The sequence below is a fragment of the Bacillus sp. LLTC93 genome (assembly GCF_002993125.1).
Lineage (GTDB): Bacteria > Bacillota > Bacilli > Bacillales > Bacillaceae > Bacillus > Bacillus zhangzhouensis.
On record NZ_PVME01000001.1, the window covers coordinates 517,577 to 630,917 of the forward strand.

Annotated in this window: 133 protein-coding genes, 1 tRNA gene, 2 riboswitches and 1 other annotated feature (2 of these 137 cut by a window edge); of the genes, 27 read left to right on the plus strand and 107 right to left on the minus strand. The window is 41.0% G+C overall.

Annotated features, from left to right (window positions below):
* From C6W18_RS02765 to C6W18_RS02775, 3 genes are all read right to left on the minus strand, one after another.
* Positions 1-489: the 5' portion of a patatin-like phospholipase family protein gene (locus C6W18_RS02765; RefSeq protein WP_105925808.1), read on the minus strand. It extends 387 nt beyond the left edge of the window; the window shows 489 of its 876 coding nt (coding positions 1-489); it begins with the start codon at positions 487-489; its stop codon lies off the left edge, out of view.
* Positions 490-593: 104 nt separating this feature from the next.
* Positions 594-1,028, minus strand: a complete 435-nt coding sequence (mntR, locus tag C6W18_RS02770) for a transcriptional regulator MntR (protein ID WP_003215946.1) — start codon at positions 1,026-1,028, stop codon at positions 594-596.
* A gap of 85 nt (positions 1,029-1,113) precedes the next feature.
* Entirely contained in the window at positions 1,114-1,950 is an 837-nt protein-coding gene (locus C6W18_RS02775) for a lipoate--protein ligase family protein (RefSeq protein WP_099726666.1), read from the minus strand.
* 220 nt (positions 1,951-2,170) lie between these two features.
* Between C6W18_RS02775 and C6W18_RS02780 the strand changes: the two genes are divergently transcribed.
* The gene (locus tag C6W18_RS02780; protein WP_099726786.1) at positions 2,171-2,551 is read left to right on the plus strand and encodes a rhodanese-like domain-containing protein; all 381 of its coding nucleotides are present in this window, start codon (positions 2,171-2,173) and stop codon (positions 2,549-2,551) included.
* Positions 2,552-2,593: 42 nt separating this feature from the next.
* On the opposite strand, the gene gcvPB is transcribed toward C6W18_RS02780, so the two are convergent.
* From gcvPB to gcvT, 3 genes are read right to left on the minus strand one after another with little or no spacing between them, the layout of a single operon-like run.
* Positions 2,594-4,054 carry an aminomethyl-transferring glycine dehydrogenase subunit GcvPB gene (gene gcvPB / locus C6W18_RS02785; RefSeq protein ID WP_105925810.1) on the minus strand — a complete coding sequence of 487 codons (1,461 nt, stop codon included), beginning with the start codon at positions 4,052-4,054 and terminating at the stop codon, positions 2,594-2,596.
* A complete protein-coding gene (gene gcvPA / locus C6W18_RS02790; RefSeq protein WP_105925813.1) occupies positions 4,047-5,393 on the minus strand; it encodes an aminomethyl-transferring glycine dehydrogenase subunit GcvPA in 1,347 nt (448 codons plus the stop codon). The genes gcvPB and gcvPA overlap by 8 nt, the downstream gene beginning before the upstream one ends.
* A gap of 16 nt (positions 5,394-5,409) precedes the next feature.
* Positions 5,410-6,507, minus strand: coding sequence for a glycine cleavage system aminomethyltransferase GcvT (gene gcvT / locus C6W18_RS02795; protein ID WP_105925815.1), 1,098 nt, complete (start codon positions 6,505-6,507; stop codon positions 5,410-5,412).
* Between the two features lie 104 nt (positions 6,508-6,611).
* Positions 6,612-6,707, minus strand: a riboswitch (glycine riboswitch).
* A gap of 3 nt (positions 6,708-6,710) precedes the next feature.
* Positions 6,711-6,818, minus strand: a riboswitch (glycine riboswitch).
* Positions 6,819-7,068: 250 nt separating this feature from the next.
* On the opposite strand from gcvT, the gene C6W18_RS02800 reads away from it, so the two are divergent.
* The 4 genes from C6W18_RS02800 (at position 7,069) to sinR (ending at position 10,268) form a co-directional block, all read left to right on the plus strand.
* Positions 7,069-8,739, plus strand: a complete 1,671-nt coding sequence (locus tag C6W18_RS02800; protein ID WP_034319978.1) for a DEAD/DEAH box helicase — start codon at positions 7,069-7,071, stop codon at positions 8,737-8,739.
* Between the two features lie 14 nt (positions 8,740-8,753).
* Positions 8,754-9,551, plus strand: coding sequence for a YqhG family protein (locus C6W18_RS02805; protein WP_105925817.1), 798 nt, complete (start codon positions 8,754-8,756; stop codon positions 9,549-9,551).
* Positions 9,552-9,734: 183 nt separating this feature from the next.
* Positions 9,735-9,899 (plus strand): anti-repressor SinI family protein, encoded by a 165-nt coding sequence (locus tag C6W18_RS02810; protein WP_105925819.1) that lies wholly within the window; start codon positions 9,735-9,737, stop codon positions 9,897-9,899.
* 33 nt (positions 9,900-9,932) lie between these two features.
* Positions 9,933-10,268 (plus strand): transcriptional regulator SinR, encoded by a 336-nt coding sequence (gene sinR, locus C6W18_RS02815; protein ID WP_105925821.1) that lies wholly within the window; start codon positions 9,933-9,935, stop codon positions 10,266-10,268.
* A 67-nt stretch (positions 10,269-10,335) separates the two neighbouring features.
* On the opposite strand, the gene tasA is transcribed toward sinR, so the two are convergent.
* Genes tasA through tapA form a run of 3 tightly spaced genes read right to left on the minus strand, consistent with a single transcriptional unit; the run spans position 10,336 to position 12,344 of the window.
* Positions 10,336-11,136 carry a biofilm matrix protein TasA gene (gene tasA, locus C6W18_RS02820; protein ID WP_105925823.1) on the minus strand — a complete coding sequence of 267 codons (801 nt, stop codon included), beginning with the start codon at positions 11,134-11,136 and terminating at the stop codon, positions 10,336-10,338.
* 57 nt (positions 11,137-11,193) lie between these two features.
* Positions 11,194-11,766, minus strand: a complete 573-nt coding sequence (sipW, locus tag C6W18_RS02825) for a signal peptidase I SipW (RefSeq protein WP_105925825.1) — start codon at positions 11,764-11,766, stop codon at positions 11,194-11,196.
* Positions 11,767-11,816: 50 nt separating this feature from the next.
* Complete coding sequence (gene tapA, locus C6W18_RS02830; RefSeq protein WP_105925827.1) at positions 11,817-12,344, minus strand: amyloid fiber anchoring/assembly protein TapA; 528 nt, start codon at positions 12,342-12,344, stop codon at positions 11,817-11,819.
* 266 nt (positions 12,345-12,610) lie between these two features.
* On the opposite strand from tapA, the gene C6W18_RS02835 reads away from it, so the two are divergent.
* The gene (locus tag C6W18_RS02835) at positions 12,611-12,919 is read left to right on the plus strand and encodes a DUF3889 domain-containing protein (RefSeq protein ID WP_189318034.1); all 309 of its coding nucleotides are present in this window, start codon (positions 12,611-12,613) and stop codon (positions 12,917-12,919) included.
* Positions 12,920-12,952: 33 nt separating this feature from the next.
* On the opposite strand, the gene C6W18_RS02840 is transcribed toward C6W18_RS02835, so the two are convergent.
* From C6W18_RS02840 to C6W18_RS02880, 9 genes are all read right to left on the minus strand, one after another.
* Positions 12,953-13,147 (minus strand): YqzE family protein, encoded by a 195-nt coding sequence (locus C6W18_RS02840; RefSeq protein WP_034319624.1) that lies wholly within the window; start codon positions 13,145-13,147, stop codon positions 12,953-12,955.
* Between the two features lie 60 nt (positions 13,148-13,207).
* Entirely contained in the window at positions 13,208-13,591 is a 384-nt protein-coding gene (locus C6W18_RS02845) for a competence type IV pilus minor pilin ComGG (RefSeq protein WP_105925831.1), read from the minus strand.
* On the minus strand, positions 13,588-14,040 hold the full coding sequence (gene comGF, locus C6W18_RS02850; protein WP_189318018.1) for a competence type IV pilus minor pilin ComGF: 453 nt from the start codon (positions 14,038-14,040) through the stop codon (positions 13,588-13,590). Before comGF ends, C6W18_RS02845 begins: the two co-directional genes overlap by 4 nt.
* The gene (gene comGE, locus C6W18_RS02855) at positions 14,027-14,341 is read right to left on the minus strand and encodes a competence type IV pilus minor pilin ComGE (protein ID WP_105925835.1); all 315 of its coding nucleotides are present in this window, start codon (positions 14,339-14,341) and stop codon (positions 14,027-14,029) included. The genes comGF and comGE overlap by 14 nt, the downstream gene beginning before the upstream one ends.
* Positions 14,325-14,771, minus strand: a complete 447-nt coding sequence (gene comGD, locus C6W18_RS02860) for a competence type IV pilus minor pilin ComGD (RefSeq protein ID WP_105925837.1) — start codon at positions 14,769-14,771, stop codon at positions 14,325-14,327. Before comGD ends, comGE begins: the two co-directional genes overlap by 17 nt.
* Positions 14,764-15,057 (minus strand): competence type IV pilus major pilin ComGC, encoded by a 294-nt coding sequence (gene comGC / locus C6W18_RS02865; RefSeq protein ID WP_008360227.1) that lies wholly within the window; start codon positions 15,055-15,057, stop codon positions 14,764-14,766. The genes comGD and comGC overlap by 8 nt, the downstream gene beginning before the upstream one ends.
* Positions 15,058-15,072: 15 nt before the next feature.
* A complete protein-coding gene (comGB, locus tag C6W18_RS02870; RefSeq protein ID WP_105925839.1) occupies positions 15,073-16,113 on the minus strand; it encodes a competence type IV pilus assembly protein ComGB in 1,041 nt (346 codons plus the stop codon).
* Positions 16,094-17,164: a competence type IV pilus ATPase ComGA gene (comGA, locus tag C6W18_RS02875; protein WP_105925841.1), complete on the minus strand. Its 1,071-nt coding sequence runs from the start codon at positions 17,162-17,164 to the stop codon at positions 16,094-16,096. Before comGA ends, comGB begins: the two co-directional genes overlap by 20 nt.
* Before the next feature lie 177 nt (positions 17,165-17,341).
* Positions 17,342-18,214, minus strand: a complete 873-nt coding sequence (locus C6W18_RS02880) for an STAS domain-containing protein (protein WP_105925843.1) — start codon at positions 18,212-18,214, stop codon at positions 17,342-17,344.
* 99 nt (positions 18,215-18,313) lie between these two features.
* Between C6W18_RS02880 and C6W18_RS02885 the strand changes: the two genes are divergently transcribed.
* Positions 18,314-18,384: transfer RNA gene (locus tag C6W18_RS02885), tRNA-Gln, on the plus strand.
* A gap of 55 nt (positions 18,385-18,439) precedes the next feature.
* Here the strand turns inward: C6W18_RS02885 and C6W18_RS02890 are convergent.
* Positions 18,440-18,820 carry a Spx/MgsR family RNA polymerase-binding regulatory protein gene (locus tag C6W18_RS02890; protein WP_034319603.1) on the minus strand — a complete coding sequence of 127 codons (381 nt, stop codon included), beginning with the start codon at positions 18,818-18,820 and terminating at the stop codon, positions 18,440-18,442.
* A gap of 211 nt (positions 18,821-19,031) precedes the next feature.
* Between C6W18_RS02890 and C6W18_RS02895 the strand changes: the two genes are divergently transcribed.
* Positions 19,032-19,274, plus strand: a complete 243-nt coding sequence (locus C6W18_RS02895; RefSeq protein ID WP_003217440.1) for a DUF2626 domain-containing protein — start codon at positions 19,032-19,034, stop codon at positions 19,272-19,274.
* 247 nt (positions 19,275-19,521) lie between these two features.
* On the opposite strand, the gene C6W18_RS02905 is transcribed toward C6W18_RS02895, so the two are convergent.
* Entirely contained in the window at positions 19,522-20,160 is a 639-nt protein-coding gene (locus tag C6W18_RS02905; RefSeq protein ID WP_105925847.1) for an MBL fold metallo-hydrolase, read from the minus strand.
* A gap of 158 nt (positions 20,161-20,318) precedes the next feature.
* Between C6W18_RS02905 and C6W18_RS02910 the strand changes: the two genes are divergently transcribed.
* A complete protein-coding gene (locus tag C6W18_RS02910) occupies positions 20,319-20,492 on the plus strand; it encodes a DUF2759 domain-containing protein (RefSeq protein ID WP_003217333.1) in 174 nt (57 codons plus the stop codon).
* Positions 20,493-20,714: 222 nt separating this feature from the next.
* On the opposite strand, the gene C6W18_RS02915 is transcribed toward C6W18_RS02910, so the two are convergent.
* The 11 genes from C6W18_RS02915 to rpmG form a co-directional block, all read right to left on the minus strand.
* On the minus strand, positions 20,715-21,029 hold the full coding sequence (locus C6W18_RS02915; RefSeq protein ID WP_034319597.1) for an MTH1187 family thiamine-binding protein: 315 nt from the start codon (positions 21,027-21,029) through the stop codon (positions 20,715-20,717).
* Between the two features lie 77 nt (positions 21,030-21,106).
* On the minus strand, positions 21,107-22,360 hold the full coding sequence (locus C6W18_RS02920; RefSeq protein ID WP_034319594.1) for an MFS transporter: 1,254 nt from the start codon (positions 22,358-22,360) through the stop codon (positions 21,107-21,109).
* Between the two features lie 156 nt (positions 22,361-22,516).
* Positions 22,517-23,641, minus strand: coding sequence for a M14 family metallopeptidase (locus tag C6W18_RS02925; protein ID WP_105925849.1), 1,125 nt, complete (start codon positions 23,639-23,641; stop codon positions 22,517-22,519).
* An 85-nt stretch (positions 23,642-23,726) separates the two neighbouring features.
* Complete coding sequence (locus C6W18_RS02930) at positions 23,727-25,646, minus strand: LTA synthase family protein (RefSeq protein ID WP_105925851.1); 1,920 nt, start codon at positions 25,644-25,646, stop codon at positions 23,727-23,729.
* Positions 25,647-25,858: 212 nt separating this feature from the next.
* Positions 25,859-26,812, minus strand: coding sequence for an ROK family glucokinase (locus C6W18_RS02935; protein WP_105925853.1), 954 nt, complete (start codon positions 26,810-26,812; stop codon positions 25,859-25,861).
* 13 nt (positions 26,813-26,825) lie between these two features.
* Positions 26,826-27,029, minus strand: a complete 204-nt coding sequence (locus C6W18_RS02940) for a YqgQ family protein (protein WP_008342322.1) — start codon at positions 27,027-27,029, stop codon at positions 26,826-26,828.
* Positions 27,030-27,099: 70 nt separating this feature from the next.
* Positions 27,100-28,638 (minus strand): rhomboid family protein, encoded by a 1,539-nt coding sequence (locus C6W18_RS02945; protein ID WP_105925855.1) that lies wholly within the window; start codon positions 28,636-28,638, stop codon positions 27,100-27,102.
* A gap of 86 nt (positions 28,639-28,724) precedes the next feature.
* The gene (locus C6W18_RS19915) at positions 28,725-28,898 is read right to left on the minus strand and encodes a hypothetical protein (RefSeq protein WP_017367602.1); all 174 of its coding nucleotides are present in this window, start codon (positions 28,896-28,898) and stop codon (positions 28,725-28,727) included.
* Between the two features lie 100 nt (positions 28,899-28,998).
* A complete protein-coding gene (locus C6W18_RS02950; RefSeq protein WP_105925858.1) occupies positions 28,999-29,463 on the minus strand; it encodes a hypothetical protein in 465 nt (154 codons plus the stop codon).
* 198 nt (positions 29,464-29,661) lie between these two features.
* On the minus strand, positions 29,662-30,222 hold the full coding sequence (locus C6W18_RS02955) for a 5-formyltetrahydrofolate cyclo-ligase (RefSeq protein ID WP_105925860.1): 561 nt from the start codon (positions 30,220-30,222) through the stop codon (positions 29,662-29,664).
* Positions 30,223-30,270: 48 nt separating this feature from the next.
* Positions 30,271-30,420 carry a 50S ribosomal protein L33 gene (rpmG, locus tag C6W18_RS02960; protein WP_008360061.1) on the minus strand — a complete coding sequence of 50 codons (150 nt, stop codon included), beginning with the start codon at positions 30,418-30,420 and terminating at the stop codon, positions 30,271-30,273.
* A 447-nt stretch (positions 30,421-30,867) separates the two neighbouring features.
* Here rpmG and C6W18_RS02965 point away from each other — a divergent pair, with 447 nt between their 5' ends.
* Both C6W18_RS02965 and C6W18_RS02970 read left to right on the plus strand, forming a co-directional pair.
* On the plus strand, positions 30,868-31,215 hold the full coding sequence (locus tag C6W18_RS02965; protein ID WP_034319579.1) for a hypothetical protein: 348 nt from the start codon (positions 30,868-30,870) through the stop codon (positions 31,213-31,215).
* Positions 31,212-31,712, plus strand: a complete 501-nt coding sequence (locus C6W18_RS02970) for an endolytic transglycosylase MltG (RefSeq protein ID WP_105925862.1) — start codon at positions 31,212-31,214, stop codon at positions 31,710-31,712. Before C6W18_RS02965 ends, C6W18_RS02970 begins: the two co-directional genes overlap by 4 nt.
* A 43-nt stretch (positions 31,713-31,755) precedes the next feature.
* Here C6W18_RS02970 and pstB (C6W18_RS02975) read toward each other — a convergent pair whose 3' ends face one another.
* The 9 genes from pstB (C6W18_RS02975) to C6W18_RS03015 form a co-directional block, all read right to left on the minus strand.
* Positions 31,756-32,538, minus strand: coding sequence for a phosphate ABC transporter ATP-binding protein PstB (gene pstB, locus C6W18_RS02975; protein WP_066030657.1), 783 nt, complete (start codon positions 32,536-32,538; stop codon positions 31,756-31,758).
* A 15-nt stretch (positions 32,539-32,553) separates the two neighbouring features.
* Positions 32,554-33,366: a phosphate ABC transporter ATP-binding protein PstB gene (gene pstB, locus C6W18_RS02980; RefSeq protein WP_034319571.1), complete on the minus strand. Its 813-nt coding sequence runs from the start codon at positions 33,364-33,366 to the stop codon at positions 32,554-32,556.
* 23 nt (positions 33,367-33,389) lie between these two features.
* Positions 33,390-34,274 (minus strand): phosphate ABC transporter permease PstA, encoded by an 885-nt coding sequence (pstA, locus tag C6W18_RS02985; protein WP_105925864.1) that lies wholly within the window; start codon positions 34,272-34,274, stop codon positions 33,390-33,392.
* Positions 34,274-35,200 carry a phosphate ABC transporter permease subunit PstC gene (pstC, locus tag C6W18_RS02990; protein ID WP_105925866.1) on the minus strand — a complete coding sequence of 309 codons (927 nt, stop codon included), beginning with the start codon at positions 35,198-35,200 and terminating at the stop codon, positions 34,274-34,276. Before pstC ends, pstA begins: the two co-directional genes overlap by 1 nt.
* A gap of 79 nt (positions 35,201-35,279) precedes the next feature.
* Positions 35,280-36,197: a phosphate ABC transporter substrate-binding protein gene (locus C6W18_RS02995; RefSeq protein ID WP_105925868.1), complete on the minus strand. Its 918-nt coding sequence runs from the start codon at positions 36,195-36,197 to the stop codon at positions 35,280-35,282.
* Positions 36,198-36,411: 214 nt separating this feature from the next.
* Positions 36,412-38,547 carry a peptidoglycan D,D-transpeptidase FtsI family protein gene (locus tag C6W18_RS03000; RefSeq protein ID WP_105925870.1) on the minus strand — a complete coding sequence of 712 codons (2,136 nt, stop codon included), beginning with the start codon at positions 38,545-38,547 and terminating at the stop codon, positions 36,412-36,414.
* Positions 38,548-38,669: 122 nt separating this feature from the next.
* Entirely contained in the window at positions 38,670-39,956 is a 1,287-nt protein-coding gene (locus tag C6W18_RS03005) for an MFS transporter (RefSeq protein ID WP_034319563.1), read from the minus strand.
* Between the two features lie 122 nt (positions 39,957-40,078).
* Complete coding sequence (gene sodA, locus C6W18_RS03010; RefSeq protein WP_007501264.1) at positions 40,079-40,687, minus strand: superoxide dismutase SodA; 609 nt, start codon at positions 40,685-40,687, stop codon at positions 40,079-40,081.
* Positions 40,688-40,874: 187 nt separating this feature from the next.
* Positions 40,875-41,360, minus strand: a complete 486-nt coding sequence (locus tag C6W18_RS03015; protein ID WP_105925871.1) for a DUF456 domain-containing protein — start codon at positions 41,358-41,360, stop codon at positions 40,875-40,877.
* Between the two features lie 142 nt (positions 41,361-41,502).
* Here C6W18_RS03015 and C6W18_RS03020 point away from each other — a divergent pair, with 142 nt between their 5' ends.
* Positions 41,503-42,255: a DUF1189 domain-containing protein gene (locus tag C6W18_RS03020; RefSeq protein ID WP_034319557.1), complete on the plus strand. Its 753-nt coding sequence runs from the start codon at positions 41,503-41,505 to the stop codon at positions 42,253-42,255.
* An 85-nt stretch (positions 42,256-42,340) separates the two neighbouring features.
* Here C6W18_RS03020 and C6W18_RS03025 read toward each other — a convergent pair whose 3' ends face one another.
* Positions 42,341-42,886: a GNAT family N-acetyltransferase gene (locus tag C6W18_RS03025; RefSeq protein ID WP_105925873.1), complete on the minus strand. Its 546-nt coding sequence runs from the start codon at positions 42,884-42,886 to the stop codon at positions 42,341-42,343.
* Between the two features lie 211 nt (positions 42,887-43,097).
* Here C6W18_RS03025 and C6W18_RS03030 point away from each other — a divergent pair, with 211 nt between their 5' ends.
* Both C6W18_RS03030 and ispG read left to right on the plus strand, forming a co-directional pair.
* Positions 43,098-43,400, plus strand: coding sequence for a LysM peptidoglycan-binding domain-containing protein (locus C6W18_RS03030; protein WP_034319551.1), 303 nt, complete (start codon positions 43,098-43,100; stop codon positions 43,398-43,400).
* Between the two features lie 105 nt (positions 43,401-43,505).
* Positions 43,506-44,621, plus strand: a complete 1,116-nt coding sequence (gene ispG / locus C6W18_RS03035) for a flavodoxin-dependent (E)-4-hydroxy-3-methylbut-2-enyl-diphosphate synthase (protein WP_034319549.1) — start codon at positions 43,506-43,508, stop codon at positions 44,619-44,621.
* Between the two features lie 42 nt (positions 44,622-44,663).
* On the opposite strand, the gene C6W18_RS03040 is transcribed toward ispG, so the two are convergent.
* Positions 44,664-45,026, minus strand: a complete 363-nt coding sequence (locus C6W18_RS03040; protein WP_008342359.1) for a DUF308 domain-containing protein — start codon at positions 45,024-45,026, stop codon at positions 44,664-44,666.
* A 139-nt stretch (positions 45,027-45,165) separates the two neighbouring features.
* Here C6W18_RS03040 and C6W18_RS03045 point away from each other — a divergent pair, with 139 nt between their 5' ends.
* Positions 45,166-45,744 carry a 5' nucleotidase, NT5C type gene (locus C6W18_RS03045; protein ID WP_105925875.1) on the plus strand — a complete coding sequence of 193 codons (579 nt, stop codon included), beginning with the start codon at positions 45,166-45,168 and terminating at the stop codon, positions 45,742-45,744.
* A 28-nt stretch (positions 45,745-45,772) separates the two neighbouring features.
* Here C6W18_RS03045 and C6W18_RS03050 read toward each other — a convergent pair whose 3' ends face one another.
* The 5 genes from C6W18_RS03050 to C6W18_RS03070 form a co-directional block, all read right to left on the minus strand.
* Positions 45,773-46,687: an ROK family protein gene (locus C6W18_RS03050; RefSeq protein WP_105925876.1), complete on the minus strand. Its 915-nt coding sequence runs from the start codon at positions 46,685-46,687 to the stop codon at positions 45,773-45,775.
* Between the two features lie 139 nt (positions 46,688-46,826).
* Positions 46,827-47,255: a zinc uptake transcriptional repressor Zur gene (gene zur, locus C6W18_RS03055; protein ID WP_034319540.1), complete on the minus strand. Its 429-nt coding sequence runs from the start codon at positions 47,253-47,255 to the stop codon at positions 46,827-46,829.
* On the minus strand, positions 47,233-48,093 hold the full coding sequence (locus C6W18_RS03060) for a metal ABC transporter permease (RefSeq protein WP_007501274.1): 861 nt from the start codon (positions 48,091-48,093) through the stop codon (positions 47,233-47,235). The genes zur and C6W18_RS03060 overlap by 23 nt, the downstream gene beginning before the upstream one ends.
* Positions 48,093-48,869, minus strand: a complete 777-nt coding sequence (locus C6W18_RS03065) for a metal ABC transporter ATP-binding protein (RefSeq protein WP_105925878.1) — start codon at positions 48,867-48,869, stop codon at positions 48,093-48,095. The genes C6W18_RS03060 and C6W18_RS03065 overlap by 1 nt, the downstream gene beginning before the upstream one ends.
* 135 nt (positions 48,870-49,004) lie before the next feature.
* A complete protein-coding gene (locus C6W18_RS03070) occupies positions 49,005-49,886 on the minus strand; it encodes a YitT family protein (RefSeq protein ID WP_034319532.1) in 882 nt (293 codons plus the stop codon).
* Between the two features lie 140 nt (positions 49,887-50,026).
* Here C6W18_RS03070 and C6W18_RS03075 point away from each other — a divergent pair, with 140 nt between their 5' ends.
* Positions 50,027-50,281 (plus strand): DUF2624 domain-containing protein, encoded by a 255-nt coding sequence (locus C6W18_RS03075; protein WP_034319529.1) that lies wholly within the window; start codon positions 50,027-50,029, stop codon positions 50,279-50,281.
* 48 nt (positions 50,282-50,329) lie between these two features.
* Here the strand turns inward: C6W18_RS03075 and C6W18_RS03080 are convergent, their stop codons facing one another.
* The gene (locus C6W18_RS03080) at positions 50,330-51,223 is read right to left on the minus strand and encodes a deoxyribonuclease IV (RefSeq protein WP_105925880.1); all 894 of its coding nucleotides are present in this window, start codon (positions 51,221-51,223) and stop codon (positions 50,330-50,332) included.
* A 9-nt stretch (positions 51,224-51,232) separates the two neighbouring features.
* The gene (locus C6W18_RS03085) at positions 51,233-52,552 is read right to left on the minus strand and encodes a DEAD/DEAH box helicase (protein WP_034319524.1); all 1,320 of its coding nucleotides are present in this window, start codon (positions 52,550-52,552) and stop codon (positions 51,233-51,235) included.
* 155 nt (positions 52,553-52,707) lie between these two features.
* On the opposite strand from C6W18_RS03085, the gene vrrA reads away from it, so the two are divergent.
* Together vrrA and C6W18_RS03095 are read left to right on the plus strand one after the other, a co-directional pair.
* Positions 52,708-53,424 carry a VrrA/YqfQ family protein gene (gene vrrA, locus C6W18_RS03090; RefSeq protein WP_105925883.1) on the plus strand — a complete coding sequence of 239 codons (717 nt, stop codon included), beginning with the start codon at positions 52,708-52,710 and terminating at the stop codon, positions 53,422-53,424.
* A gap of 157 nt (positions 53,425-53,581) precedes the next feature.
* Entirely contained in the window at positions 53,582-54,526 is a 945-nt protein-coding gene (locus C6W18_RS03095) for a 4-hydroxy-3-methylbut-2-enyl diphosphate reductase (RefSeq protein ID WP_105925885.1), read from the plus strand.
* A 38-nt stretch (positions 54,527-54,564) separates the two neighbouring features.
* Here C6W18_RS03095 and C6W18_RS03100 read toward each other — a convergent pair whose 3' ends face one another.
* The 25 genes from C6W18_RS03100 to rpsU all read right to left on the minus strand — a co-directional run bounded on the left by C6W18_RS03100 (position 54,565) and on the right by rpsU (position 77,919).
* Complete coding sequence (locus C6W18_RS03100) at positions 54,565-55,686, minus strand: Nif3-like dinuclear metal center hexameric protein (protein ID WP_105925886.1); 1,122 nt, start codon at positions 55,684-55,686, stop codon at positions 54,565-54,567.
* A complete protein-coding gene (locus tag C6W18_RS03105; protein ID WP_105925888.1) occupies positions 55,679-56,395 on the minus strand; it encodes a tRNA (adenine(22)-N(1))-methyltransferase in 717 nt (238 codons plus the stop codon). Before C6W18_RS03105 ends, C6W18_RS03100 begins: the two co-directional genes overlap by 8 nt.
* A gap of 121 nt (positions 56,396-56,516) precedes the next feature.
* On the minus strand, positions 56,517-56,876 hold the full coding sequence (gene cccA / locus C6W18_RS03110) for a cytochrome c550 (protein ID WP_034319511.1): 360 nt from the start codon (positions 56,874-56,876) through the stop codon (positions 56,517-56,519).
* A 303-nt stretch (positions 56,877-57,179) separates the two neighbouring features.
* Complete coding sequence (gene rpoD / locus C6W18_RS03115; RefSeq protein WP_008342392.1) at positions 57,180-58,301, minus strand: RNA polymerase sigma factor RpoD; 1,122 nt, start codon at positions 58,299-58,301, stop codon at positions 57,180-57,182.
* A gap of 201 nt (positions 58,302-58,502) precedes the next feature.
* On the minus strand, positions 58,503-60,332 hold the full coding sequence (dnaG, locus tag C6W18_RS03120) for a DNA primase (RefSeq protein ID WP_105925890.1): 1,830 nt from the start codon (positions 60,330-60,332) through the stop codon (positions 58,503-58,505).
* Positions 60,333-60,365: 33 nt separating this feature from the next.
* Complete coding sequence (locus C6W18_RS03125; protein ID WP_034319506.1) at positions 60,366-60,866, minus strand: YaiI/YqxD family protein; 501 nt, start codon at positions 60,864-60,866, stop codon at positions 60,366-60,368.
* 261 nt (positions 60,867-61,127) lie between these two features.
* Positions 61,128-61,949: a pyruvate, water dikinase regulatory protein gene (locus tag C6W18_RS03130; RefSeq protein WP_099726612.1), complete on the minus strand. Its 822-nt coding sequence runs from the start codon at positions 61,947-61,949 to the stop codon at positions 61,128-61,130.
* A gap of 25 nt (positions 61,950-61,974) precedes the next feature.
* The gene (gene ccpN / locus C6W18_RS03135) at positions 61,975-62,613 is read right to left on the minus strand and encodes a transcriptional regulator CcpN (RefSeq protein WP_034319972.1); all 639 of its coding nucleotides are present in this window, start codon (positions 62,611-62,613) and stop codon (positions 61,975-61,977) included.
* A 166-nt stretch (positions 62,614-62,779) separates the two neighbouring features.
* The gene (glyS, locus tag C6W18_RS03140) at positions 62,780-64,825 is read right to left on the minus strand and encodes a glycine--tRNA ligase subunit beta (protein WP_105925892.1); all 2,046 of its coding nucleotides are present in this window, start codon (positions 64,823-64,825) and stop codon (positions 62,780-62,782) included.
* Positions 64,818-65,705, minus strand: a complete 888-nt coding sequence (gene glyQ, locus C6W18_RS03145; protein WP_003217487.1) for a glycine--tRNA ligase subunit alpha — start codon at positions 65,703-65,705, stop codon at positions 64,818-64,820. The genes glyS and glyQ overlap by 8 nt, the downstream gene beginning before the upstream one ends.
* A gap of 114 nt (positions 65,706-65,819) precedes the next feature.
* Positions 65,820-65,997, minus strand: a binding site (T-box leader).
* Positions 65,998-66,036: 39 nt separating this feature from the next.
* Entirely contained in the window at positions 66,037-66,807 is a 771-nt protein-coding gene (gene recO / locus C6W18_RS03150; protein ID WP_034319498.1) for a DNA repair protein RecO, read from the minus strand.
* 35 nt (positions 66,808-66,842) lie between these two features.
* On the minus strand, positions 66,843-66,986 hold the full coding sequence (locus C6W18_RS03155; RefSeq protein ID WP_078061658.1) for a YqzL family protein: 144 nt from the start codon (positions 66,984-66,986) through the stop codon (positions 66,843-66,845).
* 150 nt (positions 66,987-67,136) lie between these two features.
* Entirely contained in the window at positions 67,137-68,042 is a 906-nt protein-coding gene (gene era, locus C6W18_RS03160; protein ID WP_105925895.1) for a GTPase Era, read from the minus strand.
* Entirely contained in the window at positions 68,035-68,433 is a 399-nt protein-coding gene (locus C6W18_RS03165; protein WP_008356263.1) for a cytidine deaminase, read from the minus strand. Before C6W18_RS03165 ends, era begins: the two co-directional genes overlap by 8 nt.
* Before the next feature lie 113 nt (positions 68,434-68,546).
* Complete coding sequence (locus C6W18_RS03170; protein WP_105925897.1) at positions 68,547-68,933, minus strand: diacylglycerol kinase family protein; 387 nt, start codon at positions 68,931-68,933, stop codon at positions 68,547-68,549.
* Positions 68,911-69,390 (minus strand): rRNA maturation RNase YbeY, encoded by a 480-nt coding sequence (gene ybeY / locus C6W18_RS03175; RefSeq protein WP_034319491.1) that lies wholly within the window; start codon positions 69,388-69,390, stop codon positions 68,911-68,913. The genes C6W18_RS03170 and ybeY overlap by 23 nt, the downstream gene beginning before the upstream one ends.
* Positions 69,391-71,502 carry an HD family phosphohydrolase gene (locus tag C6W18_RS03180; RefSeq protein WP_411266068.1) on the minus strand — a complete coding sequence of 704 codons (2,112 nt, stop codon included), beginning with the start codon at positions 71,500-71,502 and terminating at the stop codon, positions 69,391-69,393.
* 114 nt (positions 71,503-71,616) lie between these two features.
* The gene (locus C6W18_RS03185; RefSeq protein WP_034319485.1) at positions 71,617-72,576 is read right to left on the minus strand and encodes a PhoH family protein; all 960 of its coding nucleotides are present in this window, start codon (positions 72,574-72,576) and stop codon (positions 71,617-71,619) included.
* Between the two features lie 3 nt (positions 72,577-72,579).
* Positions 72,580-73,770: a sporulation protein YqfD gene (yqfD, locus tag C6W18_RS03190; protein ID WP_105925901.1), complete on the minus strand. Its 1,191-nt coding sequence runs from the start codon at positions 73,768-73,770 to the stop codon at positions 72,580-72,582.
* Positions 73,771-73,788: 18 nt separating this feature from the next.
* A complete protein-coding gene (gene yqfC / locus C6W18_RS03195) occupies positions 73,789-74,070 on the minus strand; it encodes a sporulation protein YqfC (protein ID WP_012010618.1) in 282 nt (93 codons plus the stop codon).
* 204 nt (positions 74,071-74,274) lie between these two features.
* Positions 74,275-74,775, minus strand: coding sequence for a hypothetical protein (locus tag C6W18_RS03200; protein WP_034319482.1), 501 nt, complete (start codon positions 74,773-74,775; stop codon positions 74,275-74,277).
* 31 nt (positions 74,776-74,806) lie between these two features.
* Complete coding sequence (gene floA / locus C6W18_RS03205) at positions 74,807-75,799, minus strand: flotillin-like protein FloA (RefSeq protein WP_008356247.1); 993 nt, start codon at positions 75,797-75,799, stop codon at positions 74,807-74,809.
* 27 nt (positions 75,800-75,826) lie between these two features.
* Positions 75,827-77,140 carry an NfeD family protein gene (locus C6W18_RS03210; RefSeq protein ID WP_105925903.1) on the minus strand — a complete coding sequence of 438 codons (1,314 nt, stop codon included), beginning with the start codon at positions 77,138-77,140 and terminating at the stop codon, positions 75,827-75,829.
* A 141-nt stretch (positions 77,141-77,281) separates the two neighbouring features.
* Positions 77,282-77,731 (minus strand): GatB/YqeY domain-containing protein, encoded by a 450-nt coding sequence (locus C6W18_RS03215; RefSeq protein WP_034319476.1) that lies wholly within the window; start codon positions 77,729-77,731, stop codon positions 77,282-77,284.
* Between the two features lie 14 nt (positions 77,732-77,745).
* Complete coding sequence (gene rpsU / locus C6W18_RS03220) at positions 77,746-77,919, minus strand: 30S ribosomal protein S21 (protein WP_003152957.1); 174 nt, start codon at positions 77,917-77,919, stop codon at positions 77,746-77,748.
* A gap of 183 nt (positions 77,920-78,102) precedes the next feature.
* Here rpsU and C6W18_RS03225 point away from each other — a divergent pair, with 183 nt between their 5' ends.
* A complete protein-coding gene (locus C6W18_RS03225; protein ID WP_105925904.1) occupies positions 78,103-79,032 on the plus strand; it encodes a Na/Pi symporter in 930 nt (309 codons plus the stop codon).
* 41 nt (positions 79,033-79,073) lie between these two features.
* Here the strand turns inward: C6W18_RS03225 and mtaB are convergent, their stop codons facing one another.
* The 12 genes from mtaB to gpr form a co-directional block, all read right to left on the minus strand.
* Positions 79,074-80,432 carry a tRNA (N(6)-L-threonylcarbamoyladenosine(37)-C(2))-methylthiotransferase MtaB gene (gene mtaB, locus C6W18_RS03230; protein ID WP_105925905.1) on the minus strand — a complete coding sequence of 453 codons (1,359 nt, stop codon included), beginning with the start codon at positions 80,430-80,432 and terminating at the stop codon, positions 79,074-79,076.
* Complete coding sequence (locus C6W18_RS03235) at positions 80,432-81,202, minus strand: 16S rRNA (uracil(1498)-N(3))-methyltransferase (RefSeq protein ID WP_105925907.1); 771 nt, start codon at positions 81,200-81,202, stop codon at positions 80,432-80,434. Before C6W18_RS03235 ends, mtaB begins: the two co-directional genes overlap by 1 nt.
* A 23-nt stretch (positions 81,203-81,225) precedes the next feature.
* A complete protein-coding gene (gene prmA, locus C6W18_RS03240) occupies positions 81,226-82,161 on the minus strand; it encodes a 50S ribosomal protein L11 methyltransferase (protein WP_105925909.1) in 936 nt (311 codons plus the stop codon).
* A gap of 22 nt (positions 82,162-82,183) precedes the next feature.
* On the minus strand, positions 82,184-83,317 hold the full coding sequence (gene dnaJ, locus C6W18_RS03245) for a molecular chaperone DnaJ (RefSeq protein WP_034319463.1): 1,134 nt from the start codon (positions 83,315-83,317) through the stop codon (positions 82,184-82,186).
* Positions 83,318-83,482: 165 nt separating this feature from the next.
* Positions 83,483-85,321: a molecular chaperone DnaK gene (gene dnaK, locus C6W18_RS03250; protein ID WP_034319460.1), complete on the minus strand. Its 1,839-nt coding sequence runs from the start codon at positions 85,319-85,321 to the stop codon at positions 83,483-83,485.
* Between the two features lie 29 nt (positions 85,322-85,350).
* The gene (gene grpE / locus C6W18_RS03255) at positions 85,351-85,908 is read right to left on the minus strand and encodes a nucleotide exchange factor GrpE (protein WP_105925911.1); all 558 of its coding nucleotides are present in this window, start codon (positions 85,906-85,908) and stop codon (positions 85,351-85,353) included.
* A gap of 64 nt (positions 85,909-85,972) precedes the next feature.
* Positions 85,973-87,004: a heat-inducible transcriptional repressor HrcA gene (hrcA, locus tag C6W18_RS03260; RefSeq protein WP_034319455.1), complete on the minus strand. Its 1,032-nt coding sequence runs from the start codon at positions 87,002-87,004 to the stop codon at positions 85,973-85,975.
* Between the two features lie 81 nt (positions 87,005-87,085).
* Positions 87,086-88,225, minus strand: coding sequence for a radical SAM family heme chaperone HemW (hemW, locus tag C6W18_RS03265; protein WP_105925913.1), 1,140 nt, complete (start codon positions 88,223-88,225; stop codon positions 87,086-87,088).
* A gap of 114 nt (positions 88,226-88,339) precedes the next feature.
* Complete coding sequence (lepA, locus tag C6W18_RS03270) at positions 88,340-90,178, minus strand: translation elongation factor 4 (RefSeq protein ID WP_105925915.1); 1,839 nt, start codon at positions 90,176-90,178, stop codon at positions 88,340-88,342.
* Positions 90,179-90,346: 168 nt separating this feature from the next.
* Entirely contained in the window at positions 90,347-90,679 is a 333-nt protein-coding gene (locus tag C6W18_RS03275) for a YqxA family protein (protein ID WP_105925917.1), read from the minus strand.
* Positions 90,680-90,692: 13 nt separating this feature from the next.
* Positions 90,693-91,901, minus strand: coding sequence for a stage II sporulation protein P (locus C6W18_RS03280; RefSeq protein WP_105925919.1), 1,209 nt, complete (start codon positions 91,899-91,901; stop codon positions 90,693-90,695).
* A gap of 66 nt (positions 91,902-91,967) precedes the next feature.
* Positions 91,968-93,083, minus strand: coding sequence for a GPR endopeptidase (gene gpr / locus C6W18_RS03285; RefSeq protein WP_105925921.1), 1,116 nt, complete (start codon positions 93,081-93,083; stop codon positions 91,968-91,970).
* Between the two features lie 198 nt (positions 93,084-93,281).
* Between gpr and rpsT the strand changes: the two genes are divergently transcribed.
* A complete protein-coding gene (gene rpsT / locus C6W18_RS03290) occupies positions 93,282-93,548 on the plus strand; it encodes a 30S ribosomal protein S20 (protein ID WP_003217506.1) in 267 nt (88 codons plus the stop codon).
* A 134-nt stretch (positions 93,549-93,682) separates the two neighbouring features.
* Here rpsT and holA read toward each other — a convergent pair whose 3' ends face one another.
* Complete coding sequence (gene holA, locus C6W18_RS03295; protein ID WP_105925923.1) at positions 93,683-94,702, minus strand: DNA polymerase III subunit delta; 1,020 nt, start codon at positions 94,700-94,702, stop codon at positions 93,683-93,685.
* A gap of 237 nt (positions 94,703-94,939) precedes the next feature.
* Between holA and C6W18_RS03300 the strand changes: the two genes are divergently transcribed.
* Positions 94,940-95,074, plus strand: coding sequence for a YqzM family protein (locus C6W18_RS03300; protein WP_003217416.1), 135 nt, complete (start codon positions 94,940-94,942; stop codon positions 95,072-95,074).
* Between the two features lie 39 nt (positions 95,075-95,113).
* Here C6W18_RS03300 and C6W18_RS03305 read toward each other — a convergent pair whose 3' ends face one another.
* The 3 genes from C6W18_RS03305 to C6W18_RS03315 all read right to left on the minus strand — a co-directional run bounded on the left by C6W18_RS03305 (position 95,114) and on the right by C6W18_RS03315 (position 98,698).
* The gene (locus C6W18_RS03305; RefSeq protein ID WP_105925925.1) at positions 95,114-97,441 is read right to left on the minus strand and encodes a DNA internalization-related competence protein ComEC/Rec2; all 2,328 of its coding nucleotides are present in this window, start codon (positions 97,439-97,441) and stop codon (positions 95,114-95,116) included.
* Positions 97,434-98,003: a ComE operon protein 2 gene (locus C6W18_RS03310; protein WP_034319441.1), complete on the minus strand. Its 570-nt coding sequence runs from the start codon at positions 98,001-98,003 to the stop codon at positions 97,434-97,436. The genes C6W18_RS03305 and C6W18_RS03310 overlap by 8 nt, the downstream gene beginning before the upstream one ends.
* Before the next feature lie 65 nt (positions 98,004-98,068).
* Positions 98,069-98,698: a helix-hairpin-helix domain-containing protein gene (locus C6W18_RS03315; protein ID WP_105925927.1), complete on the minus strand. Its 630-nt coding sequence runs from the start codon at positions 98,696-98,698 to the stop codon at positions 98,069-98,071.
* A gap of 90 nt (positions 98,699-98,788) precedes the next feature.
* Between C6W18_RS03315 and comER the strand changes: the two genes are divergently transcribed.
* Positions 98,789-99,637 carry a late competence protein ComER gene (comER, locus tag C6W18_RS03320; RefSeq protein WP_034319434.1) on the plus strand — a complete coding sequence of 283 codons (849 nt, stop codon included), beginning with the start codon at positions 98,789-98,791 and terminating at the stop codon, positions 99,635-99,637.
* Between the two features lie 49 nt (positions 99,638-99,686).
* On the opposite strand, the gene C6W18_RS03325 is transcribed toward comER, so the two are convergent.
* The 8 genes from C6W18_RS03325 to C6W18_RS03360 are packed head-to-tail and all read right to left on the minus strand — an operon-like array spanning position 99,687 to position 104,705.
* The gene (locus C6W18_RS03325; RefSeq protein WP_105925929.1) at positions 99,687-100,430 is read right to left on the minus strand and encodes a class I SAM-dependent DNA methyltransferase; all 744 of its coding nucleotides are present in this window, start codon (positions 100,428-100,430) and stop codon (positions 99,687-99,689) included.
* Complete coding sequence (gene rsfS / locus C6W18_RS03330) at positions 100,427-100,783, minus strand: ribosome silencing factor (RefSeq protein WP_034319428.1); 357 nt, start codon at positions 100,781-100,783, stop codon at positions 100,427-100,429. The genes C6W18_RS03325 and rsfS overlap by 4 nt, the downstream gene beginning before the upstream one ends.
* A 13-nt stretch (positions 100,784-100,796) precedes the next feature.
* Positions 100,797-101,360, minus strand: a complete 564-nt coding sequence (yqeK, locus tag C6W18_RS03335; protein WP_105925931.1) for a bis(5'-nucleosyl)-tetraphosphatase (symmetrical) YqeK — start codon at positions 101,358-101,360, stop codon at positions 100,797-100,799.
* Positions 101,350-101,919: a nicotinate-nucleotide adenylyltransferase gene (locus tag C6W18_RS03340; protein WP_034319425.1), complete on the minus strand. Its 570-nt coding sequence runs from the start codon at positions 101,917-101,919 to the stop codon at positions 101,350-101,352. The genes yqeK and C6W18_RS03340 overlap by 11 nt, the downstream gene beginning before the upstream one ends.
* 13 nt (positions 101,920-101,932) lie before the next feature.
* Positions 101,933-102,223 (minus strand): ribosome assembly RNA-binding protein YhbY, encoded by a 291-nt coding sequence (yhbY, locus tag C6W18_RS03345; protein WP_034319423.1) that lies wholly within the window; start codon positions 102,221-102,223, stop codon positions 101,933-101,935.
* Positions 102,217-103,059, minus strand: a complete 843-nt coding sequence (gene aroE, locus C6W18_RS03350) for a shikimate dehydrogenase (RefSeq protein WP_105925933.1) — start codon at positions 103,057-103,059, stop codon at positions 102,217-102,219. The genes yhbY and aroE overlap by 7 nt, the downstream gene beginning before the upstream one ends.
* Positions 103,060-103,080: 21 nt before the next feature.
* Positions 103,081-104,181 carry a ribosome biogenesis GTPase YqeH gene (gene yqeH, locus C6W18_RS03355; protein WP_105925935.1) on the minus strand — a complete coding sequence of 367 codons (1,101 nt, stop codon included), beginning with the start codon at positions 104,179-104,181 and terminating at the stop codon, positions 103,081-103,083.
* 2 nt (positions 104,182-104,183) lie between these two features.
* Positions 104,184-104,705, minus strand: coding sequence for a YqeG family HAD IIIA-type phosphatase (locus C6W18_RS03360; protein ID WP_105926371.1), 522 nt, complete (start codon positions 104,703-104,705; stop codon positions 104,184-104,186).
* Between the two features lie 362 nt (positions 104,706-105,067).
* Here C6W18_RS03360 and C6W18_RS03365 point away from each other — a divergent pair, with 362 nt between their 5' ends.
* Positions 105,068-105,208 carry a sporulation histidine kinase inhibitor Sda gene (locus tag C6W18_RS03365; protein ID WP_003217327.1) on the plus strand — a complete coding sequence of 47 codons (141 nt, stop codon included), beginning with the start codon at positions 105,068-105,070 and terminating at the stop codon, positions 105,206-105,208.
* Between the two features lie 135 nt (positions 105,209-105,343).
* Here the strand turns inward: C6W18_RS03365 and C6W18_RS19920 are convergent, their stop codons facing one another.
* From C6W18_RS19920 to C6W18_RS03380, 4 genes are all read right to left on the minus strand, one after another.
* Entirely contained in the window at positions 105,344-105,493 is a 150-nt protein-coding gene (locus C6W18_RS19920) for a hypothetical protein (RefSeq protein WP_003217499.1), read from the minus strand.
* A gap of 78 nt (positions 105,494-105,571) precedes the next feature.
* Positions 105,572-106,300 (minus strand): SGNH/GDSL hydrolase family protein, encoded by a 729-nt coding sequence (locus C6W18_RS03370; RefSeq protein ID WP_223251611.1) that lies wholly within the window; start codon positions 106,298-106,300, stop codon positions 105,572-105,574.
* Positions 106,301-106,384: 84 nt separating this feature from the next.
* Positions 106,385-107,125, minus strand: a complete 741-nt coding sequence (locus C6W18_RS03375) for a polysaccharide deacetylase family protein (protein WP_105925939.1) — start codon at positions 107,123-107,125, stop codon at positions 106,385-106,387.
* Between the two features lie 178 nt (positions 107,126-107,303).
* Positions 107,304-108,425: a response regulator aspartate phosphatase gene (locus tag C6W18_RS03380; protein WP_105925941.1), complete on the minus strand. Its 1,122-nt coding sequence runs from the start codon at positions 108,423-108,425 to the stop codon at positions 107,304-107,306.
* Between the two features lie 234 nt (positions 108,426-108,659).
* On the opposite strand from C6W18_RS03380, the gene sigK reads away from it, so the two are divergent.
* The 3 genes from sigK (at position 108,660) to C6W18_RS03395 (ending at position 110,597) form a co-directional block, all read left to right on the plus strand.
* Complete coding sequence (gene sigK, locus C6W18_RS03385; protein WP_105926374.1) at positions 108,660-109,385, plus strand: RNA polymerase sporulation sigma factor SigK; 726 nt, start codon at positions 108,660-108,662, stop codon at positions 109,383-109,385.
* A gap of 140 nt (positions 109,386-109,525) precedes the next feature.
* Positions 109,526-109,837: an ImmA/IrrE family metallo-endopeptidase gene (locus C6W18_RS03390; protein WP_105925943.1), complete on the plus strand. Its 312-nt coding sequence runs from the start codon at positions 109,526-109,528 to the stop codon at positions 109,835-109,837.
* Positions 109,838-109,937: 100 nt separating this feature from the next.
* Positions 109,938-110,597: a hypothetical protein gene (locus tag C6W18_RS03395; RefSeq protein ID WP_105925945.1), complete on the plus strand. Its 660-nt coding sequence runs from the start codon at positions 109,938-109,940 to the stop codon at positions 110,595-110,597.
* Between the two features lie 378 nt (positions 110,598-110,975).
* Here C6W18_RS03395 and C6W18_RS03400 read toward each other — a convergent pair whose 3' ends face one another.
* The 3 genes from C6W18_RS03400 to C6W18_RS03410 all read right to left on the minus strand — a co-directional run bounded on the left by C6W18_RS03400 (position 110,976) and on the right by C6W18_RS03410 (position 112,181).
* Positions 110,976-111,248: a DUF3986 family protein gene (locus C6W18_RS03400; RefSeq protein WP_034324877.1), complete on the minus strand. Its 273-nt coding sequence runs from the start codon at positions 111,246-111,248 to the stop codon at positions 110,976-110,978.
* A 63-nt stretch (positions 111,249-111,311) separates the two neighbouring features.
* Positions 111,312-111,722, minus strand: a complete 411-nt coding sequence (locus C6W18_RS03405) for a hypothetical protein (protein ID WP_034324875.1) — start codon at positions 111,720-111,722, stop codon at positions 111,312-111,314.
* 33 nt (positions 111,723-111,755) lie between these two features.
* Positions 111,756-112,181 (minus strand): NUDIX hydrolase, encoded by a 426-nt coding sequence (locus C6W18_RS03410; protein WP_105925947.1) that lies wholly within the window; start codon positions 112,179-112,181, stop codon positions 111,756-111,758.
* A 150-nt stretch (positions 112,182-112,331) separates the two neighbouring features.
* On the opposite strand from C6W18_RS03410, the gene C6W18_RS20425 reads away from it, so the two are divergent.
* Positions 112,332-112,463 carry a hypothetical protein gene (locus C6W18_RS20425; RefSeq protein WP_003217310.1) on the plus strand — a complete coding sequence of 44 codons (132 nt, stop codon included), beginning with the start codon at positions 112,332-112,334 and terminating at the stop codon, positions 112,461-112,463.
* Between the two features lie 52 nt (positions 112,464-112,515).
* Here C6W18_RS20425 and C6W18_RS03415 read toward each other — a convergent pair whose 3' ends face one another.
* Positions 112,516-112,707: a hypothetical protein gene (locus C6W18_RS03415; RefSeq protein WP_105925949.1), complete on the minus strand. Its 192-nt coding sequence runs from the start codon at positions 112,705-112,707 to the stop codon at positions 112,516-112,518.
* A 100-nt stretch (positions 112,708-112,807) separates the two neighbouring features.
* Positions 112,808-113,341, minus strand: partial view of a polysaccharide deacetylase family protein gene (locus C6W18_RS03420; protein WP_105925951.1) — the 3' portion only. Its footprint extends 879 nt past the window's final position; the window shows 534 of its 1,413 coding nt (coding positions 880-1,413); the start codon falls outside the window, past its right edge — the gene reads right to left on this strand; the stop codon is at positions 112,808-112,810.

The window sequence follows — 113,341 nt, forward strand, 5'->3', positions numbered from 1 at the left end:
CAGGCTGCAGCTCATGCGAATGGCTCGTGCAACGGAAAACCGTTCTGGATTTAATCCATATGAAGGAAGGTCGTCTGGCAGGACGAGGATTCTTCCATTTGTTAAGTCAGAAGCAATGATTTTGAGCGAATTTTTTTTAAGATCCCCAAATACGGTAACCCCTTTTCGTTTTAAAACATCTGTGAGCCATTTTTCCAGTCGGTCTCCTTTGTAAAGACCAAGACGCCAATAAATGGATACCCACCTGAGCATTTTAAACGGGATGAATTGACACCTTCGGTCGAGCAATTGATGTTCATCCATTTCATCTAAAAGCTCCCGAATCTCCTGACTTGTAAAACCTGCTGCGATAAGTGAAGCAATAATCGCACCAGCACTTGTACCAGCAAGCCGGACAAATTGAAATCCTCTCGCTTCAAGCGCTTCATAAGCACCTGCAAGCGCTGCACCCTTAATGCCTCCACCTGAGAACACACCATCTATCTTCATTCAGGAGCCCCCTTTTTATCTCACACTATTAATAGTGTAGGAGCATTTGCTTTCAATTAGAACTTTATTCAAAAAGGACACCCTCAGTATGGGTGTCCTTTTTCTTAAGATTCTTGATTTGTTTGTTCGTTTTTCTTTTGAATCGCTTTCAGCTGTACAGATCGCTCGTCGTTTTCTTCAAAGAATTGAACAAGATCGCCAATGCGGTCAATGCTGTTCCAGCTGAGATGATGCTCAATGCCTTCTACATCATCATAAATCTTCTCTTCATCTACACCAATGATTCTTAAAAATTGCTCTAGCAGTTCATGTCTGTATACGAGACGTTTTCCAATTTTTTTGCCTTTCGGGGTTAAAATCAGACCACGATATTTCTCATAAATGAGGTATTCATCTTTATCTAGCTTCTGAACCATTTTTGTTACAGAGGAGGGATGGACAGCGAGGGCTTCTGCAATATCAGATACTCTGGCATATCCTTTTTCTTCTATCAGCATATAAATTTGTTCAATATAATCTTCCATACTAGGTGTAGTCATAAAACCCCTCCAAAATGCACCTTTACTTAATAATCATAACAATTCTACACCATCGCCCATTAAAAGACAAGAAGTGTCCATCGTCTTAACGCTTGTAATTCCAATCATCTGAGGCATATTTCGTTTTGGCGAGATGGTGGACAAACGCTAATTCTTCATCTGTCAGTTCATAAGGTACAAGCTCGATATTTAATCCTTTTTCAAACCCTCGTTTAAACGCCACACGGGCATCGTCTAATGTACATGTTCGATCTGAAATTTCATTGATTGCGACCGCCTTGTTTTTAAAGCTGCGCTGCATCCGCTCTCTTACCCGGTCGTTTGGATAAAGAAACAAATCGAACAATTTGTCTTCATCAAGGTCAATTAAGATCGAGCCATGCTGAAGGATCACACCTTTTTGTCTCGTTTGAGCACTGCCTGCTACTTTTCTGCCTTCTACGACAAGCTCGTACCACGAAGGAGCATCAAAGCATACAGACGATCTTGGGTTTTTTAAGCTTTCCTTTTCTTTTTCTGTACGAGGAATGGCAAAATACGCATCAAGTCCCAGTTCTTTAAAGCCCTCTAAAATGCCTTCTGAAATGACGCGGTACGCCTCAGTCACTGTCGCTGGCATTTCTGGATGCTCCTCTGACACAATGACGCTGTAGGTCAGCTCCTGATCATGAAGAACCCCCCGCCCGCCTGTTGGTCTGCGGACAAATCCGAGACCATAGCGCTTGACCGCTTCCATGTTAATTTCTTTTTCAACATGCTGAAAATATCCAACAGACAATGTTGCCGGATCCCACCCATAAAAACGGATCACAGGCGGGATGAGCTTCTCACTATGCCAATAAAGCAAGGCTTCGTCCATTGCCATGTTAAAGGCAGGGTCTTGGTTTCCTGTATCAATGAAACACCATTTCTCTTTTTGCATATAAAAATCCCTTCTCTTTTACGTAGTCAATGTTAGATGATGGTGGTGACCACCGATTTTCTCTCTTCATCAGTCTATCAAATAGGGAAGGAATTGAAAATAATTCTGACCATTTATGATGACAAGTTTCTTTTGCTTTACTATAATAGTATTTGTCTAAAACGTACCATCAGACAGACCACTGTGCTGATGCTCAAGAAGGAGTCGAGTCGTATTGCCAATATTCAACTATATCGTCCTCTCACTTTGTGGACTTTTCGTTCTTTATTCCATCGGCAGCTACATTTATCAGCAGCGCATTATGAAAACGCTGACGGAAGAAGAATTCATTAAAGGTTACCGCAAAGCTCAACTCATTGATGTGAGAGAGCCAAATGAGTTTGAAGGCGGACATATTTTAGGGGCAAGAAACATCCCCCTTTCACAACTAAAGCAGCGAAAAAATGAAATACGTCCTGACAAGCCTGTTTATCTCTATTGCCAAAATAATTTGAGAAGCGGGAAAGCAGCCCAAACTTTACGTAAAAACGGCTGTCGTGAGATTTATAATTTAAAGGGCGGCTTTAAAAAATGGGGCGGCCGCATCAAAACGAAAAACTAATAAAAAAGACTCTGGGAGCTAGCCGCCCCCTTTGAGTCTTTTTTATTTTCTCTCAAACACAAGAACTGGATTCCGTGCAGCCTTTGTTTCGTCCATTCGTTTGACAACCGTTGTATGCGGTGCTTCCTGCACCACTTCTGGATTCTCTTCTGCTTCTTTTGCAATTTGAATCATCGCTTCAATGAATGCATCAAGTGTTTCTTTTGATTCTGTTTCAGTTGGTTCAATCATGATACATTCCTCTACATTCAGCGGGAAATAGATCGTTGGCGGATGATAGCCAAAATCAAGTAATCGTTTGGCAATATCAAGTGTCCGCACACCTAGTTTCTTCTGACGTTTACCTGAAAGGACAAATTCATGTTTACAATGACGATCAAATGGCAAATCGTAATGAGCACATAAGCGGCGCATCATATAGTTCGCATTTAACACCGCATTATCAGTCACAGCCTTTAAGCCGTCTGGTCCCATAGAGCGGATATACGCATAAGCTCTGACATTGATGCCAAAGTTGCCATAGAACGGTTTCACACGGCCAATGGATTCTGGGCGATCGTAATCAAAGGAATAACGACCTTCTTTCTTCACAAGCACTGGCTTTGGCAAGTATGGAATCAAATCCTTTTTCACGCCAACTGGACCTGAACCAGGACCTCCGCCTCCGTGTGGACCTGTAAATGTTTTATGAAGATTTAAGTGAACCACATCAAATCCCATATCCCCTGGTCTTGCTCTGCTTAAAACAGCATTCAAGTTCGCACCGTCATAATAAAGCTTACCGCCAGCCCCGTGAACGATTTCAGCCATTTCTAAAATGTTTTCTTCAAAAAGGCCGAGTGTATTCGGGTTTGTCAGCATAAGCGCAGCTGTTTCTTCATTGACAACACGGCGTAAATCCTCTAAATCAACAAGCCCATTTTCATCAGATGCGACGGTAATCGTTTCAAACCCAGCCACTGTCGCAGATGCCGGATTCGTTCCATGAGCAGAATCCGGCACGATGACTTTTGTTCGTTTATGATCTCCTCTCGCTTCATGGTACGCACGAATCATCATGAGTCCTGTCCATTCGCCATGTGCTCCTGCCGCAGGCTGTAATGTCACCGCGTCCATCCCTGTGATTTCTTCAAGATGGTCACCTAGGTCATAAAGTAATTCTAATGCTCCTTGCACAGTGTCTGCTTCTTGGAGTGGATGAATTTGCGAGAAGCCTGCAAGGCGTGCGACCTTTTCGTTAATCTTTGGATTATATTTCATCGTACAAGAGCCAAGAGGGTAAAATCCGGAATCAACTCCATGATTACGTCTTGATAGTGCCGTATAATGACGCATGATATCAAGCTCAGATACTTCCGGAAGCTCAGCATCCTCATGACGGATGTACGTTTCATCAAATAGAGCTGGGAGCTCCTGTTCAGGTACATCTAAATCAGGCAGGCTATAACCAATTCTTCCTTCTTTGGATAATTCAAAAATAAGCGGCTGATCTTGTTTATTCATGGCGATCCCCCAATTCCTTGATGAACGTATCAATTTCTTCTTTTGTTCTTAGCTCTGTCACGGCTACAAGCATGTGCTGCTGAAGCTCTGGGTAATCTCTCCCTAGGTCATAGCCACCGATGATCCCTTTTTCAAGCAATCGTTTATTGACCTCTTTCACAGGCTCATTTAACTTGATCACAAATTCATTAAAATGGGCACCTTCTACATCAGCCTGGAGCCCTTGTTTTTCCGCCTGCATCTTGGCATAATGGGCTTTTTGCACGTTTTGATAGGCGATTTCTTTTATACCTGTTTTTCCCAGCGCCGTCATCGCAACAGAAGCGGCTAACGCATTTAATGCCTGATTCGAACAAATATTTGACGTCGCTTTATCTCTTCGAATGTGCTGTTCACGTGCTTGAAGGGTCAGCACAAATCCACGAACGCCATTCTCATCTTCTGTTTGTCCGACTAAGCGCCCTGGCACTTTTCGCATTAATTTTTTCGTCACGGCAAAATACCCACAATGAGGTCCGCCAAATGCAGCCGGAATACCAAACGGCTGTGCATCACCAACGACAATATCTGCCCCAAGTTTTCCTGGCGGCGTCAGTAAGCCGAGTGCAAGCGGATTACTTGAGACAATGAACAGGCTCTTTCCTTTATGTGCAATCGGTTCAATCTCTTTTAACGGTTCTACTACACCGAAAAAGTTTGGATATTGTACAAGAACAGCTGCTGTTTCGTCGCAGACGGCCGCTTCTAATGCAGCTATATCCGTCTGTCCTTTTCGCGCAGGTACCTCGACTACTTCAATATGCTGTCCTTTGGCATATGTTTTCAGCACCGCTCTTGATTCAGGATGAACCGTCTCAGAGACCACAATCTTTTTCTTCTTTGTATGCCCTGCAGCCAGCATCCCCGCTTCAGCTAATGCGGTTCCGCCATCATACATCGAGGAGTTGGCAAGATCCATGCCGGTCAGCTCAGCAATCATCGTTTGAAATTCAAAGATCGCCTGCAATTCGCCTTGCGAAATCTCGGGCTGATAAGGTGTATACGCTGTATAAAATTCAGAACGTGAGATGACGTGATCGACAATGACAGGCTGATAATGATCATACACACCAGCACCAAGAAACGATGCATAGGAAACAGTATCCTTATTCTTTGCAGCTAAGAGAGATAATTCCCGCACAAGCTGTGTTTCGGATGCGGCTTCTTTGATGTTGTATGCTCCTTTGAATCTTACTTTCTCTGGGATATCTGAAAAAAGCTCATCAATCGACTGAACGCCAATGACATCCAGCATTTCTCTTTGATCTTGCTCGGTTTGCGGCAAATACCTGTGCTTCATCCTCTATTCCCCCTCGTTATTTGGCTCTTTTATAAAATGGTGTGGCGACGATTTTGGCTTTTAGACGTTTTTTACGAATTTGTACTTCCACTTCTGCCTGAAGCTGCGCCTCTGATGTTTCGATCAGAACAAGCCCGACATTTTTCTTGAACGTTGGAGATTGTGTGCCCGTTGTGACAATTCCAATCTGCTTCTCTCCTGAAAAGACCGGATAGTCTGTTCGCGGAATCCCTTTATCAATCATTTCAATGCCGACAAGCTTTCGCTTCGCTCCTTCTTCTTTTTGCTTTTTGAGCGCGTCTTTCCCAATAAAATGGACTTCTTTATCCGTTTTGACAGCAAAACCAATCCCGCCCTCTAATGGGGAAATATCCTTTGTGAGCTCCTGACCATAAAGCGGCAGTCTAGCTTCAAATCTTAAGGTGTCACGTGCACCGAGCCCGCACGGTATTAACCCTTTAGGCTGGCCCGCTTCTAATAAAGCCGACCAAATGTGAACGGCATCTTCTGACTGGCAGTAGATTTCAAAGCCGTCTTCTCCTGTGTAGCCGGTTCTTGAAACAAGCACCTCTTTTTGAGCGACCTCAGCTTGTGATAAAAACGTAAATGGCTTGAGAGATGTCACCTCTTCGTCCGCCACATCCTTGATGATGTCAGCAGCAAGAGGTCCTTGAAGTGCTAGCAAGGCGATTTGATCAGAGACATTCTTGATCAATACATCATCCTCCCCTTGATGCTGGAGCAGCCAATCCACATCTTTTTCGATATTTGATGCATTAATGACAAGCAAATAGTTGTTCTTTTCTTTTTGATAGACGAGCAGGTCATCCACTGTCCCGCCATCTTCATAACACATAGCTGTATATAGTGCCTTACCATCCGTCAGCTTAGACAGATCATTGGTTAATAGCCTTTGTAAAAAAGGAAGGGCATCTTGCCCTTTGACTTCCACCTCACCCATGTGAGACACATCAAAAAGCCCTGCTTTTGTTCGAACAGCTTCATGTTCTTCTTTAATGGAAGAAAATTGGACAGGTAATTCCCAGCCCCCGAAGTCAATGGTTTTTGCGCCAAACATTTCATACGCATGAAAAAGCGGTGTTCGTTTCAACATCAATCGTTTCCCCCTTTTTTCTTACAGTGCAGACCACAAGCTGAATTTTCAGAAAAAAATCACAGCAAAAAAGGACAGAGAGCTCCCTTTTATCAAAAAGAAGTCTCTGTCCTTGCACCTGAAAGTTTACAGCACAACATCATTGTGCGTTTTCCCCTTTGGTGGTTTGCTAAAAAACAATGAGCAAACACTCTCCAGAGTTGCGTCCGGTAAGAGTACTTTTGCCTGAGAGATTCACTGAATCAATTCAGCTTGCTCCTTCGGCGCCTGCCAGTGCTAAATAACCGCCAAGTCTCTCCCCATACCATCATCCGCTCATATTCTTCACATTTATTGGACATACTATCAAAATGGGTGACTTATTTTCTATATCACTTACCAACATCCTACCATTAGAAACGGATCAAGAGCAACAGAAAAATCATTAACATTTTTAAAATAAATGTTCAATATCGTTCGCTTTTATTGAAATATATAGTCTTTTAAAGACCCCTTAAAAAATGAAGCGTTTAAAAACAGAACGATTTTATCACAAACTAATTAGAAAGGCAGGCGATGACATTGAATATTCAAACGATTTTTGATCAGGAATGGGCAAGTGAATTTCAGCAGCGGCTTTCAGCAGACGGTCCCTGGGCGAACTGGGATATGTACCGATTAGCGACGCAGGTTCAGAAAGTCACAGCAATTGATTCATTCGAGGGTTTGCAAGCTCCCGCACACCTGCCTGCATTCACTCCTTTAAAGCACCAGCTCGAAGTGGCTAGAAGAGTCGTAGAAGAGATGAACGGGAAAGCCATTTTAGCAGATGAAGTGGGACTTGGGAAAACTGTAGAAGCAGGACTCATTATCAAAGAATACATGATTCGTGGACTTGCCAAAAAGATTCTCATTCTCGTCCCCGCCTCCCTTGTGTCTCAATGGGTGCAGGAGCTGCGGACGAAATTTTACATTGATGCTGTCGAACAAAAAAAGAGCTATGTATGGGAGCAGTGTGACGTCGTGGTTTCCTCAATTGATACAGCCAAAAGACAGCCGCATCGAGACACGATTTTATCAATCGCCTACGATATGGTCATTATTGATGAAGCACACAAACTAAAAAACAATAAAACGAAAAACTATGAATTTGTGAGAAATCTAAACAAAAAGTTCTGCCTGCTGCTGACAGCTACGCCTATTCAAAACCGAATCGGAGAAATTTTCAATCTCGTTTCCCTTCTGAAGCCTGGCCACCTAGGCAATGAACATCAGTTTAAAGATGTTTTTGCCAAAAAGGACTTGCAGCTTGAAGACCATGATCGATTGAAACAGCTAGTCAATAAAGTGATGATTCGTAACCGAAGACAAGACACAGGCATCGAGTGGTCAAAACGGCATGTCAAAACGATCTCCATTCATTTCTCTCCGACAGAGCAAGCGTTATATGATGAAATTTGTAAGCTGAAAGAGAATCCATCTTATACAAAGCACATGTTTTCAATCATGACCTTGGAACGAGAATGCTGCTCAAGCCGCGAGGCGGTCTATATGACGATCAAAAAAATGCAGGAAGAAGAAAAACACATTCTAGGATCTTCTGCCATTGCGCAAATCATGGAGAAAATCAATCAAGTTGAGCAAAATTCAAAGGCGCTGGAAGTCGTCAAACTCATTCAGCAGTTAAATGAGAAGGTCATTATTTTCACTGAATATCGTGCGACACAAATTTATTTACAATGGTTTCTTCAGCAAAACGGCATTAGCTCGGTTCCTTTTCGAGGCGGCTTTAAGCGGAGCAAAAAAGACTGGATGAAAGATTTATTTAGAGAACGGGCTCAAGTGTTAATTGCTACAGAAGCCGGCGGCGAAGGGATTAACCTTCAGTTTTGTAACCAGATCATCAACTACGACCTTCCGTGGAATCCAATGCGTCTAGAACAGAGAATTGGACGTATTCATCGCCTTGGCCAAGAACGGGATGTCCACATTTACAATATGGCAACGAACGGAACAGTCGAAGAGCATATTTTGAAGCTTTTATATGAAAAAATTCAGCTATTTGAAAATGTCATTGGCGATCTAGATGATATTTTAACGCGAATTGATATCCAAGAGGCCGAAACAGAATTGCATCATATTCTCTTTCAGCACGAATCTGACGGAGACATGAAAAAGAAATTAACTCAGTTTGCTTCCTATTTAACAGAAGCACAAACACCGCTTTTAGAAAAAAGGCAGCAAGGCTCATAAAGGAGAGTTGATCAATGGAGCAGCGTGACATTCACACATTTCTTCTCCGTTTCTTTCAGGCGAATCAATGCGACATATTAGAAGAAAGTGCAGGACATATGACAGTACAACTGACAATTCAAATGGATAAATTGATTATGAACCGCCCTTTTTATTGGCACTGGCTTGAAAAAACAGGAGGTGTACCTGAGCCACGGCAATTGACCTTAATCACCGATCAAAAAAAAGCCGGTGATGCGGTCGAAGGTGAATTTGTCCACTTCGGCTCCCCTCGTTTATTTCAAATATTCGAGGCTGTTAAACAGCAGGGCCGATTTATCCGGCTCTATGAAAGAGTGAAGCCGCTCAACAACAACCAAATCGCACTGGAGCCATGGCTTGGTCTCAATGTGAAAATATCCTATCTGGCAGACCGTAAAAAGGATAAGCTGCTATCACTTGGGCTTCATCTGATACGAGGAGAAGTCATAGAACAATTTCAAGAAAAGCTGGAAGCCCGTGAGCTGTCATCTCAAATTCCTGATTATTGCTTTACGATGAGTACAATGATTAAGCCAGAAAGCGGCGTCAAACGGCTCTATAGCCTGATGAAGCATTATGCCCATGAGGAGCCGGACGATTGGGCGGTGAGGGCTGTTCAAAAGTGGAAGGAAGACTCGGAACTTTTAAACCAATTTTATGAAGGGACTTCAGACACATCTGTAGAATATGAAATAGAAAGACAAGCACTTAAAACTTTATACGAACCAAAAATCAGTCTTACGATTGAAAATGGCGGGCTTTTTTACTTACAGCAAAAAAGAGGAGGCTGACTCACGAGTCCCCCTCCCCTTCATGTGACATACAATTTTCGATCAGTCAAAAGCAAAGTTTGTCTGTTTGTATTGGGCGGAAACATGACGCAAGCAATCTATGAGGTCTTACCACCTGTGTCTTTCCATTTAATGCGTTAAGTGCCTGAAATACACGATTCAGTATTTTAGGAGGGTATTTGTATGGAAAAGAAAACGAAAGTATTAGACAGTGAATGGGTTCAATTATTACGCGAAGCTCGCAAAGCAGGACTAACAGTTGAAGAAGTCCGTCATTTTCTCAAATCAAGCGAAAAGTCCTCTGAGTCTCCCCCTATGGTAAGAAGTCATTCTATCAAACCTTTCTGAATGTGCTATAATATCGAAAGGAAGGTGATGACATTGATTGGCCAGCGTATTAAACAATACCGCAATGAAAAAGGCTACTCACTATCAGAACTGGCCGAAAAGGCTGGGGTAGCGAAGTCTTATTTAAGCTCAATAGAAAGAAACTTGCAAACAAACCCCTCCATTCAATTTCTTGAAAAAATCTCCGCTGTTCTGGACGTCTCGGTTCATACACTGTTACACGAAAAAGATGAAACCGAATACGATGGTCAATTAGATAGTGAATGGGAAAAACTAGTTCGAGATGCAATGACATCAGGGGTTTCGAAAAAGCAATTTCGTGAATTTTTAGATTATCAAATCTGGAAAAAAAAGCAAGAAGAGGAGTAAAGCGCACGTTTTAGCGCATACTCCTCCAATTGCTATGCAGAACTAGATATCAGTCTAAAGACTGGCTTTATTTTTTATCTTCGCTGTGTGCTTTTTCGTTTTCTTTCACGTAGCCTTTTTCATCCGTATGCTTTTTGGGATTGATCGTTAAACCATTCCACTGAGTCGCTTCGAAGGAAAGATCAATTTGAATCGCATCGCCTTGGTATTTATTTTGGATATAGTGACCAGCTTTATCCTTCGTCTGGTCATTGACAAATTCAATGATCATTTCCATTTTATCGTAATCAAACGGATTCTTTGGAATGCCGTCATACTCTGGAGCCGCTGTTCCATCAACGGTTGCTACATTAATTTTACCACTTTCATGTAAAAACTTCTCATCGACGGCATGACGAAGCTTTTCAAATGCGGTCTGATCCTGTTTTGACGTTAATAGATGCAGGTCAAGCAAGTTTGCATGGTCTAAAATAATATTTTTCGGATAACCATTTCCACCTTCGGCTCCAACCGTAAGAACACTCACCTGAAACTGGCTGAGGAATTCTTCAGCTGTATTCTTATCGCCATTCTTCGCAGAGGTTCCATCTTTAAACTGGCTATAATCAAGACTCATCAGCACTTGATTAATCGCAAGCGACCCCTTATTTTCAAAATTAAATTCTTTCTTTATTCGGTCACCAGGTTTTAAGTTCGCAAGGTTGATGGCACCAGAGTTCTCTTTTGCAGATAAATTCAGCTCTCCTGTCGAGTAGACCGCGTTTGCCTTTTCTACATCATTAAACGCCGCCCATGTTCCCCCGCCAATTAAAGCAAGTCCTAATGCCCCTGATAATACACCTAAACGAATTGATTTTTTCATTGCCATGAATGAACCCCCTAATAAATTGTTTTATTGAAACCTAATTAGGTTACAAACGAAAATTTAAGCTTGCTTCTCTGACATATGTAAATCAGCCGTGTGTCTTCGATGTTTCGCAGCGCCCACAAAATGAATTGTTGAGTAAACAAGCAGCATCACACCTGGTATAATCAGCAGCAAAGCGGTTCCAGCCGAAGTTCCGGCATACGAAAGAAGTTTTCCTGCATAAGGGATGTTCGTTCCCGTATACTGCGCAACCACTTGATCCGCTTTTACCAGCGTACCGTCTTGATACATATTGTGGTCTCCTTTGGTCTCAAAGGCTTTATTTGTCCCTTTTCCTTTTACCCCAACAATTCGGTGAGTCACAAAGGACTTGTCTTGCTTCGTTTGAAAAGTGATAATATCTCCTTTTTTGAGCGTCTCAGGTGAGGTCACTTGTTTTACTACAATGAGCGACCCAGTCGAAAATTCCGGTTCCATTGAACCAGATAATACTTGCTTGAATTGATAACCGAAAATCTGAGGATCTCCACCTGTTGTTCTTGATGACAACACGACAATAATACATGCAATCATCATCGTGAAAACCATTACGTAAAGAATACTCCCAGACATTTTCATCCATTTTTTCATGTCCCATCTCCCCTTCACATATCATTTTTTCATTCAGTAGACAGCTTCATTTAAGATATCTTTTCTTGACAGCTTGAGAGCTGCATTTGTTTAGACCAAAAGAATGTTTTTTCAGATGCACCAAATCCTTTAGGAAAATAGATTTTAAATGCATAGATTCCATTCGTTTTTGCTTTATCTGTTGTAACAGTCGTCGTTTCTTCTGATGAAAGGTGTTGTATAGAGCCCTTTTCAAGAATATGACCATTTTGTAATGGTTTCTGATCACTTTCTACTTTGTGTAATTCCCACTTCCATTCAGAGTGTGCTATGGGTTGTCCAATATTTTTTAATGTCATGCTTAGCTTTTGAGGCGCACAGACTGTTCCTTCAATTATCGTTTGATCTATGAGCTTTAAATCACTTCTATCCCATTTCTTTGGCTGACAATGCTGATCTGTCTGTTCAAAATCTCCACACGTGTTCATGACAAAGTTTGTTTGCTCGACATCGTTAAAAGAAGCGTTAGTAGGTGTGATAAGAAGAGACGTAAAAATCAAACAAATGGCACTAAAGAGTACAAAGAGCGACTGATTCATTCTTTCAACTCCTCGGACGGATGTTCTTTAAAGAGAACGATTACACTCAGTATAAGGAAATACCTATAAAACCCAAAACGCCAAATTAGTCCATTTTGTTCTTAAACAAGAACTCTTGCGAGAAAATTCTTCCATTTTCTCATTCTTTCGCCATATTCTATATTTTTTTCCGTGACATTTGTACTTCTTAAAAATTTACATAAAAGTGTAGGATTTGGTCAGGATAATAACTGGTGAGGTGATGTTAAGTGAACTATGGAAAAATCATGATCATGCTCAGTTTACTGTTGGGGCCTGTCATACAAGACGCCAAACCTGTGGAAGCGAGAGGGTTCACTACTGCCACAGATCAATGGGAAACAAGAGCTGTCAAGGAAGCAAAGAAAAGATATCCGTTAGCACAAGTCTTATTTAAACAAAAAGTATGGGACAGGCACCGGGAAAAAGAATCTGTGAAACAGTATCATATTACGTTAAAAGATCACGCCAAAGAATTTGGGGTATTTGTCACCATTTCCTATAACCCTTACTCAAACAAGGTCAATAAAGTCATTGTCGTTGAAGAATACAGCTAAAGTGGCATAAAAAAACCGCCTGCTGGCGGCTTTTTACTTTTGTCGATGTCGATGTCGTTTTTTTAGCATCATGGAAAAGCCAAACGGCAGAACACCAAATAAACGCTGTGAAAATGGCGGTTTTGTTTCCATCTTTTCTTGTTTATGTTCCTTCCTTTCGTCACGTGGTGTATTCATATATTTAATGATTTCCTGCGTCATATATTTTACATAGTCATTTGTTTTCAACGAACATTCACCTCTTCTTCCTTAAAGTGTTACCAGGAAGAGTATGGTTTTATACACTGGCTAATCAGGGATTGTCCATTTCATGATTTCACGGGTCTTCCAATCCATCACCAGTTCCCGCTCATCTGCTAAACCATCTTTTGTTTTAACGCCGACCAGCATGTGGACAAGTTTTTTCTTTTGATCGCACCCGATCTGTTTCAATGTCACACGGCCTTCTTCAGTGTCCACATGAGCATGCTGCTGATTACAAATACGATTTAATTTGCTTGCAGCCTCACTTACACCCATTCTAAATAGCTGCTGTTTTTTATAATAAGAAATCGTCAGCTCTGCACTTTTCAGTTCATTTTGAAATCCAATCGTCATTGAGCCTAGGATCAAAAGGAAAAAAAGAATTGTAGCAAGTACGTGCGGATAGATAAACCCTTCTTCGCTTTTCACGTTTTAGGAACCACTCCTTTATATGTGAAAAAAACGGCTTCATACACCTTATCAGATACATCTGTGACTTCAAGGATTGTTGTTTGCTGATCTGTTCTGACGCGAAATTGTTTCACCTTTTGCAATAAAGGAAGATGCCCTGCCTGATCCACTCGCTTCCTCAGCATCTCTTGATAGGGCTCAATCCTCACCACTCTCCCTTGATCGGACAGATACTCTAACGCTTTTCCTTCTTTCACCGCTCTAACAGCCAGTGCACGATTTAATTCCTCCTCTAATTGCAGTACAGTTTGCTTCCACTCCATTTGTGAAAATTGGTTGATTTCTTCAAATGGATGGGCTTTCTCTGCAACAGAAAAAATGAGCACACAGCCAAAAGAAAGAAACAGAAATAGATGCAATTGCCACAAAGCTTGTATAAATGTAAACCCCTGTTCATCGTTCAACATAACGAAAGCATATCGTCTTCTTTTTTTGTACTTTGTATGATACACATCCCTTCTGTTTACTCCAATTGAGTTCATATGTGATCTCGCCTCTCTTCTTTTTGACGGATGGCTTTGTACCTTCTATGAACGCTTTGTTCATATGTTCATGTAACACTTGGTAAGCTTCAAGTTTTGCTCTTAATTCCTTTTTTCCCATCATTAGTTTTTCGTAGGCTGGCATGAGCACAAGTGCTGCAAATAGGAAGCTGTGGCAAGCTAACAGCATCTCAAACGTACTAAATCCTCTATTGTTTTTGAACATGGATACGCCCGCTCCCTAAATAAATCGTGAGTTTATATATTTGGCTACCAAATTGAACAATGAGAGAACCGCCGCTGCTCGGATGTCCGTTTTCATTAAAATGAATCCCCTGTGAAAATGTAGAATGTTTGATGATGCCTTTTTTATGCTTATAAAAAGCAATTACCTCATCACCATTTTGATCTATTACTTGATAGGATACATGTTGCGGATGAATCTCAACATTCACACGGGTTTTTTTGGTAAATGCCGTATAAGCAGCCAGTTGGATATCTTGTTTCATGATGTTCACTTGTTTTTTTGCTTCAGCACTTTCTAATATACCTGGGACTTTTCCTCCTAAGATCGACAATAGAATAGATAAAACAAGTAAAATCATGAGCTGTTCAATGAGGGTAAAGCCCTTTTCATGTAAAAGCAATTTACTCATGCTTCACGTCGCCGTTTTGAATGACAATGGCTTTTCCATTAGGACAAGTTAATCCCTTTTTGACATAGCCTTCTTTTTCTAATTCAGCCAAAGATGGTGTCTTGCCGTCATGCTCCAATTCATATGCCATCACCTGTGTACTCACCATTGATTTGAGACCTTCACAGCCCTTCGCTTGAATGCTTTGATGGTGACGGGTGATATTCGGAATGGTAATGAGTAAAAGAATGGAAATCACGAGCATGACAATTAACATTTCCAACAGGGTAAATCCTTTATCATTCATGCCTTTGCCTCCTTCTCACACTTGTTCCATTAGTTGATACATCGGTAAAAGAATAGATAAATACACAATGAGTATAAGAAGCGCTGTCAAACCATATATGACCGGCTGCAGCCATGAAACCCATTTTTCAATTTTCAGCTCTGCATTCTCTAATAGGAATTGACTATACGTATACAATTCTCTGGCAAGCATCCCGCTAGCTTCACCATGTTTGATGACAGCTGCAAAATGTTTTTCAAAAAAAGGAGACCCACTTATTTGATGTTCCATGCTTTCTCCTTTTCTTAACTCTCCGATCATCCGTTCAGATATTTCTTGAAGAAAGGGTAAATAGCTTTGCTGTTTGAAAGCTTGCAAGCTTTCGTACATCGATAATCCAGCTTGAAGAAGCCCGCTTAGCTGAAGAGAAAAAAGATACGTATGCATCAGCTGCATCCCTTTATATAACATAGGCAACCTGCTCAACACTCTCAGTTTCTCAAGGGTCGACTTTTTCTTAAAAAAGACATGATAATATCCAGTCAGACAGATACACATACAGCCTATGATGAGGAGGAAAGCATGTAGGAATTGAAAGAGTGCAAACATCCCTTGGATCAGCCATGACATGCGGGTATCCATTGACGAGTACAATAAAGAAAATTGAGGAATGATCATCTGCTGAACAAGTATCAGGACAACTAAAACCGTAAAGATGAGGAAGATCGGGTACCGTAACATGCGTTTGAACGAGTCTAACTGCTTGATTTTTTTCTCTAAAAAACGTGAGCTTTGTTCAAGAGCGCGTGATAGGCTGCCATGCTTCTCTGAAAAACAGAGAATGGCAATGACTTCTCTCTGAAAATGAAATCTCTCCAGCACCACATAAAAAGACTCCCCTTCAAGCAGCCACTGAATGCCTCTAGTTAATAGCAGCTGTTGTTTCTTTGATAACTGGATATTCACCATCGTTAATGCCTCAATCAATGTATATCCAGCTTGAATCAATTGAGCAAGTTTTGATAGAAATTCAGCTTGTTCTCTTCTAGACCAGGCTTTAGAGACTCGCTTCTTCATAAACCCAGCGATGATATGTGTTTTTCGATAGATAGCCCAGTGCCACTCCTTTACGAATTAATCTTTGCAGTGTTTCATATGACGAGTGAGCATATTCTCCTTTGGCCTCTTTGATACACTCACCAAGCTCCTTTCCGTAAAGTAATTCAAAAACATTTGTTCGTCTGACTGGTCGATTTAATTTGCAATAAAGCTGACACGTTTCCCCGCAAAAAGGACACGTGAGCTCGATTAATCGTTGCGCAGCAATCGCAACCATTGTTTGTTCGAGTTCATTCATCGTCACACCAAATTCAAGCATTCGATAAAGAGCACCTTTTGCATTTTTCGCATGCAGCGTACTCAGCACTAAATGGCCTGTCAGTGCTGCTCTAATTGCCGTTCTAGCTGTTTCAGCATCTCTTATTTCTCCTAACACAATCATATCTGGGTCATGTCTTAAAATAGCGCGTAATCCTGCCGCATACGTGATGCCTGCTTTTTCATTGACTTGGACCTGTAACACTTCTTCATTTCTTGTTTCCACAGGATCTTCAAGTGTAATAATATTTCGGTTAAAATGCTTTTTTGCAAACTGTATCAATGAATAAAGTGTTGTTGTTTTCCCTGAATTTGTTGGCCCAGTAAATAAAATGAGTCCATGCGAATGATTCAAAAATGATAGTAATCTAGCTGAGGCTTTCGGAAATAACGACAGATATTTTATTTCCGGGACATGATCCTGCGGTAAAATTCTAATCACCAAACTTTCATCATTCACAGTCGGTAATGTAGACATCCGAACAAACACTTGGCCAGTTCTTAGCATCACTGCCAATGATCCGTTTTGCGGTCTCCTTTTTTCGCCGATATCCATTGAAGATAAAAATTTAAAATGAGCAATTAACCGCTCCCCGCGTTTTTTATCAATGGTTCGCTGCTGGATTAAATCTGAGTCTACACGGAAAGATACCGAAGCTTCCTTTTCTTTTAGGACAATATGCACATCAGATGCTCTCATGCGGCATGCTTCTTCTAGCAGCTCTTGTCCCAAATATTCAATCCCATACAAGTGATTCACTCCTTTCTCTGACCATATTGTAAGGTGGAGGAACCAGTATGACAAAAGCGCATTTCATGATTTTAACGCCTGATCAAGCGTTAAAATCCTCAAATTAGGATGCATTTTATTAAATATAAAAAAAGAGCATATAAAAAAACCTGACTTTTATAAGTTCAGGTTTTTTGATCATATTGCTTCTTGCGGCTGCTCTTCAAAGATACGGAATCCTCTCTTTTCTAACGCTTTTGCAAGGCTATGTTCAGTGTTTACTTTTGAGAAATCAATGCCTAGTTTGACAACTGTCTGTGCAATCTCTGGTCGAATACCTGAAATAATCGTCTCAATTCCTAGAAGCTTCGCACTATCCACCACTTTAAAGAGCTGATAAGCAACCATTGTATCAACGATTGGTACGCCAGATATATCAATAAATAAATGGGTCAGACGCAGTCTCGAAGCCTGTTCTAGTACTGACTCCAAAATAATTTTGGCCCGGTACGTATCTATTTCGCCGATTAGCGGCAAAATCCCGATCTCTTTTGAAACTGGAATAACAGGGGCACTAAGTTCTTGGATCATTTCTCTTTGTGCATTTAGCTGACTCAGGGTCACGCGGTCATATTCTTCTGATAAACGCTCAATCATATCATCAAACGTGCCGTGAAAGTGCTGATTCCACCCGCACACATCTTGCAGCGTCACTTCAAGCTTTGTTTCTTGTGTGAAAGTCTCAATTCTCGAACAGAAAATGTGGCGGAATATCTTAAATTGTCCGATGATTTCATATAAAGGCACCTCGTGAACAGCTCGATCACGTGCAATATCAATAGACCACTTTTTCAAATGATTCTCTACTTTGTCTGATACCGTTACAAGCGTCGCTGCAATGGTTTGAATAAACGCTGTGTTCTGTTCCTTCAGCTTCTTTTCTGTCTCCTCTGAAGCATGTCTAGAGTATAATGATCCTTCTTCTGTTCTTGTTTTCAGCCATTCTTCGGTCATGACAGGGGCTTCTTTTAGGATAAATTCATATAATTGCTCAGATTTTTCATTTTTCATTTATTTCTTCCGCTCCTTTTTCACTTAAAACTAGTGACAAACCAACTTTTATGTATAAATGACCGCAGATGGTGAACAATATCATTACACGTTTGATATTGGGCTATAGCCAAGTGGTAAGGCAATGGACTTTGACTCCGTGATCGTTGGTTCGAACCCAGCTAGCCCAGTTCAGCACAAAAACGAAGACGGCTGAAGCATGTTTCAGCTGATCTTCGTTTTTTATTAGGAAACCGATTGATGAATCGCTTTCTTTTTTGATATTTTCATGAGTTCCCCGGGATTATAGCCAACCACTAACTTATTCCCATCAATGATGATCGGTCTCCGCAGCAACTTTGGTTTTTCGATGAGTAGTTCAAGTACCTCGTTTACTTTTAAATCATTAATATTTAAATTTAAGCTTTTAAAAGCTTGACTTCGCGTGGCTAAAATTTCATCCATTCCCTCTGTTGTTAAGGAAAGAATCTTTTTTAATTCATCTAGAGTTGGCGTTTCTCTGAAAAGGTGACGCTCTTTAAAATCAATTTGATTCGCCTTTAGCCAATGTTTTGTTTTGCGGCAAGACGTGCAGCTCGGGTATGAATAAAAAGTAATGTCACTCATTAGTCTTCCTCCTTAGGTCGTTAACCTTTTCTCTTATGGAGTAAGTACCCTCATGTATTTAGGCATAAACACTTTTTCATCACTTTTTCAAAAAAATTTTTTTACTTACTAATTAAATGTTCACACGTTGTCAAAAATGTAAATGTTTACATAACAAGTGATGATCAGCTATAATATGTATCAAAGGGGTTTTTTAAGGGGAGGGAAAGAAATGAATCGCATGTTCCGCGTGCTTGGCTTTTGGACGGGTATTTTTGCTGTCATGTTCTATTTAGGACATATGAAAGATGCATCCTTGCTATTCTTCGGTCAAACCGTTCTTTTTGTATTTTTATCCTACTTGAATTTATCCGAAAGAATGTATATTTACATTTTCGGAGCGTACTTGACGATTTTCTTTGCCGGATTTACATATTATTCGATTTTCATCATGGTTCCCGGTACCGGACATTAATAGAAAAAAGCATCTCTTTAAGAAGAGATGCTCAGATTGTTGACAAAGGGCTAAAATGATCTTTATTTTAGCCCTTTGTCTTCTTTTCAGCGTGATTGAAAACCTTTGAAGTCTAGGAAGGACGAGCACTGGAGCGGAGCGAATTTGACATTCGTGAGCACCGGCGCGCAGGACTGACACCGAATGCGAGGGTTTGTCTACACGCTGAGCATCTCTTTAAGAAGAGATGCTTTTTTCATGCCTACGATTAAAGAGAAAAACCATGAATAAACGGATTTTGCTCCTGCTCTGTAAGCACAGTGGTTTCTCCGCCATGCCCGCTTAAAACAAGAGTTGATTCTGGCAATGACAACAATTTGTCATGAATAGATTGAAGCAGCACATCCTGACTGCCTCCCACTAAATCTGTTCTTCCGATGCCGCCTTCGAATAGAGTGTCACCAGAAATGACAAATCCTTCTTCTGCCGAATAGTAAGACACACTGCCTGGTGAATGCCCAGGTGTATGGAACATCTCTAGTGTAAACGATCCAATTTGAAGAGTTCCTTCTGACGTAATCACTTTTTCAGCTTCTTTGACTGTAATTCCATTTCCAATCAATCGAGCTGAACCGTTTAACTCAGCATTTGTGAGCCATTCTTTTTCATTTTCGTGTACATATAGTGGCACTCCCCACTCTGCGCGCACCTCATCTGCCGCACCAATATGATCAAAATGGGCATGTGTCAGTAAGACAGCGAGCGGTGTGAGCTGTTTTTCTTTTACATAGGAAATCAGCTTTTGCGCTTCACCGCCTGGATCAAAAATTAAGCATTCTCCCTGCTCATTTTTCCAAATATACGCATTTGCTTGTACATAGCCTAGTGGCATTCTTCTCCAATTCATTTTTCATCACCTACTTTATTCATTCTTTTTTATTATGAAGGCTATTCAATAAAAATTCAAACAATCGTCAACTGGAATCTACTCGACAAGCTTTATGAAAACGGTTAAAATGAAAAGAAAGGAAATCAAGGGGATTGATGACAAAGGGGGATTTTCATATGATGCTCGTCATTATTTTCGGTCTAGTCACGATTTTAGCCGCTCTCGGCATCTATCGCTCACTTAAAAAAGTGAACGTACTTGCCATCGCTTTTGCTGGCGCTACATTTTTGGTTTTTGGATGGTTTACTGTCATGACCATCATCTATAGCGGTTATCCAACTGCACATTAAAAGCCTGCATATAGCAGGCTTTCAGATTGTTGACAAAGGGCTAAAATGATCTTTATTTTAGCCCTTTGTCTTCTTTTCAGCGTGATTGAAAACCTTTGCAGTCTAGGAAGGACGAGTACCGGAGCAGAGCGAATTTGATATTCGTGAGCACCGGCACGCAGGACTGACAAAGAATGCTAGGGTTTATCTACACGCTGAAAGCCTGCATATAGCAGGCTTTTTTTATTGATTCAAGTGCTTATTCACACTTTCTAATTTACTTGTAAGGGTTGTGGTTTGATCCCGTCTGTCATCAATGCGAATATTGGTGGCTACTCGGTGCAATCCCTTTTCAAAAGGCGCCTCATGAATGCGCTGAATGACCTCAAATAATATGGATAATTCACCTTCAATTAACGTATTCATCGGTGTTAATTGATATTTGATTTTTCCTTCTTGTTGAAAGCCTTCTAAAATTCTTTGTACATCTGCTACATACGCACTCACACTTGGTGTTTCAGTGCCTATTGGAATGATGGTGACATCTGCTATGGCCATGTTTCTTGCTCCTTTCAATCGAATCCTCATGTTTTCTCGTCCTCATTGTAACCCATCCTCATTTAAAAAAGCCATGATCACGTTGCGTTTAAGCCAGGTTTGTCTCGTTCTATCGTCAAGTCCGTCCTCTCTACCTTCCCAATCTTTGTGAACAGAAGCAGACAGATACCAGAAACAGCTTCAATGATTCCTCCTGCCGCAATGACATACCCAGAACCAAATAGAGTTGCCATATAGCCGCCGATGAGGGCGCCTAACGGAATCATTAAATAGGAGATCATGTTGATAATCGCATACACTTGCGGCTGATCCTCTGCCTTCACTGACAATTGAATCATCGTATGTTCGGGTACATTGACTGCACTAATGGCTGCACCTAGGGCAAAAGCTGATATAAACACAAGTGGTAATAATGCGTTCATTCCTGTGATGAAGAACGCGATACCATCAACGATCCCAGCACCTATAAACAGCAATCCATACCGATTCACTTTAACCTTTGTCAAAACAAACCCCATCAGAAATGCACCTAGTGCCGTGGTGACTTTGATCAATGAATATACGACAGGTCCGCTATGTAAGTCTTCTGTTAAATAAATAACAGACAATGCCTCCCATGGTGCCGCAGCGAAGTTTGAGCAAACACAAAAAATCGCTAATGGAAACAAAATATGATGGCTTCTAACAAGTGAGAATCCTCGAATTAATCTTTTGCCGTATGATAACCCTTTTTTTCCTTTATCAATGATGACTTCTGTTTGATATGTAATCATTAAAACCAATAAAGCTGATATGAGGTAAAGAGGAATGATCACAAGCATTGTATACCCTACCCCTACAAACGCAATCATAACACCACAAATCGTAACCGTCACAAGCCTTACCACATGACTTGCTGATTGGATGGTTGCATTCGCTTTTTGAATGACATCCTCATGCACAAGCTTTGGAATAATCGATACCGAAGCCGGTTCATAGGAGCCTCCTGTCGCCGAATGCAGCAGCATACCGCCAATGATGAGTGCTAATGGGGAAAAACCATGAAAATAACTGATCACGATCACAAGGATAATCGCTCCTCGTGTTAAATCAGCAAAACACATCCAAAATTTCAATTGATGGGGCTTCATCATTGGGGTAATAAATGGACCAACAATCGCTTGAGGAACAAAGCTGACTGCAATAAAAAAAGCTGTTCCTATTGCCCCTTTCCCGCCAAGTACTAAAAGCCACAAGATGGTGTTGAAAGATAAACTATCAGCAGTGATTTTGCACATTTTAGAAACAAATAAGTAAGTGAAATTTCTTGTCCACAAGCTTTGAGCACTCAATGATCGACATCTCCCTAAAACATATCCTTTTTTTTACATCCATTTCTTTCACAATAGCTTACAAGAAGGCCCTCGTCAATCACTTCAACGCTGTTTATATTGACAATAAGAAATTGCGTTATTCTCAAATGTTAAAAAGCACCAGACAGGTGCTTTTTAATACTTACATGCTTCCCATAATAGCCGCCTTGTTTTTTCATAGATGGAATCAAATTGATTCATGGAAAGAGGATTCTTCCCTAGACCAAGCTCCACTGTATAACCCTCACTTTGAAATTGATAAATAAACCAATCTCGATAGCCTGCATAGCTATCAAGATATTGAATCGGCTTGTAGCCGCTCACATGTTCTAATCGTTTGACCGTATTTTTGGATATCGCTGGTTCGTGGCCAAGAAAGCCCCAGTATATTTCTTCTCCTTGTGTATGAAGGGCAATCAGCCGGTCAAACCGCTTACGTAACGCAAGATTTGCCATCGCTTTCGCTTCTGGTTCTGTTAACGGCTGATCACCAGGAAAATCCCGATAAGACGGCACTTTCGGCTGATTACGATAGTATTCGATTTCCCAATAAGCAGGAAATTGATTATTTAAATCCACCCCTCGAATATTCGCTTTCCATTCTCGAAAATCGGAAAGCCCACCATTTAGCGATGTCAATTCTTCACTGCTTAGACCTAGTGATTCTGGGCCATTGCGAACCAAATCCACTCCATCTGGATTAACCATTGGCACAATGGATAGCGCAGTGGTTTGCAGTATATGAACCGCTTCATAATGTCTCGCTTGCACTGGGTCAGACGCTGCTAAACAAAGGGATTTCAACCATTTTAATAAAATAGAGGTGGTGATCCATTCATTTGCATGAAAAGAGGCATTGAGATGAATAGAATGTAAATGCTGAACAGGCTCTGTACGAATTTCATAAATAGGTGTATCGAGCACTGAATGACCAATCACACTGATATGAAGAAAAGGAAATACGCCTTTCAAATGTCTTAACTCTTCTTTTAATTGCGCGCTATCGTATTCAAATGTTCCGTTGATCCAATCATCTGATTGCTGCAGCCGGTAAGGCGAAATAAATCTCTGCATATCACCTATGGATTGAAATGTATAGGTACCTTCTGGGAGTCTATATCCAGGTAAAAAAAGATGCTCGGTACTTGTTTGATTGGATAATTTGAAGGCCGCTTTCCCTATACCAAGCTGCTTTGCCACATCATTCATCCTGGCTTCATCCAACTGCCATTCAATTTTTCCAAACGACGGTGTCTTCATTTACATCCCTCCTCTCATACTATATGAGCCAGCCTGCAAAAAAAGAAAACCTCTGCTTCTAAAATCGCAGAGGTTTTCTCATATGTTAGGACGCCTTTTTCAGCTCACTCTCATCTTCTTTTTTGGAAGGTGAATGGTCCGGGCTGTTCCGGTCATAAAATCTAAGGAGATCCCCGTAGATAATTTGATCAGAAAATTGAAGCTCTTGCTTCGCCTTTTCTTCATAAGACTGACAAACGGTTTCATCATCTCTCGGCTCGCCCGTTTCTTTATTATAGCAAACACCGTCTGTGAAAATGCTGTCCTTCGTAATAAAGCTTCCATCACGGAGCACTGTAAAGTCATTTGTATCTTTTGATAATAGGTCATGACCAAATTGAATTTGCTTGCTTGTATCAATTCCTAGAAGATTGAGTACAGTTGGACGGATATCCACCTGACCACCCACCGCATGAATTTCTTTAGGATTTTGATCGGTTATCCCTGGTATGTGTACAACAAAAGGAACTTTTTGAAGCTGAACTTCTTCAAATGGTGTAATCTCTTTATCTAAGAATTGCCCCATGGCTTCGTTATGGTTTTCTGAAATTCCGTAATGATCCCCATATAAAACAAAAATGGAGTTATCGTATAAGCCTGCTTCCTTCATCTTTTTAAAGAAAAGCTTAAGTGCTTCATCTTGATAACGCACTGTAGGGAAGTACTTGTTCAGCGTTTTACTCTTTGAATCATATTCATCGATGAGCTTATCTTCTTCATCTAAATCAAACGGAAAATGGTTCGTTAATGTAATCAATCTCGTATAAAAAGGCTGCGGGATAGACTTCATCAATTCCGCTGACTGCTCGAAGAACGGACCATCTTTCAATCCCCAGCCAACTGAGTTCTCTTCATTCACATCAAATGATTTAATATCAAAGAATTTATCGTAGCCAAAGCTATCGTAGATAAGGTCACGGTTCCAGAAGCTTTTGTTATTCGCATGAATAACAGAAGAATGGTAGCCCTCATCTTTTAACAGCTCAGGTGTCGCTGTAAACTCATTGCTTGGATTTGTAAAGAAAACGGCCCCTCTTCCAAGAGGATAGAGAGAATTATCAACAATAAACTCTGAGTCAGATGTTTTCCCTTGACCTGTTTGATGATAAAAATTAGTAAAGTTGTAGCTTTTCTTGATTAACTTGTTTAAAAACGGGGTAATTTCTTTCCCATTTAATTTTTCATTAATCACGAAACTCTGTGTAGACTCAAGTGATACAAGAATGACATTTCGTCCTTTTGCTTGACCAAACGTCTTTTCGTTACGGTCGGTTTGATTTGCGCTTACATAGTTTTCAATTTCGGTTAAGCTATTGCTGTCAGCAAGGGCCCGTTGAGCGGACTGCTTCGATTGCAGAACCCCATCATAAATATGGAAGTTATATAAGCTAATATTTTTCACTAGCATCTCACGGTCAAATGAACGAGTTAACAGTTCTGGTCTTTCAGTTTCAGCCAAACCAAGGTTAAAGAAAAATGTGGCTGCCACAAATAAGTAATAAGCTGCTCGTTCCTTTCGTGAAATGGTGACATCCGTTCTAAAGGAAGGCTGTTTTTTATAGAGCCAAATTAAAATGATGATATCAACGAACATTAGAAAATCGACTGGTTCAATTAAAGAGGTAATACTTGACCCGAGGTCACCCATATTGTTTGTTTGAAATAGGACGGGGATGGTTAGAAAATCACTATAGAATCGATAAAATACAATGTTGGCTAACAAAATGAATGTCAGGATAAAGCTCGTCACGATGATATATCGATTGCGATTTTTTTCTTTAAAGAATAAACCGATACCGAAGATAAACAAGAGAAAGCTAAGCGGATTAATAAACAGGATAAACTCCTGCATGAAATTTTCAATTTTGATATTGAAGCTAGATTTATAGATAACATAGGTTTTGACCCACATTAACAAAGTCGCAATCAGTAAAAATGAGATCGCCTTTAATCTTTTCTTTCGCATTGTAACCTCCTTATGCTGGACGCGCACTCAAGTTAGGAACATACCCTAATTATTGGTGCTTCTTCAAAAATAACTAAAGTATATCTTATCCTGTCTGTGCTGGAAAATCAATGTCTTTTTCCCCATGACAAACTTATGAATATGCTAAACATTCAATTTCATGCCCATATATCGCTTTTTTAATAAAAATGACATCATTATGACTTTTTTGTTCAGGACAGCCATTTATTTTTTGCCATCCATGCCCCGCCGATGACACCTGCATCGTTTCCAAGTGATGCAATGACAACTTCGACATCTTCAGCACAAGGCGGAAATGCATGATGTTTGACCACGCGTTCTACTTTACTGCGAAGAAGCTCTCCTGCTTTAGAAACACCACCGCCAATGACAATCTTTGTTGGGTTTAAAGCACTGGCAAGATTCGCTAGGACAAGTCCAAGGTGGGTTGTCACTTCTTCTACCACCCGCATCCCAAGATCATCTCCGTTTTCTGCCGCCTCAAATACAGCCTTTGCAGACAGCGAAGTGAGCGTCCCAAGTGAAGATGTATGCTGCTCGGTTTCTAATTTATCCTTTGCAAGCCGGACGATGCCCGTGGCAGATGCAATGGTTTCAATACAGCCTGTTCTTCCGCAGTTACACGGTGCTCCTTGGAATGGAACTGCACAAATATGGCCAATTTCTCCGCCAGCACCTGTTTCACCTTGAACAACCTCTCCATTTACGATAATGCCGCCGCCAACACCCGTACCAAGTGTGACCATCAGGATGTTTTTTGCGCCATCTCCTGCACCCTTCCACATTTCACCGAGTGCCGCAATATTCGCATCATTTTCAATCACAGATGGAAGTCCTGTTTCGGCCTCTAAGTGATCTTTCAAAGGATAGTTTGTCCAACCCAGATTCGTTGTTTTATAGACGATTCCGGAAACTTTATCTACGGGTCCAGGTGCGCCCATTCCTATACCAATGAGAGTTGATTTTGGCATACTGATCTCAACCAGTTTATGATCAATTGATTTGGCAATATCGACTGTGATCGTCTGCCCAGATTTATCCGTAGGAATCTCCCACTTATGCTGAATCTCACCATATAGATTAATGAACGCAAGCTTAATTGTCGTACCGCCAAGATCAACGCCTACAAACCAATCCCCTGTCATATGACCTCCACCTTCACATTGTTTTTCGATTTAATTTAGCCAATTCCATTTGAAGAATGGTCATTGCGTTTGACCATTCGGTTCGGTCTATGATTCCCGATGTATACATCTCTTTCAATTCATCTGCCATAAATTCTAACTCCACTTCACGATCTCCGAAATACACATAATTTCCAAATCTCATGAGCAGCTGCTGTACATCATATAACGTTTTCATTATTTCCACCATTTCTTTCAATCAACATATAGAATAAGCGTATTCATAAATGCGCTTTCAGTCAAGTCATTCAACGTGTTTGAGTGTTTTCGATATATTGCTTCAGCTTTAAAAATTGATCATTTTCAGGGTCTTGTTTTAAGGCTTTCTCAATTAGATTTTCTGCTTTCGCTGTCTCCCCTTTTTCTAAGAACAACAATGATAAATGATACAGTTTATTCGGTTCATTTGGATCTTTTCCGAGCGACTTTTGTAAAAATTGCACCGCCTTGTCAAGGTGACCCAGCTGCGCTTCAGAGAGTGCATATATATGAAGTGCTTCAGCAGATGCATCCTTTTGGTGCACATATTCCTCTAAACGTTTACTTGCTTCGCTATAGTTCTTATCATCGAATAAGCTCGCTGCCTCACTTGTTGCCGCTGCTTCTTTTTGATCGTCTGAATGAAACCCTGTATACAATCCAAAACCGCCAATAAGCAGAAGGAGAAGACTGGCAAGAAACATTTTGACAGGCTGCAGCTGTTTAGGCAGGCGGACAGCTAAAGCTGCTAAAAAACCGCCAACAAGGCCGCCAAGGTGACCGGCATTATCAATACCTGATACGGTGAATCCTATTCCTAAGTTGATCAAGATGATCACAATAATATTTGTCCCCATTGTTCGAAAGAAAAGCTTGCGGTTAGAGATCGCTAAATATAACAGTGCGCCTAAACAACCAAAAATCGCGCCTGATGCACCGGCTGCGATCGCCGTATTAAACACAAAACTCGCAATTGAGCCAAATATGCCGGAAATCAAATAAATGAGCAAAAATCTTCCCGACCCATAAATTCTTTCAACGGCCGCACCAACGGACCAAAGAGCAAATGTATTAAAGAGTAAATGCGTCAAGCCAATGTGTAAAAACATCGGTGTAATCAGGCGCCACCATTCACCATCTAAGATCAGCACATTATTTTTAGCACCAAACGCTGTTAAAGTGGCCGTATTTGTACTTCCGCCAGACAGCTCAAGTAAAAGAAACATGACAACTTGAACAGCAATCAGCAAGTAGGTGAAAATCGGTCTGCCATTTTGAAAAACGGCCCGTTCTCGTTCACGCTGCTTTTCCTGGTCATCAAACGCCTGAAGCACGTTCGTTTTAAGCTGCACCGCATCTTCAACTGTATCTCTCTTCGCCTCTTCTACATCAACTGTAAGCGATGTATTCAGCCATTTTTGCAGCTCATTCACATCGTTTTGAAGGGCTTTTGCGTTGAGTAAAACTGGTGTAACCGTCACCTTTTGCTGTTTTTGCGGCTGACCGTTTATGTCTTCCCAATCATCTACTGGTTCGTCAGCTGTAAATTGAAGCTGCAAAAGATGAAGAGATCGTTTACGCATAGCTTCTCTCAGCTGATTCATCCGAAACGTCTGCTCTTCAATATCTCGAACGATCTCCTGTCTAAAGTTCACATCTTTTCTATATAGACGGATGAGATCATATCCTGAGTTTCGTGGTGCTTCAAAAAATATTTCATCCTCTGGGTACGGACTTTGAATCATCTCGTATCCTTTTTGTCTTAGTTCATCAACAACTCGCCAAAATAGACTATCTATGACATTCATTTATTCGCGCTCCATTTTTTACATTATTATAGCAAGAATCGTTCTTATCCGCATTTCTGAACAAAAAAATCCCGGCTTTTGCGGGATTAGAATGCTTGGCGAATAAATTTCGTCCGAAAATATGGGATTTTCATCAGCCACTTAATAAAAAAGTGACGCACTTGATTTTGACCTAAGATCAAATTCATCAGCCGATAACGATTTTGCACCAGAACGAATGCAAATAGTGTGAACACAATGCTCCAAATCATTTTATTCATGATATTCCCTCCTATGTTCGTATCGTGGCTTAAATAGGATTTGTTTATGCATGAACCATCGTTTTTATCACTTTGAATGGTTCCTTTCATTAGTCAGCCTTCACAATCTAATCCCTTGTTCTTTTGATTGAATATAATAAACCTCTTCACCCTCTGATTGATAATAAGAAACTTCAAATTGATGAAGATCCACTAAATCCTTGAACGTATGGGGCAGCTTACAATTCGTCTCTAACAATTCAAGCTTGTGCGGGAAATCATCATCATTTGGATTTGGTGAATGGACATACACAGCATCTAACATTGGATCTTGTTCGTGAATACATATCCATGTTTGGTATGGCTTTTCAAATGCTTCAAGCTGCTTTAGCAGTCTATTGTATAAAGCGATATGAGCTTTAATATGCTCTCTTCTTATTTTCAAGCTATTTTTCCCAACACCAAAAAAATCAAGATGGGTATGAAAAAAATCGAACCAATAATCATGATCAAGTTGTAAATCAAAAGTATTAACTTCCTTCCACAAATTACGGAAGTATCTTTTCTTTCCTCGAAATTTTTTCAATATATGCCTCCTAATAGCTAAAAAGTCATTAAATGAATAAACGTAAACTATTATTAAAATCGGTTAACTTACAGACAAGTGAAGCCGCAATTTAAACTTAAAGAGATATCAACTCAACATTCACTTCGACCAACGCATAAATCAAACCAAACGGTCTCAACACAAAAAAGCCCGTTCTTACGCATAAGCAGCGGACTTTTACTTTTGATAAAACGCGCCTTTCTCACTGACCATGATAGATACTGATATGTCATGCGGTTCAGCTGGAAGATGGTCTACTTGCTGAACAGACAGGCAAAGAGCAAGCGTGGCGCCGTGATAATCAGCTAAATACCGGTCATAATAGCCGCCTCCGTAACCGATACGGTAGCCGTGCTGATCGAAGCATACCCCAGGAACAATGATAAGATCGATCGCTTTTTTATGTACAGCTGGCGATGACGCAGGATCGGGTTCCAACAGCCCAAAATAGCGGGAAGTCATCTTCGTCTCCGGTGTATATTCATAAAACGTCATCTCTTTTGTTTCCGGGAAACAGGTCGGTACACATACTGTTTTCCCCTCCTGCCATGCTTTTTCAATCAGAGGCATTGTCGGTACCTCTTTTCCTCTAGACATGGTGAGTGCAATCGTATTTGCTTGTTGCCATGCTGGCAGCTGAAACAAGTGCTCATGAAGGAAAGCGGTGCTTCGCTCGAATTCCTCAGCAATCATCTGATCTAGCTTGGCTAATGTTTGAAGGCGAAGCTCTTTTTTCACACAGATCATCTCCCATCATAAAAAAACAGCAGGAAAATTCCCTGCTGCTTACTTTGTTTCACGATGTAAAGTTTGTTTTTTATCACGTGAGCAATACTTTTTGAATTCAACGCGATCTGGATTGTTTCGCTTATTCTTTTTAGTAATATAGTTACGCTCACCGCATTCAGTGCAAGCTAGAGTAATATTTACGCGCATGTTTTTCCCTCCAAACTAAAATCAATTCACATTCAGACCTAACCATAATACCACTTCTAGCTTAGGAATGCTAGAATGTTTTTTCATCAATTTCATTTTCAGTGCAATCCGTCCGCGTTCTGATCCATATCGCACGATCATTTCATGAAAAATGGCCTGCTCCCCTATAAAACCTCACTCTTTGTCGTACTGTATACATGAGAACCCCTCTTCTATCCACAGCTTTTTTGATCGGTCAGGCTTCTTTTATTTTGACAGCGAGCAAAGTTTTCATACTCATTTGACATATAAAAAGAAAAATGATGAATAAAAGGTGATTTTCTTCAGCAATTCCTTTTGAAACTAGCTTTTTTATGGTATAAAAAAGAAGGGTCGAAAACTGTCTGAAACAATCATGAGAGCTTTTTTGGCTTTCAGCATTAAAATATGAATAAAAGGTGATGAAACATGGAAATTGCAATTATCGGATTGCTAGTTGTCAGTATTGTACTGATCGCATTCTCATATTTTCAAAGAGAGCCGATTAAAGAAGTAGAGCAGGAACTTGAAACACTTCAACTATCTGCAATGCAAGAAATCTATAAACTGAAAAAGAAAATGAAGGTTCTTGAAGAAGAATTACTTGAAACAAATATCGTCGTCCGCAAGCATTCAGAAATTGATCCATCCATTGCAAGACAAATCATTTCAAAGCATCAAAATGGCATGACGCCTGAAGCGATTGCGCGCGCAGAGCATGTGTCTGTAGAAGATGTCAACATGATCATTAAAGACAACGAGAGGGTGCTTGTATGACGAAAAAAAGCATCCAAACCTTTGCAGCGGGGATGATTCTTGCAACTGGTGTTCTGGCCATCGTATTTTTCCTCACTGGAAAAGATGAAGCAGCAGCTGATTCAACGACAAAAGAAACCCTCGCAGCAAAAGTGACAGACACTGACGTGAAAAACTATTTAGACTCTAAAAAAGAAGTATCCGTCAGTCGTGAAACGTATCAGCAGCTTCTTGTTTATAAAGAAAAAGCGCTGAAGGCAAATGAAGACGGCGATTCTAAGAATGATAAACAAACAACGGACAAGCCAAAAGGCAAATCAGTCAAATTCGTGATTAAAAACGGTATGAGCACAAGTGATGTTTCAGACATGCTTGAAAAAGACGGAATCATCAACTCATCTAAAGATTTTAATGATTACGTCATTGACGCCGGCTACCATAAAGAAATTCGCGCAGGCAAATTCAACTTAAAAACAGGTATGACCTTCAAGCAAATCGTCAAAGCCTTAACAAAATAACAATAAAAACCCCCTGGAGGTCAGCGCCGCCAGGGGGTTTTTGTTATCCAAATCGTCCAGATATATAATCATTCGTTCTTTGATCGTTTGGCTCTGAGAACATTACATTTGTATCATTGACCTCAACAAGCTCCCCCATCAAGAAGAAGGCTGTTCGATCTGATACCCTTGCCGCTTGCTGCATGTTGTGCGTCACAATAGCAATCGTGTATTTTTCCTTCAATTTCATAATCAATTCTTCGATCTTTAACGTTGAAACAGGATCAAGTGCTGATGTTGGTTCATCCATTAATAAGATGTCTGGGCTTGTAGCAATCGCTCTTGCGATACAAAGGCGCTGCTGCTGACCGCCGGAAAGACCTAATGCTGGCGCACTTAAACGATCTTTTACTTCATCCCAAAGTGCGACATCACGAAGCGCTTTTTCAGCGATTTCTTTCAATTGCTGCTTGCTCTTCACTCCATGAATTCTTGGGCCATATACGACATTATCAAAAATAGACTGAGGGAATGGATTCCCTTTTTGAAACACCATCCCGACGTTTTTACGCAGTTCTACTAAATCGACACGGCCTTTTAAAATATTGTCACCGTTATACATCATATCCCCTGTGATTTTCACACCTGGCACTGTTTTGACCATGAGATTCAAGGTCTTAATAAATGTTGACTTCCCGCAGCCTGATGGTCCGATAATCGCTGTGACTTCATGCTCTCTAATGGCTAAGTCAATATGTTTCAGTGCGTGATGCTGCCCGTACCATAAGTTCATATCATTCACACGAAACACTTCTTTTTTGGCTGTTTCAGTTGCTACTGCATTCATCAAAATCCACCCGCCTTATCCAAATCGACCATTGATATAGTCTTCTGTTTTTTGCTGCGCAGGACGTGTAAAGATACGTTCTGTAGCATCGTATTCCACTAAATCACCGTTTAGGAAAAAGGCTGTACGGTCAGATACACGAAGCGCCTGCTGCATGTTGTGTGTCACAATGACGATTGAATAATCATTTTTTAATTCTGTAAGTAGTTCTTCAATTTTCGCATTTGAGATCGGGTCTAAGGCAGAAGCAGGTTCATCTAATAGAAGCACGCTAGGCTTCATCGCAAGTGTACGTGCAATACAAAGGCGCTGCTGCTGGCCACCTGATAATGACAATGCAGAGCGGTGCAGACGGTCTTTGACCTCATCCCATAGCGCTGCCTTTGTTAAGCTTTCCTCTACCGCATCATCAAGCACTGATTTTCTTTTTTCACCCGCATATTTTAACGCATGCGTAATGTTGTTGTAGATTGATTTAGGAAATGGATTTGGCTTTTGGAAGACCATGCCGATTTCTCTTCTTAAATTCACCACATTAATGCGATCATCTAAAATATTCAATCCTTCGTACATGATCGCCCCTTCACTTCTCGCACCTGGAATCAAATCATTCATGCGGTTAATGCTGCGTAAAAAGGTTGATTTCCCGCAGCCTGATGGGCCAATCAATGCCGTAATAGCGTTCTTCTCAATTTCGAATGATATTTGATTGACCGCTCTTTTTTCACCATAATAAATGCTTAAATCCTGCACCTGTAAAATCTGTTCCGATTGAAGTGGAGCCTTTTTTGCTGCAATCTCTTTTTTTTCTGCCAGCATTTGAACCATATCCCCTTCACACCTCTCTCAATTTATTTTGACGTAAGCTTCTTATGAATAAATGAACCAAGCCATCTAGCTGCTAAGTTGAACACTAAGACTGAAAGCACAAGTACCGCTGATGCGCCATTTGCAATGGCCTCTGCATCTGGGATGATCCCTTGTGTATTGACGCTCCATATATGAACGGCTAATGTTTCTGCCGGTCTAAAAATATTCAGCGGTGACGTATCAGAAAATGGACTCCAGTTTGTAAAATCAAGACGTGGTGTGGTGAGACCTGCTGTGAAAAGAAGCGCAGCCGCCTCCCCGAAGACTCTTCCTGATGCTAATATTGCACCAGTAATAATAGAAGGAATCGCACCTGGAATCAAGATCGTCTTCACTGTATGCCATTTCGTCACACCAAGCGCTAGTGATGCTTCCTTTTGATCCTTCGGTACAGAGCGAAGCGCGTCTTCTGTCACCCTGACCATCACTGGTAGGTTAAACACAGTGAGTGCAAGAGCTCCTCCAATGATCGTATAACCCCAGCCTGTTAAATTAACAAACATTAGTAAACCAAACATGCCGATGACAATAGAAGGAAGTGACGATAGCACTTCAATACATGTGCGAACAAAATCAGTGACTTTGTTTTGAGGCGCATACTCAGCCATATACACTCCACCGCCGACACCGAGTGGTACTGTGATCAGCATTGTAATAAACAAAATGTAAAACGAGTTAAACAGCTGATCCCTAATTCCGCCGCCAGAGCCAATCGCACTTGAGCGAGTGGTCAAAAAGTCAAAGTTTAATTCTTTTGCACCGTTGAAAATGATATAAGAAAACAAACCAACTAGGATCGCCGTAATAATGGCGGCACACAATCCAAAAACAAACGTGGCAAAACGATCGGTCATTTTGCTATTCATTAAATTTTCCTCCTAGACGACAAGTATCTGATAATGAGTATGAACATAAACGATACAACTAGAAGGACAAGTCCCATTGACCAAAGTGTATTGTTTTCAACACTTCCATACGTTGTGTGACCCATGTTTAACGTAATAATGGTTGTTAATGTACCAGCTGTATCCATAATGCTCTCTGGTAAATTACGCGTGTTTCCAATGACCATTTGAACGGCAAGGGCTTCTCCAAATGCTCTTGCCATTCCAAGAACGACCGCTGTCATTAATGTTGGAAGAGCTGCCGGTACAAGCACACGTCTAATCGTTTGCCATCTTGTTGCGCCTAGTGCATACGATCCTTCTCGTAAACTTTTTGGAAGTGAAGCCATTGCGTCAGTTGCAATGGATGTAACGGTTGGCAGAATCATGATAGACAGGACAATTGTTCCTGCTAACAAACTGTGCCCCGAGCCGCTTGACTTGAATTGTCCGATAAACGGCACCAATACTGTAAGACCTATGAATCCGTAAACAACGGATGGAATCCCTACAAGCAATTCAATGACTGGCTGGAGGATTTTACGCCCCCAAGCAGGTGCAATTTCTGTCATAAAAATCGCTCCTGCAATGCCTAGCGGCGCTGCAATGAGTGCCGATAGGAGCGTGACGGCGATTGATCCAAAGATAAATGGAAATGCGCCGTATTGAGGGTTTTCTGCTGTTGGGTTCCAATTGATACTGGTTAAGAACTCAATTGGGCTTACACCATTTACGATGAAAGATTGTAAACCCTTAATACCAAGGAAGATCGTGATGGCGATTGATACAGCAATCATTAAGAATGCGCAAAATCTCACCAAAATACTTCCCCTTACTTCATCCATTTGCCTATTTTTCTTCGAGCTGATCAGTCGATCGCTCGCTTCTGTCTGTTCTATCTGCTTCATCTTTTTCTACACTCCTATGAATGTCATAAAAGGAAAAGTGAAAAGCTCCACTTTTCCTTCATCAGCAATTCAAGACCTCTTACTTATCAGTTTGTTTGCCTGTTGCGTCTCTTTCTACTTTCATATTAGAAACTGAGATGTAGCCTTGGTCTTTTACGATTTCTTTTTGTACTTCGTCACTCATGAGATAATCTAAAAATTGTTTTGCTAAACCTTCTGGTTCACCTTTTGTATAAGAGTGCTCATATGCCCAAATTGTATATTTACCGCTTTCTACATTGCTTTCTTCTGGTTTCACACCATCAATGCTAAGCGGTGTAATTTTATCATCCTTTAAATAAGAAAATGCTAGGTATCCAATCGCACCTGGTGTTTCTGCAATGATTTTTTGTACATTATTTGAAGATTCTTCTGTAATACCTTCTGCAGGTGTTGCGCCATCAAGTGCATATTTCACAAATGTTGCACGAGTTCCTGAAGAATCAGGTCTGTTTACAAGCGTAATTTTTTGGTCTTTCCCGCCAAGCTCTTTCCAGTTTTTGATTTTACCAGTGAAGATTTTTATCAATTCGTCCTTTGTGATGTCTTTGACACCAACTTCAGGGTTTACAGCTGCAGCCATTCCAACAACTGCTACTTTATGGTCTGTTAAAGCTTTTGCGTCGATTCCGTCTTTCTCTTCAGCGAATACATCTGAATTACCAATTTGTACAGAACCTTCTGATACTTGAGAAAGACCTGCTCCTGATCCGCCGGCTTGTACTTGAATATCGGCTTTTGGATGTTTATCCATGAATTTTTCTGCTGCCGCAAGAACTAAAGGCTGCATCGCAGATGATCCTGAGATGGTAATGGAACCTGATGCCTCATCTTTGTTTGAAGCATTTCCTTTACTGTCTTTTGAATCTCCGCTTGAGCTGCTGTTTCCGCATGCTGTGACGAATGCTAACAATGCGATAGTAAGGAAAGTAAGCAGCCATAATTTGTTCTTTTTCATTTCAAGAATACCCCCTGAATAATTTGTCCTACGAGTAATACATTAAAGGTTCTTTATTAATTTCGTTTAAATGGAATGTTAAGGTTTTGTAAATGTCGAAGTTTTGTAGAGATCTTGCGGAGTTTTTTATGATTTTTGTCAATTTATATCGAAAAGTGTGAAGAAAACATAAAAAAACGCCCACAAAAAGTGAGCGTTTTTACCTAGGAAAGGTCTAGTCATTTGTTTCTGCTTCATTTTCAATTTTATTTTTGTTTTTCGCTTGTGTATCGTTGCTTTCTTGTTTTGATTTTAGTTCAAAGTATTTGTCTAATACTTGTTCACCAATATCATTCGTAATCGGATAACGCTGGTTGTAGTCTTGATACACCCACGGTACGACGACTGAAATGGCCACTTCTGGGTTATCAGCAGGCGCATACGCAACAAGTGTTGTGTTATATGTCGGTGTGCCACGTTTGCTTTTAATTGGGCCGTCATAGAATGATTGAGCGGTCCCTGTTTTGCCAGCTGGATTGTACTTTTTGTTGCCAAAGTTTGCATAGGCTGTCCCTCTTGGATTTTGCATCACAAGCTTGAAGCCTTGCTGTACACGCTTGATCTCATCACTTGTCATATCAAGTTTATTCAATACATCTGGCTTAACGGATTCCGTCACGGCTCCAATGCCGCGCTGCGGATCGGGCTCTCTGACTTCTTTTACTAGCTGAGGGCGTAAACGGTAACCGCCATTTGCGATCGTTGAGACGTACTGCGCCATTTGCAGCGGTGTAAACGTGTCATATTGTCCAATCGCATAGTCAAGTAAGAGACCAGATTGTGTAGACGTTCCTCGGTAGCCAGTTGCTTCGTTTGGTAGATCGATACCCGTTTCAACCCCAAGACCAAATTTACTGAAATTGTAACGGAACGTATCAAATGCTTTCGTATCAATTGGGAGCGGCTGATTCTTACGATATTCCCCTTTCCCAATGGCAATCGCTGTTTTGAACATATATACGTTTGACGAACGCTCTAGTGCCGTTAAATCATTAATGAGTCCCATATTTTGATAGGATTTCTTTGGCGGTGACTGCGCGATATAGAGCGGTTCATCATATTGGGTACTTCCAATGTGGAGAACACCTGTTTTATATCCTGTCAGTACAGTTGCCCCTTTCACTGCTGATCCCATCGCATACGATGATGTCATCGTTCCTAGTGCGTAGTCATCGAATTTGTATTTTCCGTTTTTGTTTGTAATCTGTTTACCCGCAACCGAGAGAACCTCTCCATTTCTCGGGTCCATCATCACAACAAACGCACGGTCAAGAAGCTCTGTTCCACCTCTTTGCTTCGCACTTCTCAAGTTCTTTTCAATGATTTTTTCAACTGCTTTTTGCAACTGTATATCAATTGTCAGCACAAGATCTTTCCCGCTCTTTCCTTCTGTTAAGACTTTAGAGCTTGTGACATTGCCCTGTTTATCGGTTGTACTCTGTTCTTTTTCCTTTTGGCCCTGCAAGACATCTTCATATTGATATTCAAGATAGCTTTTTCCTACACGGTCATTTCGGCTGTAGCCGAGTGATAGATAATGTTCAAGGAGTGACTGCGGAAGACCTTCATCACTTGAGGATACACTGCCGAGCATACTGCGGAGCAGTCCTTTATAAGGATAGCTGCGTGACCAGTCTGTCGTAACATCAACGCCAGGCAGCTCGTCCAAATGCTCAGAGACGTAAGCAATTTCGCTTGGCTTCACATCTTCATTTTTAATGAATTGAGGCGTGAGTGCATAGCCTGCATCCATCTGCCTTTTAATCGCTAGCACTTGTAAATCTTTTTTCGTCAGTTGATTTAATTCCTTGTCTGTGATGCGTTTCAGTTGAAGCTCATATAGTTTATCATCAGAAACCTTATCGTCACCCTTTAATTCTGATTCCTTTTGAACAAGCTTTTTTGCTTCATTCGGATGCGTTAAGATCCAAAAATCTTTTTTGTCACGATCTGTAATTTTTTTCGTGCTCACATGAATCATATCCGCTAATTTTGCTGCCACTTTGAGCCGCTCTTCTTGTGAAGTCGTCGAAGTTCTCATATATGTAATGGCATTTAGCGCTTTATTGCTGACAATCGTGTTATAGTTTCGATCATAAATTTTTCCGCGCGGAGCAGATGAGCTGACATTCACATCTTCTTGTTTTTCTGCCTGCTTTTTATAATCTTCTCCATTGACAATCTGCACAAACCCAAGTCTAACGACAACACCAGTAAAAATAATGAACGCAGCTAAAAATAATAAATTCAGCCGGATTGGAAGTGTTTTGCGCCCTTCCTTCGCGTCTTTTTTGTTTTTCTTGTTTCTCATCACATCACCTTTTCTATCAAGAAAGAAATGGCACCCCTTTTTGTGTATAAAAGGTGCCATCATCATTTTAGCGGTTTTTCTATTATTTATCTAGAAATTTGATGTTCCATTGGTAAGAAATTTTACCTTTCTCCCTTAATAAGGTTCGTTTGAGATACTGGCTTTTGACCGTCAGCCTCTTTCATATCCGCTGTTTTCTCTTTTAAATGAATATCTTTCACAAAATAATAAATGAGTGTGTGCCCCGCTCCAAGCACAACAAGTGAAGCAGGAATGCCGAGCTCATCACCTAGTAGGGTGACAGACAAAAGAAACAAGACAATGGAACAAATACGGCCGGCATTTAAAAATAGCTCTCTCACCACAATATATTCAATTCGGGCTTTTCTTGCATACCTAGCATGACCGATCACATCATACGTTAAGGATACATACGGAACAAGAAGGAGCGGATACCCTATCGCTATGGCCACTGCATACATAAGAAGCGATACATAGGACAATTGAAATACAATCAGAAATAAAGCGCCGTATAAAATAAGCCCGCCAAGCATAATGGCTTTCTTCCGCCATTTTTTCTTAATCAAACGTGTAGCGAAGAAATAAGCAAAAAAGGCAACACCTGAATTCACCAAACCAAATGTCCCTAGAGCAAGCTCACTATTTGTTGCAATAAACACAAAGACACTAATTAAAAAGACAAACACGCCTTCACGAAGCCCTTGAAAAAAGTGAGCCGTTGTAATCTTACGCCAATTCTCATCCGCATGCCGTTCTTTCCAAATTTGCTTGATCATAAATTTTCCTTTTGACTGCCTTCTCTTCAGGAAAAAACTCATCACAACCGCTAATGAAAACAAAATTAGCGATAAAGTAAAAATCACTGTATAGCCCGTATCATCTGTTAATTGAGAAATGACAATACCCGCGATCAGTGGACCGATCATGCCAGCTGTAGAGGTGAGCACCCCTAGAAATCCATTAAAGAAATCTCTTGTTTCAGGCTCTGTGATTTCAAAGGTGAGCACGTTAAAAGCAAGCCAATAAAAACCATATCCGATCCCAAGGACACTCCCTAATAAAACAAGCCGCGCCGCCGCGTGTTCTCCTGCTATTAAAACAATTAAGTAAAAAGCCGCTAAGAAGATCACACCAAAACGAAGAACAAACGCCCGATCTATTTTTTTAGCGAGCCGACCAGCGAATAAAAAAGTAATGGGCTGAAGCACAACAATCGCCAAGTTATAAATCGCAAGATCTGTGAATTTCCCAGACTGTTTCCATAAATACACGTTCACAAACGTATTCGAAAGCGCAATCGCCAGTGCGTATAATCCACCAATCGTGAGGAGGAGCAATAAATCTCTTGTGACATCCATGTCCCCGAACATTTTTTTTAATCTGCTCATACATTTCATTCTCCTTTTCTACACAATAGTCTGTCTCATCAAAAGGCAGATATGTAAAAAAAGGAGGGAAAATATAAAAAGACCCGCTTCTTTTCAGAGCAGGTCTTTTCGAATCAAATGATTTATTTAGCTTCGCTGTAAAGGCGAGCTACTTCATCCCAGTTCACAACATTCCAGAAAGCAGAAATGTAATCAGGACGACGGTTTTGGTAGTTTAGGTAGTAAGCATGCTCCCAAACGTCTAGTCCTAGAATTGGTGTTTTTCCTTCAGTTAAAGGAGAATCTTGGTTTGGCGTGCTTGTGATTTCAAGTTTGCCATTGTTCACAACAAGCCATGCCCAACCAGAACCAAAGCGTCCTGCAGCTGCTGCAGCGAAATCAGATTTGAATTTTTCAAATCCACCTAATTCTTTTTCGATTGCATCTGCAAGTTCACCAGTTGGTGCGCCGCCACCGTTTGGTGAAAGAAGCGTCCAGAATAATGAGTGGTTCGCATGTCCTCCGCCATTGTTACGTACAGCTGTACGAATGTTTTCAGGCACAGAGTTTAGGTTAGCCACTAGCTCTTCGATTGATTGATCTTCAAGAGCTGATACACCTTCGATTGCTTTGTTTAAGTTTGTTACGTACGTGTTATGGTGTTTTGTGTGGTGAATCGTCATTGTTTCCTTGTCGATATGTGGTTCTAATGCATCGTAAGCATATGGTAATTCTGGAAGTTTAAAAGCCATGGTTAAATTCCTCCTTAGAAATGTATGTACTGAAATGCTTCCTTAGATAGTAAGCAAGCAATTCACCCTACTCAAAGAGTATCAAAAGAAACGGCTTGTTTCAACGTTATTGCTCATGATCTGAAACATTTCAGTGTTTATTTTGTATTTAGCCCTTTAGAAAAAGTTTTAAACACCATTTTTTGATTTAGCGAAGGACATAAAATAAAAAGATGCCCAGCATCAGTGCTTGAATCAATCCTTTGGCAAATACACCTGATACAAACCCAATTAATGAGCCTAACCCTACTTTCACACTTGTCTTCACATCTTTTTGATGAACAAGAAGCTCTGCAATGACACTGCCGATAAATGGACCGATGATAATGCCTGCAATGGGAATGACAAAAGGACCGACTAATAACCCAATGGTGCTTCCCCAAATGGCTGCCCGGCTGCCGCCAAAGCGCTTCACCCCAATGAGGTTTGAGACATAATCTGCCGCAAATAATACAGCTGTAAACATGGCTTGAATGAGCCAAAACGTCAGCGTAAGCGGCTCGAAGGTGAAAAAGAAACCATATAGAATAAACCCAAGGACCATAAAAACAACACTAGGAATAATTGGATAGACAAGTCCAACAAACGCAATGATAAATGCACAGCCAATCAGAATCCAATACAGCACGTCCAATCCGCGGCACCTCCTTTTTATATGCTGTATACATTATGCCTCATTCCACCTATCTTAACCAGCTATGAAGGCCGTACTTGTACTTGATGGATAGACATTGATACAATGTGAGAAATAGAAAAGAATGTAGGAAGTGAATCGGTTGAACGTATTTAGTCTATTGTTAAAAGGAATTTACTCACCAAAAGATATTGCTAGAGCACGGTTTACAGGGATTGGAAAAGCGATTTTGTTCATTTTTATCCTTTCGATCATCGCAGCTGTTCCTCAGGGTTATCATATGAGCCAGGAGATTTCGAATGCGATGTCAGGATTTCAGCATGTGATCAAAAAGGATTTACCCGACTTTTCAATCGAAAAAGGAAAGCTTCAAGCTGATCAAAGTGCACCGATAGAAAAAGAAGAAAACGGCATCACGATCATCTTTGACCCTGCTGAAAAAATAAAAGCAAGTGAGCTTGAATCAAAGCAAACGGCCATTGCTTTATTAAAGGAAAAGGCAGTGATTGCCATTGATGGGCAAATGACAGATATCCCATACCAGCTCCTTGGCGGGACGCTCACTAAAGATGAACTCGCTCGCGTCACAAACCAGAACCAAGCGATCATTATCCCCGTCATTTGTGTGCTACTATATCTATCAACTGCGGCTCTCATGTTCATCAGCGCGACATTCCTTGCGATGCTTGGTACATTTATTAAACGAATGCAGCAAAAAGAGCTTTCCTTCCAAATGCTATGGAAGCTCTCAGCCTATTCACTCACATTAACGACGGTCTTTTTTGCCATCATGAGTGCATTAAACACCCCTGTTGCGAATTCATTTTTATTAAATTGGGTGATTAACTTTATCTTCTTATATCTTGTGGTAAAAGAAATACCTGCAAAAAAATAAACCGCTTGTCGAAAGATACAACAAGGGTTTCTCTACACGCTGAAAGCTCCTCCGACTTGGAGGAGCTTTTTATGTATGTTGTGCTCTATGACTCATCTGGATGGATGATCGCAAACAAATAGTGATCCTCCCACACTCCATTAATCTTTACTTTTTTACGATTGAGTCCCTCATTTTTAAAACCTGTCTTTTCAAGTACACGAATGGAGCCAATGTTATCCGGCTTTACTCCAGCCTCAATACGATGGAGGTGCAGTTCATAAAAGGCATAATCGATGATTAAACGAATGGCCTCTGTCATATATCCCTTCCCGCCCTGTTTTTGATCGAGTACATACCCAAGCATGGCCCCTTCAATAGGTCCTCTTTCGACAGAACTTAGAGAAATCGTTCCGACTAAGGCATCTGTTTCATTTAAGAAAATACCGTGCATGTAAGCTTCATCTTGTGCACACCTTTGTATACTGCGCTTAATCCGTTCAATTTGACGAGATAACGCGAAAAAATCATCTTTGACCAAAGGTGTAAATTGCCGAAAATATGAGCGATTTTCAAGTTCAAGTGTTAATAGTGATTCTGCATCATTTTCTGTTAGCGTTCTCACATATATATGCTGACTTATTTTTTTCATAAACTCTCCCCCTTTTTTTATTTTATCATAATGATCATAAGGGTAAGCACCACCTATTCATAGCTGATGAAGACAAAGTGAGGATTTTCAATCCATTACAAGGCTTACTAGAACAAACTAGAACAACAGATGCTAGCTTTCCTGCCCTTTTTGGTTCTATCATTTCAGGACATGCATACACTGAAGTAAACTCTTAAAAGCGGTGAGTGAAATGCGGCGAATTATTTTTTTACTAATCAGTTTGTTTGTCCTCTTTATTATCTTTTTTGATTTAAAAAATGGAACCATTCCAGTTCAAGAAGGACCCGCTGTTCCTGCAAGTGCCTTTCAAACATCTGAGAAAAAAGCGTATAAGACGGTCACTGTCAAACAAGGCGAAACCGTGGTATCCATTGTACATACAAGCAAGCCACTTGATGAAGTCATTGAGGATTTCGAAGAGCTGAATCAAGGCGTCAAAGCGAACGAAATTCGAGCAGGCAGCACATATAAGTTTCCGGTATATAAGAGATAAAACGTTAATTCCTTGTCATTCATACAAAGAGACTGTTACAATATGAACTGTAAAACACGACGTACATGGCAAATAATTGCGTGTACACTAAGGAGCGATTGACAAGTGAGTGAAGTCACACATCGTACTAAAACGCGTCCCGTCAAAGTGGGACCTTTAACTATAGGTGGAAATAATGAGGTTGTCATTCAAAGTATGGCAACAACCAAAACACATGATGTCGAAGCGACAGTAGCTGAAATTAAACGTTTAGAAGAAGCAGGCTGTCAAATCGTGCGTGTCGCATGCCCAGATGAGCGTGCAGCAAATGCAATTGCGGACATAAAAAAACAAATCAATATCCCACTTGTTGTTGATATTCATTTTGACTACAAGCTTGCACTAAAAGCCATTGAAGCAGGTGCAGACAAAATCCGAATCAACCCAGGAAACATCGGCAGACGAGAAAAAGTCGAAGCTGTTGTGAAAGCAGCAAAAGAAAAAGGTATTCCAATTCGAATTGGTGTAAACGCCGGCTCATTAGAGAAAAAGATTCTTGATAAATACGGCTACCCAACAGCAGATGGCATGGTCGAAAGTGCACTGCATCACATTAAAATTCTAGAAGACCTAGATTTTCATGACATTATCGTCAGTATGAAAGCATCTGATGTAAACCTTGCGATTGAGGCGTACGAAAAAGCGGCAAAAGCCTTTGATTATCCCCTTCATCTTGGGATTACTGAATCAGGTACGTTATTTGCAGGTACTGTAAAAAGTGCAGCTGGACTTGGCGCTATCTTGAACATGGGGATTGGTAACACACTCCGCATCTCATTAAGTGCTGACCCAGTTGAAGAAGTAAAAGTAGCACGTGAATTGTTGAAATCATTTGGTCTTGCAGCAAATGCAGCAACACTGATCTCTTGCCCAACTTGTGGACGAATTGAAATTGACCTCATTAGCATTGCAAATGAAGTCGAAGAATATATTTCTACAATTAAAGCACCAATTAAAGTAGCTGTTCTCGGCTGCGCTGTAAACGGTCCAGGTGAAGCGCGTGAGGCTGACATCGGAATCGCAGGCGCTAGAGGCGAAGGCCTATTGTTCCGTAAAGGTGAAATTGTTCGTAAAGTACCAGAAGAAACAATGGTCGAAGAACTGAAAAAAGAAATCGATAAAATCGCTGAAGAACACTATGCGAAAATGGAAGCTGAAAAAGAAAAACAAGCGAACGCATAGCAAAAACGCCTGACGTCACTGTCAGGCGTTTTTCTGTTCTTGTTAAAAGAACGGGGTGATAAAAATGCCTAGGATGACGGAAACAATTCCGATCCCGATTGACCACGCGCCAAGCGCATGTGCTCCTTTTCTTCTTGCAATATAACCAACGACGATTGCCGCTACCCCTAATAGCACCGGCAAGACAAATAATGAGATAATCGCAATCGCGAGTGCTGTATAGCCTATCCCCTTACTGCCTGAATCGTCACCTACATGGTCACGTTCTCGTCTGTCTTCTCGATCTCTTGATGCCTGATATGGCTCTGCAATTTCAGCAGCTGTTTCCTCTAAATAGCCATCATCATTACTAAAGTGTGTGTCGATTTCACGATCATTTCTTCTGAAATCCTCGTCTCTTTCCATGATCAATTCCCCCTTGTGGTTAATAGAAAGGAGCTTTTTTAGTATGAGCAAAAATGTCTGTTTCATGTTTGCTAAAACTTGCTGGAATTGTGAATTGATTATGTTACACTTTAAGAGTATAAATATGAGGAGTGTGGGCATGTTACGTTTAGGAATTGATATTGATGGCACAGTGACGGCGCAGGACACCTTTGTTCCCTACTTAAATGAGTCGTTTCAATGTGCCATTACACTAGATGATATGACAGAATATGATTTGACGAAGCTTTTAAAGATTTCAAATGAAGAATTTTGGGGCTGGATGGATCAGCATGAGCCTCTTATTTATAAACAGGCGAAGCCTGCCGAGGGTGCAAAAGAGATCCTCAATCAAATGAAACATCACCACAAACTGATTTATATCACAGCAAGAAGGCAGCATCACACGGATGTCACCTACACGTGGTTTCAAGAAAATCACGTGCACTTTGATGACATTGAGCTGGTTGGCGGTCATCACAAGCTGGAAGCTGTTCAAAAGCACAAGATTGATGTGTTTTTCGAGGATCATCATGGCAATGCCACAATGATTGCAAAAGAGGCTGACATTCCGGTCATTCTTTTTAACTCACCTTATAACCAAATGCCAATTGACGATAGAATCATTCGCGTCAATAACTGGCAAGAAGCGTCTCAATGGATCAAACAATACGAACAGCGTCTGCAAACTGCTTATTAATGTAGTGAATATAAAAAGCCGATACCCTTTATATCGGCTTTTTTGATGCATCAAGATGTCCTTCTTTCATTAAAAAATGGTACAGAGCCCCCTTCATACCAGCCTGATTCAAGTAGTAGCATGTTTCCAGCTTCACCTGAATGTTCTTCCAGGCATGCAGTGTATGTAAATGTTTCTCGATGCTTGGAATCAAATCCGGCCTTGCACTCACGCCGCCACCAATGAGAATTTTCTCTGGATTGAGGACAGTTGCTACATTATAAATACCAATGGCTATTCGTTTGTACCACTGATCCACCAGCTTCTCAATAGACGGATCGTGCTTTGCCTTATCAAATATCTCTTGACCGTCTATTTGTTTACTTTGCGGAATTCCTTGCTTTTCTTTATAGCTTCGAATTAATCCAGCCGTTGAAGCACTGCTGTTGAGTGTCGTAAACTGGCCGTTTTCTGTTTCTGTCAGCATCATGCCAAATTCACCACCGCGAAAAGAGGCCCCGCGAACAAGCTGGCCGCCAGCAAAAATACCTCCGCCAACACCTGTGCCGATCGTCATACAAATAAAGCTGTCACAATCTTTCGCATGACCACTATATTTTTCTGCCAGGGCTGCGCAGTTCGCATCATTTTCCACTTCGACACGAAGAGATGTTTTTTCTTCTAAAACCGTTTTTACATTTTGACCATTTAAGGCGATGATTGCACCTGCAAATTCTGTATAGCCCGTTTGACTGTCCACAAACCCCGGAAGACTGATGGCGATTCCGCTGACATCTCGAGTCTTTTGATATTGTTTGACCACGTCCTCCATTGCCTCTAAAAACGGTTCAAGCTGCCGGCAATTCGTTTCATAGTCACCGCGAGTGATTAGCTTCCCATCCTCATCCATTAATCCATGTTTTGTTCTCGTTCCGCCTACATCGAACACGACATAATATGCCACTTTTGACCCCTCCCTATATTCCAAAAGACTCAATATTGCTTGAGCGTATGACCTGCCTGATCTCATTCTAATGAACCAGCTGCTCTTTGTAAAACGTTTTCAAAAAGACAAAACAAAAAACCAGCTCGGCGGCTGGCTTTTACGAGTGAACTTCCTTCGGTTCGCAGGAAGGACACGTTCCGTATATTTCAAATTTATGTCCGCTAATGTGATAATCCTCTAGATCGGCTTCAAGCTTGTCCATAGGACAGGCATCGATCTCCTTTGTTTTACCGCATGCAAGACAAATAAAGTGATGATGATGATGGGAGAATGAACATTTAAAACGGAATAGCTTCTCCCCTGACAATTCCGTTGTCTCTAATATCCCAAGGTCTTCATATAAGGACAGGTTTCGATAAATCGTATCAAAGCTAAGACCCGGATAGTCTTCACTTAATGACGTTAATACATTTTTAGCGGTTAAGTATTTGTCAGAATCAGAAAACAATTGAAGCATATCTTCACGTTTGCTTGTATATTTGTAGCCTTTTTCCTTTAATAAATCAAGCGCTTCTTGTACGTTCATGATGATTCCCCCTTCTGAATTTCCCAATACTAATACACCCGATTAAAATCAAAATGGACAGCATGACAATGGTTCCGCCCGGCGCTAAATCAAGATAATAGCTTAAGATCAATCCAACCATGACAGACAATTCACCGAACAAGATAGAAAGGAAAATGGCCTGTTTAAACCCTTTGGCAATCCGAATACTTGCCGCAACAGGCAGCGTCATGAGCGCGGACACAAGCAGTGTACCTACGATACGCATCGATGCCGCAATGACAAGTGCGACGACTAAGATAAAAATAAAATGAATCCATTTTGCTGAAATACCAGAAGCCTTTGCATGCTCTTCATCAAAAGAAAGCAAAAACAATTCTTTATATAAAAGCACAACAACTAACACAACAACAAGTGAGATCCCAACAATAATCCAAAGATCTAGTCTCGAAACCGCACTAACACTACCAAACAAATAACTAAACAAATCTGTATTAAAGCCATTAGCAAGTGAAATGAAAATGACAGAAATCCCAATACCACCTGATAAGATAATTGGTATCGCCAGTTCCTGATAATGCTTATATACAGAGCGTAGGCGCTCAATAAACAATGAACCGGCAACAGAAAATGCCATCCCTAAGTACAGCGGGCTAACCCCTGTCAATAGTCCAAACTTTTTATCAAGGAATAGACTCGCTGCAATCCCCGCAAGTGACACGTGACTGAGAGCGTCTGCAATAAGTGAGAGCCTTCTCACGACAATAAATACACCAAGTAAGGGCGCAATAAAACCGATCAGCATTCCTGCAATAAATGCATTTTGTAAAAATTCATAATGAAAAAATGGAAATAGCATTATTCATGTCCCCCATGATGGTGATGGTCGTGATGAATCACTTGAATGTCATGTCCGTAAAATTGAGATAACGCCTGATCATCCATTGAATCAAACGTTTCCGCATCTCCATGAAAATGAAGGGTCTGATTTAAGCAAGCCACATGGGTGACTTTATCAGAGACGGTTCCAACGTCATGTGTGACGAGAATTAAAGACATTCCTTTTTCTTTGTTCAATGTTTCTAACAGCTGATAAAAACCTTCTACTGTTCGTTGATCTACTCCAACAGTCGGTTCATCTAAAATGAGCAGCTTCGGCTGACTGACGAGCGCACGAGCAATAAATGCACGCTGCTGCTGACCGCCTGAAAGTTCCCCGATGTTTTGGTGCTTTAAATCTTGGATGCCAACCGAGCGAATGGCATCTTCAACTTGCCATTTATCCTGCTTACTCATTCGTTTGAATAAACCAATTTTCGCGGTCAATCCACTTGCGACGACCTCGTACACAGAAGCAGGGAAGCCCGTATTAAAACTATTTGCCTTTTGAGAAACAAATCCAATTTGATCCCAGTCTCTAAATTTTGAAACAGGCGTGCCAAATAGTTTTAATTCACCTTGCTGCGGTTTAATGAGCCCAAGAAGGCATTTTAATAGGGTTGTTTTACCAGATCCATTCGGTCCAACGAGTGCCAGAAAGTTCCCTTCCTCTACTGTTAAATGAATGTGATCAATGACATTTCGCTGTCCATACGAGTACGAAATGTCTTTCATTTCAATAATTGGCTTTGCCATGAATCTTTCCACCTTTAATCAATATAAAAAGAATGATTACGATTTATACAACAAAAAGAAAATGGCAAGAGCCATTTTCTTTGTCCATACATACGTCTTATTATATAAAAGATAAATAAAAAAGTAAAATAAAAGCTAATGAATGGCTGTTTTAAACTTACCGCCTTTTGTTTCATGTGTATCCATAATCGTAATAAATGCTTGACCATCAATTTCAAACACAATGGATTTCAGCTTTGTAATTTCAAGCCTTGTGACAACGGCATAGATGACATCTTTCTCTTCATCTGTATAACCGCCTTTTCCTCTAAGCTTTGTCGTTCCCCTGCCAAGTCGATGAAGAATCGCATCTGAAATTTCATCATAATAATCCGACACGATAATGACAGCTTTTGTTTCATCAAGTCCTTGAATCACAGCATCAATTGTTTTCATTGCCAAATAATATGTCATGACAGAATACATAGCCTGCTCTGGTCCGAAGACAAAGCCTGCCCAAATAAAAATGAACACATTGACGATCATGACAAACTCACCGACGGAGAAAGGAATTTTTTTCGTCAGAAGTATTCCTAAGATCTCTGTTCCGTCCATTGAGCCTCCATTCCGAATGACGAGTCCAACGCCAAATCCTAGTAACAGACCTCCAAATACAGTCGCTAAGATCGGCTGATTTGTAAACGCCTCTACATGATGGAGTGAAGATTCAATCACGGCTAAGCTGACAATCCCAATCACAGTGGAAACGAGAAAGGTTTTCCCAATATGTTTGTATCCCGATATCATAAATGGAATATTCAAAATGACAACAATCGTCGCAAAATTGATGAATGGGTTATCTGTAAAGAGATAATCCAAAATAAGCGAAATGCCGATGATGCCCCCATCAATAATATTGTTTGGCACTAAAAATAATTCAATGCTGACTGCTGCACATGCAGCTCCTACTAGAATCAGAAAAATTCTCAAAATAAAATGAGGCACTGATTCCTTTCTGTGCTGTTTACTATTTGCCATACGTTCTCCCTTCTACACATGTTAGATTTTCAATGAACATTTTATTCACTTTACTATTTTATCATTTCACAGAGTAAAATAAAATTTTTTGCACATTTTCCGTTTTCGCCCATACATTGTTACAGAGGGGAGGAATGACATTGATTTTAATTCAAAAAATTGTACTGCAACGCCTCAATCAGATCACAGCAAATGATTTGTTAAGGTATGCGAAACAGTACGGGGTCAGCTTAACATCAACTCAGGCTGCTGAAGTCGCCAAACTCATGAATGGGAAAAACGTCAATATTTTTAATGATGCAGAGCGAAGTCGGCTTCTTAAGCAGGTGGAAGCGATTACTTCTAAACAGACAGCACAGACTGTCAATGATCTGTTTAACCAATTTACAAATTAGGCAAAAAAGGGCCGCATTTAGCGGCACCTCATCACATTGCATGTTTTTTTACTGACCCAAAATTTTTTCTCGTAAGCCTTCATCAAACTGCTTTTCTTTCAGCATCGCAATTTCAAATTTGTAAGGTGGTTTTTTGTTCTTTTTATCTTCACCTACATAAGGCGTTTCTAGAATTTTCGGCACATCTTGAAGCTGTGGATGATGCACGATATAATTCAATGCATCGAAGCCAATTTCACCAAAACCGATATTTTCATGTCGGTCTTTTCTTGCGCCTTGTACGTTTTTACTGTCATTAATATGAAGTACTTTGATTCGGTCAATGCCGACGATTCGATCAAATTCTTCTAACACACCGTCAAAGTCACTCACAATCGGGTAACCAGCATCGTGTGTGTGACACGTATCAAAGCAGACAGAAAGTGCTTCGTTATGTGTCACACCGTCGATAATTTGGGCAAGCTCTTCAAAGCTTCTTCCGCACTCTGAGCCTTTGCCTGCCATTGTTTCAAGTGCAATTTGAACCTCTTGCCCTTTCACAATAACTTCGTTTAAACCTTCGATGATTTTTTGAATGCCCGCTTCTGCCCCTGCTCCGACATGCGCACCTGGATGGAGAACAATTTGTTTTGCGCCAAGTGCTTCCGTACGCTCTATTTCTGAGCGAAGGAAGTCCACTCCAAGCTCGAATGTCGCTGGATTGACTGTGTTCCCAATATTGATAATATACGGTGCATGAACGACGATATCTGTCATGCCATGCTCTTTCATATGCGCTTGTCCAACTTCAATATTAAGGTCTTCAATTTTTTTGCGGCGTGTATTTTGCGGTGCACCTGTATAAATCATAAAAGTATTCGAACCATAAGAGGCAGCTTCTTGACTCGCTGCAAGAAGCATATGTTTTCCGCTCATGGATACATGTGATCCAATCTTCAACAATGTTTCCCCCTACTTTCCGTTACGCTTTGACTTTCTACGTTCTTGTTTTTTGATTTTATCCATCTCACGTGTCATTTTCTTTTTATATCCAGGTTTGACGGCTTTCGGTTTTTTCACAAGACGCTTCGCTTTTTCTTCAATTTCATTTGGTGCTTTTTTACGTCTTTGACGCTTCAGACGGTCATCCGCATCTCGCCATTCTCCATGAACAATGGTTTTGTTCTCAAATACAACGCCCATTTTCTCAATCTGAACAAGTGCATCCTCATCAGCGAGGTCATAAATGGTCATCGCAATTCCAGAAGAGCCAGCTCGAGCTGTTCTTCCAACACGGTGAACATAGAAATCAAGATCAGATGGAAGTTCATAGTTGATCACGTGGCTGATGCCCTTAATGTCAATCCCGCGGGCTGCAAGATCAGATGCCACAATATAGGTGAATTCCAAATCTTCAATTTGTTTCATGACTTTTTTACGTTCGCGCGGCGTTAATCCGCCATGAAGCACACCAATTTTCATTCCTTTTTCTTGAAGGAATGAAGCAATTTCATCAACAGTTGATTTTGTATTAGCAAAGATGATTCCTAAATAAGGCTGTACATTTGTCACCATCTCATGCAGTAATTTTAATTTGTCACGCTGTTTAGACGGGACTAAAATATGCTGAATGTTTTCAGCAGTAATACGTTTTGGTTCAACATGGGCATACTTTGGATTGTCCATATATTTTTTAAGAAAAGGCTTTAGTTTTTCGGGAATGGTTGCTGAGAACACAAGCATTTGCAGCTTTTCTGGCATTTGTGCACCAATACGGTCCACATCTTCTAAAAATCCCATATCCAGCATTAAATCCGCTTCATCAATAACAAGAGAAGTCGCTTTGTATACATTCAGCGCTTGCTCATGAATGAGATCAGCAATACGTCCAGGTGTACCGACAACCAAATGCGGCTGGTTCTTTAGCTTTTGAATGGATTTCTGCTTGTCCGTTCCGCCAATGTAAAGCTTTGCTTTAATGTCTTCTTCTGGAGAAGTATTCTTTAAGATCGTTTGAGCTTCTTTGAAAATTTGATTGGCTAATTCTCGTGTTGGTGCAGTAATCACCACTTGTACTTGCTCTTTGCCTGGATCGATTGAATGAATAAGCGGCAATAAGTACGCATGGGTTTTTCCTGTTCCTGTTTGTGATTGGCCAATGACGCTTTCACCTTTTAAAACAGCAGGGATGATTCTTTTTTGAATATCAGTTGGCTCATAAAAGCCCAGTTCATGAATAGCATCTATAATAAATGGCTTTAATTCATATGTCGTAAATTTCGTTTCTTTCATGTTTTCACTCCTTAAGGCAATGCCTTTTTGCTCATCTCCTCATTATAGCTGATTTTCAACAAAAAAACCATGTCCGCTTTTCTTACAGGAAACCAATTGATGCTTCCTTGCATAACCTATGAAGAGAAAGAGAATGCAGTAAGGGAGGTACAAGTATGTTAGGGCAAAGGCCTATGGGCGATTTTCAGCCGCATCGTCCCTCACGCCGGCACCTTGGAAATGGCGGACAGCCCGGGATTTTTCAAAGGAGACAGCAGGCTCCTATCGAACAGCCTTTTCAAGGGCAAGGGAATCAATTTCAACAAATGATGCCTCGCTCCCCGTCTGTACAGGGCGGTGGTTTACGCGGAATGGGCGGTATTCCAGGAGGCGAGAGCCGTGCACTGGGCGGTGGAGCCGGCATTAAGGGCATGCTCGCTAAATTCCTTCCTGGAGCCGGGGGAGCAGGGATCTCTGGAGGTGGTGCGGGATTACAAGGAATCCAGAGCTTCACAAATCCTGCGACCCTCTCAAGCATGTTAGGGAATGTTCAAAAAGTGCTCGGAATGGCGCAGCAATTCACGCCAATGATTCAGCAATACGGCCCTTTAGTGAGAAATCTGCCTGCTATGATTAAGCTGTACAGCCAGCTTGGTAGTGCAGATGATGATGAAACGAACGCAAACGATACAGACGCAGAACCAAAAGAGCTCGGCGAGGAAACAGAAGTGACGAATGAACAAACAGCACCAGTTGATGATGCAGAGGAAATAAAAGAAAATGAAGAACCAGAGGACATTCTTGTGAAAAAAACTGCGGCACACACATCACCTGCTCCTAAAGAAAAGCCGCAAAAAAGAGCTGGCAGTTCTGTTCCAAAACTATATGTCTAGTGATCTTTGAAAGGCAAAGTGGTTACCATGTATAACAATCTTTGATATATGCGCTTACTTTGGCTATAATGGGAGGAAGAGAATGATAAAAAGCCGTTTTTTACGGCTTTTTATATTGTTCTTCTCTAGCAGCACTTCCCTACAGGAGGACGAATAAATGAATGTGATTAAAATATCGCCGCGTGGCTATTGCTATGGCGTTGTGGATGCAATGGTCATTGCTAAAAATGCCGCACTGGATAAAAACTTGCCACGCCCAATTTATATATTAGGTATGATTGTGCATAACAAACATGTAACAGATGCCTTTGAAGAAGATGGGATCTACACACTGGACGGACCAAACCGCTTGGACATTTTAAAGCAGGTTGAAAGCGGAACGGTGATTTTCACCGCTCACGGCGTTTCTCCCGAGGTTCGCCAAATCGCAGAAGAAAAAGGCCTTGTAGCCATTGATGCGACCTGTCCAGATGTAACGAAAACACATGAACTCATTTCAGAAAAAACTGCCGATGGTTATGACATTATTTATATTGGAAAAAAAGGTCACCCTGAGCCAGAAGGAGCTGTCGGAGTTGCACCAGACAAAGTGCATCTTGTTGAAACAGAAGCCGACATTGAGGCGCTGGATTTAACGTCAGATAAGCTACTCATTACCAATCAGACGACGATGTCACAGTGGGATGTCTATGATTTGATGGAACTCATTAAGGAGAAATATCCGCACGTCGAATACCATCAAGAAATTTGTCTTGCGACACAGGTGCGTCAGGAAGCCGTTTCACAGCAAGCCGGTCAAGCTGATCTAACCATTGTTGTCGGCGATCCGAAAAGTAATAACTCCAACCGTCTAGCACAAGTGTCAATGGAGATCGCAGGAACACAGGCTTATCGTATTGGTGACCTCAGTGAGCTCAAGCTGGAATGGCTGCAAGGCGTAAAAACCGTCGCCGTGACTGCTGGCGCTTCAACACCAACACCTATTACAAAAGAAGTCATTCGCTTCTTAGAAAACTATGAACCGGACGATGAATCGACTTGGAAGGTTGAACATGCTGTTCCTCTTTCGAAAATATTACCTCGCGTAAAAACGAAGAAATAAGAAAACGTCAGAGCTGCTGTGCTCTGACGTTTTCTTGTTTACATAAACTGAAATGGGTTTGTGTTTGCTTCTGACACAAAGAGCTGTACATCATACTTTTTATCAGTACATAGCGATTGAAGTTTCGCCTTCACGCCCTCTTTCATAATCTTTTCAGCGTAATGACCTGGGTCCACTACGTTCAGTCCAAGCATCATTGCATCGTGGGCGACATGGAAATAAAGGTCTCCTGTCACATACACATCAGCACCCATTCTTTTCGCTTGATGGATGTATTTATTTCCGTCTCCGCCAAGCACAGCTACCTTTTTCACAACCGCTTCCTGATCTCCTACAAAACGAGCTCCATTCACATCTAGCTTTGTTTTCACAAACTGTGTAAAGTCTCCAAGTGTCATAGGCTCTCTTAACTCTCCAATACGGCCGAGACCTTTTTGAATAGGAGGAAGATCTGTCGTATGTACACTATAGGCCACTTCTTCATAAGGATGTGCTTTGATCATTTCACGAATCACTTGTTTTTCAATACTTGCTGGAAAAATGGTTTCAATCCGCACTTCTTTCACAAACTCCAGCTTACCCGACTCTCCAATAAATGGCGCGGCTTCTTCTGATGGTAGAAAGCTGCCTGTCCCTTCATTTGAAAAAGCACAATGACTGTAGTTGCCAATATGACCAGCTCCCGCATTTCCTAAAGCCGTTCTGATGGCCTCTTCAAATTCCTCTGGGACATAAAGTGCAAGCTGCTTGATTTGATCTTCATATGTCGGAATTAACACACTTGTTTCCTTCAGCTCTAATGCCTCAGCAAGCAAGTCATTGACTCCTCCATCTGCTACGTCTAAATTCGTATGTGCCACATATACCGCAATATCATGTTTCATGCACTTTTCAATGATTCGTCCAGCTGGCTGATCTGTCGCTACATTTTTTAAAGGACGGAAAATTGGTGGATGATGGGCAATAATGAGATCCACATGTCGCTCGATCGCCTCATCTAGCACATTCTCCAATACATCCAAGGTAATCATGACATTGGTTACTTTTTTATTTAATGTCCCAATCTGGAGCCCAATTTTATCACCTTCCATGGCATATGCCTTTGGTGAAAATTGTTCAAACAATTGGATGATTTCATGCCCGTTTACTGTCTTAGCCAACAGTCAAAACCTCCTTTAGAATCTTTATTTTCGCTTTCAGCTCTTTCTGGCGCTCCTTGTTTTCTTCTGTCGGAGCTGCTCCTTGAATTTGACCTTCTATTTTCTCCATATGCTGAAGCTCTTGCATCCACTTGCGCCGGAAGACATCATTTTGCTCTTTGGCAAGAAACGGGCCAACTAGCATGCCCGCTTCAACTGACATGCCTTCATAAGCTTTATCTTTATCGCCTTTTTCTGCGATGATGATCTCGTATATTTTGCCATCCTCTTCTAAAATCACTTCATCCATCAATTCATACCCCTCTTGATACAGCCATAAACGAATATGGTGAGCATGGATATTAGGCTGAAGAATGAGCCGCTCGTTTCCTGAGAGCTTATGCTTGCCTTCATTTAGAATGCTTGCGATGAGTGCCCCGCCCATACCTGCAATCGTTACAGCAGTCACCTCGCCTTTTTCAATGACTTCAAGGCCATTTCCTTTTCTGACCGAGATCTGTTCATCTAATTCAAGTCTATGTACTTGCTGCTTCGCAGATTGGAGCGGTCCATCTGTAATTTCACCAGCAATGGCTTTTACTGCTTTTTGATGTAATATCGCATAGCATGGCAAATAGGCATGATCTGAGCCGATATCAGCAAAGACAGCCTCATTTGGTAAAAAGTCTGCCACTCTTTTTAATCGTTTCGATAAATTCATTTCATTCATACGTATCACTACTTTTCTTTAATGTTCATCCCTTGTCTATCTTATATAAATTATGGACTTTTTAAAAGTCGTTTTCAAATGAAAAAAGCTCTTCTTATCAAAAAGAGCTTTTTGCGTAACATTATTTAATTTTGGATACCCATTCCGACATCTCATCTAGCTTTTCATTCGGAATCAGCCCGCCTGGCATCCCGTTTCCGCCTTCTTGAATTTTCTTCTTGATGTCTGCCACTTCAAGCTTATCGCCAACACCTTTTAATGCAGGTCCTGCTCCGCCTTCATAGTTTTCCCCGTGACAGCTCAAACAGTTCTGCTTATACAATTCTTCCGGCGTCGCATTTGCTGTCTCTTCTTGCTTTTGCTCTTCGCCACCAGAGGCAATTTTTTCTTCATCTTTCAGCCCCTTCATTGATAAGAAAAAAGTGAGTCCAATACCTAAAATGGCAATCAATAAAAATGGTATAAGTGGATTCCGTTTCATTTCTTTCATCCTCCCCTTTGTGAAAAACCCCTTTGAGACTATGCAAACAATTCTAATTCTACTTTAATTTTACAAAAAGTAAACGAATTATGATACAAAACTTTGGTCAAGTTCACAGATTAGACAAAAATGAATCAAGATGAGAAATGAAGCCTTCAGCACATTTTGATGTATTTTTTATACATCTTTTCTCTAAGAACGTTGCAAATTCATTTGTTATTCAGTAAAATATAATCAGATTGAAAAAAGCGTTTTCATTTTTGATGAAGAAAGAACGGATCTCTTTCAAGATCCGTCCGGTTTCTATTCTAAGAAGTCTTTTAATCGTTTACTTCTGCTTGGGTGTCTTAATTTACGAAGAGCTTTCGCTTCAATTTGGCGGATACGCTCTCTTGTTACGCCAAACACCTTACCAACCTCTTCTAATGTACGTGTTCTTCCGTCATCTAGTCCGAAACGTAGTCTCAGCACATTTTCTTCACGGTCCGTTAGCGTGTCTAATACATCTTCAAGCTGCTCTTTTAACAACTCATATGCAGCATGGTCAGATGGAGATGTCGCCTCTTGGTCTTCAATAAAATCACCAAGATGCGAGTCATCTTCTTCACCAATAGGTGTTTCTAAAGATACAGGCTCTTGTGCAATTTTAAGAATTTCTCTTACCTTTTCTGGTGTTAAATCCATGTCTTCAGCAATTTCCTCTGGCGTTGGTTCTCTGCCTAGGTCTTGCAGAAGCTGTCTTTGAACACGGATCAATTTATTAATGGTTTCCACCATATGAACTGGGATACGGATCGTTCTCGCCTGATCGGCAATGGCACGTGTGATCGCCTGTCTAATCCACCAAGTCGCATATGTTGAGAATTTGTATCCTTTGCGGTAATCAAACTTCTCAACTGCCTTCATGAGCCCCATGTTTCCTTCTTGGATCAAGTCAAGGAACAGCATACCACGACCAACGTAACGTTTTGCAATACTGACAACAAGACGAAGGTTTGCTTCCGCTAATCTTCTTTTTGATTCCTCATCGCCTTCTTCGATCTTTTGAGCATACGTAATTTCTTCTTTAGCAGATAACAAATTGACGCGTCCAATTTCTTTTAAGTACATACGAACAGGATCATTAATTTTGACACCTGGTGGTACGCTTAAATCATTCAGGTCAAATTCCTCTTCTGCTTTAGCCAGCTGCTGAACATTTGGGTCTTCTGTCTCTTCATTTTCACTGATGAGCTCTACACCCTGTTCGCCTAAGTATTCATAGTATTCATCCATTTGGTCTGATTCAATTTCAAAGCTAGACATACGCTCTGCAATTTCTTCGTATGTTAAAACGCCCCGTTTTTTACCCGTTTCAGTGAGCTTATCTCTCACCTGTTCAAAGGTTAATTCAGTTTCGGTTTCGTGGGCTTGTTTATCAGCCATTATGGATCCCTCCTTCCAAAGCTTGCAACGAATTCTAAAGTAACTTGCGATTTGCTTCCGCTCTGCTTTTCTCTCTCTATCAAACAGATGAGCAAATAGGAATAAAATAAATAATGATGAAGGCAAGATGCTTGCGGTCTTATGCTCCTCCCCTAAAGGATTCATTGCCAGCCGTAAGTCTTGTCATAAATATTAGACGTATTACTTCAGCGAACGGTTCAACTGAATAATTTCTTTTGCAAGTGTTGCCGCTTTGAAGAAATCTTTTTGCCTCTCCGCCTCTGCACGTTCTAGTTCTTTTTCCTTTATCATTGACCAATTCCGATGATTCAACACTTTTTTTACATAATCACTTAATTCAGCTTCACTTAGTTCGTCTCCAACTTGAATCATTAATATATCCGTCAGAAGCTGATTCATGACATCATCTTCCAAACGGTTCATCAGGTGCTGCGGCGTCGGTTCTTTGCCTTCTTCATACAATGCATAAATGTACGTTGCCAGCGCCCTGTGCGTATCTATATTAAATTCAATCCCTACTCTGTCAAGCACTTTGCGGATCACGTCATCGCTTTTTAACATATGAGCAAGCAGCATTCTCTCTGCGTTTTCATATGCCGGACGTAGACGCTTTCTTCTCACCTGTGTTGACAGATGTGCACGCCGTTTTTCAAGACCGCTTTCTTCTTGCGTGCTTTTGGCTTCTTGCCGCTGCTGCTTTTCAAACAGCTCCAGCTGTTCCTTTAATGAGTCAAGAGAGATTGTGAACTCTCCAGCAAGCTGTTTCATGTAAATCTCTTGTTCCAAGGAGCCGTTTAACCGGCTGATTTCTCGGAGAACTTGCTTCATATAAGCAAGACGGTCTCCTTCGTCTGATAAATTCTTTCCTCTTCGGAAAAAATTCATCTTAAATGTCATTAATGTCACACTTGCATCTATGATGTCATTCCTAAATTTCTCGCCACCATATTTACGAATGTAATCATCTGGATCGAGTCCATCTGGTATCATGGCAACGCGAACTTTACATCCTCTTTTTCCAAGCAAATCTGACGCTTTCATGGTCGCTTCATACCCGGCCGTGTCAGAGTCATAACATAGGATGATCTCTTCTACGTTCCGCCTGAGAAGTTTTACGTGCTCTTCTGTTAAAGACGTACCCATTGTTGCAACACTTTCGCCAACACCAGATGTGACAGCTGATATGACGTCAGCAAATCCTTCAAAAAGGACCGCCCGTTCGCGTTTTCTAATATGCATACGCGCGTCATGAAAGTGATAGAGCAGCTTACTTTTATGAAAAAGTGGCGTTTCAGGACTATTCATATACTTAGGCTGCTGATTACCAAGTGATCTTCCAGAAAAAGCGACGACCGTCCCGTGATGATCATGAATTGGAAACATGACACGATCCCTAAAACGATCAAAAAAACCTGTGCCGTTTTCACGTTGGATCAAAAGACCAGCCTTCTCCATCATCACAGGATCAAACCCTCGTTTTTCTAAAAACTTGGTCATGAAATCCCAAGAGTCAAGAGCATACCCGATCTCAAACTTGGCAATTGTTTCATCCGTAAAGCCTCTGGACCGTAAATAATCGAGTGCGTTTTGACCTTCCTTTGTATTTACCAGCAAATGGTGGTAAAATTTCTTAAGAAGCTCATGTGCCTCAATCATTTTATGATTTGCTGTATCCTCTTGCTGAGAGGAACTGATCTGAGCATTCGCTACATGATCAGGCAAATCAATATGGTACTTATCAGCAACATGTGAAACGGCTTCAATAAATGAGTAGCCTTCCATTTGTCTGAGGAACGAAAACACATTACCTCCAGCACCACAGCCAAAACAATGGAAGATTTGCTTATCTGCTGAAACAGAGAATGAAGGAGTATTTTCACCATGGAATGGACAAAGACCGAAGTAATTTCGACCTTGCTTTCTAAGCTGTACGTATTCTCCAATCACTTCGACAATGTCTGCGTTTTTTTGGATCTGCTCCAAAAGTTCATCTGGTATACGTTTGCTCATCCTAATTACACTCCGTCGTACATTATTCGCCTTTTAATTCAAAAATCCTTCATGATTCGACAGGATTTTTTGTAGTTGTGCAATAAATCGCTTTTTATCCTCTTCTAAAAGCTTTTTGGGACCTTTTCCGTATACACCTTTTCTTCGCTGTTTGCTGGAAACATGCCTGCGTTCCAAATCAAAATCAATTGTTTCGTTTGTGTACATCCGTCCTCTTTCAGACAGAACAATGACATGCCTTGGAAGCAGTAAGGAGGCAAGACCAATGTCTTGCGTGACGACAATATCATGTGCGGCAACTGAGTTCGCAATAACTAAATCCGCTGCTTCCTTATGTGTATCTACAAACCGCCAATCTTCAAGTGGTGATCTTTTGGTTTGAAAATGCTCATATGAAGCAATGAAAGTCACAGGTACTTGAAATTGAGATGCGACAGAAAGGATTTCGTCTTTTACAGGACAAGCATCTGCATCGACATAAATCGTCCTCTCTCTTTTACGTTCATTCAGGTGACTAATTCTCCATCCCTCCACCTTATTCCTGCTTTAGAGAAGCAAAAAGACCATACTTTTCCCCCATAAAGCAATCAACAGTAAAACTCATTTTGTCGAAAAGTTATGTTCAGAATCACTTGACTTCTGCCAATATTAGTTTATTCGTTCTTGACTTAACTTAAACCTAAAATCATTCATTTTATCACAATTTTTTATTATAATACAAATGCAGCAAATATGCTATTGTTTTTGTTTACCCGTTTCCCACCATAGGAAAAACCCAGGAGGAGCATCCTGAGTTTATTCGGAACCTCTTTTGGTCAGCATTTGATGAATGACATTTGCCGTTTCCTCAACTGCTTTATTCGATACATCGACAACTTGACAGTTAATTCGGTCCACCACTTTTTCAAAATACTCTAGTTCCTCTTTAATCCGCTCGATGTTCGCATAAATTGCTCGATCATTTAAACCTAGAGATTTTAAACGTTCTTTACGAATATGATTGAGTTTGTCTGGACTAATTTTCAGGCCAATGCATTTCTTTGGATCAACTGAAAATAACTCCTCTGGCGGGTCAACTTCAGGAACAATCGGAACGTTCGCTACCTTCAGCCGCTTATGCGCCAAATATTGAGAAAGTGGTGTCTTCGACGTGCGTGATACACCAATGAGCACAATATCAGCCTTTAGAATGCCTCTTGGATCTCTGCCATCATCATACTTTACAGCGAACTCAATGGCTTCTACCTTTTTAAAATAGTCCTCATCTAATTGACGTACACGACCCGGCTCATGTTTCGCTTCATTTCCATATGCGGTCTCCATTTTATCAATAAGTGGACCGATGATGTCATAGTAAACGACTCCGTTTGCTTCTGCCTCTTCTATTAAGAATTGACGCATTTCTGGCACAACAAGAGTAAAGCAGACGATTCCGTTATCTGCTTTCGCCAGTGAAATAACTTCTTTAATCGTACCGATATCCTCAACATATGGGATTCTTCTAATATTTGAATGGTCTGATGAACCGCCATCAAATTGGCTAAGTGCCGCTTTGACCACGAGCTCTGCCGTTTCTCCTACTGAATCTGATACAACAAAAATTACGCGATTACTCATAACATCCCCTCGCAGTCTTCTGTAATTAGATAATTTCATTCTCCGATAAGCTAACAAGTAATTTCGTCATGTTTGTTTTCGTAATTCTGCCGACAACTTCAAAGCCTTTATCCGTATCTTTTATGACAGGAAGTGCGTCTATTTGCTTTTCAATCAAGTGCTTGGCCACATCCATAATGAAATCTTCCTTGCGGCAAACGGTGATGTTCGGCATTCTTGTCATAATAATATGGACAGGTATAGATGGAAGCTCTTGTTTTCCAATACTTGCTCGAAGGAGGTCTTTTCTTGATAACACGCCTGTTAAAATAGAGTGATCGTCCACAACGAATAATGTGCCCACATCCTCTAAAAACATCGTACAAATCGCATCATAAACCGAAACATTCTCATGTATCACCACTGGAATGGATTGAAAATCTTTCACTTGAAGTTTTTTCAGCTTATCTGCCAGAAGCTGCGTGCCTGTTTTTCCTGTAAAAAAGTAGCCGACCCTTGGTCTTGCTTCTAAAAAGCCAGACATTGTTAAAATGGCTAAATCCGGTCTGAGGGTAGCCCTTGTTAAGTTCAGCCGATCGGCGATATGCTCTCCAGTGATCGGGCCATTCTCTTTGACAATCTGTAAAATCTGCTCTTGCCGTTTATTTAACTCGATTGTACTCACCACCTTTAAATAGAGAGAGCGAATCTTTACTTTATGTATATCATTTTCATAACTCATCATATTATAGCGCATCTTTGTCCGAATGAAACAAAAATCCACTCAAAAACCGTGAATTAAATGAGTAAAAAACGATTGCCCTTCTCAAAAGGCAACCGTTCTTAGGTATTTATTTTACTATTAAATTGTTCATATTCGCAAATGATTGAATGACTTTGGCTAGTTTGACCATCTGCGCCAAACGATTTTGCTTCAGTTTTTCATCATCCGCATGAACCATTGTGTGATCGAAATAATGAACAATCGGCGCTTTTAAGGTATCTAACGCCTTAAGTGCTGAGTTGTATTGTCCTGCTGCCACATGTTCCTTAACAGCTTTCTCTACTTGCTGATACGCCTCAAATAGCTTTTGCTCGTGCTCATTTTCAAACAGTGCAGGCTGAATCTCTGTATCTTTCCCTTTTTTACTGATTGAAATGACGCGGCCAAGAGCCTCAGCCGTTTCTTTGAAGCTTTCTTGTTTCACGCTCTCTTCAAGAACAGCTGCTTTTTTCACGACCGCATAAGGCTCAATATTTTCAACATCAAGCACTGCATCGACCACATCATGACGAATATGCTCTGCTTGGAGGACATATTTTAAACGCTGCGTCAAAAATTCAATCAGAGCAGCTTCATGTTCTGTCTCTACTTGAGCAAGTTCTAACAGCTCTTTAAATGTCACGTTCCAATGACGGTCGAGCAGGATTTGAACGATACCGCTCGCTTGTCTTCTGAGTCCATAAGGATCTTGAGAACCCGTTGGAATAACATCAATTGAAAAGAATGAACAAATAGAATCTAGTTTATCTGCTACTGCGACAATCGCACCAATCAGAGTCGAAGGCGCCTTGTCACCGGCAAAACGCGGCATGTAGTGTTCGTTTATGCTCATTGCGACTTCTTCGTGTTCGCCAAGTGCTTTTGCATATTTCTCACCCATGATTCCTTGTAATTCTGGGAATTCATAGACCATTTGAGTCACAAGGTCAAACTTAGAAATACTTGCTGCTCTTGCGACACGTTTTGTTGTTTCGTCATCTGCGCCAACATGCGCTGCTAGGCGGGTCGCAATGTCTGTCACTCTCTTCAGTTTGTCACCAATTGTTCCAAGCTTCTCATGGAATACAACCTTATCAAGCTTTTTAATATTGTCTTCAATGACTAGTTTTTCGTCTTCTTTATAGAAGAAGGCAGCGTCTGATAAACGCGCACGAAGTACTTTTTCGTTTCCTCTTGCGACATTTTCCAGCGCCTCGCTATTTCCGTTTCTGACTGTAATAAAATGAGGCAGCAATTCCCCTTGCTCATTTTTCACAGGGAAATAGCGCTGATGCTCTTTCATTGTCGTGACCAATACTTCTTCTGGCAATGCAAGGAACTCTTCTTCAAAGGAGCCAAACAACACTGTTGGGTATTCAACAAGATCGTTGACTTCTTCTAGAAGCTCAGGATCAACTGGAATAACCCAGCCTTTTTCTGAAGAAAGAGCATTTAGCTGCTCAGTAATCCATTGCTTTCTTTTATCTGAATCTGCAATAACAAATTGATCGTGTAATGTTTGCTCAAAAGAAGCAGGTGAGTCAATGCTGGCTGTCGTACCGAGGAAGCGATGTCCTCTTGTCTCCCGGCCGCTTTTCACGCCTGCAATTTCAACAGGAACGATCTCTTGCCCAAATAAGCAAACAATCCATTTAATCGGACGGATATAGCGTAAATCTTTGCTTCCCCATCTCATGTTCTTTGGAAAGCTTAATGAAGCGGCAATCTCACCTAGCGCTGGGAGAAGGTCTTTGACTTGCTTTCCTTCTTGGAACTTTTGGACATGGACATAATCCACACCTTTGATCTCTTTGAAATAGAGATCATCTGTTGAAGCGCCTTGTCCGCGGGCAAAGCCTTCAGCCGCTTTTGTCCAATTGCCTTCAGCGTCTTGAGCAATCTTTTTAGCTGGGCCTTTTGCTTCTTCTTTGATGTCTTCTTGTTTTTCTGCGACACCTTTGACGAGCACAGCAAGACGTCTTGGTGAATTGAATAAGACAACATCTTCGAATGAAATATTTTGCGTTTCAAACCAAGCTTTTACTTTCTCACCTAGCTGCTTAGTGCTCTCTGGCATGAAACGAGCCGGCATCTCTTCTAAGCCGATTTCGAGTAATACATCTTGTTTATTCATGAGAAGCCGCCTCCTCTTTTAACATAGGGAATCCAAGTTTTTCTCGCTCTTCGTAATACGTTTTAGCCACTTTTCGCGCTAACTGACGTACTCTTCCAATATAGCCAGTTCGCTCAGTGACAGATATAGCGCCCTTTGCGTCAAGCAAGTTAAACGTATGAGAACATTTGAGTACATAATCGTATGCCGGGTGAACAAGTCCTTTGTCCATTTGGCTATGCGCTTCTTTTTCATAGGTTGTAAATAAATCAAACAGCATGTCAGTATTAGATGTTTCAAATGTATAAACAGAGTGCTCATATTCAGCCATTAAGAATAAATCTCTTACAGTAAATCCGTCTGTCCATTCAAGGTCAAAGACATTTTCTTTGTCTTGGATGTAAGAGGCAAGACGTTCAATACCGTATGTGATTTCAACAGAAACTGGCTTACATTCTAAGCCGCCGACTTGCTGGAAATACGTAAATTGCGTAATTTCCATGCCATCAAGCCATACTTCCCAGCCAAGTCCTGCACAGCCAAGAGATGGATTTTCCCAGTTGTCTTCAACAAAACGAATATCATGTTTCAACGGGTCAATGCCAAGTGCCTTCAATGATTCAAGATATAGTTCTTGAATATTATCAGGTGATGGCTTAATGATCACTTGAAATTGATGATGCTGATACAATCTATTTGGGTTTTCTCCATATCTACCATCAGCCGGGCGTCTAGAAGGCTCTACATACGCTACCTTCCACGGCTCTGGTCCGATGCTTCGCAGGAACGTGTATGGACTCATCGTTCCAGCACCTTTTTCTGTGTCATACGCCTGCATTAAGACGCAGCCTTCATTTGACCAATGCTTTTGCAACGTCAAAATCATGTCTTGAATATTCAATGATCGCACCTCCATCTTTTTCTACACCATCCGCTATGTATGGCGGGTGGGGACTAGAACCTCATAAGAGAACACAAAAACTCCCGTCTCTATGCTCACAAGGTTCCTTGCAAACATAGGGACGAGAGTTTTTCCCGCGGTTCCACCCTATTTGCTGGTGTCGTAGCACCCAGCCGCTTTGTTTTACGTTGCTCAAGAATGCCTTTCGTTACGCCTCCATCCTTAGCTTACACCGCCCTAAGGTCGCTTTTATGGATTATACGTAAGTACTTCTTTCTGTCAATGCAACATATTTTATCTTAGATGATCTTACAAAAAGTCATGGGAGATGTCAACTTTTGTTTTCGTCACCCATTAGCTTTTTCATGGATTCCATCTGATTCATGAATTTTTTTGATTTTAAATAAAGACCTGAATACTCGTCATAGTAGTGATCCAGTACTTGGCGAATTTCTTGTTTAGTCTGCGGTTTCACGTCAACCTGACCAAGCCTTGATAAATCAAAATAATGAAACAAACGAAGCAGTCTTGCAGCTGCTGGGGATAAGGGTAGTTTATATGGATCTTTAGAAAAGCAATTTTGGCAAATAAATCCGTTATCTCTAATCGAGAAATGGAACTGCCCTTCTTTTTGACCGCAGTGCACACATTGATCCAGTTCGGGCTTCATCCCCATCACTGATAACATTTTGACCTCTACAATAAATAAAATAATATCAGCATCTGTGCCTTCATTGAGATGACGTAAAGATTGAAGAAGGAGCTCAAACAAATAAGGGTTTGGCCTTTTTTCTTCTGTTCCTTTATCAAGTAATTCAGTCATATATGCGGCATATGCGGTCAGAAATAAATCTTCCCGAATAGCCCGCATGCTTTCAATCATTTCACCTTGCTGGAGCGTTCCAAGTCCTGTTGATGATTGGATGAGGAAGGTTCCGTATAAAAATGGCTGGCTTATGGCTGACAGGCGGCTGTTTGATTTTTTAGCGCCTCTTGCCATCACACCAATTTTCCCATGCTCTCTAGTGAGCAGCGTGACAATTTTGTTTGTTTCGCCATAATCTGTTGTTCTAAGGACGATTCCTTCACTTTTAATGAGCATTTGTCTACACTCCGAGCGTTGGAGGGGGTCAAGAATTATAAGATTGGAAAATCAAATCGTGCTATCTCTTCTTCAAGTCCATCGGGTCTTTCCAGGTTCTCCTTTTCTAACTCTTTGAAAAGCAGATACGTGTCAACGCTTCCTGTTTGTGAAAATACGTTCCATGTAAAATTCAACATAAAAACCCCACCTTTCTTTATTAGAAGCAGCAACGCTACATCCAACATATTAATTTTATCTTGACCAGACGACCTCCATTTCATGATAAACAATTTTTACTAATCGAACCGCACCATTGTCAGATTTCTTGACAACTGATGCAGCGATTTTTAATATTCGTCTTCTCTAAATCCGAAGTCACGCAGGTGAGTGGATTTATTACGCCAGTCCTTCTGAACTTTTACCCAAAGCTCAAGGTATACTTTTGAGCCTAGAAGTGCTTCAATATCTCTGCGCGCTTTTTGTCCTACTTCTTTTAATAAACTGCCTCGTTTACCAATGACGATCCCTTTTTGTGAATCACGTTCAACGACAATCGTCGCCGCAACATGAATCTTGCCATTTTCATCTGGCTTAATAGATTCGATCGCAACTGCAATACTGTGAGGAATCTCTTCTCTCGTTAAATGCAGCACTTTTTCACGAATTAATTCAGAAATAATAAACCGCTCTGGATGATCTGTTACTTGATCTGCCGGATAAAATTGAGGGCCCTGTGGAAGGTAACCTTCAATTTGCTGAAGAAGCGTGTCAATGTTGTTGCCTTCAAGAGCTGAAATTGGCACAATTTCCTTAAACGGATAACGTGTGCGGTATTCATCAATTAAAAGGAACAATTCATCTGGGTGAATTTGGTCAATTTTATTGACGACAAGGAACACCGGTGTAGATGTTTGCTTTAGTCGTTCAATGATAAATTCATCACCTTTGCCATAGCCTTCCTTTGCGTTGATCATAAACAATATCAGGTCGACTTCCTTCAGTGTATTTTGAGCCACCCTCATCATAAAATCACCTAGCTTATGCTTAGGTTTATGAATTCCTGGAGTATCGATAAAAATCGTTTGTGACGTGTTGGTTGTCAAGACACCTTGAACTTTATTTCGCGTCGTTTGGGGCTTATCACTCATAATGGCAATTTTTTGTCCAATGACACGATTCAGAAAGGTTGATTTTCCTACATTTGGTCTTCCAATAATTGATACGAATCCTGATTTGAAGCTTTCGTTAGTCATTTAAATCCTCCGGTGAAAATGCGCCTGGCAATAGTTCGTTTACTGTTGTTTCGTATATATGTCCTTTTAAGTTTGTTAGGATCACTGGCATATCTGGTGCACAGAGTTCTGAAATGACCTGTCTGCATGCGCCGCACGGTGAAACAGGTCGATCTGTATCAGCCACTACTGCAAGCATTTGAAAAGATGTGATGCCTTCTGAATAAGCTTTAAAAAGTGCTGTTCTTTCCGCACAATTACACATGCCATATGCTGCATTTTCAATGTTGCAGCCGCCATACACTTTTCCATCATTCGACAATAATGCTGCACCAACTTTAAATTTAGAATAGGGTACATATGCAAAATCTCTTGCTTTGATTGCTTCTGAAATCAACTCTTGTTTGTTCATTCCTAGTTCCCACTTTCAGAAGAAATGGACCCACTGTCACATTTATATTTTACATAATTCACGCGACATTTTCACGCCCATTTCTAAAAATGTTAATAAATAGTAATATTGTTCTATTGCATGATCTTCGGCAGGAAGATCATCAACCCAATCATAACCGAAATCGCGGCATAAACGCAAACAGCGCCTGCTGCAGCGTCCTTTGCTCTTTCTGCAAGCGGGTGCTTTTCTTCTGTCATAAGATCCACTGTATGTTCAATGGCTGTGTTGACAAGTTCAAGCGCAAACATCCCCCCGCATAATAGCAGCACGATCATCCATTCGACCGGTTCAATGTGAAACCAAAAGCCGCAGATCACCACGATGATGGCTGCGACTGTGTGAAATCGAAAATTCCGTTCATTCAAGAAAGTTCGCCAGATTCCTCTAAATGCATAATAAAAACTCCGAAAAAAACGGGCAAGCGGCTTTCGTTTCTTACGATGATCTCGAAAGGCCATAATCATCCAATATTTTTGTCTGTTTGGCGAACATTTCTTTTTCATCTTCCTCTGTCATATGATCATAACCAAGTAAATGAAGGAAACCATGAATCGTTAAGAATCCAAGCTCTCTCATAAAGGAATGTCCATATTCTTCTGCCTGCTCTTTCGTTCGATCAACACTAATGATAATGTCACCGAGTACCGGCGGGATGTCATCGGCGCCAATAATCTCAATCTCACCTTCTCCTTCTTCCTCAAGTGCAAAGGAGATCACATCTGTTGGCGCGTCCTTTCCCCGGTATTCTTTGTTGATCTGATGAATTTCTTCATTCGAAACAATCGTTACTGATACTTCTGCCTGATCTTTTACCTCAAGGGCATCCGCAGCAAATTGAAGAAGCTTTTCCACTTCTTCAAGCTGCTCTTTTGATACTTGTCCTGTTTCATCTATTAAATCGATTAACAATGTCATTTACTTCACCTTCTGCTTCGGGGCATCTGGATACTCAATCCGAGAATGAAAAATCCCCTTTAATGTTGTACAAATCGTTTGGCTAATAATATTTAATTCTTTAAATGTCAGATCACATTCACTAAATTGCCCATCCTGCATTTTATCTGAAATAATGCCTTTGACAAGCTTTTCAATCCGCTCTGGATTTGGGTTATGCATCGAACGAACAGCGGCTTCAACGCTGTCAGCCACTGAAATAATCGCCGCTTCTTTTGATTGCGGTTTTGGACCAGGATAACGAAATTCTTCTTCTGTCACCTGATCATCACGTTCTTTTGCTTTGTAGTAGAAGAACTTTAAAAGCGATTTCCCATGGTGCTGTTCTGCAATATCGACAAGCTCTTCAGGAAACTTCTTTTCTCTCAGCATAGCAGCACCATCTGTCGTATGGGCAATAATAATATTTTTACTCAGCTGAGGGGAAAGCTTGTCATGCGGATTATCAATGTTCATTTGGTTTTCAATAAAGTATTGCGGTCTTTTCGTTTTCCCAATGTCATGATAATAAGCGCCGACCCTTGCTAAAAGTCCGTTTGCGCCGACTGCTTCACATGCAGCATCCGCTAAATTCGCCACCATGACACTATGATGATATGTACCTGGTGTCTCTGTTAAAATCTTTTTGAGCAGCGGATGATTTGGATTAGATAATTCAATCAGCCTCATTGTTGAAAGAATGCCAAACATGCTTTCAAAGACAGGCATTAACCCGATAACCAAAATAGCTGATGCAAATCCTGACACAATCGCCATCATAAGGTTCACACCGATTTCAAGTCCTGATGGAGAGGAATTTTGGATTAGCGTGATTGATAAAACCACAAGAACATTCGTCAAAGCCACCAAAAGCCCTGCTTGCAAAATTTTCGATCTCGCATTATGTTTTCTCAAAAACAAAATGCCCGCCATCCCGCTAATGAGATAATAAGCGCAGATGACATAATTAAAGACGCCGGTCACTCCTTGATTAAACATCATACTGCCGCAAAGGGCAAATACAAGGCCAGAGAAGATCGCTAACCGCTCATTGATCAACAGCTTGATCAGCATCGTCCCAAGTGCAACTGGCACGACATAGCCTATCGTTGTGTATTTCGTTTCCTGGAAGAGACTGAATACTTCCATGATGATTAAAATAATGGTGAAAATAAGCGAGTAAAGCAGTAACGATTTATTCTTATGGACGAGCGATTTTTTCCTCGTTTCTAATGTATGAATAATCGCCGCTAAGAAAAGACCGATCAATATCATAAGACCGCTTACAGGCTTAAACAAATTTGAGCTATTTAACAGGCCGGTCAGCTCTAATTTGCGATAAACTTCACGGTCGATCAGTTCCCCTTCTTCCACTAAAATTTGCCCTTGCTTAATTTGAACCGGCTGAATATTATCAGCTGCTTCTTGTCTTTTCTTCTCTGTTGCCACTGGGTCAAATACATAGTTTGGAATAATCGCAAATTCACCGATTTCTTTCGCTGCATTTAAATACTTTGAAGGAATCGAATTGTTTTCAAGCTCTGTTTTCACTTGTTTTTTTTCATTTTGTAACTTAGCTGCTGTGATTTCTTTACTCATCAGTGAATTCACCACTGTGATGATGGAATCCTTAGTAAAAGAGAGATTTTCGTCACTTGCTTGGAGCAGTGCTTTGATGGAGTTATCCGAAACAGCTTCCTGCATATCTGTTGTGAGTTTTTCTTTTACACGCTTGACCATTTCTTGATCTGTTGGCGGGTTCTCTTTTTCATCAGCGGCTTTCTTCTCTTCTTTAATGGCTTCAAAGAGGGATGAGATGAGGTCAACACGATTGTCAGAATATGCTTTTTTGAGCGTATACTGATCTTCTACTTGATCCGTTGCTTCTTGCTTCTTTTCATCTGTCGCTTCTTGATCATCGACGGTTGACGGAGAATAGATTGTCTGTTCGCTCACTGAAAACAAATCTAAGTCGAGCGATTCAGGCTTTACATGGAAGAAGAGCACCACGAACAGAATGGCTGCTAAACCAGCGTATAGCAAAACGTTTAAATAACGTGAGCGCTCCATTTTCTGAGGTTCTTTTTTAGACAGCAGTCTTTTGCGCTTACTGCCTTTCTGATTCTTTCTCAAGGAAAGTACCTCCTTTTTTACTTTAAACCACGATCGAAACAAAATGACCCGATGAAGACGATCGGGTCACTCAGTTCATTTTTGCTTTTCGTATGCTCCAATGATCTTCGCCACAAGCGGGTGTCTGACCACATCTGTCTGGTCTAATTCAATGAATGAGATGCCCTTGATCTCTGCAAGCATGTCCTTTGCAGCCGCAAGGCCTGACTGCATGCCCTTTGGCAGATCAATTTGTGTAATATCTCCTGTAATGACCATTTTAGAGCCAAACCCTAGTCTCGTCAAAAACATTTTCATTTGGGCTGGCGTTGTATTTTGCGCTTCATCTAAAATAACAAATGCATCATCGAGCGTCCGCCCTCTCATATAAGCGAGAGGCGCTATTTCAATGACACCGCGCTCAATTAAACGTTCCGTATGATCACTGCCAAGCACATCATGCAAGGCATCATATAGTGGTCTTAAATAAGGATCTACTTTTTCCTTTAGATCGCCTGGCAAAAAGCCAAGACTCTCTCCTGCTTCAACGGCTGGTCTTGTCAGGATAATCCGTTTCACATGTCCATTTTTCAGTGCATGTACCGCGTTAACGACTGCCAAATACGTTTTACCTGTACCAGCAGGCCCAATCCCAAAGACGAGATCATCTTTTTTCATTGCCGCAGCATATTCACGCTGGCCGATCGTTTTCACCCTGATCGACTTTCCTTTGGCATTTTTCGTAATTTCATCTTCATACATATTCTCAAAATAATTCAGCTTGTTTTTTTGCGCCATTTTAATCGCATAGACGACATCCCTTTCAGAAATCTCGATTCCTTTACGGATGAGATGTAAGAGAGATGTAATCAACTGGCTCACTGTATCTCTTGATGCTTCCTGACCGGAAACATACACTTTCTCTCCACGTGTAATAATGGAGACATTCAGCTCGTTTTCCATCAGTTTCAGATAAGCATCTTGATTGCCAAATAAAGCGATGGCTTCGTTTGGGCTATCCAATTTTTGTTGAATCTCAAGTAAATGTTCTGTCATTCTCTAGTCTCCCTGAACAATAGGTGTTGGTTGAACAATATCTTCTATTACTTGGTAAAGGATGATTAACTTAACTTTACCATTCCCTGTTGTCTCGTGCAAAACTTTTTCACTTTTCACCTCTCCTGTTTGACCTAGCTTCTCTTCTAATTCTTTTTTACCCATTTTAATCCCTGCTTGAACTGCTTCTTTATTTGTGTATTCTCGATTGATTTTTTCACTTTCGCGTGTGATTTCCTTTTCATAGGAGAATGGGAGCTGAAAGTTTAAGAACTGAAGTGGATGTACTTCTGTTTCTGTTTTTGGCTGCTCAAAATCATCTTCTTTAAAGGAAAATCCCCAAAATGGCAATGAACCTCCAAATGCGGAGAGCTTGTGCTTTGTCTTCATTTTACCCGTAAAGACGTCAAAAGATGTTCGAAGAGGGACAGAAACTTCAGAACGATACCATGTTTCACCATAGATTTTCGCTTTGGCTCCTACCGTTTTTTGTTGATCTTCGCTGCCAATTAGTCCAGAAACGAGCATCTGCCCTTTTTTCACATGTTCATCGACCGCGGCTAGCGGCTCCCCTTTTTCTACATACATCCTCGTGATGACGGCCTTTTTCTTAGCAACAATGTGCTGCGGACTTGTATATTTCTCTTTTTCAGGCTCATTTTTTTCAACGACTTTCATTTGAAATGTCGTACCGTTTAATTCAACGCCGACCCATGTAATGCTTTTAATATTGGTTGTCAGGGACTTTTGAATTTTTTCAGGTGTTCCCATTAGAAATTGAAACCGGCCTTTTTGTACACCAATGTCGTCTAAATGCTTTCTCATTTGATGCTCTGTCTCTGGATTCGCTCCTGTGATATCTATTTTCCACACCATATTTGAAAGGGCCAATATCGTCACCAGAAAGAAAACAATCCCAAGGGTGAACCCAATATTCCTCCTTGACCACATGAGAAGAAACGGAAGACCCTTCCTTTGATGAAATGAACATTTCACCTCATGATGTCTGCGCAATTTTCTAAAGGCATGTACATCTGATAAGCGAATAAATAAGCGCACGCTGTCTTGACGGCGGCTCACTTGAAAAATTGTGATCCCCTGTCTCGTGCACTCATTCATGAGCCGCTCAATCCCGTTTCCTTTGATCTCCACTTCCACTTTGCCAATAAAATAGGCGAACCATTTATTCTTCACGCTTCTCCCCTCCGTCAGTTAAGAATCAATATAACGGACCTCATCGATTTTCCCTTCTAATAAGATCTCTTCTGGCAAAATCGTTTTAATCACAAAATCTTTCCCTGAAATAATGCATTGTCCTTGTTTGAGCATAAGCCTTACCTCTTGATCACTGAAAAGTAAAAGTCCTTTATGGTTCTCTATGTAAATGTGGAGTCTGCCAACCATCGTAATACGGGGAAGATCCATCATCACGTCTGGAGGGATTTCAAGTGTTCTTGTCAGCCATGCTTTAAGTCGATTTTTTCTTTTGCCCATTCAATAAGAACCCCTTCCCACCTCATGTGTATGAGATCAAACTGAAAGATGGTGAGACTGATGAGAAAGCCTCTATATCATCCTATTCCTCAGCGGTTCATATCATGCTAATGAATCCCGTAAAACAGCCCGTTCATTATTTTGCTTATGAAAAATTGCCATCAGACCACAAAAAAGCCCCCTTAGTAAAGGAGGCTTTCTTCGTTATCTTTTATACGGCCGTTTCATCGTTCGATGCGGCTTTTTAGCACGCGGCTCTCCAAATACTTCTCCAAGGATCATGCCTTGAACAACCGTATCTTGGTTGAGCTTCTCAATGATTTTTGGCTTCACTTCAGCAGATGCTGATTTTGGCCTTGTGAGCTGCCTTTCAAGCGATTGGAACTCTCTACTCAGCTCGCTTTTTCTTTCTTCCATTTCAGCAAGTGTATCCGTATAGCGATCTTGTAAGGACTGTGATGTTTTTTTCTTCATCCCGCCATGATCATGTACATCGCCAAAATCGTCTAGCTGGTCCGCCGCGACTGGGTCTGGACTTTTTTGTTTTGTTTGCTGCTTTTGAGGCATTGGCTTACGCTGAGGAGCCGGCTTGTTTTGCTGGTTCTTTTGTTCATTCTCCTCTTGTTTGCCGATTTTCCCAAAGATAGCAGAGATGATACCGATGATAATCGCAATTAGTAGCGGATTTTCAAATAGAATGTCCATTGGGCTCCCTCCTTAAAGCGTGAGAGGATGCTTATTTGTTTTCATTATCAGATGGACCTTTTGTCATTTTACCAAAAGAATCTCTCATATCCGTATCAGCATCGATATTTTTAATGTTCATGTAGTCCATGACTCCAATATTGCCTTCTCGTAGTGCTTCAGCCATTGCAAGTGGTACTTCAGCCTCTGCTTCTACTACTTTCGCGCGCATTTCTTCAACTCTCGCACGCATTTCTTGTTCTTGTGCAACAGCCATTGCGCGGCGTTCTTCCGCTTTAGCCTGTGCAATGTTTTTGTCTGCTTCTGCTTGGTCTGTTTGTAGAATAGCTCCAATGTTCTTACCGATATCAACATCTGCGATATCAATCGAGAGGATTTCAAACGCCGTACCTGAATCTAATCCTTTACCAAGAACCGTTTGAGAAATCATATCAGGATTTTCTAGAACCTTTTTATGATTATCTGATGAACCGATTGTAGAGACAATCCCTTCACCTACACGAGCAATGATTGTTTCTTCTCCTGCACCACCGACAAGTCGGTCGATGTTTGCACGAACTGTGATACGTGCTTTTGCTTTTACTTCAATCCCGTCCATCGCAACACCAGAGATAAATGGTGTTTCAATCACTTTAGGGTTAACACTCATTTGTACCGCTTCGAGTACATCACGGCCTGCTAGGTCGATCGCTGCACAACGTGCAAAGTTCAATTCGATATTCGCACGTTGAGCTGCAATCAGTGCGTTTATCACGCGGTCAACGTTACCACCTGCAAGGTAGTGGCTTTCTAATTGGTTAATCGTCGCATCAAGACCTGCTTTATGCGCTTTAATGAGCGGGTTGACCACTCGGTTTGGTATCACTCGGCGAAGTCTCATTCCTACAAGTGTAAAAATGCTCACTCTTACGCCAGCCGCTAGGGCTGAAATCCACAGCATCACCGGTACAAAGGTGAAGAAGATCGATAGAACGATCAAACCTGCTGCGATAATCACAAATAATAGTAAAGTAGATGGATCCATTTTATTCCTCCTATAAATTCAGTATATCTATACTTTCCTCACGACAATGCGTGAGCCTTCCGCTTTGACAATTTTTACTTGTTCATCCTTGTCGATAAATGCACCTTCTGATACAACATCAATGCGCTCATCTCCGAGTACAATCGTACCGGATGGACGAAGTGCTGTTGCTGTTACTGCGATTTGTCCAACAAGATCCTCTCTTGTTTCATTTGAGACATAACCACTTTCTTTATTGGTTGAATCGGTTAAAATGAACTTTTTAAAAAATTTCATACGTTTCCCCAACACCTTTGTCAATAAAATAACTGCTATGATTGAAACAGCAGTGGCAATCAAGATGGAAATCGCCATTTCTGTAAAGCTTCCAGCTGCTAAAAATAAGCTGACAACGACACAGATTAATCCAATGACACCTACGATTCCCCCTGGCAAAAACAATTCCAGAATAATGAGTGCAATCCCTGCTAAAAACAGGAACAACGTCTCATATCCTGCAAAACCCGCCACGAGATGACCATAAAAGAATAGAAGAAGCGCTGTGACTCCCATGGTGCCTGGGACCCCAAAGCCGGGAGAATATAACTCAACAATTAACCCTAAGCTTGCGATGGATAAAAGGATTGGAATGACGATTGGGTGCGTGAGAAAGCGCGCAACCTTTTCAGCAAAGCTCACTTCATCGTATTGAACAGAAGTGTCTGCTAAGTTCAGCTTCTGAAGCAAGTCATCCATATTTTTCGCTTCCCCTTCTGCATAACCGAATTGAAGCGCACGGTCTGTATTGAAGGTGAGCAATTCTCCTTTTGGTGCACCGGCTTCTTTTGCATCTATATCTACATCTGCCATCGCAAGAGCATACTTTGGATCACGCCCCTGCTTTTCGGCAGCATCACTCATTTCAGCAAGCCATAGAGATTCAGATTTTTGATCGGCAGCATTGCCTTCTCCATCAATGATCGCAGCGGCCCCCATCTTTCCGTTCGGGGTCATATAAATTTGATCAGCATTTAATGCAAGGAAGGCCCCGGCTGAAAGCGCTCTATGATGAACAAACGCTGTCACAGGGATATCAGACGCACGAATGGTATCTGCGATCTCAAGCGCCGCATCAACTGCACCACCTGGTGTATTAATATCGAGAATAATATGCTTCGCCCGTTCCGACTTTGCTTGCTCAAATGATCGTTCAACGAATTTAGAAAGTCCCTTTTCTACTGTATCTTCAATTGGGATGACATGAACTTTCTGATCTGCTGATTTCGCGGTCAATTGAACCCCTAATAACAAGCATATTATAAAACAACTGAAGAGAGCAATAGAAATTTTTATTTTTTTCATCTATTTGGTGATCCCTCCTCCCTTTCTTTTATTTTACCGTTCCTTTACATACGTTACAAATGTATCATAGGTTTCATTTTTATATGACAGATTTATGGTGGTACAAAAAAAGTACCCTTCTAACAATAGAAGGATACTTTTTTATTGAGACAGCTGCTCGCTGACAAGTCTGTTAATGACAGCTCCATCAGCTTTACCTTTTACTTTTGGCATAATAGCGCTCATCACTTTACCCATATCAGCCTTCGATGAAGCACCTGTTTCAGCAATCGTTTGTTGCACGACGCTTTTCAGTTCTTCTTCAGAAAGTTGCTCAGGTAAATAAACGTCTAAAATGTCAATCTCTTTTTGAACTTTATCTACTAAATCTAAGCGATTAGCTTTCGAAAATTCATGGAGGGAGTCTTTACGTTGCTTAATCTCACGAGAAAGAACGGTTAGTTCCTCATCGCCGGTCAAACTGTCTTTCTTAAGCTTAATTGCTTCATTTTGTAGTGAAGCCTTTACCATTCGAATGACAACAAGCTTGTCTTTCTCACGGTTTTTCATCATCAGCTTCATATCAGAATTTAATTGCTCAAGAAGACTCATAAATCCACCCTCTTTTAAAATTTACGTTTTCTAGCAGCTTCGGACTTTTTCTTGCGCTTTACGCTAGGCTTTTCATAAAATTCACGCTTTCTTGCTTCTTGCAATGTTCCAGTTTTGGATACACTGCGTTTAAAGCGACGAAGAGCATCTTCAAGCGATTCGTTTTTTCTAACGACCGTTTTTGACATTCTCTTTCCCTCCCTCCGAATACACCAATCGACTGCATTTAAAAAAAAGATATACATGCAAACATGTACCTAGACATTATAATATAAGCCTAGTGCGAGGTCAACTAAGTGATTTGGAAATATATTTTCGTCATGAGCAGGTAGACAAGTCCATATATTCATTGGTAAGAGGAGGACTTTTCTATGATGGCGATCATTTATTTTTGTGCACTTATTTTCATTTTTTTATGGTCCATGGGTTTGCTAAGAAAAGGATTAATGGCGCTGACGTCATCTCGTATTGAGAAATCGCTTCTTCTCTTTACAGATCACCCGGTGAAAGCATTCTTGGTCAGTATTGTGTTTACAGGCGTGCTTCAAAGCAGTTCGGCGTTTATGGTCATTGTCATCGGCTTTGTGAGTACAGGCATCCTGACTTTCAAAAAATCAATTCCAATGATCCTTGGGACCAATATCGGGTCCACGTTCACGACAGAATTTATTGCGATTAAAATGGACGTGTTCATGTGGGTTTTAATTGCTACTGGTCTTGTATGTATCATTTTTGGTCAAAGGTCCTTCAAACATGCAGGAAAGAGTCTATTTGGGCTTGGGATGATCTTTTTTTGCATTCAAGGCTTTTCAAAAATTGCGGGGATGATGACAAGCCAGCAAGAGACACTGCGTTTTCTTGAAATGATGCAGCACTCTGATTGGACAGCTCTTCTCTCTGGTACGGTTTTTACGGCTATTGTTCATTCGAGCTCTGTATGTATCGGCATTTTGATGGGGTTTATGAATCAAGGAAGTGTGGCACTGCAAGAAGGCATCAGCTTTGTTTTAGGGTCCAATATCGGGACATGTATTACCGCTGTGATGGCTGCAATATCTGGCGGTTATGCAGCACGTCAAACTGCTTACGCACACGTCGTGTTTAATGTTCTCGGGGTTCTTTTATGCCTCCCTTTTCTCGCCCTGATCACGGAGTTCGTCGCACTTCTGGCGAGCTCTCCTGCCCAGCAGATTGCGCATTTCAGTCTGCTGTTTAATGTCGCAAGCTCTCTACTCTTCTTCCCTTTCATTCGTCCTTTTCACGCCTTGATCTTATTTCTTTTACCGAATCAGTCGACATAAAAGAAACCGGCTTGCTCTATGGCAACCGGTTTTTTTATCTCTTATGAGGTCATTCTCACTTTGTCTGTTTGCACGTCATCGCTGATACGGACAAATTGTCCTTCGTTATAAGGATAGCCCGCTTTTGTTATTTTCACTTTCACCAAACGGCCGATCATGTCCTCTGTACCTTCAAATACAACCTTCATATAGTTATCGGTATAACCTACATAGAGATTGTGCTGTCCGTCTTGTTCTTTAAAGGATTCTTCTGGAATAATCTCTAGTACTTCCCCTTCATATGCTGATGCATATTCTTTTGCAAGCTGGTCAGAAAGAGCGATCAAGCGGTGAACGCGTTCGTTTTTCACATGTTCATCCACTTGATCTTCCATTCTTGCAGCCGGAGTACCTGTACGTTTGCTGTAAGGGAATACGTGGAGCTCAGAGAATTGATGGTCTTTGACAAAATTGTACGTTTCCATAAATTCTTCTTCTGTTTCCCCAGGGAATCCAACAATCACATCAGAGGTCACAGCCAGGCCTGGCAATGCTTTTTTCAGCTTTGTTAAACGCTCTGCAAAGAATTCCATCGTATATTTACGGCGCATTCTTTTCAGCACAGTGTTAGAGCCAGATTGAAGCGGAATGTGTAGGTGTCTGACAATTTTATCTGACTGATCCAGCACTTCAATCACTTCGTCTGTAATTTGACTTGCCTCAATTGATGAAATGCGGATTCGTTTTAAGCCGTTGACACGTTCATCTAATTCTTTCAAAAGCTTAGCAAAGTTATAATCCTTTAGGTCTTCTCCGTATCCGCCTGTGTGAATACCTGTTAACACAATTTCTTTATAGCCGGCATCAACAAGCTGCTGCGCTTGATTGATAACCTCTTCAGGATCACGAGAACGAAGAAGTCCGCGAGCCCACGGAATGATGCAGAATGTACAGAAATTGTTACAGCCTTCTTGGATTTTTAATGAAGCACGCGTTCTGTCTGTAAAGGCTGGAACATCAAGCTCTTCGAACACCCGCGCTTTCATGATATTGCCAACTCCGTTAATCGGCTGTCTTTCTCTGCGGTATTCTTCAATATAACCAAGTAATTTATGTCTGTCTTGTGTTCCAACTACAATATCAACGCCAGGAATCGCCATGATTTCTGCCGGAGACGTTTGCGCATAACAGCCTGTTACACAAATGACACCATCTGGGTTATGACGAATGGCTCTTCTAATGACTTGACGGCTTTTCTTATCGCCTGTATTCGTGACCGTACATGTATTAATCACATATACGTCTGCTTTTGATTCATAATCTTTTCTTTCATAGCCAGCTTCTTTAAACAGCTGCCAGATGGCTTCTGTTTCATAGTGATTGACCTTACAGCCAAGTGTATGGAACGCTACTGTTCCCATCATGATTCACCTCTTAATAACTCTGTTTGATAAGATATAGCAGAAAGCGCGTATAGAGGAGCTGTTTCTGTTCTTAAAATGCGTGGTCCGAGCCCACAAATGACTGCACCAAGCTTTTCAAGTTCTTCAATCTCCTTTTCTGCCAAACCGCCTTCAGGGCCAAAAACCACTAATAAGGTTTGTCCGCCTTTCATCTGTTGAAGCACAGTTTGAAATCGGCTTTGCTCTCCTTCTTTCGATGATTCTTCGTATGCAACGACACATTTATCGAATTCACCAGCCAGTTGAGTCAGCTCTTTAAACGTTGATACTGGATGAACACGGGGAATGATATTCCGATAGGACTGCTCGGCTGCTTCTTTCGCAATTTTCTCCCAGCGCTCACGTTTTTTATGTGACTTTTTTTGGTCAAGTTTTGTAATAGAACGAGCCGCTTGAAACGGGACAAAAGCACTTGCGCCAAGCTCGGTGCCTTTTTGGATAATCAGCTCAAGCTTATCTCCTTTTGGCAGACCACTCGCTATCGTCACGATGATCGGAAGTTCTCTGTTCTGATTCGTCCAGCCTTCAAGGTGGCAAATGACTTCTTCCTTTGTTATTGTATCAATTTTACTGAGCGCTTCAAAGCCGTCTGTCGTTAAGCAAAGGATTTCCTGCCCTGCTTTCATTCGCATGACATTTGAAAGGTGATGTACATCTTCACCTTTTATGACGATGGCTCCCTTTGCCATCACTTCTTCTTTCGTGAGGTCGATAAAATATCGTTGCATACGTGTCCTGACACCTACTCGCTTTATTTTTTCGCTATAATGCTGACCCAATCTTCCATTGACAGCACTTCAACAATGTCAAATCCCGCTTCTTCTAAAGCCGTTTTGACTTGTAATTTCTTTTGTCCGATGATACCTGATGTAATGAAATAGCCATCTTTCTTCAATAAATCATATGCTTGATCTGTAAAGCGTAAGATGACCTCTGCAAGAATGTTGGCAACGATCACATCATGTTCACCTGAAATACCATCAAGTAGATTGTTTTGTTTCACAGTCACTTGTTCACTAACACCATTTAATTCGATGTTTTGCTTCGCACTTTCAACCGCAACGGTGTCGAGATCAAAGGCCTGAATATCCTTTGCACCAAGCATCGCTGCTGCAACACTTAAAATCCCAGATCCTGTTCCAACATCAATCACCGTATCGCTTTCCTTCACATAGCGCTCAAGCGCCTGAATGCAAAGGACTGTTGTTGGATGCGTACCTGTTCCAAATGCCATTCCAGGGTCCATTTCAATGATCAGTTCATCAGAATGAACAGGTGTATATTCTTCCCACGTTGGAACGATGGTGAATTTTTCAGAGATTTTCACAGGATGATAGTATTTCTTCCATGCGGTTGCCCATTCTTCTTCATTCACTTCACAAATGGACAGCGTATTTCGTCCAAGGTCAATATCGTAAAGAAGAAGATTGTTGATGGCTTCTTTGATCTCATCTACCGTTTCCATCAAAAAGCTATTCATCGGAAGATAGGCTTTCACAATAACCCCTTCATCCGGATAATCATTCGGATCGAGCTGGTAGATCTCACCGTATACATTTTCACGTTCCTTGATTAAATCAAGCGGGTCCTCTATCACGACACCACTTGCACCTGCTTCATGCAAAATATTGGTGACCGGTTCCACCGCTTCATTTGTTGTATGGACGCTAATCTCTGACCACTTCAATACTACCAACTCCTTATCCGTCTTACTCGCCTTTAAATGCGCGTTTTACCTTATCGAAGAAACTCATTTCTTGTTCGTCCGGTTTATTTCCGCTCACTTCAGCAAATTTTCTAATGATATCTTTTTGATTGTCAGTTAAATTCGTCGGTGTGACGACACGTACAACGATGTGCTGATCGCCTTGACCATAGCCGCGTACATTTTTCACACCTTTTCCTTTCAGTCTAAACTTCGTACCAGTTTGAGTGCCTGCAGGAACTTTTAATTTTACTTTTCCGTGTAATGTCGGTACTTCAATTTCGTCACCTAATGCAGCTTGCGCGAAGGTAAGCGGCATTTCGCAGTAAATGTCATCTCCGTCACGTTCGAAGAATTCATGCGCACGCACATGGAACACAACGAATAGATCGCCTGGAGGTCCTCCATTTACACCTGGTTCACCTTGACCAGATACTCTGAGCTGCTGACCATCATCAACACCTGCCGGAATCGTTACATTGATTTTCTTACGCTTACGCACTTTACCAGATCCACCGCATGTTGAGCATTTGTGGTCAATTTGTTTTCCAGTTCCGCTACAGTAGTTACATACTCTGCGGTTAACGACTTTACCAAATGGGGTTGATTGCTCGACATTTAATTGGCCAGATCCGCCGCAATGTGAACATGTCTTTGCTTGCGTTCCAGGCTTTGCCCCTGATCCATGACATGTTTCACATGATTCCTCGCGAGGGATTTCAATGGTTGCTTCTTTCCCAAATGCCGCTTCTTCAAACGAAAGCGTCATTGTATATTGAAGGTCCGCTCCTTGACGCGGTGCATTTGGATCTCTTCTTCTGGCTCCGCCGCCAAAAATACTAGAGAAGATGTCATCAAAGCCGCCGAAGCCGCCAAAGTCTCCCCCGCCACCAAAACCGCCGCCGCCAAAGCCTTGGTTTGGATCGGTATGACCGAATTGATCATAATGCGAACGTTTTTGATCATCAGAAAGGGTTTCATAGGCTTCTTTTACTTCTTTGAATTTCTCATCTGAGCCAGCTTCTTTATTAATATCAGGGTGATACTTTTTTGAAAGCTTGCGGTATGCCTTTTTGATTTCGTCCTTTGAGGCGCTCTTACCCACGCCAAGCACTTCATAGTAATCACGCTTACTCATCTCTTCACACTCCCGATTTTCTCACATAAATACGATTGTATCATTTTGATTTAACCTTTTTCAATTCCTTTTCATTGTTGAAAAGAAAAAAGTCAAAGCCAAGAGATCCTGACTTTGACTTTCTGACGAGTACGTTTCAGCAGTCTTTTTCAAAAGTAAAGGTGATTATTTTTTCTCTTGATCGTCGTTTACTTCTTCGTATTCTGCATCCACTACATTGTCATCTGCTTTTTGAGCACCTTCAGCGCCTTCTTGCTGAGCCTGTGCTTGTTTAGCAGCTTCTTCATAGAGCTTTGTCGTTAATTCTTGAACGATTGTTTGCAGCTCATCTTTTTTCGCTTTGATGTCTTCAAGCTCGCCTTTTTCAATCGCAGCTTTTAAAGCATCTTTTGCATCATTTGCTTTTTTCACTTGCTCTTCATCGATTTTGCCTTCTAGATCTTTTAGTGTTTTTTCAGTTGTAAACACTAATTGATCTGCTTCATTGCGCACTTCGATTTCTTCTTTTTTCTTTGCATCTGCTTCAGCATTTTCTTCTGCTTCTTTGACCATTTTTTCGATCTCATCATCAGAAAGACCTGAAGAAGATTTGATTGTAATATTTTGTTCTTTTCCAGTACCCATATCTTTCGCACGTACGTTCACAATACCGTTTTTATCGATATCAAAAGATACTTCGATTTGCGGTACGCCGCGTGGTGCTGGCGGGATATCCGTCAATTGGAAACGACCTAATGTTTTGTTATCTGCTGCCATTGGACGCTCACCTTGCAAGACGTGGATGTCTACAGCCGTTTGGTTGTCAGCAGCCGTTGAGAACACTTGAGATTTACTTGTTGGAATTGTAGTATTACGTTCAATCAGCTTCGTGAATACGCCGCCCATTGTTTCAATTCCTAAAGAAAGTGGTGTCACGTCAAGAAGAACAACGTCTTTCACATCTCCTGTGATCACTCCACCTTGAATTGCAGCACCAAGTGCAACAACTTCATCAGGGTTTACGCCTTTATGAGGCTCTTTTCCTGTTTCTTTTTTGATCGCTTCTTGCACTGCAGGAATACGGGTTGATCCACCAACAAGGATGACTTTATCAATCTCGCTAGCAGATAAACCAGCATCTTTAAGTGATTGACGTACAGGTGTCATTGTACGCTCGACAAGCTCAGAAGAAAGTTCTTCGAATTTAGCACGAGTTAACGTTAACTCAAGGTGAAGAGGTCCTGCTTCTCCAGCTGTGATAAATGGCAGTGAAATTTGTGTAGATGATACACCTGAAAGATCTTTTTTCGCTTTTTCAGCAGCATCTTTTAAACGCTGAAGCGCCATTTTATCTTTAGAAAGATCAATGCCATTTTCTTTTTTGAATTCAGCCACTAGGTGATCAATGATGACTTGGTCAAAATCATCTCCACCTAGACGGTTGTCCCCAGCAGTTGAGCGTACTTCAAAGACGCCGTCTCCCAGTTCAAGAACTGACACGTCAAATGTACCGCCGCCAAGGTCGTATACAAGGATCGTTTGATCTTCATCTGTTTTATCTAAACCATACGCAAGTGCAGCTGCTGTTGGTTCGTTGATGATACGTTCTACTTCAAGACCAGCAATTTTACCAGCATCTTTTGTTGCTTGGCGTTCTGCATCGTTGAAGTAAGCAGGAACTGTGATCACAGCTTTTGTTACTTCTTCGCCAAGATAGCTTTCAGCGTAAGATTTAAGGTGTTGAAGAATGATTGCAGAGATTTCCTGCGGTGTATAGTTCTTGCCTTCAACTTCTACTTTATAATCTGTACCCATATGTCTTTTGACAGACATGATTGTGTTCGGGTTTGTAATTGATTGACGTTTTGCTACTTCACCTACTTGGCGCTCTCCGTTTTTAAAAGCGACAACAGATGGTGTTGTACGTGCTCCTTCAGCGTTTGCAATGACTTTTGGCTCGCCGCCTTCAAGTACTGCAACACATGAGTTTGTTGTTCCTAAGTCAATCCCAATGATTTTACTCATATTCGATGACCTCCCATTATGTTATGTAGTTATTGATTTACTTTTACCATTGATGGACGAATGACTCGGTCTTTGAGTTTATAGCCCTTTTGCAATTCTTCTACAACGATATTTGAATCGAAGTTATCATCTTCAACTTGCATGACAGCTTGATGAAGGTTTGGATCGAACTCTTTGCCGACAGCTTCAATTGGTTCAACGCCTTCATTTTTCAACGCTTCTACCAGCTGGCGGTAAACCATTTGCATACCTTCTAACAAACTTTTCGTTTGCTCATTGTCTGGATCAATTCCAAGCGCTCTTTCAAAGTTGTCAAGAGCCGGGAGAAGATCGCTGACAACATGTTGAGAACGATATTTTTGCACGGTCTCCACTTCAGTTCGAGCACGGCGTTTATAGTTTTCAAAATCTGCTTGAACACGCAGAATTTTGTTCTCTCTTTCATCTAGAAGTTGTTGCAATTCATCGATTTTCTCTTGGAAGGCAGATTGTTCATCATGCTTTGCTTCCTCAGTATCTGCTTGAACTGCTTCTTCTTGTGCTTCAACCTCTGCTTCTTGCTCAGGTGTCTGTTTTTCTTCTGACATTGTGTTCACCTCCCTCAAAAGATTCAAGAATGCGAAGGGGCTGTGCCCCCCGCTTTTCATCACCCTACTCATCATACAAATTGGAAAGTGCGTTTGACAAGTCTTTTGATACATGATGCAAGAGACTGACGACACGGCCGTAATCCATGCGGGTTGGACCGATGACAGCAATGGAGCCGAGAGATTTTTGATCAATCGAATAGGTCGCTGTGATTAAGCTGCAATTTTCCATTGCTTCCAAATTGTTTTCTGAGCCAATTTTAATGGTGATTCCTTGCTGATTTGGATGAAACAGCTGCATGACATCATTCTTTTGCTCAATGAGCATCATCAGTGAACGAATGCGGTCAATGTCATGAAACTCCGGCTGATTCAACATATTAATCTTCCCGCCAAAGAAAAGTTTTGATTCGTTTTGTGTCGATGTAAATGTGTTGCCTAGCGCATCTAAAATATGATCATAATCCTTTAAATGCATGCGAAGCAGCATGACAACTTCTTTGTACATCCTGTCCTTCAGCTGATCCATCGGGACTCCTGCTAGGCGGCTGTTTAAAATATTCATCAGCTTCTCAATATCAGAGACATCGAGATGCTCAGAGAAGGTAATGGTTTTGTTTTCAACATGGCCGCTGTCTGTAATCATGATCGCCACTGCTTTGTTTGGCTGAACAGGGACAAGCTGAATTTGCTTTAATCGATTTTCACTTAGCTTTGGACCCAGCACAATCGATGTATAGTTTGTGAGATCTGATAAAATTTCCGCCGATTTTTGAACTGTTTTTTCCAGCTCAAAAATTTTCTCCTGAAAAGCTGACTGGATGAACACAAGCTCTTTAGATGACAGTTTTCGCGGAGAGAGCAAATGATCTACATAATAACGATATCCTTTTTCGGAAGGAATTCTTCCTGATGAAGAATGGGTCTTTTCAATAAAACCAAGTTCCTCCAAATCAGCCATTTCGTTTCTAATCGTCGCAGAGCTGAATGTGATGTCTTCTTTTTTAGAAAGAGTCCTTGATCCAACTGGCTGCGCCGAACGAATAAAGTCATTAATGATGACTTGCAGAATCAAAAGCTGACGATTTGTTAACATCATCATCACCCCTGTTAGCACTCTCTTTCAACGAGTGCTAATTGTATAAACAAAATTACCAAACTCAAATTAAAATGTCAATTATAACTCACCGAGAAATGCTTGAAATACTTCATTTCCTAATAATTTTCCTTTTCTTGTTAAACGAATCCCGATGTCATCTTGTACAATGAGACCTTTTTCTTCTAATTCTTCAAGAACAGTGGAAAAGAGCATTTTTGGCGTTGCTCCATATTTCGCTTGGAAATGGGCGCTTTTAACACCTTCGATTTTCCGGAGACCTAAAAACATTTCTTCTTCGATCTGTTCTTCTTTTGTCACCTGATGCGTTTCCTTATACGGAAACCCTGTTTGTTCAATCAGCTCCAAATAATGTTTCACTGGTCCAGCGTTCACATTTCGGATGCCGTCTACATAGCCGTGAGCCCCTGCACCAAAACCGAAGTAATCTTCATTGCTCCAATATGTGAGGTTATGCTGGCTTTCAAAGCCTGGTTTGGCGTAATTGCTAATTTCATATTGCTTTAATCCGTGGCGCTCCATTTCATCCATGACAAGCTCATACATTTCAGCCTCACGCTCTTGCGGCGGCAAATGCAGTTTCCCTTTTTGCATTAAGTTGTAAAAAACCGTTTTCGGTTCCACAATGAGTGAATAGACAGAATAATGCTCTGCACCTAATGAAAAAGCCGTCTCAAGTGAATTCATGACATGGTGCTTTTCTTGATGAGGCAAACCAAACATAAGGTCGAGACTAATGTTGTCAAACCCAACCGCTCTTGCTCGTTCGAAAGACGTTAGGACATCTTTTCGTTGATGAACTCGTCCGATTTTTTTGAGCAAATCGTCTTCAAAGGTTTGAACGCCAAAGCTCAGCCGATTCACGCCTGCTGATTTCAGGACATGCAGCTTCTCGAGCGATAGTTCGTCTGGGTTGGCTTCAACTGCAAATTCAATCAGATTTTTTGTCGGCTTTAATACGCGGTGAATACTGTCCATGAGCTGATTTAGCTGGCTGACTGTCAATGATGTCGGGGTTCCTCCGCCAATAAAGATCGTCTTTAGTTCTTGCTCGCCTTTTTGCTCGATCGTGTGCTGCATCTCTTTTTCAAGAGCGACTAAGTATTCATCTACTGGCTGCGTTTTAATGAAAAATTTATTGAAATCACAATAGTGACAAATGTGCTCACAAAATGGAATGTGAATGTATGCTGCTTTCATTTAATGACACCTTCTTTACAGGTAAAGAGCCGCAGTTTATCGCTGCGGCAACTTTGTTTGTTTTCGACTATAAACGTCAAGGCATACATTGTAAAGCAGGTTGCCTTGAGGATATTATTTTTTCGGTGTGCTGTCGTCCATTTTCAGCACAGCCATAAATGCTTCTTGTGGGACTTCAACAGAGCCCACTTGCTTCATGCGCTTTTTCCCTTCTTTTTGCTTCTCAAGAAGCTTTCTTTTCCGGGAAATATCTCCACCATAACACTTAGCAAGTACGTTTTTACGCATCGCTTTAATGGTAGAACGCGCAACGATTTTTTGACCGATTGCCGCCTGAACTGGTACTTCAAAGTGCTGGCGTGGAATGAGTTCTTTCAGCTTTTCTACAATGAGCTTTCCTCGTTCATATGCATAATCGCGGTGAACAATGAAGGAAAGGGCATCGATCTTTTCACTATTTAGCATGATATCCATTTTAACTAGAGTGGATGGACGATAGCCAATCAGCTCGTAATCAAAGGACGCATACCCTTTTGTATTGGACTTTAGCTGGTCAAAGAATTCGTATACGATCTCTGCCAAAGGAATTTCGTAAACAATGCTGACGCGGTTTGCATCAAGATATTGCATATCAATGAAATTACCGCGCTTTCCTTGGCAAAGCTCCATAACAGAACCTACATAATCATTCGGCACCATCATTGTTGCTTTCACGTATGGTTCTTCAATGCGCTCAATCTTTTGCGGATCAGGCAGATTGGATGGGTTATCTACGATGAGTTTTTCTCCGTCTGTCATATACACATCGTAAATAACACTTGGCGCTGTTGTAATGAGGTCAATTTTAAATTCACGTTCAATCCGTTCTTGGATGATTTCCATATGAAGCATTCCAAGAAAGCCGCAGCGGAAACCGAAGCCAAGTGCTTGGGATGTCTCTGCCTCATATTGAAGTGAAGAATCATTTAATTCAAGCTTTTCTAACGCTTCACGTAAGTCGTTATATTTTGCTGTATCAATTGGATAAAGTCCGCAGTACACCATTGGGTTCAGCTTTCTGTATCCTGGCAGTGCTTCTTTCGCAGGGTTCGCCGCACTTGTGATCGTATCACCTACACGTGTATCACCAACATTTTTAATCGCAGCTGTTAAGTAGCCAACATCTCCAACGGTGAGTTCGTCTGTTGGCATTGCTTTCGGTGTGAAAACGCCGACTTCAAGTACTTCAAATTCTTTGCCTGTCGCCATCATTTTGATCTTCTGACCTGGCTTTACTGTTCCTTCAACAATCCGTATGTACGCAATAACGCCTCGATACGCATCATAAAGGGAATCAAAAATAAGGGCTTGAAGCGGTGCTTCTGGATCTCCAGCTGGAGCAGGCACTTTTTCTACGATTTGTTCTAAAATATCCTCGATCCCAATGCCCGCCTTAGCAGAGGTCAGAACAGCTTCAGATGCATCCAACCCGATGACATCTTCAATTTCTTCTCTTACACGCTCAGGTTCTGCACTCGGCAGATCAATTTTATTGATAATCGGTAGAATCTCTAAGTTGTTATCAAGAGCTAAATAAACGTTCGCAAGTGTCTGGGCTTCAATTCCTTGTGCTGCATCAACAACGAGAATCGCACCTTCACAGGCAGCTAGGCTTCGGGATACCTCATAGGTGAAGTCGACATGCCCTGGTGTATCAATCAGGTGCATAATATATTCTTCTCCATCCTTCGCCTTATATTTCAGCTGGACAGAGTTTAATTTAATCGTAATGCCGCGTTCACGCTCTAAGTCCATGGAATCAAGTAATTGTTCTTTCATTTCTCGTTGAGTAATCGCCGCTGTTTTTTCCAAAATTCGGTCCGCCAATGTGGATTTCCCATGGTCAATATGGGCGATAATGGAGAAATTTCGAATTCTTGATTGCCGTTCTAATCGTTTTTCTTTATCTGTCACAATCTATCACTCCTACTATAAAACGCGGGTTGCGCTAGGTTAGATTATATCAATAGGGCTGTAAAGATTCAATCGAAATCAAGAAAAGCCGCTCATCGGTGTAAGCGGCTTTTCTCAAAAGGGTGATATCTCATGAAATGAAATCCATGGTGGTGCTAAATTGAATGGTTATTTACCATTCACCCAGTCATAAAGAGAACGGGCTGCGTGTGTCATGCCATCAGATAGGGCTTTTCCGGCCTTGGAGAAGGCATTAAAGCTTTCTATTTCTTCAAGCTGCTTTTGTTTTTCAGCTAAATCCTTTTCTGTGACAGCCGTTCCTAAGATTGAAGCTTCCCTTTCTTGATCATCGTTCATTTGAATAGAGAAAGCCCCTTTTAATTGCGGATCATGGTAGCCCTTCATTTGCAGCATACCATTATTGGCTTGCTGCATTCCTAAGAAGACACCAAACAGTAAAACCAATCCTAAAATAATGGTTTTTCCAATAAATGAGCCCATGCCCGTCACCACCTTAAGAACGTTTTTTCTCATCCTTTGCTTTGCCATTTACTTTTTCTGCGTCCCAGAAAATTTCACTGAACACATCAGCCGCTGCATTGGATGCATTTTTCAATTCTTCCATATTATTATCCACTCCGCCAAATTCTAAAAGAAGGGCTTTATCAGATAAGTCTTGATTATAGATTCCATTATCGCCAATTTCTCCTTTGGCAAACACCCCGACGCTGAGACCTTTATATTTTTTCTCCATCAAATGGTGAAACTCTGTTGCCAGCTTTAAATTTTTCTCATAGCTTTGATTCTTCTTCCCCACAACAAACGCGATTCTCGCAAATTTCTTTCCTTTGATCTCCACAGTGGTATCTTTCTTTCTTCTTGAGTCACGGTGAATATCAATTAAATATTCGAGGTCATCATTTTTCGCAATGGCTTCTTTCACGACCAATCTGGATTCATTATACGACTGCGGATACTTTAACCCTTTTTGCAGGAGTCTTTTTTCAATCTCAGTTTTGTCCACTGTATTACCGATTCCTTGCTGATCGAGCGCTTTTCCAAACATGTCGCCGACAAGGGTGACGTTCACTTTTGAGTGCCGTGCATTGTTTGGATTCGTTTCTCCTTTTAAAAATGGTAAATATGATTCCGTATTATGTGTGTGATAAATGTACACGGCTTTTCGTTTTCCTGTCGAACGGTCCGGCTCTTTAGCAGGCTTTTTCGGCTCATCCTCATCGAGCTTGTCCAGTTCAGCTAAATTCGCTTCTTTCTCACCTTTGATGACTTCACTTGGCGGCGGCGATTCCATTGGCATGTTGGTATAGTCTGTTCCTTCACCCGCTAAGATGATTTTTGTATCAAAATGTTCAAAGCCTGGCAGCTCTCTTCCTAGGAAACTGCGCGGATCTTCTAAATTGATACTTGTCGCAAGCTTGAGTGACAGTCCAGAGAAATTGAACCCTCTTTGATCTTCAGGTACTGTTGAGGCGAAATATTGGTTTTCCATTCCCATCAGTGTGGCAAAGAACGCTCCTGACAGCTCATCAGCTACACCATATAACGAGGCTTGAGGTCTAAGCTCAGGTTTTAAAGACGTCAAAGCCCCTGACATGACAAACATGACAACAAGAGAGGCAATAAACAAGAAAATACTTTTCACTACTTTGGTTCCATTAATCGCAACGACCAACTGTCGAGGACGGCGGGGTCTTTTTTTCATGATTTACTCCCTCCAGCACACTTTCTAGTAATTACACTATGAGCGAGCTAGAGAAAGTAGAACCGATTAATGATTATAAGAACCCATGTTATCTTGAGAGATTTTTTGATGAAGCGCTGTGTTTAATCCATTGGCGAGTACGTTTGCCATATCATCAATGAATGTATCCACTTCCTTAGGCGTCACCATTAAATTTTGGCCTAGCGGTGCAAGCACTTCATGGATCAGCTGTCTTTTCTCTTCATCAGGAAGCGTTCCTACTATTCCTAAGAATGATTGACGCGTTTCTTCATCTGGTAAGTCTTCTTCATTAAGCACTTTTTTCTTTCCAAATGTCAGACCAGCCGGCACAAGTGAGCGGGAGGGTCTATCATCTTTCAGTTCTCTACCAAAATGCTTTAAAACATAATTAATCGTGTCACTTGCGATCGTCACTGCATCAACCACTGTCGGGACGCCAATCGCAATTACTGGAATACCCAGTGTTTCTTTGCTTAATTCCTTGCGCTTATTCCCTACACCAGATCCTGGATGGATGCCTGTATCAGATATTTGAATCGTTGTATTCACCCGTTCCACCGCGCGAGCAGCAAGTGCATCTATGGCAATGACAAAATCGGGTTTGGATCGTTCGATCACGCCTTGTATAATGTCACTTGTTTCAATTCCAGTCAGTCCCATCACACCAGGTGATAAAGAGGACACTGGGCGATAGCCTTCCTGTACATTTTCCGGCTGCAATTCAAATAGATGACGGGTCACAAGCAAGCTTTCAACTGTAAGTGGTCCTAAAGCATCTGGCGTGACATTCCAGTTTCCTAGTCCCACTACAAGACAGCTCGCATCTGCCTGAATTCCTCTGTCTTTTAAAAACTGAGCAAAGTGATGGGCGAAGACTTCGACTACTTTTTCTTGCATCTCAGAATCCTTCTCCCGAATTCCCTGCGCCTCAAGCGTCAAGTATGTACCCGCCTTTTTCCCCGTCAGCTCTTCTCCTTCTTTCGTAATCTCCACAGTACGTATGCGGATCCCGTGCTCTTCCTTTTCCTTCTCGACAATCCCTTGAATGCCATCTTTTTTGACGACATTAGGATCGTTCTCTTGTTCTAATATCTCTTTTGTTTCAACGGCCAAGTCTGTCCGGATTTGATAAGCACTTAAATCGAGTTTCTGTTTCTTCATGAAAAGTCTCCTTCCACCAAGTAATTAACAGTAGTCTTTCCATCTCTCTAAAGAAACATTCGAGCACTTCATCAATGAAAAATACTTTACATTTATATTGCATTCTAAAGGTGTGTTTGATAGAATACAACTTGTTCTATTGTGAAGATTTAACCTTAAGACAATTGTGTTTAGGTTGTATCTTAGGAGGTGAAACACATGCCAAATATTAAATCAGCGATCAAACGTACAAAAACGAATAACGAACGCCGTGCACACAACGTGACTATTAAGTCTGCGATGCGTACTGCGATTAAACAAGTTGAAGTTTCTGTAGCTAACAACGATGCTGAGCAAGCAAAAGCTGCTCTTTCTTCTGCTGCAAAACGCATTGACAAAGCCGTTAAAACTGGTCTTGTACACAAAAACGCAGCTGCGCGTTACAAATCAAGACTTGCTAAACAAGTAAACGGACTTTCTGCATAATGTTTGCAACGCCTCAGTGATGAGGCACCTGTTTAACTGTACGTCCGTCCTGACCGGCTTAGCCATAAGGACAGACTGGCAATTATACATCTAAACAAAAACGACCCTCTTTTTAGAAGGTCGTTTTTTTATGTTCAAGCTCCTAATAATCGAAGCAGGAACAATTCTAATAATAGCTGCTTGTCCTTTTTACCTGTTTTCATTTCATAATCGATGGTTGAGAGCTCTTTGACGATATGCTTTAGCTCTTCTTCTGAAAACAGTCTGGCCTGGTCCATGGCAAGTTTGACCCGGAATGGGTGGACCTTTAAATTTGAAGCAATTTGTTTTTGCCCATATCCTTGCTGAGAAAAGTACTTCGTCTGCAAAATCAATCGAAATTGATTTGAAATGAGTGCCAATATTTTAATGGGTTCCTCATTTTGTTTCAGCAGGTCATAGAACATTTGCATCGCCTCAGAGCGGCGTCTGTTTACAATTTGATTAATGAGTTCGAAAATATTCTGCTCTAAGCTGCGTGCAACGAGCTGGTTGACATCTGCTAACTCAATTTCCTCTCGCTGCCCAATATATGTACTTAGCTTCCGAACCTCTTGGAACAGAGAGGACAAACTCCCACCACATAGCATCACAAGCTGCTCAGCCGCTTCGGCGGTGATGGCTTTTCCTTCTGTCTTCACCAGCGTGATGGTAAAATCAGTTGTTTCTTTAGGATTTAACTCTTTCGCCTCGACCACAGCAGCTTTCTTTTTTAGCAATTTGTTGATTTTCTTACGTTCATCCAGTTTTTCATATGGTGCTAATAACACAAGAATCGTGTAGGGCGCTGGCTTTTCTAAGTAAGCTTCTAACACGGAAAGCTGATGCTCTATCTTCTCCTTTTTCTTTTCAGCTGTAAGAAAATAAGGATTCTTGATCACAACGAGACGTCGTTCTCCCATAAACGGAAATGTTTCTGCGTCCGTGACAGCCTGTTCAAGCGGCACCTCTTCCATATCGAAGACAGAGTAATTAAAATCCTTTGTTTCCTCGTCAACCACAGCTTGTCTCAGTTTAGCAGCTGTCTCTTGCAGTAAATACGTTTCTTTTCCATATAAGCAATAAACGGGATGGATATCCCCTTTTTTAAAATTGTTCCATATCTCAAAGACCATACGCCTGAATCCCTCTCTTTCACTTTCTCCTCTATCCTAAAGTGTGTTGAGACATTAGTAAAGAGGAAGCTGAAAGTACCGCCTCCTCATTTATAGTAAACGTCTGGCGCAAGCTCCCGGGTCAGCTGGCGTCAGACGATATTCATAAAATGATCATGAAAATGGAAAACGGTTACTTTACGTTCTAGCAATTCCAAATGAGTTCAAGTATACTAAAATTAGCCAGGAGGGATGAAAATGAATGAATTTGAAAAAAATGTTCAAAGCAAGCGAAATGATGCGATCGACTCAGCTGTTGGTTTTATCGTCACATTCGGATTTTTCGCCTCAATGTTTATTTTGGCAACAATTATACACCTCGTTGGATCTTAACTTCATGAATGCTTTTTGACTGCCATTTTGGCAGTTTTTTTATTGATTTTGTAAGATATCATATGGAGGATGCGAGTAAAACGTTCCAGCCTCTTCGAGAAATTCATAGGTCACACTTCCATTGATATCAGTACGGTACACCGTCGTTTGTTGATCCTTTAATTTATTCAAGACTTCTTGATGAGGATGCTGATAACGATTTCGTTCACCTGCCGAAATCAGTGCATACGACGGTCTCAGATGCTGAAGCCATTCCTCACTTGTTGATCCTTTACTCCCGTGATGTCCAACCTTCAGTACATCCGCTCGCAGATGAGGATAAACTTCTTTGATGTCTCGTTCACCTTCTTGTTCAAGATCTCCGGTGAATATAAAACGCTTCCCGCCAAGAGTAAAGGTAAGCACAAGTGAATCATTATTCTTACTTGTCACCCGATCTCGTGCCGGATGAAGAACCTCGAATTCTTGCCCTCCAACCTGAAGCTTATCCCCTCTCTCTAATTCATCAACAGGTACCCCTTTATCAGCTGCTTCTTTTAATAGCTGTGCATCCTCTGGACTTCGGGCGAAGCCTTTTGGCACGGCCAGTCGCTTTACTTTATTTCGCTTGATTAAACGAACCGCTTCCCCTATGTGGTCTTGATCCGCATGTGTGAGGATGAGGACATCCAGTTTTGCTATGCCTTTTGAATGCAGAAACGGTATGAGCGTTTGATCAGCAATTGTAGACACTTTACGTCTTTTTTTCCACGGTTCTTCTTCAAAAGAAAGTCTGCCTCCTGTATCTACTAATAGATGCCCCATCCGATAAGGCAGCTGAATAAACAAACTATCTCCCTGCCCTACATCCAGCATTGTGACCTCTCCTTTTTGGAGAAAATTCGGAGTAAAATAGTGTACGCTCAGCACACCAATGAGAAAAAGAATTGGCACAGTATAAGACTTCACGGAAGTTTTGCACTCCAGCACAAATAACAAAAAAATAATGGAACTAACTTCAAGAAGAACTTGCCACCAAGTAGATTTCATAAAAATCAGGTTGAACCCATCATAATCAGCCATATGAGCTGATAACTGATGACTCAGCTGGATCACTTTATCAAGCAGTTGAAACAATGTTTGACCAAGCGGAAGGTAAACAATAGACAAAAGAAAAAAGAGTAAGGACAGAGGCATGACAACCATTGTATAAAAAGGGACAAACATCATATTCAAAGGGACGCTCAGCAAAGAAAATTGCTGAAAATGATATAACAGAACAGGGAGCGAAGCAAGCTGTGCAACAAAGGAGATGAGGAATAATTGCATCACTGCACCTTTCGCTTTTGATAGGATCCTAGTGGACAACAAAATAAAAAACGTCACCACGAATGAAAGCTGAAAGCCAATATCAAATAAATAAAGGGGATGAATGGCCAATAAGAGCAAAAACGTCGCGCTTAATACCATCGCAGAAGGCTGTTTCATTTCTTTTGGCAGGCTAGTGATCACTAAATAGAATCCTGCCATTAGACAAGCTCTTAAAACAGATGGCGCAGCACCTGTCAAACAAGCATACACCGGTAGAAAACATAATAAAAGAATACGCGCTGTCTCTCTTGTCACGCCGGCACGAAGCAGACACCAAAATAAACAAGCGAGAAGCGTTTGCACATGCAGTCCTGAAATCGCTAGTAAATGAATAATGCCGAGCATTTGATAATCTCTTAACGTGTCAGGATCAATCAATTCACGATCTCCAAAAATGAGTGCCTGTACAATTCCAGCAGAGCTCTTTGGAACATGAACCTCTAAAAATTTCAAGCCCTTTTGTCTCATAGAAGCAAGGTAATGTGAAGGGCTGTCTTTTTTTGAACAGCTTTTGATAGACTGTGGTAAGAAAATAGCGTCAATTCCTTTTGTTTTTAGAAATTGATCGTATTGAAACCCGTTAGGAATGGTTGCTTGTTTAGGTAATCGAATATCACCTATCACGTGACAGCTCATCCCTGGCTCTATACCTTTCAGCAATTCTTTTTCTTGCTCAGTTTGAATCGTATAAAAAGCCGCGAGCCGGTCATTCTTTTCTGACACGGTCGCTGAAAAACGATTGCCATCTATTTTCGGAATACTTTCAACCACAACTGAACCAGAAAATGATGTTTCTTTTACAGCATGATCCGCTTCAAACGACTGATGAACCATAAAGATGAGTGTATAGATAGTTCCGCACAAGCTAACCATCAGAAAGAGCTGAGGTGTTTTTTTCAGTAGGCTGAGAAGTAATATCATGAGAAGAAAGAGAAGGAAATACATATGAAGATGAGATGCGGCCAGGGCAATTCCGACTGCTGCTGAAATCGCCCCGAACGGCAAATAGTTAAACATAGGAAGTAAATAATTGATTCGCCTTTTCATGCATGTGTCGTACTTCTGTTTCACTAAGTCCTGATTCACTTAGCTTGCCGATTAAATCTGCAACAAAGGCTAATTTTTCTTGATTTTTTAAGTCAATGATCATTTCATCTAGTTCTACCTGTTCCGTTTGAACGCCAGCCTGCTCGAATAAATCGACAGCATATGGATGATTTTTATAATCCTTCGCATAATACACTGTTCGAATGCCTGCTTGAATAATGGCTTTACAGCACTGCAAACAAGGAAAATGCGTGACATATATTTCAGCATCAGCTGTTGGTGCGCCAAATTTGGCACATTGTAAAATGGCGTTCATTTCCGCATGGATTGTGCGTACACAGTGATGATCAATGACATAGCATCCTACATCTGCACAATGGACATCACCGGCAATGGAGCCATTGTATCCTCCTGCAATGATGCGCTTGTCTCTTACGATGGTCGCCCCAACAGCTAACCGCTCACAGGTGCTTCGTAAAGCAAGCAAATGACTTTGTGCCATAAAATATTGATTCCATGAAATTCTTTCCACGAGCTGATCCCTCCAGAATGATGGTTGGTATTAAGTGTACATGCCTTTCTTCTATACCGTCAATTCTACTTAACGGTCAATTGACTTTTCAGCCGTTCGACTGTCTTCTCCCCAAAACCCGAAATGTTCCGCAAATCTTCAATTTGTTCAAATTCTCCATGTTCCTCTCTATAGGCAATGATGGCTTCTGCTTTGGCTGGTCCGATTCCGTTAATTGATTGCAATTCCGCTGCATCGGCTTGATTCACATTGACACCTTGACTCTTTTCAATCCCAGATGACATGTCAGTTGCTGATGTTTGCGTCTGCTTCTCAGCTTCTCCCTGCTTTCGAACATAAATCATCATACTATCCTCTAATTTTGCCGCTTGATTGATTTCATACGTATCCGCTTTACTTGTAAAGCCTCCTGCTCTTTTAATCGCTTCCTCAACCCGGTCCTCTGATTGAAACGTATAAACCCCTGGCTTCCTTACAGCTCCTTTGACCTCTACAACAATGGGTGGTGGTTCACTTTCTGCACTCTCTTGTTTCTCCTCCAATGTGACTGGGCTTTCTTTATTTTCCTTTAATACACTTGGCTCTGCGCTTTTTTCCCCTTTCCCTGCTAAAGCGAAGAAACTGATGGTGATCACGATCATGATCCCCGCAATGATATAAAGACTGTATTTTTTCAATGGAATGAGTCGCTTCACTTGCTCACGCTTCTTTCAATCATATTTTTACACTGCTCAACATACTGTTTAGAAGATAACAGATCCTATGCGTCTAAGGAGGGAGAACGTTTGAATATAGGGATAATCGGTACAGGAAACATGGGTACCATACTTACTGAGGCATTTATTGAATCAAAAGCAGTCAATCCCTCATCCATCACCATCACCAACCGGACCATTGAAAAAGCGTTCAATATAAAAAAGAACCATCCAGAGCTTGAAGTAACAAAACAGCTTTCAGGGGCTGTAACAGATAAAGATTTCATCTTTGTTTGTGTGAAACCACTTGATATTTATCCACTATTAAAAGAGCTGAGCCCTCTTTTAGAAGAGCAGCAAACGATTGTCATCATCACAAGTCCGGTTCATCCTGAACAGCTTCAGGATATCGTTCCTTGTCAAACAGCTAGACTGATCCCAAGCATCACTAACCGCGCTTTATCAGGCGCATCACTTTTAACTTTTGGTTCATCATGCAATGTCGCGACGAAAACAGCGCTAAGACAGTTATCCTCCCGCATTTCAACACCAATTGAGATCCATCATTCGATTACAAGAGCGGCCTCAGATATTGTCAGCTGCGGACCTGCTTTTATTAGCTTTCTCGTTCAGAAAATGATTGAAGCAGCTGTCGAAGAAACCGATATTTCAAAAGAAGAAGCCACCACCTTATCAGAAGATATGCTTGTAGGACTTGGTCGTTTAATTGAAAAAAGAGTCTATACCCTTCCGACACTGCAAGATAAAGTGTGTGTGAAAGGCGGCGTCACTGGTGAGGGTATTAAAGCTCTTGAAGCAGGTGTTCAAGATATGTTTCACCGTCTTTTTCAGAACACCCATGAAAAGTTCGATGAAGATCTTGAAGCGGTTGCACATCAATATCCGCCAAGCGTGTTTACTGATGATCGCAGAAATTAACGATCTTTGCAATAAGCGAAAAAAGGGATTTAAAAAAACCATCGTTCCATTAAACGATGGTTTTTGGTTTCTTTGCTGAGATAAAATATCTTTCGGCGAATTCCTGAGGTGCTTGATTTGTAAAATCAGCGGTCACTTCAATATTTTCGAAGCCAGCGGACTCAAGGAACGCTGCATATGTCTCAAATGGAAATGTACGCTGTTCATGTGTCTCATCATAACGCTGATACACGTCTCCGTCCTTTACAAAAAAGCTTAAATCATGAATGACCGAATACATATCATCCCCTTTATCGCTCTGCCAAATATAGCTGATCTCTTCATCTTGATCTGCATAAGTAGAGCCAGGGAATACCTCTTCCATTTTATAAGGCGTATGAACATCAAAGAGTAAAACCCCATCTGCCTCTAAAAGCTGAAACATGTTTTTAAAGGTTTTTTTGACGTCATTTTCGTTTTTTAAGTAGTTCAGGGAATCACAGCAGATAACGGCTGCTTGAAAGGCGTGTTCAAAGCCCGTAAGCTCTCTCATATCCTGATGTAAAAATTGAACGGACTGCTTGTGAGATTGCGCTTTTTGCTGCGCGAAAGCCAGCATCTCTTCACTTAGGTCAATTCCTGTGACGTTGTGACCTTTTTCAGCTAATCGAAGAGAAATCTCCCCAGTTCCACAGCCTACATCGATGATTGCAGCATTTGGCTTGATATACTGCTGTATCCACTGAACCCATTCATCATAAGGTGCATGTGCCATGAGCTCATCATACACACCTGCAAACCCTTGATAAATCATGAGTTAATGCCAAGTGAAAGCGTTTCTCTCGGCGCATCTCCCCATAACTTCTCTAGGTTATAGTATCCTCTTTCTTCTTTATGGAACACATGAGCAATGACATCTCCTAGATCAATCAATACCCATCTTGCTTCATCAAAGCCTTCCATCTTTTTCACTTCGATTCCACTTTCCTCTGCAAGATGTTTTACTTCTCTTGCAATGGCCTGCACTTGTTTATCAGAATTCCCATGACAAATGAGAAAATAATCTGCAACAAGGGAGACTCCTTGCATATTAAGGGCAATAATATCTTCAGCCCGCTTATCATCGCATGCTCCTGCTGCGATGTTTAAAATTGATGATGCATCCATCCAAAATTCCTCCTTAGTTGTTCTTGTGCACAAGCGAGTTGTAAGTAGCAAGTGTATCTGGAAAGACTGGCTGATTCTTTTTCATTAAAAAGCTGATTGTGTTTTTTAACGATTGAATCAATGCACCATCCAAATCATGCTCTGCTAACTCTCTTACTTCTTCTACGCCAGGAAAATGGCGTCCTGGTTCTATATAGTCAGCGACATAGATGACTTTTTCAAGTAACGTCATATCCGGTCTGCCGGATGTATGGAATTCGATTGCTGTTAAAATGTCTTGGTCGTCAATTCCGGCTTCCTTTTTGACCAAATATGCACCGACTGGGGCATGCCAAAGCTCGGGTGAATAATCAAGCAATAGGGGGTTCATCTGTTCTTTTTGAATGATACCCTTCATTTCTTCCTTTGGTCTAAATTTGGCATAATCATGAAAAATAGCGGCGATCTCCGCTTTTTTTACATCTGCACCAAACCGTTCCGCTAATGAAATGGCTGTATCCATAACCCCAAGTGTATGTGTATATCTATGCTCTGTTAACTGCTCTTTGACACATTTCAATGCTTCTTCACGATTCATATAAATGATGCTCCTTTATATAACGCTCAACAGCTTTCGGAATCAAATAATCTACAGGTTCTCCCTGCTTTATTCGCTGCCTAATCAATGTCGATGATACATCAAAAGCTGGAACATCTGCAAATAAAAGAGGATATGTCGTACTTCCTTCATAACCTCGTCTTTTCATCCCAATAAAGGTGATCATCTGAAGCAAATCATCAATCCGGTGCCATTTTGGCAAATAATCTACCATGTCCGCTCCAATCATAAAAAAGAACTCAGCTTCAGGATGACGCTTCTTTAACAGCTCCACCGTATCTACTGTATAAGATGGTCCCTCTCGCTCCATTTCAATGAGTTCCAGCTGAAAATGCGGATTAGACTGAATCGCTGCTTCCACCATTTTCACGCGGTGATGACTATCTGCTCGTTTTCGGCCTGTTTTATGAGGAGGCTTGTGATTTGGGATAAACCAAATTTCATCAAGCCCCACCTGAAAACGCACCTCATTCGCCATCAGCAAATGCCCATTATGCGGGGGATCAAACGTACCGCCGAACAACCCTATTTTTTTCATATCACATCCACCTTTACGGCAGCTTAATTTGTTTATTTTCCTTAGATTCTTTATAAAGGACAATCACATTTCCGATCGTTTGAACGAGCTCAGCTTTTGCACCCTTTACAAGTGCTTTAGCGACCTCAGTTTTGTCTTCGTCGCAGTTTTGCAAGATGCTGACTTTTAAAAGTTCTCTTGCTTCAAGCGCCTCGGAAATTTGCTTGACCATATTGTTATTTACCCCGCCTTTTCCAACTTGAAAAATAGGTGATAAATGGTGTGCTTGCGCACGTAAAAAACGTTTTTGCTTACCTTTTAACATGGTGTTCCTCCTAATTTCTCTATGACAATTGACTTCATTTTTTCGATATCAGGCGTGATGCCTGTCCACAGTTCAAATGCTCTTGCCGCTTGACCAACAAACATGCCGACGCCATCTACTGTTTTCAAGCCTAACCCGGCTGCTTCACTAAGCAGTTTTGTTTCAATTGGATTATACACAATATCACAAACGACCGCTGTTTTTTTTGCGTTTGTTAAAGAAATCGGGGTTTCTTCTACATTCGGATACATGCCGATCGAGGTTGTATGGATGATGACATCATAATCTCCAAGCCTGTCTTCTGCTGTATTTAATGCGATTGCACTTGATGTCACTTTTCCATCCGCACTTTGAATTAAAGCCTCTGCTTTTTCAATGGTGCGATTGGAGATATCAAATCTTTTCGGCGCATAATCAGCAATTGTCGTATAAATTGCTCTTGCCGCTCCGCCAGCACCGATCATAAGAAATGACAGCTCTGATAACGGCTGATCTAAGGCTTCAAGCAATGAATGAAGGAAGCCCTCTCCATCTGTGTTGTACCCAACGAGCTGACCCTTTTCAAGCCGCACAGTATTGACTGCTCGCAGGCGTTCAGCTGTCACATCAATTTTATCAAGGTATTGCATGATCTCTACCTTGTATGGAACAGTGACGTTAAAACCGCTGATTCCCAAGGCTTTCATACCACTGATGGCATCTGCAAGGTCGTTTTCTTCTACTTGAAAGCCATGATAATGCCCATCAATCCCAGCATCCTTTAATGCTGCGTTATGAATATCTGGAGACATCGAATGACCAACAGGGTTTGCGATTAATCCGTATAAAGCTTTCAAGGTCTCTCCCCCTTTGAACTTTTAAATTAACGAACGTCTAACAAAGACATGAACACCTTTTGGCGCATATACTTTTATTTGTTTATCCGCTTCATTTGCTGTCACCCAGCCTAATCCTGAAAACACGATGTCCATTTTCGGCTGATCAATGGTAAAGGTGTGCGGAACGAGCGGAGGAAAATTTTCCATTCCCTCTTTTGATGGTGGTGATAGCAGTTCTCCTGCATGTTTTTCATATAAGTCATCTGCATTCTCTAACTTTGTCCGATGAATGTTGAGCTCATTTGGCATATAGCAGACAAATGACGTTCTGCCGCCTTTTACATAGTCAAATCGAGCAAGCCCGCCGAAATAAAGCGTTTGGGCTTCATTTAACTGGAACGTTCTCGGTTTCAATTCTTTTTTCGGCGTTAAGATTTTCAAGTCATTTTTGCTAACATAGTGCGCCATTTGATGGCGATTGATGATGCCCGGCGTATCGAATAAAGCAGACCCGTCATCAAGCGGAATTTCAATTGCATCAAGAGTTGTTCCTGGATATTGGGATGTAGTGATGACGTTCTCTTCTCCAGACACTTCTTTGATGATTCGATTGATAAATGTTGACTTTCCAACGTTCGTACAGCCGACGACATAGACATTTCTTCCCTCACGATAATGGTCGATCGCTTCCATCACCTCTGGCACGCCTTGACCTCTGCTTGCACTGATTAAGAAAACATCGATTGGGTTTAGTCCGTTTTCTTTTGCTTCCCGTTTCATCCAATGAACAAGGCGATCTTTTTTCACGGATTTCGGTAAAATATCCACTTTGTTGCCGACAAGTAAAATCGGATTACCACCGACAATACGGCTCAGCCCGTTAATCCAGCTTCCGTTAAAGTCAAAAATATCAACGACCTTTACAATGAGAGAGTCTGTCTCACCAATGCTGTGTAAAATATTTAAAAAGTCGTCTTCTGTTAAAGAAACATCTTGAATTTCATTGTAGTTCTTTAACCTAAAACAGCGCTGACAGATCACATCTTCTTTCAATAGAGATGCTGCCGGCGCATATCCTAATTGATCTTTATCTTCCGTCTGAATGGCTACACCGCAGCCAATACAAACAACCTTTTCCATTATTACTCTTCCTCCCACTGAATGTGGCCCTTACGCTTTAAGGCTCCTAAAATTCTGCGTTCAATCTGCCTGTTAAACTTTGTGAAAAATCCGTCCGAGGCAGCAACAGGAACGACCAAAATCGTATGAAAGCCATGGCGATTCCCTCCCAAAACATCTGTCATGAGCTGATCCCCAATGACGACCACATCTTCCTTTCTCAATTGCATATCAGCGACTGCCTTATTAAAGGCTCTTCCCATAGGCTTTCTCGCTTTATAAATAAACGGGATGTGAACCGGCTCAGAAAAAAGCTTGACCCTTTGTTCATTATTGTTCGATACAATCGTCACTTGTATCCCGTGATCTTTCATCTCTTGAAACCATTCAATTAAGCGGGGTGTCGCACTTGGGCGGTCCCATTCTACTAGTGTGTTATCTAAATCGGTAATGATCCCTTTTACATTTCGTTCTTTTAGTTTTTGCGGTGAAATATGAAAAATACTTTTCACAAATTCATCCGGCAAGAAATACTTCTTTAGCACAACTTGCACCCTTTCTTCCATTGGTTTTTCAGCGATTGTGTCGAATCAAATCATAATTTGTCTGTCTATCGAATACATTGAAAAAGTTTTCGACATATGATGAGGACCTTCAACAGGTGTGGATAATTTTACACACATTATCCACCTATATTCCATCACGCTTTCATTCAATTATAAACACTCTACCCACAAGTTATCCACTTAACCATGTGGATAACAGAACGATTGTTCTTGTTTCCCATTCATGGTAGATTAAAGGTACTTCAAAGACATTCGATCAACCTATGATGATATGTCTTTTCCTCAAGTTTTATGCCAACTTTTTCAGGGGAGGTGTTTTTCCCATCATATGGGTTTCTAGTATGAAAAAGCTGTCAGATGATTTACTTATAGAATCGTATTATAAAGCAAATGAAATGAACTTAAATCGCGACTTCATCGAATTAATTGAGACAGAAATGAAAAGACGTTCGCTCGGGCATATGCTCTCTGTTTCCTCTTAATTCCATATCACAGGAACCATGCCTCCCGAGCACTCTTCTTTTTTAAACTCAGGTGACTGATATTATATCACTTGCGCTATAGGCTTACTACTATTTTCCGTAAAAAACACCCCTTCTTATATAAGAAGAGGTGTCTTATTTACAAGGCTGTTCATTCCAAAACCATAACCCTCCGCCCACGACCAAAATGACAACAAGGAACACAACAAGAAAAGCGTAACCGATTCCTGCTCCTTGAGCTGGATAAGGCGAACACGCAGGGTAAGGATAAGGGCATCCCCACATATCAGTTACCTCCTTCTAGGAAGAGATACTGTTAGATTATGCTGGATGGATGATCTTGTTTAGGCAGATGGCCACCATTTAAAAATGTTTGATGACATCACCCTCTTTGATTTCGTCGTAAATGATTCTCGCCCCTTTTGGTGTCATATGATTGCCAGAAGGGTCGATTAAACCTGACTGAATCAGAGCATTGTCACTATCTTCACCAGCTTCTCGGATGAAAGCTTCCCAATTGTCGACAAGTGGAACTTGCTGATCCTTGGCTACTTCTCTTGTGATGTCATTATATGAGTTTTGCCAAGCTCTTGCCCCGCCTCTCTCAGCAAAATAAGATGACTGATACCGGGAGTAATAATATAAGCCCTTTTTCCCTCCTTCTACGACAGGTACACAGGTCATGAGAATCGGGGTAATCCCCTCTTTTCTACTTTCAGAAATGAAGTAGGATAAATTTTCTTTAAATCGCTTTTTTGTCACTCGGGGATGTTTCCCGTCTAAAATCGCCGCATCATTCGTACCGAACATGATGAGGACGTAAGTTGGTTTCTGCTTTAAAATATCCTGCTCAAAGCGAAGCTTCGCATCTTCAGTCGTCTGCCCGCCAATTCCTGCATTCTTCACTTGTATTTGGCCGCGCTCGACGTTTTTCATGAGATTCACCCATTTTTCAGATGTTGGGTAATCTCGAAAGTCCCAGTTTGATCCTCTTGTATTACTGTCGCCGAATGCAATAACGCTTTCCTGTACTGGTTTTGAGCATCCAGCAGCGACACACAACAGGATGAAAAGGAAAACATATTTCTTCACAACATTCACCTCCAAAAGCCCTCTTCATATAGTAAACGACCTGACTTTTGGTTTCAATGAATGACTGTTTTTGATGAATGCTTATTACTGTAACTGAACAGGTTGATATACTCTGTCATGATGCAGCAGTTCGCTTACTTTCACAAATTCATAGCCTCTATCCTTTAATTCAGGAACCACCTGTTTAAGCGCTTGTACCGTTTGCTTCCGATTTCCACCACCATCATGTAAAAGGATGATATCGCCGCCCTGAATATGATCTATAATTCGGCTTGCAATTTTGTGTGAGCCCGGCCTTGACCAGTCTTTTGGATCTTGCGTGAAGGACCACATGACCACATCGTACCCTTGCTTTGAAAGAATGCGGAATGACTTCATCGTCAGCCTGCCACCAGGAGGACGAAATAATAAAGGCCCGCCTGGCTGAAGGGAGGCGATATGAGCCGCTGATTCTTTTAGCTCCTGCTTAATTTCCTTTGATGACAAAAGGTCAAAATACGTATGGTTCATCGTATGATTACCAAGCTCATTCCCCTCGCCCACAATCCGCTTCGCAATCTCTGGATACGAATGAATTCGGCTCCCTACGACAAAAAAGCTGGCATTCACTTCATGCTCCCTCAGCACGTCCAAAATTTGATTCGTGTACACCGGATGAGGCCCATCATCAAAGGTTAACGCAATCTTCTTCCGTTCCTCTCTCATGTCCCAAAACGCTCGTCCCGTTTTTTCTAGGTCGATTCTTTTTAATGTTCGTGCCTCTATTTCATTAGGAACAAAAACGCATAATACCAATACACACATAAAGATATGCAACCCTTTCATCAGACCGCCTCCACAGAACATCATTACAGGTTAAATTGCCCGCTTTCTAATGAATTCATTCAAGGTTCATGATCATATCTGCTCCTCCCTGACTTCATTTTTTACATAAAAAAAGCCGGCCATATAGGCCCGCTTTTTGTTTCACGTTTGGTTTCTCTCTTCAACTGTCGAACGTTGCTTAGAATTCATACAGACACTCTCCTTCTTGGATTTGATTTTGAGCCCATAATAATTTCTGATAATACTGGTTGGACTTCTGGTATTGTTGAGAGGCTTCTAAGGCTGTCGCAATTTCTAGTGAGATATCCTCTATATAAGAGTATAGGCTAAGTTTTTCCAAATAATCAATGGTTTTTTGCAGTTGTTCTTCATTGATTCCCTGAACATATAAAGCATCCAGATACTCAAACATATGACAGAACAGCTGGTCTTCATGCTTCTTAGCGGCTAATTTCCCATCTTCTAAAATACGCAGTGCATGCGCCTGTTCGTTTCGTCTAAAAAGTAGCTTCGCCAGCGTATAGAGTGTATGCGGAAGCGTGGGAAGCACCTCTTTGCGGGCAAGATCAGCCGATTCAGTTAAATATCGTTCCGCTTCCTTTAAATAGCCAAGCTCTCCGTAACATTTACCTAAATTGTAAAGAGCTGAACTGTATATGCGCGGGTGATCAATTTGGGATGCGAGCTGTTTTGCTTTTTTCAAATGAGGCAGCGCTCGATCTTTTCGTTTTAAATCTTGATAGTTGCCTGAGATGACAAAAAGGCACTGAATAATGCGAATGGAATAAGCATCATGCTGATCGTATATTTCCAGCGCCCTTAAAATATGGTGCATGGAGACATGCGTTTGTTTCATAATATAGTAGGCTTCTGCTACTTTAAAATGAAACTCAGCTTGCTCAATATCATCAAATACCATGGACAGCTGCTTTTCTGCCACTCGATAATATTTGACGGCTTCTAAATATTCTTTTTGACTAAACTCATGCATGCCACGAAAAAATGCATGGTAATAATGCAGCATATCAGATAACTCATGATTGGAATTTTCGATTTTATCGACAAGATTAGATACTGAGAAAGGTTGATATTTTGAAGGGTGTATATAGTCAAGCATGATTTGGTGCCGAAAACACATGAGCTGATAATAAATCAGTAAATGCTGGTCCTCTTCCATACGTTCAATTTCTGCTTCTACTTCTGCTTTCAGGATTTCAGCATCTGGCACACTGAACTGCCGTATCATTCGATACCATTCATTAATCTTCATACCTACATGTGAAGAAAGAACCTTCCCCATGTTCCGAAAAAACCCCTTCCTTTTCGGTCTAATATTACATATTTTAGCACGCTTCTTATCCGCCAAGCACCGCAAAGAAACCGCAAACATATGAGAAGGACAGCAAAAACAGACGAACAGAAGCACGTTTTTTTCGAAAAAGATGATTTTTTCATCGTACAGACACAGACAATCCCTCCTTCACATACATTTGAGGATATAGGCAGTGGCCTAAACATGGTGGAGGTGAAAATCGTGGCAGGAGTATTTACAGCGATGGGATTGATGGTCAAAGAATTGGTGTTTTTAGTGTCCTATGTCAAAAACAATGCCTTTCCACAGCCCCTTTCAGGAGATGATGAAAAAAAATACTTAGCCCTCATGGCACAGGGCGATGAACACGCGAGAAACATGCTGATTGAACATAACCTTCGGCTCGTCGCCCATATTGTAAAAAAATTTGAAAATACCGGAGAAGACGCAGAAGACCTCATCTCTATCGGGACGATCGGACTCATTAAAGCCATCGAAAGCTATTCCTCTGGGAAAGGAACAAAGCTGGCAACGTATGCTGCGCGGTGTATTGAGAACGAAATCCTTATGCATTTACGCGCGCTCAAAAAAACAAAAAAGGATGTTTCCCTGCATGACCCCATCGGTCAGGATAAAGAAGGCAACGAAATTTCATTAATTGATGTCTTAAAATCAGAAAGTGAAGATGTGATTGATACCATTCAGCTCAACATGGAGCTTGAAAAAGTAAAAGAGTATATCGGCATTCTCGACGGGCGAGAAAAAGAAGTCATCGTCGGCCGGTTCGGCCTTGATTTAAAGAAAGAGAAAACGCAGCGGGAAATAGCGAAGGAGCTTGGGATATCGAGAAGCTATGTGTCCCGGATTGAAAAGCGGGCACTGATGAAGATGTTTCATGAGTTTTACCGGGCGGAGAAGGAAAAACGGAAGCGGGAGAAGGGGAAGTGATTTGAAGGTTTGAAGAATTCAAGAAAACAACTTCATTTCTGCGTGATAAAAAACAGACTAAATGAGGTCTGTTTTTTATTTCGCTCTAATCTACTTTAGTTTCTTAAAAGTCGAATTCTTAAACATCAGCAGCCGGTACTATGCTGGAACTATTTATCATTAATAACCGCCTTAGCCCTCAAGAACAGTGGCAAGATTTTGGTCATGAACTTTGTCATGCGCTTAGACATGAAGGAAATCAATTAATCATGCCCCCACTGTTTAGAGAGCTGCAGGAAATGCAGGCGAAGCGTTTTGCATATAAGTTTTGTATTCCCACTTTTATGCTTAGAAAAATAAAAGCTATTCAACCATATAATAATTTCACAAATGAAATAGCATCTCTTTTCAATGTTTCATATAAATTCGCTACCGAACGTTTCGTGACTTTAAACCCATGCTATAAGTCATGAATTTCTTTGTCTAATTTTGTCGAAAATCATCACTTTAACATTTTTTGTATTATAATGTTTCCTGTATTACTAAAATGTGTATATAGAAGGGTGTAGACAAATGAAAAAAGCTAAACTAATTTTATTCTTATGCTTTATGGCAGTTCTAACTGCTTGCGGTAACACTAACAGCTCAACTGAGCCGGCAAAAAAAGAAGAAACGAGCAAAGAGGCTTCAAAAGAATCAGCACAAAAAGAGAATAAACCAACGTCAGGACGTTTATCAAAGATCGGGGAGTGGAAGAAAGATAAAAATGGTTCAACACTGACTTTGAAAAAGATAAACAACAAACAAAAAGAAATAGATTTAAGTCCTATTAAGATGAAAATACAAGATGTTAAAGTTTTTGAATACAGTAATTTAGGTGAAGACGATAAAGAGCTTCTTTCTGATAATCAATATGAAAAAGATAAATATCATAGAATACAAATTACTTATACGACTGAAAACACTTCCGATAAAGATGTTTTGTTTTCTGGTGTTGATGTTATTACCACTAATACAAAAAAACAAATCGAAGTCAATACGTCTAATTTGTATACGGATAAAGGTGTTGGTTCTTTTTATGGTAAAGTCGAAAATGAAGGTATGGTTGTAGTTCCTTTACTGGTAGATGATGTTGCGGATTTGAGTTCAATCACACTTCACTTAAGTGATGTTTATCTAAATGACGAACCTGAATTATTGCATGATGGAGCAAAAGTTAAATTCGATTTTTAAATTCTGCACCCCCTCTTGACATTAATAATGAAATCCTTATGCATTTACGCGCGCTCAAAAAAACAAAAAAGGATGTTTCCCTGCATGACCCCATCGGTCAGGATAAAGAAGGCAACGAAATTTCATTAATTGATGTCTTAAAATGAGAAAGTGAAGATATGATTCATACCATTCAGCTCAACATGGAGCTTGAAAAAGCTAGTTAAAACAGACCAAGCTAGGTCTGTTTTTATTTTGTCATTATAATCTTTCCCCTATCCTTTGTTTCATATTTGATAAGAGAAAGGAGACAATTAATAAAAGAAACAAGCATTAAATTTCAATTTAAATAAAAAACATCACCTAGAAAAATAGCTAAGTAATGTTTACATTCTCCATTTATTTCACTATGCTGTTTTCTTTTAAAAAACGCTCAAATAGTTTATGACCTTCATCCTCAATATCGTCATCTTCAATAGGATACTCCCCTATCAACAGCCCTAAATTATCGTATTTATCATAGCGCTTCAAAAGCGTTATTCCGTAACTTTTATAATCAAAAAATAATAGCCATCTTCCTGATTCTAAACTTTTATAAAACACCCCTTCATAATCAAAACCATGTTCATAATACCCTACATGTAAATGCATGGTATCGTCTAAACTAAGCATTCTCCCCGCTCTCCTTAATACGCTTCGATATTAGATTTTCTCAAAAAAGTCTATCTTCTAACTTTACAGATCATGCTGAAAATCAATATTCCTCAACTCTACCCATTCAACAAAATCAGGCATCGTTTTTGTCTTTAGAAAATGTTGAACGATTTGATAGGCTTCATCTCGATTTACATAGCTACATGATGGCACATACAATGGCGCTCCAGCCACAAAATGCTCAATTGTTTCTATATGTTCAACCTTTTTAAAAGGGACCAAAAAATCTGGATATCTCAATATAAAAAAACCATAAGGTGCATTGTAAAAGAAAACAAGACTTTCATATTCCCCTTCTTCTTCAATCTCAATCGAAGATTCGCCATTCCCTTGTTTCCAATAATCTTCACCCTTTTGAAAGAAGATACTTTTCATTAATGCTTCTCCCGGATTTTCCACTGGAGCACCGGTTGGTCCATAATACAAAAACATAAAATCTCTCCTTCATACCTATTCATCAACAACTTAACCGATTGTTCTATTTCCTTCAAATTCATAAAATGCATGTGTTTGTTGTTTTAATTTCAGCATGCTGAATAGCTTGGGGTTTAGCTTTTGAAAAGTTTGCTTGCTGACCCATTTTACTTCTTCAATATCATGATCCGGATCGAGAATACTCATTTGTCCTCCGGTGATTTCAGCAAAGAAGGTGATCATCAGCGCATGATGCTTTTTATCTTGAAAAAACGCTTCTCGAATCGAATGAAGTTCATTTACTTTGCAAACATACCCTGTCTCTTCTTTCACCTCACGGACCACGGCCTGCTTCAGGTGTTCTCCTTTTTCTACAGCACCACCAGGAACTTCCCAATATCCCTTTACATTTTTGACCATTAACATATTTTCTTCCTCATCATAAATAATAGCTGATACTACGTCTACTCGTTTCAAATGAATCCCCCTCAATCATTCTCTGTTCACATCTATTGTCGAATAAATAGCACGAACTGTTCATTTCAATACAGTCATTATACTGTATCCTTGACAAGGTAATGGATAAGGAAGCAAAACAGCATTCGTGAGCAGATAGGAGGCCATAGCATGTGGATCATCATCATTTTACTTATTGTCCTCATTGGGTTTACTGGGAATATCGTTTCTTTATTAAGACAAATGAAAGAGTCGAACGAGAAAATCATACAACTGTTAGAACATCAAAAACCGAAAAAATAAAAACTTCTCTCATTTAGAGGGAAGTTTTTTAGAGAAAACAATTGGAGAAATCTTACCGTTTCTCAGTAAGCAACATATATCTGATTCGACGAATATAATGCAGCGCAATATGAACGAGGCATAAAATGAGCCCGATCATCGCAAGAATATAAATGGGCAGCATCAAACCAGGTACATAATTGATGATAAAACCCAAACAAAACGCTGTCAGCATATATAGGCTGATCAACCTCATCAATACCATCCGAAGCCCTCCCTTTCCACACTCACTTTAACATCATTTCCCTTTATTTTCATAATTGGCTTTAAAAAAAGATGCGAATCCACTAAGATTCGCATGATCATTACGTATTCAATTCACCTTTCTTCCCCCGCGCTTCCTTCCACTGCTCAAGCTCCGATACTGTCAATAATTGATATCCTTGTTTGGTCAATCCCTTGATAATCGTGACAGCTGCGTTTGCTGAGGTGTCATAGATATCGTGCATTAAGACCGTTTCTCCGCTCGATGCATGCGCTAAAATGTAGTTGGCGACGTATTGACTGTTGCGATATTTCCAGTCTTCAGGATCTATGTCCCAAAGTGTGACTTTCATGTTGACTGCTTCGTTGATTTGTTCGTTTGTTCCACCATATGGCGGTCTAAAGTGAGTCGGTGTGAACCCGCCTGCTTTTTCAATGATTTGCTGCGTCTCTTCTACTTGTTTGATGGCTTGTTTTAATGGCAGTCTTGTGAGTAAAGGGTGGTTATAGGAATGATTTCCGATTTCATTTCCACCCTTTCGGATTTCATTCAGCATATCTGGATAATACTGCACCCTGCTTCCTAATACAAAAAATGTCGCATGTCCTTTGTTTTCTTTTAAAGCTGTTAAAAT

Coding starts and splice junctions, on each gene's coding strand:
- C6W18_RS03200 (WP_034319482.1), bottom strand. CDS start 74,775: ATGGACATTCTATTTGAAAATCCGCTACTAATTGCGATTATCATCGGT.
- C6W18_RS03070 (WP_034319532.1), bottom strand. CDS start 49,886: ATGGCAAATAGTAAACAGCACAGAAAGGAATCAGTGCCTCATTTTATT.
- C6W18_RS02965 (WP_034319579.1), top strand. CDS start 30,868: ATGGAAATTGCAATTATCGGATTGCTAGTTGTCAGTATTGTACTGATC.
- C6W18_RS03045 (WP_105925875.1), top strand. CDS start 45,166: ATGTTACGTTTAGGAATTGATATTGATGGCACAGTGACGGCGCAGGAC.
- sodA (WP_007501264.1), bottom strand. CDS start 40,687: ATGGCTTTTAAACTTCCAGAATTACCATATGCTTACGATGCATTAGAA.
- C6W18_RS03155 (WP_078061658.1), bottom strand. CDS start 66,986: ATGTTGAATTTTACATGGAACGTATTTTCACAAACAGGAAGCGTTGAC.
- gcvT (WP_105925815.1), bottom strand. CDS start 6,507: ATGTTGAAACGAACACCGCTTTTTCATGCGTATGAAATGTTTGGCGCA.
- C6W18_RS03000 (WP_105925870.1), bottom strand. CDS start 38,547: ATGAGAAACAAGAAAAACAAAAAAGACGCGAAGGAAGGGCGCAAAACA.
- C6W18_RS03405 (WP_034324875.1), bottom strand. CDS start 111,722: ATGTTTTTGTATTATGGACCAACCGGTGCTCCAGTGGAAAATCCGGGA.
- hrcA (WP_034319455.1), bottom strand. CDS start 87,004: ATGTTAACAAATCGTCAGCTTTTGATTCTGCAAGTCATCATTAATGAC.
- C6W18_RS03380 (WP_105925941.1), bottom strand. CDS start 108,425: ATGGGGAAGGTTCTTTCTTCACATGTAGGTATGAAGATTAATGAATGG.
- yqeH (WP_105925935.1), bottom strand. CDS start 104,181: ATGGAAAAGGTTGTTTGTATTGGCTGCGGTGTAGCCATTCAGACGGAA.
- gcvPA (WP_105925813.1), bottom strand. CDS start 5,393: ATGAAGCACAGGTATTTGCCGCAAACCGAGCAAGATCAAAGAGAAATG.
- holA (WP_105925923.1), bottom strand. CDS start 94,702: ATGGTCTTTGAGATATGGAACAATTTTAAAAAAGGGGATATCCATCCC.
- comGC (WP_008360227.1), bottom strand. CDS start 15,057: ATGAATGATAAAGGATTTACCCTGTTGGAAATGTTAATTGTCATGCTC.
- C6W18_RS03365 (WP_003217327.1), top strand. CDS start 105,068: ATGAAAAAGCTGTCAGATGATTTACTTATAGAATCGTATTATAAAGCA.
- C6W18_RS03275 (WP_105925917.1), bottom strand. CDS start 90,679: ATGGGCTCATTTATTGGAAAAACCATTATTTTAGGATTGGTTTTACTG.
- C6W18_RS03060 (WP_007501274.1), bottom strand. CDS start 48,093: ATGCTATTTCCATTTTTTCATTATGAATTTTTACAAAATGCATTTATT.
- C6W18_RS03095 (WP_105925885.1), top strand. CDS start 53,582: ATGAATGTGATTAAAATATCGCCGCGTGGCTATTGCTATGGCGTTGTG.
- C6W18_RS03300 (WP_003217416.1), top strand. CDS start 94,940: ATGAATGAATTTGAAAAAAATGTTCAAAGCAAGCGAAATGATGCGATC.
- C6W18_RS03210 (WP_105925903.1), bottom strand. CDS start 77,140: ATGAAAAAAATAAAAATTTCTATTGCTCTCTTCAGTTGTTTTATAATA.
- tasA (WP_105925823.1), bottom strand. CDS start 11,136: ATGGCAATGAAAAAATCAATTCGTTTAGGTGTATTATCAGGGGCATTA.
- C6W18_RS02945 (WP_105925855.1), bottom strand. CDS start 28,638: ATGAATGTCATAGATAGTCTATTTTGGCGAGTTGTTGATGAACTAAGA.
- C6W18_RS03400 (WP_034324877.1), bottom strand. CDS start 111,248: ATGCTTAGTTTAGACGATACCATGCATTTACATGTAGGGTATTATGAA.
- C6W18_RS19920 (WP_003217499.1), bottom strand. CDS start 105,493: ATGTGGGGATGCCCTTATCCTTACCCTGCGTGTTCGCCTTATCCAGCT.
- C6W18_RS03340 (WP_034319425.1), bottom strand. CDS start 101,919: ATGAAAAAAATAGGGTTGTTCGGCGGTACGTTTGATCCCCCGCATAAT.
- gpr (WP_105925921.1), bottom strand. CDS start 93,083: ATGAAGAAACAGAAACTCGATTTAAGTGCTTATCAAATCCGGACAGAC.
- C6W18_RS03395 (WP_105925945.1), top strand. CDS start 109,938: ATGAAAAAAGCTAAACTAATTTTATTCTTATGCTTTATGGCAGTTCTA.
- ybeY (WP_034319491.1), bottom strand. CDS start 69,390: ATGACATTGTTAATCGATTTAATAGATGAAACAGGACAAGTATCAAAA.
- recO (WP_034319498.1), bottom strand. CDS start 66,807: ATGCTCATTAAAAGTGAAGGAATCGTCCTTAGAACAACAGATTATGGC.
- dnaG (WP_105925890.1), bottom strand. CDS start 60,332: ATGAGCAAACGTATACCAGATGAACTTTTGGAGCAGATCCAAAAAAAC.
- C6W18_RS03225 (WP_105925904.1), top strand. CDS start 78,103: ATGATGGCGATCATTTATTTTTGTGCACTTATTTTCATTTTTTTATGG.
- C6W18_RS02880 (WP_105925843.1), bottom strand. CDS start 18,214: ATGAAAAATGAAAAATCTGAGCAATTATATGAATTTATCCTAAAAGAA.
- cccA (WP_034319511.1), bottom strand. CDS start 56,876: ATGAAACGGAATCCACTTATACCATTTTTATTGATTGCCATTTTAGGT.
- C6W18_RS03185 (WP_034319485.1), bottom strand. CDS start 72,576: ATGACAGAACATTTACTTGAGATTCAACAAAAATTGGATAGCCCAAAC.
- C6W18_RS02935 (WP_105925853.1), bottom strand. CDS start 26,812: ATGACAGGGGATTGGTTTGTAGGCGTTGATCTTGGCGGTACGACAATT.
- C6W18_RS03005 (WP_034319563.1), bottom strand. CDS start 39,956: ATGAGCAGATTAAAAAAAATGTTCGGGGACATGGATGTCACAAGAGAT.
- C6W18_RS03305 (WP_105925925.1), bottom strand. CDS start 97,441: ATGTTTAACTATTTGCCGTTCGGGGCGATTTCAGCAGCAGTCGGAATT.
- C6W18_RS02775 (WP_099726666.1), bottom strand. CDS start 1,950: ATGCAAAAAGAGAAATGGTGTTTCATTGATACAGGAAACCAAGACCCT.
- C6W18_RS20425 (WP_003217310.1), top strand. CDS start 112,332: ATGTGGATCATCATCATTTTACTTATTGTCCTCATTGGGTTTACTGGG.
- rpsU (WP_003152957.1), bottom strand. CDS start 77,919: ATGTCAAAAACGGTCGTTAGAAAAAACGAATCGCTTGAAGATGCTCTT.
- C6W18_RS03415 (WP_105925949.1), bottom strand. CDS start 112,707: ATGGTATTGATGAGGTTGATCAGCCTATATATGCTGACAGCGTTTTGT.
- C6W18_RS02905 (WP_105925847.1), bottom strand. CDS start 20,160: ATGAATTGGAGAAGAATGCCACTAGGCTATGTACAAGCAAATGCGTAT.
- C6W18_RS03280 (WP_105925919.1), bottom strand. CDS start 91,901: ATGAAAAAAAGACCCCGCCGTCCTCGACAGTTGGTCGTTGCGATTAAT.
- hemW (WP_105925913.1), bottom strand. CDS start 88,225: ATGAAAGCAGCATACATTCACATTCCATTTTGTGAGCACATTTGTCAC.
- dnaK (WP_034319460.1), bottom strand. CDS start 85,321: ATGAGTAAAATCATTGGGATTGACTTAGGAACAACAAACTCATGTGTT.
- C6W18_RS02930 (WP_105925851.1), bottom strand. CDS start 25,646: ATGCGAAAGAAAAGATTAAAGGCGATCTCATTTTTACTGATTGCGACT.
- rpsT (WP_003217506.1), top strand. CDS start 93,282: ATGCCAAATATTAAATCAGCGATCAAACGTACAAAAACGAATAACGAA.
- gcvPB (WP_105925810.1), bottom strand. CDS start 4,054: ATGAATAAACAAGATCAGCCGCTTATTTTTGAATTATCCAAAGAAGGA.
- rpoD (WP_008342392.1), bottom strand. CDS start 58,301: ATGGCTGATAAACAAGCCCACGAAACCGAAACTGAATTAACCTTTGAA.
- C6W18_RS03085 (WP_034319524.1), bottom strand. CDS start 52,552: ATGAAAGAAACGAAATTTACGACATATGAATTAAAGCCATTTATTATA.
- comGD (WP_105925837.1), bottom strand. CDS start 14,771: ATGAGTAAATTGCTTTTACATGAAAAGGGCTTTACCCTCATTGAACAG.
- vrrA (WP_105925883.1), top strand. CDS start 52,708: ATGTTAGGGCAAAGGCCTATGGGCGATTTTCAGCCGCATCGTCCCTCA.
- C6W18_RS19915 (WP_017367602.1), bottom strand. CDS start 28,898: ATGAATAAAATGATTTGGAGCATTGTGTTCACACTATTTGCATTCGTT.
- C6W18_RS03375 (WP_105925939.1), bottom strand. CDS start 107,125: ATGAAAGGGTTGCATATCTTTATGTGTGTATTGGTATTATGCGTTTTT.
- C6W18_RS02970 (WP_105925862.1), top strand. CDS start 31,212: ATGACGAAAAAAAGCATCCAAACCTTTGCAGCGGGGATGATTCTTGCA.
- rpmG (WP_008360061.1), bottom strand. CDS start 30,420: ATGCGCGTAAATATTACTCTAGCTTGCACTGAATGCGGTGAGCGTAAC.
- C6W18_RS03130 (WP_099726612.1), bottom strand. CDS start 61,949: ATGAGTAATCGCGTAATTTTTGTTGTATCAGATTCAGTAGGAGAAACG.
- C6W18_RS03390 (WP_105925943.1), top strand. CDS start 109,526: ATGCTGGAACTATTTATCATTAATAACCGCCTTAGCCCTCAAGAACAG.
- C6W18_RS03325 (WP_105925929.1), bottom strand. CDS start 100,430: ATGATTTATCAAGGGTTTGCAGGTGTGTATGATGAGCTCATGGCACAT.
- C6W18_RS03105 (WP_105925888.1), bottom strand. CDS start 56,395: ATGAATGAAATGAATTTATCGAAACGATTAAAAAGAGTGGCAGACTTT.
- era (WP_105925895.1), bottom strand. CDS start 68,042: ATGACTAACGAAAGCTTCAAATCAGGATTCGTATCAATTATTGGAAGA.
- yqeK (WP_105925931.1), bottom strand. CDS start 101,360: ATGAATCGTGAAGAAGCATTGAAATGTGTCAAAGAGCAGTTAACAGAG.
- C6W18_RS03040 (WP_008342359.1), bottom strand. CDS start 45,026: ATGGAAAGAGACGAGGATTTCAGAAGAAATGATCGTGAAATCGACACA.
- C6W18_RS03030 (WP_034319551.1), top strand. CDS start 43,098: ATGCGGCGAATTATTTTTTTACTAATCAGTTTGTTTGTCCTCTTTATT.
- floA (WP_008356247.1), bottom strand. CDS start 75,799: ATGGATCCATCTACTTTACTATTATTTGTGATTATCGCAGCAGGTTTG.
- glyS (WP_105925892.1), bottom strand. CDS start 64,825: ATGAATAAACAAGATGTATTACTCGAAATCGGCTTAGAAGAGATGCCG.
- yhbY (WP_034319423.1), bottom strand. CDS start 102,223: ATGTTAAAAGGTAAGCAAAAACGTTTTTTACGTGCGCAAGCACACCAT.
- C6W18_RS03165 (WP_008356263.1), bottom strand. CDS start 68,433: ATGAACAAACAAGAGTTGATTTCAGAAGCAATCAAAGCAAGAGATTTT.
- C6W18_RS02940 (WP_008342322.1), bottom strand. CDS start 27,029: ATGAAAACGTTATATGATGTACAGCAGCTGCTCATGAGATTTGGAAAT.
- C6W18_RS03215 (WP_034319476.1), bottom strand. CDS start 77,731: ATGAGTCTTCTTGAGCAATTAAATTCTGATATGAAGCTGATGATGAAA.
- grpE (WP_105925911.1), bottom strand. CDS start 85,908: ATGTCAGAAGAAAAACAGACACCTGAGCAAGAAGCAGAGGTTGAAGCA.
- comGF (WP_189318018.1), bottom strand. CDS start 14,040: ATGTTGAACGATGAACAGGGGTTTACATTTATACAAGCTTTGTGGCAA.
- C6W18_RS02915 (WP_034319597.1), bottom strand. CDS start 21,029: ATGGCCATAGCAGATGTCACCATCATTCCAATAGGCACTGAAACACCA.
- sipW (WP_105925825.1), bottom strand. CDS start 11,766: ATGAAAAAATGGATGAAAATGTCTGGGAGTATTCTTTACGTAATGGTT.
- rsfS (WP_034319428.1), bottom strand. CDS start 100,783: ATGGATGCATCATCAATTTTAAACATCGCAGCAGGAGCATGCGATGAT.
- C6W18_RS02995 (WP_105925868.1), bottom strand. CDS start 36,197: ATGAAAAAGAACAAATTATGGCTGCTTACTTTCCTTACTATCGCATTG.
- C6W18_RS02910 (WP_003217333.1), top strand. CDS start 20,319: ATGATGCTCGTCATTATTTTCGGTCTAGTCACGATTTTAGCCGCTCTC.
- comGE (WP_105925835.1), bottom strand. CDS start 14,341: ATGTTCAAAAACAATAGAGGATTTAGTACGTTTGAGATGCTGTTAGCT.
- C6W18_RS03065 (WP_105925878.1), bottom strand. CDS start 48,869: ATGGCAAAGCCAATTATTGAAATGAAAGACATTTCGTACTCGTATGGA.
- C6W18_RS02835 (WP_189318034.1), top strand. CDS start 12,611: ATGATCATGCTCAGTTTACTGTTGGGGCCTGTCATACAAGACGCCAAA.
- zur (WP_034319540.1), bottom strand. CDS start 47,255: ATGAACGTACAAGAAGCGCTTGATTTATTAAAGGAAAAAGGCTACAAA.
- C6W18_RS03235 (WP_105925907.1), bottom strand. CDS start 81,202: ATGCAACGATATTTTATCGACCTCACGAAAGAAGAAGTGATGGCAAAG.
- mtaB (WP_105925905.1), bottom strand. CDS start 80,432: ATGGGAACAGTAGCGTTCCATACACTTGGCTGTAAGGTCAATCACTAT.
- pstB (WP_066030657.1), bottom strand. CDS start 32,538: ATGAATGCAGTAGCAACTGAAACAGCCAAAAAAGAAGTGTTTCGTGTG.
- C6W18_RS02810 (WP_105925819.1), top strand. CDS start 9,735: ATGGAAAAGAAAACGAAAGTATTAGACAGTGAATGGGTTCAATTATTA.
- C6W18_RS02925 (WP_105925849.1), bottom strand. CDS start 23,641: ATGAAGACACCGTCGTTTGGAAAAATTGAATGGCAGTTGGATGAAGCC.
- C6W18_RS03025 (WP_105925873.1), bottom strand. CDS start 42,886: ATGAAAAAAATAAGTCAGCATATATATGTGAGAACGCTAACAGAAAAT.
- C6W18_RS02890 (WP_034319603.1), bottom strand. CDS start 18,820: ATGAGTGACATTACTTTTTATTCATACCCGAGCTGCACGTCTTGCCGC.
- C6W18_RS02895 (WP_003217440.1), top strand. CDS start 19,032: ATGAATCGCATGTTCCGCGTGCTTGGCTTTTGGACGGGTATTTTTGCT.
- C6W18_RS03170 (WP_105925897.1), bottom strand. CDS start 68,933: ATGGCCTTTCGAGATCATCGTAAGAAACGAAAGCCGCTTGCCCGTTTT.
- pstA (WP_105925864.1), bottom strand. CDS start 34,274: ATGAATAGCAAAATGACCGATCGTTTTGCCACGTTTGTTTTTGGATTG.
- comGB (WP_105925839.1), bottom strand. CDS start 16,113: ATGAAGAAGCGAGTCTCTAAAGCCTGGTCTAGAAGAGAACAAGCTGAA.
- pstC (WP_105925866.1), bottom strand. CDS start 35,200: ATGAAGCAGATAGAACAGACAGAAGCGAGCGATCGACTGATCAGCTCG.
- yqfC (WP_012010618.1), bottom strand. CDS start 74,070: ATGGGCAAAAGAAAAAATCGACTTAAAGCATGGCTGACAAGAACACTT.
- dnaJ (WP_034319463.1), bottom strand. CDS start 83,317: ATGAGTAAGCGTGATTACTATGAAGTGCTTGGCGTGGGTAAGAGCGCC.
- pstB (WP_034319571.1), bottom strand. CDS start 33,366: ATGGTTCAAATGCTGGCAGAAAAAAAAGAGATTGCAGCAAAAAAGGCT.
- tapA (WP_105925827.1), bottom strand. CDS start 12,344: ATGAATCAGTCGCTCTTTGTACTCTTTAGTGCCATTTGTTTGATTTTT.
- mntR (WP_003215946.1), bottom strand. CDS start 1,028: ATGACTACACCTAGTATGGAAGATTATATTGAACAAATTTATATGCTG.
- C6W18_RS02805 (WP_105925817.1), top strand. CDS start 8,754: ATGGAGCAGCGTGACATTCACACATTTCTTCTCCGTTTCTTTCAGGCG.